The organism is Bacteroides sp. 43_46, assembly GCF_001915455.1.
Lineage (GTDB): Bacteria > Bacteroidota > Bacteroidia > Bacteroidales > Bacteroidaceae > Bacteroides > Bacteroides caccae.
Genome location: NZ_MNQN01000103.1, coordinates 1 through 82,250, shown reverse-complemented (window position 1 = coordinate 82,250; position 82,250 = coordinate 1). Strand labels below are relative to the sequence as shown.

At 41.1% G+C, this 82,250-nt stretch carries 68 protein-coding genes, 4 tRNA genes and 2 pseudogenes; 46 read left to right on the top strand and 28 right to left on the bottom strand.

The genetic code is table 11. The features are described 5' to 3' along the window. Positions 1 to 41: 41 nt before the first annotated feature. The 7 genes from BHV72_RS09490 (at position 42) to BHV72_RS09460 (ending at position 5,174) form a co-directional block, all read left to right on the top strand. Positions 42 to 114 (top strand) — tRNA-Gly (locus tag BHV72_RS09490). 34 nt (positions 115 to 148) lie between these two features. Beyond that, positions 149 to 230 (top strand) — tRNA-Leu (locus BHV72_RS09485). Between the two features lie 24 nt (positions 231 to 254). Then, positions 255 to 338 (top strand) — tRNA-Leu (locus tag BHV72_RS09480). Positions 339 to 358: 20 nt separating this feature from the next. Further along, a tRNA-Gly gene (locus tag BHV72_RS09475) sits at positions 359 to 434 on the top strand. A 188-nt stretch (positions 435 to 622) separates the two neighbouring features. Further along, positions 623 to 1,789, top strand: a complete 1,167-nt coding sequence (gene nagA / locus BHV72_RS09470; protein ID WP_005676127.1) for an N-acetylglucosamine-6-phosphate deacetylase — start codon at positions 623 to 625, stop codon at positions 1,787 to 1,789. Positions 1,790 to 1,810: 21 nt separating this feature from the next. Beyond that, positions 1,811 to 2,983: an N-acetylglucosamine-6-phosphate deacetylase gene (gene nagA / locus BHV72_RS09465; protein ID WP_022041434.1), complete on the top strand. Its 1,173-nt coding sequence runs from the start codon at positions 1,811 to 1,813 to the stop codon at positions 2,981 to 2,983. A gap of 181 nt (positions 2,984 to 3,164) precedes the next feature. Beyond that, positions 3,165 to 5,174: a glycoside hydrolase family 97 protein gene (locus BHV72_RS09460; protein ID WP_005680909.1), complete on the top strand. Its 2,010-nt coding sequence runs from the start codon at positions 3,165 to 3,167 to the stop codon at positions 5,172 to 5,174. Between the two features lie 186 nt (positions 5,175 to 5,360). On the opposite strand, the gene BHV72_RS09455 is transcribed toward BHV72_RS09460, so the two are convergent. Together BHV72_RS09455 and BHV72_RS09450 are read right to left on the bottom strand one after the other, a co-directional pair. After that, positions 5,361 to 7,025, bottom strand: a complete 1,665-nt coding sequence (locus BHV72_RS09455; RefSeq protein ID WP_005676122.1) for a long-chain fatty acid--CoA ligase — start codon at positions 7,023 to 7,025, stop codon at positions 5,361 to 5,363. 123 nt (positions 7,026 to 7,148) lie between these two features. Further along, a complete protein-coding gene (locus tag BHV72_RS09450; protein ID WP_005676121.1) occupies positions 7,149 to 8,615 on the bottom strand; it encodes a potassium/proton antiporter in 1,467 nt (488 codons plus the stop codon). A 167-nt stretch (positions 8,616 to 8,782) separates the two neighbouring features. On the opposite strand from BHV72_RS09450, the gene BHV72_RS09445 reads away from it, so the two are divergent. Next, a complete protein-coding gene (locus BHV72_RS09445) occupies positions 8,783 to 9,967 on the top strand; it encodes a uracil-xanthine permease family protein (RefSeq protein WP_005676120.1) in 1,185 nt (394 codons plus the stop codon). Positions 9,968 to 10,065: 98 nt separating this feature from the next. Here BHV72_RS09445 and hcp read toward each other — a convergent pair whose 3' ends face one another. The 4 genes from hcp to BHV72_RS09425 form a co-directional block, all read right to left on the bottom strand. Then, on the bottom strand, positions 10,066 to 11,697 hold the full coding sequence (gene hcp / locus BHV72_RS09440) for a hydroxylamine reductase (RefSeq protein WP_022041436.1): 1,632 nt from the start codon (positions 11,695 to 11,697) through the stop codon (positions 10,066 to 10,068). Between the two features lie 119 nt (positions 11,698 to 11,816). Further along, positions 11,817 to 12,485 carry a Crp/Fnr family transcriptional regulator gene (locus tag BHV72_RS09435; RefSeq protein WP_286855627.1) on the bottom strand — a complete coding sequence of 223 codons (669 nt, stop codon included), beginning with the start codon at positions 12,483 to 12,485 and terminating at the stop codon, positions 11,817 to 11,819. Between the two features lie 11 nt (positions 12,486 to 12,496). Further along, positions 12,497 to 13,813, bottom strand: coding sequence for a sensor histidine kinase (locus BHV72_RS09430; protein WP_005680912.1), 1,317 nt, complete (start codon positions 13,811 to 13,813; stop codon positions 12,497 to 12,499). Next, positions 13,810 to 15,153 (bottom strand): sigma-54-dependent transcriptional regulator, encoded by a 1,344-nt coding sequence (locus BHV72_RS09425; RefSeq protein ID WP_022041438.1) that lies wholly within the window; start codon positions 15,151 to 15,153, stop codon positions 13,810 to 13,812. The genes BHV72_RS09430 and BHV72_RS09425 overlap by 4 nt, the downstream gene beginning before the upstream one ends. Here BHV72_RS09425 and BHV72_RS19650 point away from each other — a divergent pair. After that, a complete protein-coding gene (locus BHV72_RS19650) occupies positions 15,135 to 15,353 on the top strand; it encodes a flavodoxin (protein WP_122295261.1) in 219 nt (72 codons plus the stop codon). The two genes, BHV72_RS09425 and BHV72_RS19650, sit on opposite strands and share 19 nt — an antisense overlap. A 47-nt stretch (positions 15,354 to 15,400) precedes the next feature. On the opposite strand, the gene BHV72_RS09420 is transcribed toward BHV72_RS19650, so the two are convergent. From BHV72_RS09420 to BHV72_RS09410, 3 genes are all read right to left on the bottom strand, one after another. Further along, the gene (locus BHV72_RS09420) at positions 15,401 to 16,180 is read right to left on the bottom strand and encodes a Cof-type HAD-IIB family hydrolase (RefSeq protein ID WP_122295207.1); all 780 of its coding nucleotides are present in this window, start codon (positions 16,178 to 16,180) and stop codon (positions 15,401 to 15,403) included. Between the two features lie 151 nt (positions 16,181 to 16,331). Continuing rightward, positions 16,332 to 17,135, bottom strand: coding sequence for a hypothetical protein (locus tag BHV72_RS09415; RefSeq protein ID WP_032838089.1), 804 nt, complete (start codon positions 17,133 to 17,135; stop codon positions 16,332 to 16,334). Next, positions 17,116 to 17,919, bottom strand: coding sequence for a metallophosphoesterase family protein (locus BHV72_RS09410; RefSeq protein WP_122134550.1), 804 nt, complete (start codon positions 17,917 to 17,919; stop codon positions 17,116 to 17,118). Before BHV72_RS09410 ends, BHV72_RS09415 begins: the two co-directional genes overlap by 20 nt. A 297-nt stretch (positions 17,920 to 18,216) precedes the next feature. Here BHV72_RS09410 and BHV72_RS09405 point away from each other — a divergent pair, with 297 nt between their 5' ends. From BHV72_RS09405 to BHV72_RS09395, 3 genes are read left to right on the top strand one after another with little or no spacing between them, the layout of a single operon-like run. Beyond that, positions 18,217 to 20,499, top strand: a complete 2,283-nt coding sequence (locus BHV72_RS09405; RefSeq protein ID WP_005680916.1) for an ABC transporter permease — start codon at positions 18,217 to 18,219, stop codon at positions 20,497 to 20,499. A gap of 36 nt (positions 20,500 to 20,535) precedes the next feature. Further along, positions 20,536 to 21,210 (top strand): ABC transporter ATP-binding protein, encoded by a 675-nt coding sequence (locus BHV72_RS09400; RefSeq protein WP_005676109.1) that lies wholly within the window; start codon positions 20,536 to 20,538, stop codon positions 21,208 to 21,210. A 14-nt stretch (positions 21,211 to 21,224) separates the two neighbouring features. Next, positions 21,225 to 23,549: an ABC transporter permease gene (locus BHV72_RS09395; protein ID WP_149921967.1), complete on the top strand. Its 2,325-nt coding sequence runs from the start codon at positions 21,225 to 21,227 to the stop codon at positions 23,547 to 23,549. 31 nt (positions 23,550 to 23,580) lie between these two features. On the opposite strand, the gene BHV72_RS09390 is transcribed toward BHV72_RS09395, so the two are convergent. Beyond that, positions 23,581 to 24,939, bottom strand: coding sequence for an MATE family efflux transporter (locus BHV72_RS09390; RefSeq protein ID WP_022041443.1), 1,359 nt, complete (start codon positions 24,937 to 24,939; stop codon positions 23,581 to 23,583). A gap of 154 nt (positions 24,940 to 25,093) precedes the next feature. On the opposite strand from BHV72_RS09390, the gene BHV72_RS09385 reads away from it, so the two are divergent. From BHV72_RS09385 to BHV72_RS09375, 3 genes are all read left to right on the top strand, one after another. Next, positions 25,094 to 25,741, top strand: coding sequence for an HAD family hydrolase (locus BHV72_RS09385; protein ID WP_286855626.1), 648 nt, complete (start codon positions 25,094 to 25,096; stop codon positions 25,739 to 25,741). Positions 25,742 to 25,925: 184 nt separating this feature from the next. After that, positions 25,926 to 26,747 carry a 3-methyl-2-oxobutanoate hydroxymethyltransferase gene (panB, locus tag BHV72_RS09380; protein ID WP_005676105.1) on the top strand — a complete coding sequence of 274 codons (822 nt, stop codon included), beginning with the start codon at positions 25,926 to 25,928 and terminating at the stop codon, positions 26,745 to 26,747. A gap of 8 nt (positions 26,748 to 26,755) precedes the next feature. Continuing rightward, positions 26,756 to 27,913, top strand: coding sequence for an MFS transporter (locus BHV72_RS09375; RefSeq protein ID WP_022041446.1), 1,158 nt, complete (start codon positions 26,756 to 26,758; stop codon positions 27,911 to 27,913). Between the two features lie 96 nt (positions 27,914 to 28,009). On the opposite strand, the gene BHV72_RS09370 is transcribed toward BHV72_RS09375, so the two are convergent. Next, positions 28,010 to 30,226 (bottom strand): RelA/SpoT family protein, encoded by a 2,217-nt coding sequence (locus tag BHV72_RS09370; protein ID WP_005680920.1) that lies wholly within the window; start codon positions 30,224 to 30,226, stop codon positions 28,010 to 28,012. A 106-nt stretch (positions 30,227 to 30,332) separates the two neighbouring features. On the opposite strand from BHV72_RS09370, the gene BHV72_RS09365 reads away from it, so the two are divergent. From BHV72_RS09365 to BHV72_RS09300, 14 genes are all read left to right on the top strand, one after another. Then, on the top strand, positions 30,333 to 31,850 hold the full coding sequence (locus BHV72_RS09365) for a DUF4301 family protein (protein WP_122295201.1): 1,518 nt from the start codon (positions 30,333 to 30,335) through the stop codon (positions 31,848 to 31,850). Between the two features lie 123 nt (positions 31,851 to 31,973). Continuing rightward, positions 31,974 to 32,597: a chloramphenicol acetyltransferase gene (locus tag BHV72_RS09360; RefSeq protein ID WP_005676101.1), complete on the top strand. Its 624-nt coding sequence runs from the start codon at positions 31,974 to 31,976 to the stop codon at positions 32,595 to 32,597. A gap of 36 nt (positions 32,598 to 32,633) precedes the next feature. Further along, positions 32,634 to 33,947: an acyloxyacyl hydrolase gene (locus BHV72_RS09355; protein WP_122295199.1), complete on the top strand. Its 1,314-nt coding sequence runs from the start codon at positions 32,634 to 32,636 to the stop codon at positions 33,945 to 33,947. A gap of 61 nt (positions 33,948 to 34,008) precedes the next feature. Next, positions 34,009 to 35,175 (top strand): formate-dependent phosphoribosylglycinamide formyltransferase, encoded by a 1,167-nt coding sequence (gene purT, locus BHV72_RS09350; protein ID WP_055256526.1) that lies wholly within the window; start codon positions 34,009 to 34,011, stop codon positions 35,173 to 35,175. A gap of 546 nt (positions 35,176 to 35,721) precedes the next feature. Beyond that, positions 35,722 to 37,239 carry a F0F1 ATP synthase subunit beta gene (gene atpD, locus BHV72_RS09345; protein ID WP_286855625.1) on the top strand — a complete coding sequence of 506 codons (1,518 nt, stop codon included), beginning with the start codon at positions 35,722 to 35,724 and terminating at the stop codon, positions 37,237 to 37,239. 11 nt (positions 37,240 to 37,250) lie between these two features. Beyond that, on the top strand, positions 37,251 to 37,496 hold the full coding sequence (atpC, locus tag BHV72_RS09340) for an ATP synthase F1 subunit epsilon (RefSeq protein ID WP_005676097.1): 246 nt from the start codon (positions 37,251 to 37,253) through the stop codon (positions 37,494 to 37,496). Positions 37,497 to 37,567: 71 nt separating this feature from the next. After that, positions 37,568 to 38,002 carry a hypothetical protein gene (locus BHV72_RS09335; RefSeq protein ID WP_005676095.1) on the top strand — a complete coding sequence of 145 codons (435 nt, stop codon included), beginning with the start codon at positions 37,568 to 37,570 and terminating at the stop codon, positions 38,000 to 38,002. Beyond that, positions 37,986 to 39,119: a F0F1 ATP synthase subunit A gene (gene atpB, locus BHV72_RS09330; protein ID WP_286855624.1), complete on the top strand. Its 1,134-nt coding sequence runs from the start codon at positions 37,986 to 37,988 to the stop codon at positions 39,117 to 39,119. Before BHV72_RS09335 ends, atpB begins: the two co-directional genes overlap by 17 nt. Positions 39,120 to 39,162: 43 nt before the next feature. Beyond that, the gene (atpE, locus tag BHV72_RS09325; protein WP_004295758.1) at positions 39,163 to 39,420 is read left to right on the top strand and encodes an ATP synthase F0 subunit C; all 258 of its coding nucleotides are present in this window, start codon (positions 39,163 to 39,165) and stop codon (positions 39,418 to 39,420) included. 56 nt (positions 39,421 to 39,476) lie between these two features. After that, positions 39,477 to 39,980, top strand: a complete 504-nt coding sequence (gene atpF / locus BHV72_RS09320; protein WP_005676090.1) for a F0F1 ATP synthase subunit B — start codon at positions 39,477 to 39,479, stop codon at positions 39,978 to 39,980. 5 nt (positions 39,981 to 39,985) lie between these two features. Continuing rightward, on the top strand, positions 39,986 to 40,546 hold the full coding sequence (locus tag BHV72_RS09315) for a F0F1 ATP synthase subunit delta (protein WP_005676089.1): 561 nt from the start codon (positions 39,986 to 39,988) through the stop codon (positions 40,544 to 40,546). Further along, a complete protein-coding gene (gene atpA, locus BHV72_RS09310; RefSeq protein ID WP_005680925.1) occupies positions 40,546 to 42,129 on the top strand; it encodes a F0F1 ATP synthase subunit alpha in 1,584 nt (527 codons plus the stop codon). The genes BHV72_RS09315 and atpA overlap by 1 nt, the downstream gene beginning before the upstream one ends. 12 nt (positions 42,130 to 42,141) lie before the next feature. Next, positions 42,142 to 43,038 (top strand): F0F1 ATP synthase subunit gamma, encoded by an 897-nt coding sequence (locus BHV72_RS09305; protein WP_005676086.1) that lies wholly within the window; start codon positions 42,142 to 42,144, stop codon positions 43,036 to 43,038. 331 nt (positions 43,039 to 43,369) lie between these two features. After that, a complete protein-coding gene (locus BHV72_RS09300; protein WP_258908604.1) occupies positions 43,370 to 45,898 on the top strand; it encodes a helix-turn-helix domain-containing protein in 2,529 nt (842 codons plus the stop codon). Between the two features lie 5 nt (positions 45,899 to 45,903). Here BHV72_RS09300 and BHV72_RS09295 read toward each other — a convergent pair whose 3' ends face one another. From BHV72_RS09295 to BHV72_RS09270, 6 genes are all read right to left on the bottom strand, one after another. Further along, a complete protein-coding gene (locus tag BHV72_RS09295; protein WP_005676084.1) occupies positions 45,904 to 46,524 on the bottom strand; it encodes a LysO family transporter in 621 nt (206 codons plus the stop codon). Then, the gene (locus BHV72_RS09290; RefSeq protein ID WP_005680927.1) at positions 46,521 to 46,799 is read right to left on the bottom strand and encodes a LysO family transporter; all 279 of its coding nucleotides are present in this window, start codon (positions 46,797 to 46,799) and stop codon (positions 46,521 to 46,523) included. The genes BHV72_RS09295 and BHV72_RS09290 overlap by 4 nt, the downstream gene beginning before the upstream one ends. Positions 46,800 to 47,129: 330 nt before the next feature. Further along, positions 47,130 to 48,047: an SDR family oxidoreductase gene (locus tag BHV72_RS09285; RefSeq protein ID WP_122264757.1), complete on the bottom strand. Its 918-nt coding sequence runs from the start codon at positions 48,045 to 48,047 to the stop codon at positions 47,130 to 47,132. Positions 48,048 to 48,119: 72 nt separating this feature from the next. After that, positions 48,120 to 49,379: a clostripain-related cysteine peptidase gene (locus tag BHV72_RS09280; protein WP_055170985.1), complete on the bottom strand. Its 1,260-nt coding sequence runs from the start codon at positions 49,377 to 49,379 to the stop codon at positions 48,120 to 48,122. A gap of 293 nt (positions 49,380 to 49,672) precedes the next feature. Beyond that, complete coding sequence (locus BHV72_RS09275; RefSeq protein ID WP_022042009.1) at positions 49,673 to 50,572, bottom strand: helix-turn-helix domain-containing protein; 900 nt, start codon at positions 50,570 to 50,572, stop codon at positions 49,673 to 49,675. A gap of 29 nt (positions 50,573 to 50,601) precedes the next feature. Then, on the bottom strand, positions 50,602 to 51,504 hold the full coding sequence (locus BHV72_RS09270; RefSeq protein ID WP_122264758.1) for a helix-turn-helix domain-containing protein: 903 nt from the start codon (positions 51,502 to 51,504) through the stop codon (positions 50,602 to 50,604). Positions 51,505 to 51,686: 182 nt separating this feature from the next. On the opposite strand from BHV72_RS09270, the pseudogene BHV72_RS19645 reads away from it, so the two are divergent. Both BHV72_RS19645 and BHV72_RS19640 read left to right on the top strand, forming a co-directional pair. Next, a pseudogene (locus tag BHV72_RS19645) lies at positions 51,687 to 52,058 on the top strand (NAD-dependent epimerase/dehydratase family protein); the annotation flags it as partial. A 105-nt stretch (positions 52,059 to 52,163) separates the two neighbouring features. After that, a pseudogene (locus tag BHV72_RS19640) lies at positions 52,164 to 52,673 on the top strand (NAD-dependent dehydratase); the annotation flags it as partial. Between the two features lie 21 nt (positions 52,674 to 52,694). Here BHV72_RS19640 and BHV72_RS09260 read toward each other — a convergent pair. From BHV72_RS09260 to aspT, 3 genes are all read right to left on the bottom strand, one after another. Further along, positions 52,695 to 53,234 (bottom strand): hypothetical protein, encoded by a 540-nt coding sequence (locus BHV72_RS09260; RefSeq protein ID WP_005680932.1) that lies wholly within the window; start codon positions 53,232 to 53,234, stop codon positions 52,695 to 52,697. 233 nt (positions 53,235 to 53,467) lie between these two features. Next, entirely contained in the window at positions 53,468 to 55,111 is a 1,644-nt protein-coding gene (gene aspD, locus BHV72_RS09255; protein WP_005680933.1) for an aspartate 4-decarboxylase, read from the bottom strand. A gap of 58 nt (positions 55,112 to 55,169) precedes the next feature. Continuing rightward, positions 55,170 to 56,864, bottom strand: coding sequence for an aspartate-alanine antiporter (aspT, locus tag BHV72_RS09250; protein ID WP_005676074.1), 1,695 nt, complete (start codon positions 56,862 to 56,864; stop codon positions 55,170 to 55,172). A gap of 117 nt (positions 56,865 to 56,981) precedes the next feature. On the opposite strand from aspT, the gene BHV72_RS09245 reads away from it, so the two are divergent. Next, positions 56,982 to 58,649: a formate--tetrahydrofolate ligase gene (locus tag BHV72_RS09245; RefSeq protein WP_005676073.1), complete on the top strand. Its 1,668-nt coding sequence runs from the start codon at positions 56,982 to 56,984 to the stop codon at positions 58,647 to 58,649. Positions 58,650 to 58,977: 328 nt separating this feature from the next. Here BHV72_RS09245 and glyA read toward each other — a convergent pair whose 3' ends face one another. The 8 genes from glyA to BHV72_RS09205 form a co-directional block, all read right to left on the bottom strand. Continuing rightward, positions 58,978 to 60,258, bottom strand: coding sequence for a serine hydroxymethyltransferase (gene glyA / locus BHV72_RS09240; protein ID WP_005676072.1), 1,281 nt, complete (start codon positions 60,256 to 60,258; stop codon positions 58,978 to 58,980). Positions 60,259 to 60,389: 131 nt separating this feature from the next. Next, positions 60,390 to 61,130, bottom strand: a complete 741-nt coding sequence (locus BHV72_RS09235; RefSeq protein ID WP_005676071.1) for a porin family protein — start codon at positions 61,128 to 61,130, stop codon at positions 60,390 to 60,392. Positions 61,131 to 61,150: 20 nt separating this feature from the next. Then, a complete protein-coding gene (locus BHV72_RS09230) occupies positions 61,151 to 61,720 on the bottom strand; it encodes a flavin reductase family protein (protein WP_005680940.1) in 570 nt (189 codons plus the stop codon). Positions 61,721 to 61,742: 22 nt separating this feature from the next. Then, positions 61,743 to 62,204, bottom strand: coding sequence for an aspartate carbamoyltransferase regulatory subunit (gene pyrI / locus BHV72_RS09225; RefSeq protein WP_005676068.1), 462 nt, complete (start codon positions 62,202 to 62,204; stop codon positions 61,743 to 61,745). Continuing rightward, positions 62,201 to 63,142, bottom strand: coding sequence for an aspartate carbamoyltransferase (gene pyrB, locus BHV72_RS09220; RefSeq protein WP_005676067.1), 942 nt, complete (start codon positions 63,140 to 63,142; stop codon positions 62,201 to 62,203). The genes pyrI and pyrB overlap by 4 nt, the downstream gene beginning before the upstream one ends. Positions 63,143 to 63,247: 105 nt before the next feature. After that, on the bottom strand, positions 63,248 to 64,027 hold the full coding sequence (locus BHV72_RS09215; RefSeq protein ID WP_258974035.1) for a DUF4373 domain-containing protein: 780 nt from the start codon (positions 64,025 to 64,027) through the stop codon (positions 63,248 to 63,250). Between the two features lie 23 nt (positions 64,028 to 64,050). Then, positions 64,051 to 64,395, bottom strand: coding sequence for an SH3 beta-barrel fold-containing protein (locus BHV72_RS09210; RefSeq protein WP_022042017.1), 345 nt, complete (start codon positions 64,393 to 64,395; stop codon positions 64,051 to 64,053). Positions 64,396 to 64,619: 224 nt separating this feature from the next. After that, positions 64,620 to 65,021, bottom strand: coding sequence for a DUF4119 family protein (locus BHV72_RS09205; protein WP_122295185.1), 402 nt, complete (start codon positions 65,019 to 65,021; stop codon positions 64,620 to 64,622). 140 nt (positions 65,022 to 65,161) lie between these two features. On the opposite strand from BHV72_RS09205, the gene BHV72_RS09200 reads away from it, so the two are divergent. The 14 genes from BHV72_RS09200 (at position 65,162) to BHV72_RS09135 (ending at position 81,929) form a co-directional block, all read left to right on the top strand. Continuing rightward, a complete protein-coding gene (locus tag BHV72_RS09200) occupies positions 65,162 to 66,106 on the top strand; it encodes a tyrosine-type DNA invertase cluster 3b (protein WP_270553937.1) in 945 nt (314 codons plus the stop codon). Positions 66,107 to 66,458: 352 nt separating this feature from the next. Next, a complete protein-coding gene (locus BHV72_RS09195) occupies positions 66,459 to 67,031 on the top strand; it encodes a UpxY family transcription antiterminator (protein ID WP_005680959.1) in 573 nt (190 codons plus the stop codon). A gap of 47 nt (positions 67,032 to 67,078) precedes the next feature. Beyond that, positions 67,079 to 69,004 (top strand): polysaccharide biosynthesis protein, encoded by a 1,926-nt coding sequence (locus tag BHV72_RS09190; RefSeq protein ID WP_215714700.1) that lies wholly within the window; start codon positions 67,079 to 67,081, stop codon positions 69,002 to 69,004. Between the two features lie 16 nt (positions 69,005 to 69,020). Continuing rightward, entirely contained in the window at positions 69,021 to 69,851 is an 831-nt protein-coding gene (locus BHV72_RS09185) for a polysaccharide biosynthesis/export family protein (protein WP_240049999.1), read from the top strand. 9 nt (positions 69,852 to 69,860) lie between these two features. Continuing rightward, on the top strand, positions 69,861 to 72,281 hold the full coding sequence (locus BHV72_RS09180; RefSeq protein ID WP_149921787.1) for a GumC family protein: 2,421 nt from the start codon (positions 69,861 to 69,863) through the stop codon (positions 72,279 to 72,281). Between the two features lie 167 nt (positions 72,282 to 72,448). Continuing rightward, the gene (locus tag BHV72_RS09175) at positions 72,449 to 72,643 is read left to right on the top strand and encodes a transposase domain-containing protein (RefSeq protein ID WP_149921786.1); all 195 of its coding nucleotides are present in this window, start codon (positions 72,449 to 72,451) and stop codon (positions 72,641 to 72,643) included. 171 nt (positions 72,644 to 72,814) lie between these two features. Beyond that, positions 72,815 to 73,729: a glycosyltransferase gene (locus BHV72_RS09170; protein ID WP_005680965.1), complete on the top strand. Its 915-nt coding sequence runs from the start codon at positions 72,815 to 72,817 to the stop codon at positions 73,727 to 73,729. Between the two features lie 8 nt (positions 73,730 to 73,737). After that, the gene (locus BHV72_RS09165; protein ID WP_149921785.1) at positions 73,738 to 74,811 is read left to right on the top strand and encodes an acyltransferase family protein; all 1,074 of its coding nucleotides are present in this window, start codon (positions 73,738 to 73,740) and stop codon (positions 74,809 to 74,811) included. A gap of 2 nt (positions 74,812 to 74,813) precedes the next feature. Then, positions 74,814 to 76,076, top strand: coding sequence for an oligosaccharide flippase family protein (locus BHV72_RS09160; protein ID WP_149921784.1), 1,263 nt, complete (start codon positions 74,814 to 74,816; stop codon positions 76,074 to 76,076). Positions 76,077 to 76,082: 6 nt separating this feature from the next. Further along, complete coding sequence (locus BHV72_RS09155; RefSeq protein ID WP_149921783.1) at positions 76,083 to 77,168, top strand: glycosyltransferase; 1,086 nt, start codon at positions 76,083 to 76,085, stop codon at positions 77,166 to 77,168. A 6-nt stretch (positions 77,169 to 77,174) separates the two neighbouring features. Next, complete coding sequence (locus BHV72_RS09150) at positions 77,175 to 78,500, top strand: O-antigen polymerase (RefSeq protein ID WP_149921782.1); 1,326 nt, start codon at positions 77,175 to 77,177, stop codon at positions 78,498 to 78,500. Then, positions 78,500 to 79,495, top strand: coding sequence for an acyltransferase family protein (locus BHV72_RS09145; protein ID WP_055256834.1), 996 nt, complete (start codon positions 78,500 to 78,502; stop codon positions 79,493 to 79,495). Before BHV72_RS09150 ends, BHV72_RS09145 begins: the two co-directional genes overlap by 1 nt. A 608-nt stretch (positions 79,496 to 80,103) precedes the next feature. Next, the gene (locus BHV72_RS09140; protein ID WP_149921781.1) at positions 80,104 to 81,036 is read left to right on the top strand and encodes an endonuclease/exonuclease/phosphatase family protein; all 933 of its coding nucleotides are present in this window, start codon (positions 80,104 to 80,106) and stop codon (positions 81,034 to 81,036) included. After that, the gene (locus BHV72_RS09135) at positions 81,033 to 81,929 is read left to right on the top strand and encodes an alpha-1,2-fucosyltransferase (protein ID WP_149921780.1); all 897 of its coding nucleotides are present in this window, start codon (positions 81,033 to 81,035) and stop codon (positions 81,927 to 81,929) included. The genes BHV72_RS09140 and BHV72_RS09135 overlap by 4 nt, the downstream gene beginning before the upstream one ends. Positions 81,930 to 82,250: the final 321 nt, after the last annotated feature.

Here is an 82,250-nt window from a genome sequence, read left to right as displayed (position 1 = left end):
TTACGGAAAATCCCTACCTTTGCAACCGCAAACGAAAAAATGCGGAAATAGCTCAGTTGGTAGAGCATAACCTTGCCAAGGTTAGGGTCGCGAGTTCGAGTCTCGTTTTCCGCTCATGTTTCTTTGAAATGTTGGAACAATAATCTTTGCCCAGGTGGCGGAATTGGTAGACGCGCACGTTTCAGGTGCGTGTGTCGAGAGGCATGCAGGTTCGAGTCCTGTTCTGGGCACAGAGATTATACTTTTAGAATTCTGGAGAGGTGGCGGAATTGGTAGACGCGCTACTTTGAGGGGGTAGTGACAGTTATGTCGTGGGAGTTCGAGTCTCCTTCTCTTCACAGTTCATGAAAGGTTATTTGCGGAAATAGCTCAGTTGGTAGAGCATAACCTTGCCAAGGTTAGGGTCGCGAGTTCGAGTCTCGTTTTCCGCTCCAAATAGAACAAGGTTGTCAGTCGATAAGATTGACAACCTTTTTTTGTATTATATTGGAAGTTTACCGGACTATTTTATCGATAGATTGAATAGAAAAGCGTAATTTTGCAATTGAAAAAATCAGTGTACTTCCCCCAAAAAGAGTGTCATTGATTCACACAGGCCTATAATTAATTTAATAATAGCGATATGTTAACACAAATCATTAATGCACGCATCCTGACGCCTCAAGGTTGGCTGAAAGATGGATCAGTGCTTATTCGCGACAACAAAATTCTGGAAGTAACCAATTGTGACCTTGCAATTATTGGAGCTAAACTTATCGACGCCAAAGGAATGTATATCGTTCCCGGAGGAGTGGAAATCCACGTTCATGGCGGCGGTGGAAGAGACTTCATGGAAGGCACGGAAGAAGCTTTCCGGGTAGCTGTCAAAGCTCATATGCAGCATGGTACGACCAGTATTTTCCCCACTCTTTCTTCTTCTACCATTCCTATGATTCGTGCAGCCGCAGAGACTACCGAGAAGATGATGGCGGAACCGGACAGCCCTGTATTAGGACTTCATCTGGAAGGACATTATTTCAATATGGCTATGGCAGGCGGACAGATTCCCGAAAATATCAAAAACCCCGATCCGGAAGAATATATCCCGTTACTGGAGGAAACTCGTTGTATCAAGCGTTGGGATGCTGCGCCGGAGCTTCCGGGAGCCATGCAATTCGGTAAATACATCACGGCGAAAGGAGTGTTGGCTTCCGTAGGACATACGCAGGCGGAGTTTGAGGACATACAGACTGCCTATGAAGCCGGATATACCCATGCTACTCATTTCTATAATGCAATGCCGGGATTCCATAAACGGAAAGAATATAAATACGAAGGTACGGTAGAAAGTATTTACCTGATTGACGACATGACGGTCGAAGTGGTGGCTGACGGTATTCATGTACCACCTACTATTCTGCGTCTTGTTTATAAGATAAAAGGAGTGGAGCGTACCTGCCTGATAACGGATGCACTGGCTTGTGCGGCCAGTGACAGCCAGACTGCTTTTGACCCGCGCGTGATTATTGAAGACGGAGTATGCAAGCTGGCCGACCGTTCTGCTTTGGCAGGAAGTGTGGCTACTATGGACCGCTTGATTCGTACCATGGTGCAGAAAGCGGAAATACCTTTGGCGGATGTGATACGCATGGTATCCGAAACGCCTGCCCGCATAATGGGAGTACTTGACCGCAAAGGAACGCTTGAACGTGGTAAGGATGCCGATATTATTGCCCTCGACAGAGACTTGAATGTGAGAGCCGTATGGGCAATGGGGCAATTAGTGGAAGGTACCAATAAACTGTTTTAAATCTAATAAATAAAGAAGACTATGTTAACTCAGATAATTAATGGTAGAATACTTACCCCGCAAGGCTGGCTGAAAGACGGTTCGGTATTGATTTGTGACGGAAAAATATTAGAGGTGACCAACAGTGACCTGGCAGTTATCGGTGCAACGGTTATTGACGCCCGGGGAATGACAATCGTACCGGGATTTGTCAGTATGCACGCGCACGGAGGCGGCGGACATGATTTTACCGAAGCTACGGAAGAAGCATTCCGCATGGCAACTACCGCGCATTTGAAGCATGGCGCCACCAGTATGTTTCCTACTTTGTCATCCACATCGTTTGAAAAACTTTATCAGGCTGTCGATGTGTGTGAGGGATTGATGCAGGAACCGGATTCTCCAATTCTCGGTCTGCATATTGAGGGACCTTATTTGAATCCGAAAATGGCAGGAAGCCAGTATGAAGGTTTTCTGAAAACTCCTGATGAGAATGAATATATTCCGTTATTGGAGCATACTACTTGTATCAAGCGTTGGGATATCAGCCCGGAATTACGTGGAGCGCATGATTTCGCCAAATATACCCGTTCAAAGGGAATAATGACGGCAGTTACACATACAGAAGCCGAATATGATGAGATTAAAGCGGCGTATGCGGTGGGATTCTCACATGCTGCTCATTTTTACAATGCAATGCCGGGTTTCCACAAACGCCGTGAATATAAATATGAAGGGACGGTGGAGAGTGTATATCTGACAGACGGAATGACGGTGGAAGTTATTGCGGACGGCATTCATTTGCCTGCCACTATTCTGAAACTGGTTTATAAACTGAAAGGAGTGGAGAATACGTGTCTGGTGACTGATGCGCTGGCTTACGCTGCTTACGAAGGACATGAACCGATTGACCCGCGTTATATTATTGAAGATGGAGTGTGTAAAATGGCAGACCATTCCGCGCTGGCCGGTAGTTTGGCTACAATGGATGTGTTGGTGCGTACAATGGTAAAGAAAGCAAATATTCCTTTGGAGGATGCAGTGCGCATGGCTTCCGAGACTCCCGCCCGTTTGATTGGAGTCAGTGACCGGAAAGGTGCATTGGCTAAAGGGTTGGATGCAGATATTGTGATTCTCGATAAGGAGTTGAATGTACGTTGTGTGTGGTCAATGGGAAAGATTGTTCCGGGTACTGATGTTCTTCTGCATAAATAATAATTGCCGGATGAGCGATGTTTGATAAATAACATCCGGTGTTTTAATGAAAATAAAAGTCCGAATCTGAGGTTTGCCTGCAAAGCAAATCAGATTCGGACTTTCTTTATAAAGAAAAGTCGCATACAATTAAGTGTTTCTTCTTTATGGATTGTATTATATATAAACAGATAATTGTACTATGAAAGTAAAGCATTTAGTTGTAGCTTTTCTGTGTATGCTGGGATGTTGTGCGTGTAGCAGTCCGAAAACAGAAGTAAAATCACCGGACGGTCACATCAAGATGACGTTGACGGTAGATGAGAATGGTACTCCGTTTTATAATGTGTCGGTAAATGATTCATTGCTGATAGAAAATTCAAAAATGGGCTTTGTGGAGGGAAACGGTGTTATTCTGGGAGGAGGCTTCCGGATAGAGAAAACCACATTCGACAGCAAAGATGAAACATGGACGCAGCCGTGGGGAGAAAATAAAACCAACCGGAACCATTATAATGAAATGGCTGTCAATCTGATTAATGAGGATCAGGTGCAGTTGACCCTTCGTTTCCGGGTTTTCAATGACGGAGTAGGGTTCCGTTATGAATATAATGTTCCCAATGTGGATTCTCTGATGATAACTGATGAACTGACTACTTTCCACTTCCGTCAGGACGGTACCTCATGGTCGATTCCTGCGAGTGCCGAGACTTATGAATTGCTTTATAAGCAGCAGCCTATTTCCGAAGTGGAGACAGCCAATACTCCTTTTACCTTTAAGACGGCGGATGGTGTTTACGGAAGTATCCATGAAGCGGCATTGTATGATTTCTCCGAAATGACGCTGAAACAAATCGGAGATTACACTTTGAAGGCGGAACTTACTCCTTGGCCGGACGGTATCAAGGTACGCAAAAGCAACCATTTTACAACTTCCTGGCGTACTATCCAGATTGCTCCGGAAGCTGTCGGATTAATCAATTCTTCCCTGATCCTGAACCTGAATGACCCTTGTGTGTTAGAAACTACTGATTGGATTCGTCCTTTGAAATATATCGGTGTATGGTGGGGGATGCATCTGGGGGTAGAGACTTGGAAAATGGATGAACGCCACGGTGCTACCACTGTCAATGCCAAAAAATATATCGACTTCGCTGCTGCCAATAATATAGAAGCGGTATTGTTTGAAGGCTGGAATGAAGGTTGGGAAAGTTGGGGCGGTATGCAGAATTTTGATTTTACGAAACCTTACGCTGACTTTGACATAGATGAAATAGTACGTTATGCCAAGGAAAAAGGAATCGAAATCATTGGACACCATGAAACAGGAGGAAATATCCCGAACTATGAACGGCAAATGGATCATGCAATGCAATGGTATACCGACCACAGCATCCACATCCTGAAAACAGGTTATGCAGGAGCTTTCCCGAACGGGCTTTCACATCATGGACAATATGGAGTCAACCATTATCAGAAGGTAGTGGAAACAGCTGCGGAGCATAGAATGACATTGGATGCACACGAACCGATTAAGGATACCGGTATCCGCCGTACATGGCCCAACATGATGACGCGCGAAGGAGCCAGAGGTATGGAATGGAATGCATGGAGTGAAGGAAATCCGCCGTCTCATCATGTAATGTTGCCGTTTACCCGCTTGCTGTCCGGTCCAATGGACTACACTCCAGGAACTTTTGATATTTTGTTCCAGCAAACCAAAGACTCTCCCCGTCGTCGGAAATGGAATGACCAGGATAAGGGGAACAGCCGTGTCAACACAACATTGGCGAAGCAGATTGCCAATTGGGTGATTCTATATTCTCCCTTGCAAATGGCTTCTGATATGATTGAGCATTATGAAGGACATCCTGCTTTCCGGTTCTTCCGCGATTTCGACCCGGATTGTGACGAATCCAAGGCATTGGCAGGAGAACCGGGAGAGTTTGTAGCTGTTGTACGTAAAGCGAAAAACAATTATTTCTTCGGAGCAGCTACCAATGAGGCTCCCCGTACACTGGAAATAAAACTGGACTTCCTGAAACCGGGGAAACAATATAAAGCTGTTATCTATGCCGACGGTGAGAAGGCGGACTGGAAAACGAATCCGGCAGATTATCAGATTACGGAACAAACTGTCACAGCTGAAAATACGCTGACTGTACGTATGGCTGCCGGAGGAGGACAGGCTATTTCGTTCATACAACTTTAAGAAAAAATAGGTTAAGATTTAATAGAGGTTTATTGTGTTAGGGATAGGTTTGGTTTTAAGGTAAAAGATTGTTGAATGATGATAGATTAAGGAAATAAAGTTGGTTAGGTTAGAAAAAACGGTGAACAAGTACAGGGGTTTGTTCACCGTTTTTATTTATCTTGTCTTTTGTATACGAAAAAGATCTTATCCTTTTGCTTCCTGATACATGAAACGTTTGATTGATTTCTTCGCTGTCTTTTCAAATTCCTCGAAATGAATTTTAATCTTGCTGATCTGGCAGTAGTTAGGCAATTGTTGATTCAGTTCGACACGATTGACTTCCATAGCTTTCTGGATATCGTTTTGCTGCAATCCGTGAGCAAATGCATCGTCAAAATCCGGATAGATAAGCGCCACCAGTTTGTCGTGTTGCAATACGATTAATGATTCCGCCACATACGGCATATTATTCAGTTTGCTTTCTATCTCTTCCGGATAGATATTCTGTCCGCTGGAAGTGAGAAGCATATTCTTGCTACGTCCGCGAACAGTTACATAACCTTCTTCATCCATAACACCCAGATCTCCTGTATGCAACCACCCGTTTACATCAATGATTTGTGCGGTAGCTTCCGGATTCTTATAATATCCGAGCATCATATTCGCTCCCCTGCAAACAATCTCTCCGGCATGAGTTTTAGGATCCGGGGAATCAATGCGGACTTCCATTCGCGTAGTGGCCTTTCCGCAGGAAGCAAGTTTCAATGTATCCCAACGGCTGGAGCAGATAATCGGACCACATTCTGTCATGCCGTAAGCAATGGTGTAGGGGAAACCTATCTTTTTGAGAAAAGCTTCTACTTCGGCATTGAAAGGAGCGCCGCCGATAATGATTTCGTCGAAATTACCTCCAAAGATTTCCATAGCTGCCTGGCGGGCCAACGATTTGATTTTGTCATTGACGATAGGTACTTTGAGCAATAACTTTCCGATTTTGCTATCCACTTTAGGGAGGATATCTTTCTTGATAATCTTTTCTACAATCAAAGGTACGCAAGAGATAACTCTGGGCTTAATCTCCGAGAAAGATTGTGAGATGATTTTCGGAGACGGCATACGTGTCAGGAAATAGATATGCGCACCTGCGGAGAAGCCATATAAGAAATCGTATACCATACCGAAAACGTGTCCCATAGGAAGCATGGAAACGATATGGTCGCCCGGTTTGACGGGAAGCATTTCAAAACAATAGGCCACATTCGACCAGATACTGCGATAGGGGAGCATGACACCTTTTGAATAGCCTGTGGTTCCTGAAGTATAGTTGATAATAGCCAGTTCCTCGGGCCTGTCTTTCCGGTAACAGATATGCTCCGGACGGAAATTCTTCGGGTAACGTTGACCGTATATCGCATTCCGGTGTTCGAAAGCATACGTCAGTTTTTCATTGCGTGATACCAATGATGAGAAATCGGTGAGTGACGCGATTCCTTCCAACAGGGGCATGGCGTCTTCATTCAGGTTTTCCCATGCCTGGTCGCCGACAAAAAGCAGTTTGGCTTCGGAGTGGTTGACAATATTATGGATATTATCCGCTTTAAATTCATGGAGAATAGGAACAATTACGGCTCCGTAAGTGATAGTAGCCAGAAAAGTGACAGCCCAATGGGCACTGTTACGTCCGCAGACTGCTATCTTGTCTCCCGGCTGAATACCGGCACTTTCTAAAACAATGTGGAATTTAGCTATTTTACGAGCCACATCTTTATATTGGAGGGTAATTCCTTTGTAGTCAGTCAAAGAGTCTTTATCCCAGTTCTTGATAATGCTTTGTTCAATATAGTCGATGAACTGATGTTCTTGTTCCATTCGTTTTTGCACATTTAGTTTAAAACTGCGCAAAATTAATACTTCATTAATGTAAACCGAATTTTACAATTAAGTTTTACGGTTAATTAACGGGGGATGTTTGAACATATTTCGTCCCCCGCCTTATTCGGATTCGTTTACTTCCTCTTTTGATTTTTCGGAGATAAGGAGCAACTTGTCTCCTACATGAAGTTTCAGTGTTCCGTTAGGAATTAAAAACTCATCTCCGCGTTTCACTATCATAACCAATGTTCCTTTGGGAAGATTCATATCCTTCAAGGTATCTGCTTCTTCCAGCATTTCCGTGGTAATGGTCATGTCGCTAAGGTCGGAGTCTATTTCTTCCGGCAGCTCCACTCCAAAGTCATTCCCTGTTTTCTCCAGTGGTTTGGAGAGGTTCAGCATGCGGGCAACGAAAGAAATCGTTGTTCCCTGCACAACCAACGAGACAATGGTAATGAAGAATACGATATTAAAGATGATATTCGAACCTTCCACGCCTGCAACTACCGGATAGGTGGCAAAGATGATAGGTACGGCACCGCGTAGTCCTACCCATGATACGAACAACCGTGATTTCATGGTAATCTTCCGGAAAGGGAGCAGGCAGAGGAACACGCTTAACGGACGCCCGATGAGAATCATAAAGACACCGATCAACAAGGCTACTACTGCTACTTCCAGCATTTCATGCGGATTGACGAGAAGTCCGAGGCAAAGGAACATGATGATTTGGAACAGCCAGGTCAATCCGTCCATAAATGTGTAGATGTCCTTGCGGTGCATGATTTTATTGTTTCCTACCATGATACCTGCGATGTATACGGCAAGGTAACCGTTACCTTTCAGCAAGTCGGTGATAGAAAAGGTGAAGAATACAAAAGCCAGCAATAATATCGGATACAATGCCTGGTTGTCAATATTGAGTTTGTTCAGCATACGGATAGCCAGCTTTCCGAGTACATATCCGGCACCTGCACCTACCATAAACTGAATGACAAATGAACCGACAATAGCACCGACTCCCATACCTGCCGATTGGATAAACTGTATCAGCACAATGGTCAGCATATACGCCATAGGGTCATTACTACCACTTTCCAATTCCAACATGGGACGGAGGTTATGTTTCAGATTCATTTTCTGCGAACGCAGGATAGCGAATACGGAGGCCGAGTCGGTAGACGACATAGTAGCTGCCAATAACAATGAAGTCGTGATAGGCAGATAAATATTTGTCCAACTCATGCCGGATAGCCACCAGATAAACAATCCGGTGAAAAGGGCAGTGAGTAAAACTCCGACGGTAGAAAGCACGATACCTGGTCCTAAAATGGGTTTGATTTCTTTGAACTTCGTATCCATACCTCCCGAAAACAAGATGATGCTTAATGCAACCATACCAATGAATTGTGCATCTTTGGCGTCATGGAACTGGAGTCCGAGTCCGTCACTTCCGAATAGCATTCCTACTACAAGGAATAGTAATAAAGTGGGCACTCCGAAGCGGTATCCGGTTTTTCCAACAACAATGCTGACGAAAAGTAAGATAGAACCAATAAGTAAGGTGTTTTCTGCTGTAAATATCATAGGCAATATATTATTAAGTTATAAAATTGTCGTATTCGTTCTCACCGTGCGAAGTTACACATTATTAACAACAAATTAAAGGGCTTTTTGGATGTATTTTTGTGAAAAAAGGTAGTTAAATTGTCTAAAAAGATTAATTTTGCACTCAATTAATCTACATCATACTTATGGATTCAAATAATCTTACTCCTTTAAGGAAAGGGATAGTGGGAGTACAATTCCTGTTTGTAGCCTTTGGAGCTACGGTTCTTGTACCGTTATTGGTCGGGCTCGACCCTTCCACTGCTTTATTTACCGCCGGGATCGGTACTCTTATCTTTCACGCTGTCACTCGTGGGAAGGTTCCTATTTTCTTGGGAAGTAGTTTTGCTTTTATTGCTCCTATCATAAAAGCGACGGAACTTTACGGATTACCCGGCACTTTATCGGGCATGGTAGGGGTTGCGCTTGTTTATTTTGTAATGAGTGCGCTTGTCAAGTGGCAGGGGATAAGGGTAATTGAGAAATTGTTTCCTCCGGTTGTCATAGGTCCGGTCATTATTCTGATTGGACTGTCTCTGGCGGGAACCGGTGTGAATATGGCAAAAGAAAACTGGGTGCTGGCCTTGTTGTCGTTGGTTACTGCGGTTATTGTTTCAATGAAAGCGAAAGGACTTTTAAAACTGATACCTATCTTTTGTGGGATTATAGTAGGTTATCTGGCCGCATGGCTTTTCTATGATTTAGATTTATCCGGTGTCAGAGATGCGGCATGGATTGGTTTGCCTCAATTTGTTTTCCCTAAGTTTTCGTGGGAACCGGTGCTGTTTATGATTCCGGTAGCGATTGCTCCGGTGATAGAGCATATTGGTGATGTATATGTGGTCAACACTGTTGCCGGAAAAGATTTTGTGAAAGACCCCGGTCTGCATCGTACTTTATTGGGAGACGGTCTGGCTTGTTTTTTTGCCGGACTGGTAGGTGGCCCTCCTGTAACTACTTATTCCGAAGTAACGGGTGCCATGTCTCTGACGAAGATCACTAATCCGCAGGTAATCCGGATTGCCGCGTTTTCTGCTATCTTATTTTCTGTTATAGGTAAGATCAGTGCATTGTTGAAATCAATTCCGAGTGCAGTGTTGGGTGGAATTATGCTTTTACTCTTCGGTACAATAGCCTGTGCGGGTATAGCCAATCTGGTAAATAATTGTATTGACTTGAGTCGTACAAGGAATATTATCATCGTATCTTTAACATTGACTGTCGGTATCGGCGGAGCTGTTTTTACCTGGGGGGAATTTTCTTTATCCGGTATCGGACTGGCAGCTTTGGTAGGCGTACTCCTTAATTTGATTTTGCCGAGAAATGACTGACCGGAAAGAATAAGTTGATTCTACTATAAATTTCAGGCGCGGACGATACAAAAACATTGCATTGTCCGCGCCTTTATGTAAGATTCAGGTTCTATTAGTTATGACAGAAATTTCATAATATCTTCATCTACCGAACTGATACCACCGATTCCGAATTGGTCTATCAACACATTTTTTACGTTCGGAGAAAGGAAAGCGGGGAGGGTAGGACCCAGATGAATGTTTTTCACTCCCAAAGCTAATAAGGCCAGCAATACGATAACGGCTTTCTGTTCATACCAAGCAATGTTATATACAATAGGCAACTTGTTTACATCATCCAAACCGAAGATTTCTTTCAGTTTCAGGGCAATGACGGCTAGTGAATAACTGTCGTTACACTGTCCTGCATCCAGTACACGGGGAATACCGTTGATATCACCTAAAGACAACTTGTTGTATCTGTATTTTGCACATCCGGCTGTCAGGATAACCGTATCGTTCGGAAGTTTCCGGGCAAACTCTGTGTAATATTCACGACTCTTCATACGTCCGTCGCATCCTGCCATGACAAAGAACTTACGAATCGCACCGCTCTTTACAGCTTCTACTACTTTGTCTGCCAAAGCCGTCACTTGCGCATGGGCAAACCCGCCGATAAGAGTACCGTTTTCTATTGCTACCGGTGGCTGGCATTGCTTGGCGTGGGCAATCAGTGCAGAGAAATCTTTTGGTTTTCCGTCCTTACGTTCCGGGATATAATGTGCTCCTTCCAGTCCGCAAGCGCCGGTGACATAGATACGATCCTTGTAGCTGGCGTTGGAACGTGGAGGAACAATGCAGTTGCTTGTAAACAGAATCGGCCCGTTGAAACTTTCAAACTCCTCCTTTTGTTTCCACCAAGCATTCCCGTAGTTTCCTGCCAGATGTTTGTATTTCTTTAGTTGGGGATAGTAATGGGCCGGAAGCATTTCGCTGTGAGTATAGATGTCTATTCCCGTACCTTCCGTTTGTTCCAGCAGTTCTTCGAGGTCTTTCAGGTCATGCCCGCTGATAAGGATACCCGGATTGTTGCGTACACCGATATTGACTTCGGTAATTTCGGGATTGCCGTAACTGCTTGTATTGGCAGTATCCAGTTGTGCCATGGCAGACACCCCATGTTGACCTGTCTCCAGTGTAAGTTGAACCAGTTCTTCCATAGTTATATCATTGCGGGTCAGTTCAGCTAATGCATGTTGCATGAAGGCGAAGATTTCCGGTGACTGGTAACCCAGGTTATGTGCGTGCTCTACATAGGCTGCCATTCCTTTCAGTCCGTAGTGCACCAGTTCTTTTAACGAACGGATGTCTTCGTCTGGTGTGCGAAGCACCCCCACTGTTTTAGCCTTTTCTTCAAATTCATCTTCATTGCCGTTCCAAAGACATTCGTCGGGAGCGTTTTTGATAGAAACCTTACCGCCCAGTTCTTTTTTCAAGCGTAGTCCTTCCTTTATTTTCCCAATAATGGCTGCTTTGTCAAAGTTGGCATTGGTAATAGTGATAAAGAGAGAATCATAGATAAATTTGTCCGCTTCTTCGGAGGAATGTCCTTCTTTACGCAGGTGTTCGTTGTACACGGCAATTCCACGTATTACAAAGAGCAACAGGTCTTGCAGGTTAGCCACTTCGGATGTTTTACCGCATACTCCTTTTAAGGTACAACCTGTACCCATTGCGGTTTCTTGACATTGATAACAGAACATACTCATAACATTTACGTTTTAATTAGTCTTCTTGATTAATGAACGCAAATGTAGCGCAAAGGTTGCGGGCAGTTCTGTAACTAATGTTACAACAATGAATATTTTTTTGTGGATACCGGCAAACTCTATTGGATAAGCCGGACAAGCTCTTCTTTTTGAAGGATAGTGATCTGTTTCCGGTCGGCAGTGAGTAATCCGTCTTCCTGCATGTGTGCCAATTCGCGTGCCAACGAAGGACGGGATACTCCGAAATAATCACTTAATTCCTGTTGCGATCGGTCGAGGGTGATATGTAACTGTTGTTGCTGCTTATATAGGCGAAGTAAATAAGAAGCAATCTTCTGCCTGATAGTCTTGAAAGACATGAAAAAGAGCTTGTCGGATAAAGTCCGTGCGTAGTTGGCAGAAAGGTTCATATAATTTTCGAAAAACTGCTCGTTCTTGCGGAACAATTCCAGAACACTTGTTTTAGGAATTTCTATAACCTCTGTCGGCTCGTTGGCTGTCACCTCCACCGGATAACGATTTTCTTCGCCAAACAGAAAAAGCGGGGCAATCGCTCTGGGGGCGGCAATATCTTCTACCTTTATTAATCTTCCGGAATAGTCTATCATTTCTCCGCGAACACTGCCTTTGGTCAGAATGACGAGGCGGTTGCATACATCCCCCTGCCGTGCCAGAATTTCCCCTTTCTTATAAGAACGGGTGTGGAAACTTATTTCTTCCAGATTAGCGGATAGTTTTTCCGGAGTTATCTCCTGGAATAACGGATTATTGATAAGTACGGGTATCATAGGCTACTCTGTTATTTGAATTTTAATATGAACTTAGTCTCTTTATCATCCGGAATCAATGTTAGGCTACCACCCGAAAGCCTCATAATCTGGCGGGAGATGCTTAGTCCGATTCCGCTTCCTCTTTCTTTGGTCGTAAAGAAAGGGATGAATATATGTTCCGCAATTTCAGGAGGGATAGCAGGGCCATTGTTTTTTATCTCAATCAGTACTTCTTCCGCGTCGTTGCAGTGAGCCTGTATCGCAATGCGTCCGCCGGGCTGATTGCCGATTGCCTGCACTGCGTTTTTCAGAAGATTGATAACGACTTGTGAAATGAGATTCTCGTCTGCATGGAGGATCAGGTCGGCGGGAATAACCTCTGTATGGAAAGTAATATGATTACACGGATTCTGGTGCCGGGTCAGTTCGACCATTCGTTCGATGAATGCTTTCAAATAAAACAAAGAAGGCTCCGGAGTCGGGATACGTGTGAATTTTCGGTAAGATTCGACAAAAGAAAGCAAGCCTTTGCCGGTGGTACTGATAGTCTGCAAGCCATGGCTGATTTCTTCGTCTTTATCTTTCACCATGGACAAAAGTGTATCACTTAACGAGGTGATAGGAGTGACGGAGTTCATAATTTCATGGGTGAGTACACGAGTTAACCGAATCCATGAATCGATCTCTTTTTCATCCAGTTCGATGTTGATATCATTCAGAGCCAGGATACGCAAATGCTCTTTATGAACATTAATTTCCGAAACACGTATGGATAGATTGACTGTTCCCCGTTCGTTATGAAACATGACTTGTAGTTTATCCCCCGGGCGGCAGTTTTCCATTTTTTCCATGAGTGTAGCGTCTACTTTACTTAACTGGCGGATATGTGTGAATATGTTGAGTCCCAGAAGCCGGAGTGCTTCTTTATTCTTCTGATATACAGCTCCATTGTCATTGAGCACTAATAATCCCGTACTCACGAAGTCGAGTATCAATTCGTAATACTTCTCTTGTTGAGCTGTTTCTGCTTTTACATTGTATAAAATGTGTCCCACCCGGTTGAGTGCCTGATTGATCTGCCTGCTTTCCGGAGTACCGTATTCTTCAGGGAAGTGAAAGGAATTATCATTATTTTCCAATGCATCAATCATAAAAAGTACCTGTTTGACGTGGGTACGGTAAAGTCGGATTTGCCATAATATGCATAGGATTAAAAGGCAAATACAGACTCCAAACCATGTATAAGATTGAAGGATACCGAAACGGACGGTGACTGTACAAACGAGTACTGTCAATACGACTCTGAACCAGTACTGCCGTGTTATATATTGAAGATACCGGTTCATAATCCGAATTTTTTCATCTTGTTATAAAGTGTCTGCCGAGTAATTCCTAACTGGGTGGCTACTGCCGACAAATTTCCGGCACAAGCCTCCAATGCTTTCCGTATCATTTGTTTCTCCATATCTTCTAAAGTGGAGATGTTTCTTTCCGGAGATTCTATTTTCCGGGAAGATAATTGAAGGATCTCAGCAGGAATCAGCGGCTCATCGTTAATGATGACAACTTTCTCAATAACGTGCTCCAGCTCACGGATATTTCCGTACCAAGGATGTATTGACAGTTTTTCTTTTGCCGCAGAACTGAATTTCATCGGCTCTTTGTCGTATTGCTTGCAGAAGCGGATCATGAACCTTTCGGCAAGAGGAATAATATCTTCTTTCCGTTCCCGGAGCGAAGGTATCTCTATATGGATTGTATTGATACGATAGAGTAAATCTTCCCGGAATTCTCCGTTATCTACCATTTCTTGCAAATTACGGTTGGTGGCACAAATCAGGCGGATGTCGATCGGCATCGGGCTATTGCTTCCCACTCGCACGATGCTTCTTCGTTGAATGGCAGTCAGCAGTTTGGCTTGCAGATGATAGGGCAAGTTTCCTATCTCGTCAAGGAATAACGTACTTTTATCTGCGGCTTCGAACTTACCTGTCCGGTCGGTATGCGCATCTGTGAAAGAACCTTTCACATGGCCGAAAAGTTCACTTTCGAATAGTGACTCAGTGATAGCTCCCATATCTACGGCAATCATTTCCTTTTGTCGTCGATTGGAAAGCGCATGGATTTCTCGTGCCAGAATTTCTTTCCCTGTTCCGTTTTCACCTGTAATCAGGATGTTGGCATCTGTAACGGCAACCTTTTCAATCAACATTCGGAGTTGTTGCATGGCTTTACTTTCTCCCCAATATATCGGCTGGACACCGGCGGATTCCTTTCTTGCTCCTCCTTTTTTCCCGTTTCTCACAGACTGTGCGGCGGTTTGTAAAGTCTCTACCAGTTTTTGGTTGTTCCAGGGTTTCACGATGAAATCCGTCGCTCCTTCCTTGATTCCCCGGATAGCGAGTTCAATGTCGGCGTATGCAGTAAAGAGTACGATGGGAAGTTCCGGACGTACTTTCTTTATCTCGTGCAACCAGAACAAACCTTCATTACCGGTATTGATTCCCGAAGTGAAGTTCATATCCAACAATATCACTTCCGGCATTTCTTCCTGCATCACAGTGATGAGGGTGACAGGTGAAGAAAGTGTGACGACCTTTGAAAAATAACTTTTCAGCAAGATCTCTACGGCAGTCAGTACTCCTTTGTTGTCGTCTACAATGATGATTGTTCCCGATTTGCTCATATTCGATTAAGTTTATCAGGTACAAACTTACGGAAAAATCTCTGGAAAAGCCGAATGAGAAGGGACAAATAGTAATTCCTTTTTATACCCATGAAGGAAGTGGCCTGTCCGACACAGAAAATCATCTGAAAGAAGCATGTAGCGGAGCTACTATATTGAAAGGATTGGCAATACGGGGAACAATAGCACAAAAATCATAGGAACAGGCCAGAAAAACTGTGTTGTCATGGTTAAATAAATATTTGACCTAAATTATCCCAAAATGAGCTAGGGCATTATAAATGCCGTCCTCGTCCACATCGTCTGTAACATAGTCGGCATAGTTCTTGATCAAATCCGATGCGCCGCCCATCGCAATACCGGTTCCTGCCGCACGGAGCATGGGTATATCGTTGCCACCGTCTCCGAATGCCATGCTTTCATCCAAAGAAAAACCTAAATAATCTGCCATATCAGCCATTCCTGAAGCCTTGTTCGTATCGGCAACATTCACATCTGCGAAATACGGATTCCAACGCGAAACAGTCAAGTTGGGAAGTTGCGTCATAATTTCCTTCTCTACATCTTCACCACAATAAATGCAAAGTTGGCGACACTTACACTCATTAAATTCCTTGTCTATGTCCACAACCAGAGGAATCGGATGATTGGTAAGTTCGGAAAGTGCTATAACGGTATCATTTACATAATTGACAAATATTCCTTTATCTACTTCCAATGCCAAAGGGAAACCATATTTTTCTGCAAGATTACGGACTTTTCTGAAATCTTCATGACTGATTTGGCGGGAAGTGATTTCAGTGCCGTCACGGAGCAGGCAATGGGAACCGTTCAGTGAGACGACCGCATCATACGGGATGGCGTCCAGTTCGCCAAGGTCTGTCGCCACTCTGCCTGTTGCTATAATAATCTTAATGCCATTGTTATGTACCTGATTTAGGGCATCAATCGTTGTTTGTGGTATTTTATGTGTTTTGAAACTGATTAGAGTTCCGTCCACATCAAGAAAAATCGCTTTAGTCTTCATTTTACGTCCTTTCTTTTTTTTATTGTGATACTACAGATTTGGCAGTCAAGAATCAAAATGGTTTGACTGCGTTACCTCGATTTTAGCCTTTCTTTCAAACCTCCTTTGTTTTAGGAGGTTTGAAAAATTTTCCAAATTTACGAAAAATATTTTATAGCCATTGGAACTTTAATCCGAAAGATAAGCTCAAATAATCACGGGGGCGGAGATAACTGTTTTGTACGGCACTAACCAGATAAAGGTCACAAGTACTTATTTCATAGAAAAAAGTAACCGACTTAGCTAAAAATCTGCGTTGCGGGTCAATGTCATAAGTCAGTCGTTGTCCCATATAAATATGAATACGTACTTTGCTCGAAAATCCATAATACCCTTTAGGATAACGGTCCGGTTCGTTTACCCAGAACTGATCTCCGAAGACAGTGTTCAGGTAGAGTCCGCAGGCAAGAGGTTCCGTCGAGAATCCTTTTCCTATATTAATACTCCAGGGCATATAGTTCTGTTTCAGTGTCATTGTCACTTTTGTCTTTTTCGACGAATATTTCGGGATGAATCCGAGCAATATATCTGTTTCCCATTGATTCCGTTTTCCGTAATCCCACCCTGTACCGAAGGAGAGCAATCCCATGTTTCCGGCATATTGGATTTTAGCATGAGTCGGGATAATCCGTTCCCAGTTTTTGCGGAAGCGATGTACCCGATTGTCATAACCGGTTCTCTTTACAGCTTTGGGTATAACGGGTAGCACAGTGTCTGCCTTGATGATAGTAAACAAAGAGTCTCCTGTATGAAAGGCGATAATTGAGTCAGCTTTTACTGCAAAATATAATGAATCGCGCTTGTATGTATTGATAACTGTATCTGTTTTACAAGTAGCTGAACTTGGACAGGTAAAGAATAACAGGATAATTATCAGTCCTGCCCGTCCGATGTATTTAATATTTAACCAGTTCATATTCATATTTCTCCGGGGTTATGGTAAATACCAGGTAAGTACGCTTGTCCATGCTGTCACTGGTAACATAGTGTATGCCGTCATCAAAAATCACATCATCCCGATAGTGATGAGTATGGGCGGCAGTGCAAAACTGAATTCCGGGATATTGTTTGACATAATGCTGGAACATTTTTACTACATTGTCATTGAATACGTCTGTATACGGTCGTGCATGCATACTTATGACTGTTTTGTTAAATTCATCTGTCCTGTTTGTCAGTTCATTTTCCATAAAGGTGAAATCCGGTACAGGTTCTGAGTAATCATATTCCAATGCATTCGTATTGAGACAAACGAATTTCACATCACCGGCAATAAAGGAGAAGTTGGTAGGACCGAATATCGCTTTGTACGTTTCTGCCCCCGTACCCAGACAATCATGGTTTCCTATGAGGGTTACATAGGGAACACTCAATCCGTTCATAATATCCCGTTGCCAAAGAAATTCTTTAGTAACTCCGAAGTCACTCATATCTCCGCCATGAATAACGAAGTCGATATCATTTCTCTTATTGATTGCTTTTACGAAATCCTCCGTTTCATCGTACCACCGTTGTGAGTCGCCCATAGTGACAAAGCGGATTGTCTTTTTACCTTTACAGTCAGTTTCTATTTGTTCAATGTTATGAGCGTTTACATCTGTCTCTCCACTGATACGCACATCATAGGGATGATAGTCGATCATACCACACCCGGTCAGAAGCAGACAGGACAGAAGAGTGAATAAATTCTTGTTTAACATAAATAAAATATTTAGTTATTGAAAACTTGATGCGAAGATAGAGTTTTCAAATGAGATAACGATGATTACTTATGATAAATAGGAAAAAAAGAACAATAAAGAGGCGGAAATATCTACTTTCGATTCTTTATGAGAAAGAACTGAACTATTGATCTTTGTCTAATAATTAGACATCACTGTCTAATTATTAGACAAAAACTATCTGATGTTGAATAGTATAACTGGTTGATAATGAGTGAAAAGATGACTTTGGCATACTTTCTGTTTTTCAAATTGAAGATATAACAAAATAAATTAATGATGAGACACTTTTATTATACGATTCAAACGTTGCTCCATGAACGAGGTGTGAATATTATCAAGATTATCTCAATGACATTGGGGATATTTGTTGGTATCTTATTGTTTTCCTGTGTTGCTTTCCAGTTGAGTTACTATAATTTTTGTCCTCAGTCGGAGCAGTTATATGTCACATATATGGATGGACCTTTTACTTATGGTCCTTTTTCAGCGGCTATGCGTGAGAACTTCCCGAAAGAAGTGGAGGATGCCACCATATTGAGGGACATGGGAACAAATGTTTTTTATAATGGAAATGTTCGCCTAACGGAGTCTACGATATATGCTGACGAACATTTGTTTTCCACATTGGGTTTAAAACTGTTAATCGGTAAGGCAGAAGAACTAACCCGTCCTGATGTTTTATTCATATCCCGTTCGTTGGCGGAAAAAATAAGAGAAGGGAACAGTTTGGAAAGTGTTATAGGCAAGACTTTATCCGTTGACCGCAAAGAGCCGATGAGCATACGTGGTGTCTTTGAAGATATGGGTGAAAACGCAGATATACATTTTGATGTAGTGGTACCGATGAGCAAGTTGTGGAATCTGGCTCGTGGGGGCTGGGGATATGATATCAGTTATATGTCGATTATTCGCTTTCGCGATCCTGCTAAAGATATAAAGGCGGTAGAAGCACGAATACCTGATATGCTTAAGAAATACATGGCTGACTCCTCGAATAAAAAGAAATCTCATCGTTTTTCTTTCCGTCCTTTATTAGAATATCATACGGCAGATCCGACAGTACGGCTTATGATATTAATGATGTCCGTGCTAGGGATTGCAATCTTGTTGATTGCAGCTTTTGATTATGTGCTCATTGCCGTTTCATCTTTAGCCAGGAGGGCAAAGTCTATCGGAGTACACAAATGTTGTGGTGCAACAGATAACAGTATTTTTAGAATGTTTCTGACAGAGACAGCTCTTGTTCTTTTCATTTCAGTATTGCTGACGATGTTGCTCATTTTTCAGTTTCGGGAGTTTGTGGAAGAAATTGCCGGTATACGTTTAAGTTCACTTTTTACGTGGCAGACACTTTGGGTACCGTTGACCGTACTTTTGGTTGTTTTTATCTTGGCGGGCGCCATACCGGCAAGCATATTCGCATCAATTCCTGTAACGCAAGTTTTTCGACGTTATGCAGAACGTAAGACATCTTGGAAACGTCCGTTGTTGTTTATCCAATTTGCCGGTATGACTTTTATTTTAGGTTTTCTTATGGTTGTATTCTGCCAATATCACATGGCGATGAACAAAGATTTGGGATATAATCCCGAACGCGTGGTAATGGGTTGGAAGAAGCTGGGCAGTAACCGGCAAAATGCCAAGAGTTTTTTTATGAATTTGCCTATGGTTGAGGAACATGGGGTAGGTCAGCAGGCCATCTGGAGAAGTTGGTCGGGAGAGGTGTTCAATGTGGGGGAAGGACGGACTATCAAAGGCCGGTTTGAGTGGATCGGAGATGATTTTGTGCCTATGATGAAAATACAGATATTACATGGCAAAAATGTAACATCTCCAAAAGAGGCCTTAGTGAATGAAGAGTTTGTACGTCGGGCCGGATGGACGGATGAGCCGATAGGGAAACAGTTGTCTATATGGGGAAAGGAAGTTACAATCGTTGGCGTAATGAAGAATTTCTCTGTTCAAAGTGTATATCATCCTCAGTATCCGGTATTACTGTTGGGAAGCGGTAGTGATTCTAACCCGGGGCTTCATTACGTACGATTGAAAGAGCCTTTTGATGAGAACCTGAAGAAACTGAATGCATTAATGGCGGAAACTTTTCCAACAGAAGACATTATCTTTTATTCGCTGACTCAAAAGCTGGATGAGCAATATACGGATATTACACGTTTTCGGAATGCAGTACTTTTGGCGTCAATCTCTATTTTCTTTATAGCTTTAATGGGATTGTTGGGATATGTCGGTGACGAGATTCGTTTTTGCAGGAAAGAGATTGCTATCCGAAAAGTGAATGGTGCGGATACTTGTGGCATATTGAAATTGTTTTCCGCAAACGTATTGTGGACAGCCCTTCCGGCGGTGCTTATCGGTGCAGGACTGGCCTATTGGATAGGTATGAAATGGTTGGAACAATTTAGTGAATCCGTCAATCTGAGTATTTGGTTATTTGCCGGAGTCATAGCGTTTGTATTAGTTGTGATACTAGTTTGTGTAATACTTAAAGCATGGGAAGTTGCTAATGAGAATCCGGTGAACAGCATAGCGAATGAATAATTGAAATATAATGAATTTAAAATATAATTGAGAAAAATGATACAAATCGAAAACATCAGTAAAGTATTCCGTACTTCCGAAGTGGAGACGGTTGCATTGAATCATGTAAATCTAGAAGTAAAAGAAGGAGAGTTCGTAGCTATTATGGGACCCTCGGGCTGTGGTAAATCCACTTTGTTGAATATCCTCGGACTTTTGGATAATCCTACCGAAGGCTCCTATCAGTTAATGGGGCAGGAAGTTGCCGGGCTGAAAGAGAAAGAACGTACTCATATGCGTAAGGGTAAGTTAGGTTTTGTATTTCAGAGTTTCAATCTGATAGACGAATTGAATGTTTATGAAAACGTGGAACTTCCGCTTACTTATCTGGGACTAAAATCTTCCGAACGTCGCCGAATGGTAGAAGATATTCTGAAACGGATGAACATCAGCCACCGTGCCAAACACTTCCCGCAACAACTCTCCGGCGGGCAGCAACAACGTGTGGCAATCGCCCGTGCGGTTGTCACCAATCCTAAACTAATTCTTGCCGATGAGCCTACGGGTAACCTTGATTCAAAGAATGGTGCCGAAGTAATGAACCTGCTGACAGAACTGAATAAGGAAGGAACTACAATTATTATGGTGACTCACTCACAGCATGATGCGAGTTTTGCTCATCGCACTGTACATTTGTTCGATGGAAGTATTGTAGCGAGTGTAACAGCCTAAATGAGAAATCGACAATGAGACAAATCTACTATACTTTATGCACATTGTTACGCGAATGCGGGTCGAATATCATAAGAGTAATATCCCTCTCTTTAGGTCTTACCATTGGTGTGCTGCTTTTCTCACAAATAGCCTTTGAACTGAGCTATGAACAATGCTATCCGGAAGCGGAACGTCTGGCTCTTGTGCGGTGTCAGATGACAAATGCCAGTACAGGAGAGACAAGAGGGGATGATGGAGAAAATAGCTATGATTATACCGTCTTTGATGTGGTGGCAGCTACTTTGGCGCAAGATATGCCCGATGAAATAGAAACAGCCAGTTGTGTACTTCCTCAAACAGGTTTTAGTATTTATTATGAAGATAAACTGCTATCTGATATAAATTACATTTACGGAGACACTTGTTTCTTTCAGACCTTCGGCATACCGGTACTGAAAGGAACCCCCAAAGATATGATTATGCCCGGAAGCGTTTTTGTATCTCAAAGCTTTGCCCGTAGAATATTTGGGGATGAAAATCCTATAGGAAAGGTGCTTTCGGCAGATAAACGACATGACTTTACCATTCGTGGCATATATAAGGACGTACCGGAAAATACGATGCTCGTTCACGACTTTGTTGTGTCTGTTCATCGGAACGGTGGTTATCAGGGAGGAGCAGGTTGGAGAGGAAATGATGTCTTTTATGCTTTTCTCCGTTTACGCGATGCTTCGGATATTGATAAGGTGAACAGTAATATTCAGCGAGTGATTAAAAAATATACGTCTTTGGATCTGGACGGCTGGAAAGTTGAATTTAGTGCTATCCCACTGGTGAAGCGTCATTTGTCCTCTCCTGAAGTACAGAAACGGCTGGCTATTTACGGATTCCTCGGCTTTGCTGTTTTCTTTGTAGCAATCATGAATTATATGTTGATATCCATTGCCACTTTGAGCCGCCGTGCGAAAGGAGTAGGTGTACATAAATGTAATGGAGCTAGTTCGACCAATATCTTCAATATGTTTCTGGTAGAGACAGGAGTCCTTGTCATTATCTCCGTATTACTTAGCTTCTTACTGATTTTCAATACACGTGGCTTGATTGAAGATTTACTTTCTGTCCGGCTTTCTTCGCTTTTTACATGGGAAACATTATGGGTGCCGTTACTCACTATCCTTGTACTTTTCATCGTGGCGGGCGGCATGCCGGGACGACTATTTTCACGTATTCCCGTCACGCAAGTGTTCCGTCGGTATACCGACGGAAAGAAAGGTTGGAAACGCTCTCTGCTATTTGTGCAATTTACAGGAGTATCTTTCGTTTTGGGGTTACTATTGGTCACTTTATTACAATACAGTCATCTTATGAACCGAGATATGGGGATCGTTGTGCCTGGTTTGACTCAAGCCGAAAGTTGGCTTCCCGGAAAGACGGTAGCGCATATAAAGGATGAATTGCGCCGCCAACCCATGGTAGAGGGAGTAACGGTTGCAGCGAATAGTGTGCTTGGCGAGTATTGGACACGAGGGCTGATGAATAACGAGGGTAAACGGATTACTACACTCAATTTCAACTATTGCCATTATAATTATCCTGAAGTAATGGGTATCAAAATAATAGAAGGAACTGATTTGAAAAAGCAGGACGATCTGCTGGTAAATGAAGAAGTGGTGCGCCTGATGAAGTGGACCGACGGTGCAGTGGGGAAGCGGTTGAATGACGTTCCGGGAACGATTGTAGGTGTTTTCCGGGATATCCGCAACACTAGCTTTTATTCACCCCAGTCTCCCATTGCGCTGATCGGAGATGAGAAGTATCATGCGAATCATGCATTCAATGTTCGCCTGAAAGAACCTTATAGTGAAAATCTGAAACGTCTGAATAAGTTTATGGAAAATACATTCCCGAATGTCGCTTTACGCTTTGTCTTGGTTGATGATATAATAAAAGGTGTATATAAAGATGTGTATCGTTTCCGCAATTCCGTCTGGATTACTTCTGCTTTCATTCTGCTGATTGTCATCATGGGACTGATTGGCTATGTAAACGATGAAACTCAACGCCGGAGCAAAGAGATAGCTATCCGGAAGGTGAACGGAGCAGAAGCCTCACACATCTTGAGGTTACTGACACGCGATATTCTTTGCGTTTCCGTCATTTCTATCCTGATAGGTACGGCTGTGTCTTATTTTGCAGGACGGGCATGGCTCGACCAGTTTGCAGAACAGATTGATTTGAATCCGTTACTTTTTATAGGTACAGCCTTATTTGTTCAATTGCTGATTATACTTTGTGTGGTACTCAAAGCATGGTATATTGCCAATGAAAATCCGGTAAAGAGTATCAAAACCGAATAGAAATAACAGGCAGAATAGGGTAGATACTACCTTATTCTGCTATCGGATGTTGTTTGGAAACCTTCTTGATATAGATTATTAAACTGACTACCGCCGTGATAAATGCCAACGCATCCGACACCGGCATACTAATCCAGATCCCCTTCAATCCCCACCAATTAGGGAAAAGTAACAAACAAGGCAACAAATAAAGCAACTGCCGTGTCAACGACAGGAAAATACTTATTTTAGCCTTGCCGATGCTTTGGAAGAAGTTACCGATAACAATTTGTGCTCCTACGAATGGGAACATAATCACCGTGATGCGAAGCCCGTCGACGGCAAGATCGATCAAATGATCGCTGTCTGTGAAAATGGCCGATACTGCATGGGGAAAAAGTTCACAGATAAAGAATCCGCTACTGGTGATAACCACCCCCGAAACAATTCCCAGTTTCAACGTCTGTTTCACCCGGTCTATCTTCTGTGCTCCGAAGTTGTAGCCTACAATAGGCTGCATTCCCATAGTTAATCCGAGCACAATCATTACATAAAGCGTTAGTAACCGGTTGATAATACCATATGCCCCGATAGCCATATCGCCTCCATGATTTTGTAGACTGTTATTGATAATGATTACTATGACACAAGCACATACATTCATCAGGAACGGCGACATGCCGATAGCGAAGATATTGCCGACGATTCTACGCTTCATCTTCCATACCTTCCCTTCAAAATGTACCGTACTGTCCTGCTTGAAGAAATGGCTCACTACCCACACCATACCGATCAACTGTGAAATGACTGTTGCCGTGGCAGCTCCCCGCATTCCCCATTCAAAGTGAAAGATAAAGATAGGAGCGAGGATGATGTTGGAGAGCACCGTTGCCATGGAAGTAATCATAGCCTTCTTCGGATATCCGGTGGCACGCATCACGTTATTCAGCCCGATCATCGTATACGTGATCGGTGTTCCTAATAAAATAACCTGCATAAAGCTGCGGGCATAAGGCAGCGTATCTGCGCTGGCACCGAAAAAGACCAGTATATCATCGAGGAAGATAAAAGACAATATTCCGAAAAAGAAAGAATTGGTGATACAAAGCATTAACGTGTGCGACAGGATTTCCGTAGCCCCTTTCATATCTTTCTGCCCTAGCCGGATAGATGCGAGCGTGGAACCTCCGGCAGAAACAAGTGTACAGAAGGCAACCACCAGATTCATCAGAGGGAAACTCACCGCCAGTCCGGCGATAGCCATGGCGCCTACACCGTGCCCGATGAATATGCTGTCAATAATATTGTAGATAGAAGTAATTGTCATCCCGATAATGGCAGGGATAGAATACTGCAACAGCAGTTTGCCGATACTCTCTTTTCCTAATATATGCGGGTCGTTTTTACTCATGCGTCTGAATCTTTAATGTTGGATGAAAAACGAAAGTTACGTTTTTTTAAGTAGTGCAAAGGTACGAATAATTTGCCTGATTCGATGATTATTCGGAACTTTGCACAAGTCAATACACAAGGTTTAACGTTTAAGGTAAAAAGAAAGTTTAGCTATGGATACAACAAAAATAATTGCAGTATTATTCGATTTTGACGGTGTGATTATGGACACCGAAACCCAGTATACTGTCTTTTGGAACGAGCAAGGGCATAAGTACCTAGGGGAAGAAGACTTCGGCCGCTGTATTAAAGGGCAAACATTGACACAAATCTATGAGAAATATTTCTCGGACAAACCGGAAGCTCAGGAAGAAATAACCGCCCGCCTCAATCTCTTTGAGAAAGCGATGTCCTACGAATATATTCCCGGTGTAGAAGCTTTTATCGCTGACCTTCGCCGTCATGGTGCAAAGATAGCGGTGGTGACCAGTTCCAATGAAGATAAGATGCAGAATGTTTATAACGCTCACCCCGAATTTAAAGGAATGGTAGACCGAATCCTGACCGGCGAGATGTTCGCCCATTCCAAGCCTGCTCCCGATTGTTTCCTGTTGGGTATGGAAGTATTCAGTGCGACTCCCGAAAACACCTACGTATTTGAAGACTCTTTCCACGGGTTGCAAGCCGGAATGACATCCGGTGCTACCGTTATCGGTCTCGCCACTACTAACACACGAAAGGCCATTACCGGAAAAGCACACTATATAATAGATGACTTTGCGGAAATGACCTACGAAAAATTGCTTACGATGCAACGTTAACGCTATTTCCTACAATATTTCAGTTTATCCTTTTAATCGTTGCAAGGCAATTTTAGAGAACGATTGAAAGGATTTCTTGTTTTTCTTTCCCAGTTATGAATTAAATGTTATAACTTTGCCGCAATTTTTGATAGCGTCCGACGCTATTATGGTACTTTAGTTTTTAATTTAAAATTTAAAAGACATGGCTGGTTATATATCAGATGATACAAGAAAAGTGACTACTCATCGCCTGGTTGAAATGAAACAGAGAGGCGAAAAAATATCTATGCTTACTGCGTATGATTACACTATGGCACAAATTGTAGACGGTGCGGGAATGGATGTAATCCTTGTAGGCGACTCTGCTTCTAATGTAATGGCGGGTAATGTGACTACATTGCCTATCACTCTCGACCAGATGATTTATCATGCTAAATCCGTGGTTCGCGGAGTAAAACGTGCTATGGTGGTAGTCGATATGCCTTTCGGTTCCTATCAGGGAAATGAAATGGAAGGCCTTGCTTCTGCTATCCGTATTATGAAAGAAAGCCATGCAGACGCATTGAAACTGGAAGGTGGAGAAGAAATCATCGACACGGTGAAACGTATTATCAGTGCAGGCATTCCGGTCATGGGACACTTGGGACTAATGCCGCAGTCAATCAATAAATACGGAACCTATACTGTGCGTGCCAAGGACGATGCTGAAGCGGACAAACTGATTCGTGACGCTCATCTGCTTGAAGAAGCGGGTTGTTTCGCCATTGTTCTCGAAAAGATTCCCGCTACTCTTGCCGAACGTGTAGCTGCCGAACTGACAATCCCTATTATCGGTATTGGTGCCGGTGGTCATGTAGACGGTCAGGTATTGGTTATTCAGGATATGCTTGGGATGAACAACGGATTCCGTCCGCGTTTCCTTCGCCGTTATGCCGATTTATACACGGTAATGACCGACGCGATCAGCCGTTACGTATCCGACGTGAAGAATTGCTACTTCCCCAACGAGAAGGAACAATATTAAGATAATATATGGCAGTTAAATTGTGGACAGTACATTTTATGCGGATATGTGTAGCTAATTTGCTGTTGTTTATATCCTTGTACGTGTTGTTTCCGGTGCTTCCCATTGAAATGTCGGAACGTCTCGGATTGCCGGTGACGGAGACAGGGGTTATCTTTCTCTTTTTCACGCTGGGAATGTTCCTTATCGGTCCTTTCCATGCCTATCTGGTAGATGCATACAAACGTAAGAATGTATGCCTGTTTTCTTTTGCCCTTATGGTAGCGGCAACGGTAGGTTATGCTTTTGTGACAAACATTACGGAACTTATCCTGCTGAGCACCGTGCAGGGACTGGCATTCGGTATCGCTACTACCGCAGGAATTACGCTAGCCATTGACATTACGAACTCTACGCTTCGTAGTGCCGGAAACGTCAGTTTTTCATGGATAGCACGACTGGGAATGATTCTCGGAATTATCCTCGGCGTCTGGTTCGACCAACACTATGCATTTAAGACTTTGCTAACGGTATCCGTTACTACTGGTGCTTTGGGGATTCTGACAGTAGCCGGTGTTTATGTTCCCTTTCGTGCACCGTTTGTCACTAAGCTGTATTCATTCGACCGCTTTCTGCTGCTTCGCGGGTGGGTTCCTGCCATCAACCTGATCCTGATAACGTTTATACCGGGGTTACTGATTCCGCTTGTACATCCTTCCCTCAACGATATCGTACTGGGAGATACGGGTGTATCTATGCCCTTTTTCGCCGGAGTGGGAATGGGCTATCTGGCTTCCCTGGTTATCGCTCGCTTGTTTATCCTGAAAGAGAAAACGCTGAGGTTGGTGATTATGGGACTCGGATTGGAGATACTGGCAATCTGCCTGTTGAAAGCAGGTTATTCTAGCGGTATTTCTTCCGTTCTGCTGGGATTGGGATTAGGACTGATAATGCCGGAATTTCTGGTGATGTTCGTAAAACTGTCTCACCATTGTCAACGGGGTACGGCCAATACAACTCATCTGTTGGCTGGTGAAGCCGGCATTACACTTGGAATTGCTGTTGCGTGCTATATGGATACGGATACCGATCAAATGTTTTACATAGGACAAATCGTTGCTTCGGTCGCCTTACTGTTCTTTGTGCTGATAACGTATCCATATTATATCAAAAAGAAAGTGAGATAAGGCCTCATTATCCCTATGGCATTATGACGCTATGATATAAAAATAGTGACGCTATTACTTGTGGATAGCGTCACTATTTTTATATAGATTCGGTTCTTAATTCCGGCTTACTTGTTTTACTCCCTTTACCGTCCGTAGCTTCTTGATAAGAGCTTCCAGATGTCCGGTGTCACCTACCATGACAGTCAACGTTCCGGAGAACAACCCGTCGTTGGAATCAATCCCGATAGAACGCAGCGTGATACCATTCTCTTTGGAAATGATAGAAGTGATATTTGTTACGATACCGATATCATCATGCCCTACAACACGCAGCGTAATAGGATATTGCGTACCTACCGACTTACCCGCCCAACGTGCTTTCACAATCCGGTAGCCGAAACGCTCGCGCATTTGCGTAGCATTCGGACAGTCTGCCCGGTGAATCTTGATACCTCCGCTCACTGTCACGAATCCGAACACATCATCTCCGTAAATAGGATTACAACATTTTGCCAGTTTAAATTCCAGTCCTTTCAGGTTCTGGTCGATCACAAGCACGTCCTCTTTGGATGTTGATTCCTCCTGTGCAGCCTGCAAATTGTAACCCTCGGCGCTACGGTAAATAATTTCATCATGCGTGTCGTTGTCCCGTTTCTGCTGTTCGACATATTTATCCAGCGTCTCGTTGACATCCAGCGCTCCGTCCGCTATTTTCTGATAAAACTCCGTCACATTTTTGAATCCCAGACGCTTGATAAGGCGCATCATTGTCGCTTCATCATATTCCAGTTTGCGGTTTTTGAACTTTCGTTCCAGCGTCTCTTTAGCGAAAGCGTGCTGGCGTGCCACCATTTCTTTGAGTGCCTGCCGTATCTTGGTGCGTGCTTTAGAGGTCGTCACGATGTTCAGCCAGTCCTGTTTTGGTGTCTGGGTGTTCGATGTCATGATTTCCACCTGATCGCCGCTGTTAAGCTTCTGTTTCAACTGTACATTTTTGCCGTTCACTTTGGCGCCGATGCATTTGCATCCCAGCTTACTGTGAATATGAAATGCAAAATCGAGTACAGTAGCTCCTTTGGCAAGTTTGAATAAATCCCCTTTCGGGGTAAATACAAATACCTCGTCTTCGTAAAGGTCCATTTTAAACTGGTCCATCACCTTCATCGAATCGTTGTCGGCGTTTTCCAGTGCCTCCCTGACGGAAGTCAGCCATTCGTCCAGTCCCGTCTCGCCTTTGATACCTTTATATCTCCAGTGGGCGGCCAAACCCCGCTCTGCGATTTCGTCCATTCGGCGGGTACGGATCTGTACCTCCACCCATTTTCCTTCCGGCCCCATGACGGTGATGTGCAACGACTCATAACCATTACTTTTCGGAATCGAGAGCCAGTCGCGCAGACGCTTCGGGTTCGGTTGGTACATATCCGTCACAATAGAATACACCTGCCAGCACTCCTGCTTTTCCTTAGCGGGTTCCGGATCGGAATCCAGGATAATACGAATAGCGAACAAGTCATAAATCCCTTCAAACGGAGTCTTCTGCTTCTGAATCTTGTTCCATATAGAATGTATTGACTTGGTGCGTCCCTTAATGTCGAACGTCAGTCCGGCTTCCGCGACCTTCTTTTTTATCGGTTCGATGAAGGCGGCAATATATTTGTCGCGGGAAGCTTTCGTCTCGTTCAGCTTCTCCTTTATATAATAATACGTTTCCCGTTGGGTGTACTTCAATGATAAGTCTTCCAGCTCCGACTTTAGCTTGTAAAGCCCCAGCTTGTGTGCCAGTGGAGCATATAAGTAAGCTGCCTCATTCGCAACCTTGACGCGGTCTTCCTCGTTTCCGGTATCCTTAATCTGGCGCATTACGTTCACACGGTCGGCAATCATAATCAGGATCACACGCATATCTTCGGCAAATGACAGGAGAAGGTTGCGGAAATTCTCCGATTCGATAGCCGGACTCTTGGAGTACAGTTCATTCGTTTTCACCAGTCCTTTGATGATACTGCCTACATCTTCCCCGTATTCGATGTTCACGTCCTCAATGCTCAGGATATGTGCTTTCACAATTTCATGCAGCATGATTCCGATAAGGCACGAACCTTTCATTCCGATTTCCTCGGCTACGATAACAGCCGTTTGTAAATCTCTGATGACGGGATTCATCCCGAAGTTATTGCGTTGCAACCCGTTACATTGGGCGGCTTTGATTAGATGTTTCTTTAACTTTTGGCAATCCCTCCAGGAAATACTGTCTCCGGCGGATTGCATTAAATGCCGGTAGAGTGAAAAAAGCTCCTTTTTTTCCTCTGATGTAAAAAAGTCGTCCATATTCAATCTTGTTAATTCGACGTAAAATTACTTTTTTTCTTGGTTATTCGGTAAGAAGTAAATAACATTTTGTATTTTTGGGCATCAATTAATTAAAATAGATAGTATGATAACGACACAGGACAAAGAGTTGCTTGCCAAAAAAGGCATCACGGAAGCGCAAATAGCAGAGCAACTAGCATGCTTCCAGACGGGTTTCCCTTTTTTGAAACTGGATGCGGCTGCTTCCATAGAGAAAGGTATCTTAGCTCCCGATGCAGAAGAACAAAAAGCTTATTTAGCTGCTTGGGACGCATATAAGAACACAGATAAGACTATTGTGAAATTCGTTCCTGCCTCGGGTGCTGCGAGTCGTATGTTCAAGAACTTGTTCGAGTTTCTGTCTGCCGAATATGACAAGCCCACTACAAAGTTCGAACAGGCATTTTTTGACGGTATCAGGAATTTTGCTTTCTATGACGATTTGAATGTAGCCTGCCAGCGTACTGCCGGAAAAGACATACCGGGACTACTGGAAGAAGGCAATTATAAAGCTGTGGTAGCCGCATTGCTCGAAACGGCCGGATTGAATTACGGTGCACTTCCGAAAGGGCTGCTCAAATTCCACAAATATCCCGAAGGCCCGCGTACCCCGCTCGAAGAACATCTTGCTGAAGGTGCTATGTATGCTGCCGGAAAAAGTGGCAAGGTCAATGTACATTTCACTGTATCTACGGAACATCGCGAACTATTCAAGAAACTAGTGGAAGAAAAGACCGGAGAATTTGCGAAACGCTACGGAGTGGATTACTACATCACCTTCTCCGAGCAGAAACCGAGCACGGACACTATTGCAGCCGATATGGACAACCAACCGTTCCGCGATAACGGTAAACTGTTGTTCCGCCCGGGAGGACACGGTGCACTGATCGAGAACCTCAATGACCTTGACGCCGATATTATCTTTATCAAGAATATCGACAATGTAGTGCCCGATAAACTGAAAGCTGACACAGTGACTTATAAGAAACTGATTGCCGGTGTACTGGTAACTTTGCAGAAAAAAGCTTTCGAGTATCTTGAGTTGCTTGATAGCGGAAAATATACGCATGAGCAAGTTATGGAAATTCTTCAGTTCCTGCAAAAACAACTTTTCTGCAAGAATCCCGAAGTGAAAAATCTCGAAGACGCCGAGTTGGTGATCTATCTGAAACAGAAGTTGAACCGTCCGATGCGTGTCTGCGGTATGGTGAAGAACGTAGGCGAACCGGGTGGTGGTCCGTTCCTGGCATACAATAGCGACGGAACAATCTCCCTGCAAATCCTCGAAAGTTCTCAGATTGACATGAATGACCCTGCAAAAAAGGAAATGTTTGAGAAGGGAACTCACTTCAATCCGGTAGACTTGGTTTGTGCTGTTCGTGATTACAAAGGACATAAGTTTGACTTAGTGAGATTTGTAGATAAAGCAACCGGTTTCATTTCATATAAATCGAAGAATGGTAAAGACTTGAAGGCTCTTGAGCTTCCCGGCTTATGGAATGGTGCCATGAGTGACTGGAATACGGTATTCGTAGAAGTACCGCTTACTACCTTTAATCCGGTAAAGACTGTAAATGACTTGTTGCATGAGCAACACCAGTAATCAGATGTTGAAAAAACAAGATGATAATTACAGCCAATTATAGATATTAGAGAAAGCGACCGCTTGATAATTTAGGATTGAGCGGTCGTTTATATGCCACAGACCTATAAAAAGAGTGTTTAGATGAATCAGATTGAGAAGATTATTGATATTGCTACTTGGAACAGAAAAGAACATTTTGAACATTTTAGTGCCTTTGACGATCCTTTTTTCGGTGTAACGGTCAATGTAGACTGTACCCGTGCTTACCGGGAAGCCAAAAATAAAGGCGTTTCCTTTTCCCTTTTGCTCCTGCATCGTATCATCACGGCTGCCGCCAAAGTAGAAGAGTTCCGTTATCGTATCGAAGGAGAAAAAGTTGTATGTTATGACAGTCTCCTGCCCGAAGCTACCGTAGGTCGTGCCGACCATACATTCTCATTCGCTTCCTTTGAATACGATCCCGATGAACTGACCTTTATCCTCAAAGCGAAAGCTGAAATGGAACGACTGCAAACTACTACCGGATTGAATAAGGAAGGAACTTTTCATCCCAATGCCATTCATTATTCGGCAGTGCCGTGGCTCACCTTTACAGACATGAAGCACCCCACGAACATGCGTTCGGGTGACAGCGTACCGAAAATATCCACAGGAAAATACTTTCGGGAAGGGGAGAAGTTGATGTTACCTATTTCCGTCACTTGTCACCATGGGTTAATGGACGGTTATCATGTGGCAAAATTCATCGAATCTCTTGATTTGTAGGTTCGCACCAATTTATAAAGACTAAACAAACCATATATGAGACCAAAGGTATTAAAGTGGGAGGTCATCATTCTTTGCGTAGTACTATTTTTTCCGGGGATTTCCTTGAATGCACAGGAGGTTCGGCAGGATGATATTTATGAAATCCGGCAAAGCAGTTTCTCGAGGTATGGATTTGATACGCTCTCTGTGCATACTCCTCATCGCTTTATTCATCGTCTGGGGGTGGAAGTCCGTCCGCAATATGTGTTTCCTACCAATCCCTTCTTGCAGGGAGAAAACGAACGCTGGCAACCCATTCAGACCTCTTTTGCCGCTCATTTGAAATATTCATTCCAATTCCGTCCCAACACCTGTGCCGACCGTATTTATGGTGGTGCTTATCAGGGATTCGGCTTGTCCGCCACTACCTTCGGAGATAAAAAACAACTTGGAGATCCTATCTCATTTTATGTGTTTCAGGGGGCGCGGATTGCCCGGTTTAATCCCTGTCTTTCGCTCAACTACGAATGGAACTTCGGTCTGTCCGCCGGTTGGAAACCGTATGATAATGATTATAATTCCTATAATGGTGCAGTCGGTTCGCGAATGAATGCCTATATTAATGCAGGTATCTATCTGAACTGGGCATTTTCCCGTTATTTCGACTTAATCATTGGCGGTGATTTCACTCATTTCTCTAATGGCAATACCAAATTCCCGAATGCAGGGGTAAATACCACCGGAGCCAAAATCGGATTGGTGTATAACTTTAACCGTACAGAAGAAGAACTTACAAAGTCTCTGCTTCGGCCGGCTATTCCCCGCTTTCCGCGTCACATAAGTTATGATCTGGTATTATTCGGCTCATGGCGGCGAAAGGGGGTATATATAGGAGACGGGAGACAGATTGCCTCGCCCGGTAGTTATCCGGTGGCAGGATTCAACTTCGCGCCGATGTACAACCTCGGTTATAAATTTCGTGTTGGTGCCTCGCTCGACGGAGTTTACGACGGTAGTGCCAATGTATATACCTATATGGAAGATTATATTGTCGATTCGAATGGAAACGGCACGCCTCCTCCACGTCAATTTCTGAAACCGGGCATCCAGCATCAACTATCACTCGGCGTGTCGGGACGTGCAGAGTATGTGATGCCATATTTTACAATCGGCGTAGGCATCGGAGCCAATGTGCTCGGTCGTGGTGACTTGCGGGGGCTTTATCAGATATTAGCCCTGAAAATAGGAATTACCCGCAGTACTTTCCTCCACATCGGTTATAATCTTCAGAACTTCCAGACCCCTAATTATCTGATGCTCGGCTTAGGTTTCCGTTTTCACAATAAATATCCAAAAGTACGTCACTAAAAAAGCCATATTTCATCGAAATGTACTAATTTTGCATCATTAACATAAAACACTCAAAATAATGAAGAAAATATTGTTGCTCGGTTCCGGGGAATTAGGAAAAGAGTTTGTAATTTCTGCCCAGCGTAAAGGTCAGCACATTATTGCTTGTGACTCGTATGCCGGAGCGCCTGCTATGCAAGTAGCCGACGAATGTGAAGTATTCGATATGCTGAACGGCGAAGAACTGGAGCGTGTCGTTAAGAAACATCAGCCGGACATTATCGTTCCGGAGATTGAAGCAATCCGTACGGAACGTCTGTATGATTTTGAAAAGGAAGGTATCCAGGTGGTTCCCAGTGCCCGTGCCGTTAACTTCACGATGAATCGTAAAGCCATTCGTGATCTTGCTGCTAAAGAACTCGGACTGAAAACTGCCAGATATTTTTACGCTAAGACATTAGACGAACTGAAAGCTGCCGCTGCTAAAATAGGTTTCCCTTGTGTGGTGAAACCGTTGATGTCTTCTTCCGGTAAGGGACAGTCACTTGTGAAAAGTGCCGACGAACTTGAACACGCTTGGGAGTATGGATGCAGTGGTAGCCGTGGTGATATCCGCGAGCTCATTATTGAGGAATTTATTAAGTTCGACAGTGAAATAACACTATTGACGGTTACTCAAAAGAACGGTCCCACGTTGTTCTGTCCGCCTATCGGCCACGTGCAGAAAGGAGGCGATTACCGTGAAAGTTTCCAGCCTGCGCACATTGACCCTGCTCACCTGAAAGAAGCGGAGGAAATGGCAGAGAAAGTGACCCGCGCTTTGACGGGAGCCGGACTTTGGGGAGTTGAATTCTTCTTGAGCCACGAGAATGGCGTTTACTTCTCCGAACTTTCCCCCCGTCCGCATGACACCGGTATGGTGACATTGGCAGGAACGCAGAATTTGAATGAGTTCGAACTTCATTTGCGTGCTGTGCTTGGACTTCCTATTCCGGGCATTAAGCAAGAGAGGATAGGAGCGAGTGCCGTTATCCTTTCTCCGATAGCCAGCCAAGAACGTCCTCAATACCGCGGAATGGAGGAAGTCACTAAAGAGGAAGATACTTACCTGCGTATATTCGGTAAGCCGTTTACCCGCGTCAACCGTCGTATGGGAGTGGTACTGTGTTATGCTCCGCTCGACTCCGATCTGGACGCTTTGCGCGATAAGGCAAAGAGAATAGCTGAAAAGGTGGAAGTATATTAAATATCCGATCGATATTTAATATAAAAGCTCCAACTCACCGGATTTATAAATTCCGGCGAGTTGGAGTTTTTATTTTTAAATCGGTAGGTATCTTCGGATGTGTCCGAACACAAAACTAGTTGCCGGTGCTACTATTTTGTTTTTTTGCTAATGTTCTGATTATAAACAATTAGTCTGAAAACTTATTAGAATCAAACATATACAGTTGTTATTTTATAAGTAACAGAAACTTTTTGCTGACTATTTGTAATATTATAAACTCTATTTTGGTCTATTTGTAGTCTTTATTGGCCTAACAAGTGTTATCGAACGACAAATTTTAAAAAAGAAAGAACAATCTCACGGATTTGTTTCTACATTTGCGCAGTTGTTTATATAACTATTTCTTTAGGTGATAGTTTATCAGAAATAAAATATAGATGAACAAAAGTGGAACTTAGCTGTTATTATAATAGTAAAAACAGATAAAGCGCGAAGCATTCGTTCCTTGTCATACTATTTAAGATTCAATAGGAAAGAAAAAGAATAATATAAAAAAGATTGCTTATGTCACAGATTATCGGACATATATCCCAGGTGATCGGCCCTGTGGTCGATGTGTACTTTGAAGGTACAGATGCAGAAGTGATGTTACCAAGTATACATGATGCACTGGAGATAAAAAGGCCAAACGGCAAAATACTGATTGTAGAAGTACAGCAACACATTGGTGAAAATACGGTTCGCACCGTGGCTATGGATAGTACCGACGGACTTCAGAGAGGCATGAAAGTGCGCCCTACCGGAGGTCCGATAACAATGCCGATTGGTGAACAAATTAAAGGGCGACTGATGAATGTGGTCGGTGATTCTATTGACGGTATGAAGGAACTCGACCGGAAAGGTGCATATTCCATTCACCGCGATCCTCCCAAATTCGAAGATTTGACTACCGTGCAGGAGGTACTCTTTACGGGTATCAAGGTGATCGACTTGCTCGAACCGTATGCCAAAGGTGGTAAGATCGGTCTGTTCGGTGGTGCGGGAGTCGGAAAAACCGTATTGATTCAGGAACTTATCAATAACATTGCCAAGAAACATAATGGATTCTCTGTATTTGCCGGAGTAGGTGAGCGTACGCGTGAAGGTAACGACTTGCTTCGTGAAATGATTGAGTCGGGTGTTATTCGCTATGGCGAAGCATTCAAAGAAAGTATGGAGAAAGGGGATTGGGACCTTTCCAAAGTTGATTATAACGAATTGGAAAAGTCGCAGGTATCTCTGATATTCGGCCAGATGAACGAGCCTCCGGGTGCACGTGCTTCTGTGGCATTGTCCGGACTGACGGTTGCGGAATCTTTCCGTGATGCCGGAAGTGAAGGTGAAAAACGCGATATTTTGTTCTTTATTGACAATATCTTCCGTTTCACGCAAGCGGGTTCGGAAGTCTCGGCATTGCTGGGGCGTATGCCTTCCGCCGTGGGTTATCAACCTACTCTTGCTACGGAAATGGGTGCGATGCAAGAACGTATCACTTCCACTCGGAAAGGATCTATCACTTCCGTACAGGCGGTGTATGTGCCTGCCGACGACTTGACTGACCCGGCTCCTGCAACTACTTTCAGCCACTTGGATGCGACTACTGTACTTGACCGTAAGATTACGGAGTTGGGAATCTATCCGGCTGTGGACCCGTTGGCGTCTACTTCTCGTATTCTTGATCCACACATCGTTGGGCAGGAACACTATGATACGGCGCAGCGTGTGAAACAGATTCTACAACGTAACAAGGAATTACAAGATATCATTTCTATTCTTGGTATGGAGGAGCTTTCGGAGGAGGATAAGACGGTGGTGAACCGTGCCCGCCGTGTGCAGCGTTTCCTTTCGCAGCCGTTTGCCGTTGCCGAACAGTTCACGGGTGTTCCGGGAGCAATGGTTTCCATTGAGGATACAATCAAGGGATTTAGAATGATTCTGGATGGTGAGGTGGATAATCTTCCCGAACAGGCGTTCTTGAATGTAGGTACGATTGAGGAAGCTATGGAGAAAGGTAAGAAATTGTTGGAACAAGCGAAGAAATAAAAAACGTTGCGATGAAAGAACTGCATTTGAGTATAGTGTCGCCTGAAAAGAGCGTATTCGACGGAGATGTGAAGATAGTCACATTGCCGGGTACGATCGGGTCGTTTTCCATTCTGCCGGGACATGCGCCTATCGTCTCGTCATTGAAAGCGGGAACATTAAGTTATACCACGCTGGACGGGGAGGAGCATACACTTGATATTCAGGGTGGTTTTGTGGAATTGAGTGACGGGACGGTTTCTGCCTGCGTTTCGTAGGCGGACCTCCTGAAATATAGTTGAATTGGAAAAAACGAGATTTAGAAAATACAGTAGAAAAACACAGTGACATGATGAACATTAGTAAAACTAAACGGAATTTTATCGGCTTGAACACTTTATTTGCAATTCTAAGTGCAGGAGTCGGTGCAGTGATTTTACACGTTGCCCTACCGGGACATTATTTCGGAGGATATCCGTTTATTCCGACATATTTCTATCTGTTTGGTTTGTTCAGTATCTATATGTTCGATGCGTGTCGGCAGCATGCTCCGCAAAAGATGTTACTGCTGTATTTGGCAATAAAAATGGTAAAGATGATTCTTTCGATAATTCTAGTCTTGATTTATTGCCTTGCCGTGCGTGAAGAAGCTAAAGCTTTCTTGCTGACGTTTATCTCGTTCTATTTGCTGTATCTGATATACGAAACATGGTTCTTCTTCTCGTTTGAAGTGAACCTGAAACGGAAAAAGAAAAATAAGAATAAAAATGAAACAGTTGCGTAACATATTAACCCCGTTGGTGCTGCTCTGTCTGTTGGCAGCCGGCTTCCCTGTTTTTGCACAGGAACAGGAAGAAGCGGCTCCGAAGATGCAGGATGAGATGACTTCTAAAGGAGAAAAAGAGAATACGGTTGATGTGAAAGAGATCGTGTTCGGGCATATCGGCGACTCATACGAATGGCATATTACGACGTGGGGTAAAACACACATTACTATACCATTACCTATTATTGTTTATAGTAGTACTACAGGTTGGCATACTTTTCTATCTTCGCGTCTTGAAGAGAACGGGGGTAGTTATGAAGGGCTTTCCATCGCTCCCGAAGGAAGTAAATACGAAGGTAAACTGGTAGAGTATAATGCAGCCGGAGAGCAAGTGCGTCCGTGGGACATTTCTATCACAAAGGTGACATTTGCTTTGCTGTTCAACAGTGTGCTGTTGCTGGTGATTGTATTGAGTGTAGCCCACTGGTATCGAAAACGTCCTCGCGGAGCGTTGGCACCGGGAGGGTTCATCGGATTCATGGAGATGTTTATTATGATGGTGAACGATGATATCATCAAGAGTTGTGTCGGTCCCAATTATCGGAAATTCGCTCCATATCTGCTGACAGCGTTTTTTTTCATCTTTGTCAACAATATAATGGGATTGATCCCATTCTTTCCCGGTGGGGCGAATGTGACGGGAAATATTGCGATCACAATGGTACTGGCTATCTGTACGTTCCTTGCGGTTAATATTTTCGGAACCAAACATTATTGGAAAGATATTTTCTGGCCGGATGTACCCTGGTGGTTGAAAGTTCCTGTGCCGATGATGCCTTTCATCGAGTTTTTCGGGATCTTCACGAAACCGTTTGCATTGATGATTCGTCTTTTCGCCAATATGTTGGCAGGACACATGGCAATGCTGGTGCTTACTTGCCTGATTTTCATCTCTGCAAGTATGGGGCCCGCACTGAACGGCACACTGACCGTGGCTTCCGTACTGTTCAACATCTTTATGAATGCGCTTGAACTGTTGGTAGCTTTCATCCAGGCATACGTGTTTACAATGCTTTCGGCAGTGTTTATCGGACTGGCACAAGAAGGCGCGAAGGTGAAGGCGGAAGAAAAATAAAAGAGAATTAGATAAGAGAGCAAATAAAAAATATAAACCAATTATGTTACTATCAGTATTGTTACAAGCCACTGCAGCAGCAGTAGGAGTAAGTAAATTAGGTGCAGCTATCGGTGCAGGTCTTGCAGTAATCGGAGCAGGTTTGGGTATTGGTAAGATTGGTGGTTCGGCTATGGAAGCTATTGCGCGGCAGCCGGAAGCATCAGGTGACATTCGTATGAATATGATTATCGCGGCAGCCTTGATTGAAGGTGTAGCTTTGTTGGCGGTAGTAGTATGTCTGTTGGTGTTCTTCCTCTAAGCAGGTGGAATACCGACAAACTGTAAATCAATATTCATCATTCTAAATTACAAGAAATGTCATTACTATTACCTGATAGTGGCCTGTTGTTCTGGATGTTTGTCGCATTCGGGATTGTGTTTGTGATATTGGCAAAATACGGTTTCCCTATCATCATTAGGATGGTGGAAGACCGTAAAGTCTATATCGACCAGTCTTTGGAGGTGGCAAGAGAAGCCAACGCACAGCTCTCCAAACTAAAGCAGGAGGGCGATGCGCTTGTGGCTGCCGCCAACAAGGAACAAGGACGCATCTTGAAGGAAGCAATGGAAGAACGTGACAAGATTGTTCACGAGGCCCGTAAGCAAGCCGAGATAGCCGCACAGAAGGAACTGGATGCGGTGAGACAACAAATCCAGGTGGAGAAAGACGAAGCTATCCGCGACATCCGTCGTCAGGTGGCTGTGCTTTCTGTCGATATTGCCGAAAAAGTGCTCCGTAAGAGTCTTCAGGACAAAGAAGCTCAAATGGGCATGATTGACCGTATGCTGGATGAAGTATTAACCCCTAATAAGAACTAAGGAAAATGGAAGTCGGAATACTCTCAATGCGATATGCCAAAGCGATGATTGAATACGCACAGGAGAAAGGAGTGGAGGACAAGCTCTACCAAGAGTTCCTCACACTGTCTTATTGCTTTTGCGCCCAACCGGGTTTGCGCGAAGCACTGGATAACCCTGTTATCTCAACCAAAGAGAAATTGGCGCTGGTATGTACGGCTGCCGATGGCAACGGTAAATCCACCAGAGAGTTTGTCCATTTTATTACTTTGGTACTGCGAAACAGGCGTGAGGGATATTTACAGTTTATCAGCCTGATGTATCTGGATCTTTACCGGAAACTAAAGCATATCGGGGTAGGCAAACTGATTACGGCTGTTCCTGTGGACAAGGAGACGGAAGACCGTATCCGCTCCGCAGCAGCGCATATCCTGCATGCGCAAATGGAACTGGAGACTGTGGTAGATCCGTCTATCGAGGGCGGATTCATCTTCGATATTAATGATTATCGACTGGATGCAAGCATTGCTACGCAGTTGAAGCGAGTAAAACAACAGTTTATTGATAAGAATAGGAGAATTGTATAATGTCTGAAAATATTAAAGTAAGCGAGGTTTCCGATATATTGCGTAAACAGCTCGAAGGTATTAATACCCATGTGCAGCTTGACGAAATCGGTACGGTGCTTCAGGTGAGCGATGGTGTGGTGCGTATCTATGGACTGCGGAATGCCGAGGCTAACGAGTTACTGGAGTTTGACAACGGCATTAAGGCTATCGTGATGAACCTTGAAGAGGACAACGTGGGTGCTGTGTTGTTGGGACCGACTGACAGAATCAAGGAAGGCTTTATTGTGAAGCGTACCAAGCATATTGCTTCTATCCGCGTAGGAGAAGGTATGTTGGGGCGTGTCATTGACCCGCTGGGTGAACCGCTCGACGGTAAAGGCTTAATTGGTGGTGATTTGTATGAAATGCCGTTGGAACGCAAAGCGCCGGGAGTAATCTTCCGTCAGCCTGTCAACCAGCCGTTGCAGACAGGACTGAAAGCTGTGGATGCCATGATTCCTATTGGGCGTGGACAACGTGAGCTGATTATCGGTGACCGTCAGACAGGAAAGACGGCCATTGCGATTGATACGATTATCAACCAACGTACCAACTTCCTGGCAGGGGATCCTGTATATTGTATTTATGTGGCTATCGGTCAAAAAGGTTCTACCGTGGCTTCTATTGTAAATACGCTCCGTGAGTATGGTGCTATGGATTATACCGTTGTGGTAGCTGCCACGGCTGGCGATCCGGCTGCATTACAGTATTACGCGCCGTTTGCAGGGGCTGCTATCGGCGAATATTTCCGTGATACCGGCCGTCACGCGCTGGTGGTTTATGATGACCTTTCCAAGCAGGCGGTTGCCTATCGTGAGGTCTCATTGATCCTTCGCCGTCCGTCCGGACGTGAGGCTTATCCGGGTGATATCTTCTACCTGCATTCCCGCTTGTTGGAACGTGCGGCTAAGATTATCAACCAGGAGGAAGTGGCGCGCGAGATGAATGACCTTCCCGAAAGCCTGAAAGGTATTGTGAAAGGGGGTGGTTCACTGACTGCCTTGCCTATCATTGAGACGCAGGCAGGAGACGTTTCGGCCTATATTCCAACGAACGTGATTTCTATCACTGACGGACAGATATTCCTCGAAACGGACTTGTTCAATCAGGGTGTCCGCCCGGCTATCAATGTCGGTATCTCTGTATCCCGTGTAGGTGGTAATGCTCAGATTAAGGCGATGAAAAAAGTGGCAGGAACATTGAAGATAGACCAGGCACAGTATCGTGAATTGGAAGCATTCTCCAAGTTCAGCAGTGATATGGACCCGATTACGGCATTGACAATTGACAAAGGGCGTAAGAATGCGCAGTTGCTGATTCAGCCGCAATACAGTCCGATGCCTGTGGAACAACAGATTGCTATCCTCTATTGTGGTACACATGGTTTGCTCCGTGATGTGCCATTGAACAACGTGCAGGATTTTGAACGCAGTTTCATCGAGTCTCTGCAATTGAATCATCAGGAGGATGTGTTGGATGTATTGAGAACGGGTGTTATTGATGATAATGTGACTAAGGCTATTGAAGAAACTGCCGCTATGGTCGCTAAACAATATTTGTAATTCAAGAAAACTATGGCTTCACTGAAAGAAGTAAAAACCAGAATAAATTCGGTTAAAAGTACCCGAAAAATCACTTCAGCAATGAAGATGGTGGCTTCTGCCAAACTACATAAGGCACAAGGAGCCATTGAGAATATGTTGCCCTATCAGAAGAAGTTGAACAAGATTCTGACTAACTTTTTGAGCGCTGATCTTCCGATAGAGTCTCCTTACATACGAGCACGGGAAGTGAAGCGTGTGGCGATTATTGCTTTTTCTTCGAATACATCACTTTGTGGCGCTTTTAATGCAAATGTCATAAAGATGTTATTGCAAACTGTCAGCGAATACCGTACGCTGGGACAGGATAATATTTTGATCTTTCCCATAGGAAAGAAGGTGGAGGAAGCTGTGAAGAGAATGGGATTCCAGCCGGGGGAAATACCTCCGACACTTTCCGATAAACCAACTTATCAAGAAGCTTCCGACCTGGCGGATCTTCTAATGAAAATGTATGTGGCGGGAGAAATTGACCGTGTGGAATTGATTTATCATCATTTTAAATCAATGGGTGTGCAGATTCTACTTCGCGAGACTTATCTGCCTATTGACCTTACACGTGCAGTAGAAGAAGGTAAAGAACTGGAAAAACAGAAAGAAGAAGAACGTGAAGTTGTGAATGACTATATAGTAGAACCTTCTGCTGAGCAATTGATTGCCGACTTGATACCTACTGTATTGAGCCAGAAGCTCTTTACTGCTGCTGTGGATTCTAATGCTTCCGAGCACGCAGCACGTACATTAGCAATGCAAGTAGCTACGGACAATGCCAACGAATTGATTCAAGACCTTACCAAGCAATATAACAAGAGTCGCCAACAGGCGATTACGAACGAATTGCTGGATATTGTGGGTGGTTCGATGCAGTAATTACGACAATTAATAACATTATTTTTTGATTCAATATCCCGTTTTTAAGGTGAAACTTAAAAACGGGAATTTATATATATATTTGCGTTGGAAATAGTCTTGAATTTTTATTTATATTCAAGCAAAACAAATATACGAAGTAGTTTTCGGACATAATAGCACATCACTTAGTGTTCTAATTTGATCCGTCGTCCCGGTTGCTTTCTAGCGGGAAAAACAGCCGGGACTTTTTGTCTGATTCTCATTTGACTATTTTATGCGGAAAAGTTTAGTACTTTTATTTCAATCTCTATACAGTTTTCCGTACCTTTGCACAAAATAATATACTTTCATGGAAAATAATCCTGAACTACAACTTGCTTGGCAGTTCATTGAAAATACAGGCACACACCTGTTTCTTACCGGAAAAGCCGGAACCGGAAAAACTACATTTCTAAAACGATTGAGAGAGCATACCCCCAAACGCATGGTCGTATTGGCTCCGACGGGTATTGCAGCAATTAACGCCGGAGGGGTGACGATTCATTCTTTTTTCCAGATATCTTTTGCTCCATTTGTGCCGGAAACGACTTTTAACTCTGCGCAAATACAATACCGATACAGTCAAGAGAAACGTAACATTATCCGAAGCATGGATTTATTAGTGATTGATGAAATCAGTATGGTACGTGCGGATTTGCTAGACGCAGTAGATGCGACTTTACGTCGTTATCGCAATCGCGAAAAGCCTTTTGGAGGGGTACAACTGTTGATGATTGGAGATTTGCAGCAGTTAGCTCCTGTTGTGAGGGACAGCGAATGGAGTTTGTTGAGGAATTATTACGAAACGCCTTATTTTTTTGCCAGCCGTGCATTGAGAGAAACGACCTATATGACAATTGAACTGGAAAAGGTATACCGTCAGAACGATACTTTTTTTCTTTCTCTGTTGAATAAAATACGTGAGAACAAAGCAGATGATGAAGTGTTGAATGAGTTGAATCGGCGATATCAGCAAGGCTTCCAACCGCCTAAAGAAGAAGGATATATCCGTTTGACAACACATAACAATCAAGCACAGCAAGTAAATGATCGTGAATTGGCTTCTCTACCGGGAAAGCCTTATCATTTTCGAGCTGAAGTGACGGGGACTTTTCCTGAATATACATATCCCGCAGATGAAATTCTCACTATTAAAGAGGGTGCCCAGATCATGTTTCTCAAAAATGATGTTTCTTTGGAAAAACGGTATTATAATGGTATGATCGGAGAGGTGGTAGCCGTTAATGATTCTGAGATATATGTGAAAGAAAAAGGGAGTGAGGAGGATTTTCTGTTGTTGCCGGAGGAATGGGGAAACTATAAGTATGTGTTAAATGAGGAAACGAAGGAAATCACTGAGGTGATAGAAGGAACATTCCGTCAATATCCTATTCGATTGGCATGGGCTATCACGATACATAAGAGTCAGGGATTGACATTTGAACGTGCAATTATTGATGCACGCAATTCCTTTGCGCATGGACAGACATATGTAGCTTTGAGTCGTTGTAAGACTTTGGAGGGCTTGGTATTGGAGTCTCCATTGCGTAAGGAGGCTATTATTAGTGACAGTGTGGTTGATAACTTCACAAAAGAGGTGGAACGGAATAAACCGGGAAACAAGCAGCTAAGTGATATGCAGAAGGCTTATTTCTTCGATTTGTTGAGTGATTTGTTTAACTTCTATTCCCTCGAGCAGGCTTATAAACGGTTGCTTCGTATGCTGGATGAAGATTTGTATAAACTTTACCCTAAATTACTTACCGAATATAAGCTATTGGAGCCTCATATTAAGGAAAAGATAGTGGAAGTTGCCCACCGTTTCCGCAATCAGTATACACGTTTGATTAATGAGAGTGAAGATTATGCTTCGGACCAGGAGTTGCAAGAACGGATTCGTTCCGGTGCGGTGTATTTTCATAAAGAGCTGGAACCTATTCGTGTTTTGTTTGCAAAGACTAATATACCTCTTGATAATAGGGAGTTGAGGAAACAACTGAATGAACGTTTGCAAGCGTTGGATGATGCATTGTGGATTAAAGAGTCCTTATTGAAAGCTATGTGTGTGCAACCTTTTATTGTTGCTGAATATTTGAAATTGAAAGCTAAGGTGATGTTAAGTCTTGAGGACAACTCTTCTTCTCCTTCTCTTACCGCTAAAACATTGAGAGAGAGAAAAGAACGGGTAGAACGTACACGTAGTAGTTTTACAAAAGTAAAAGTAGAAGTTCCTACGGATATTCTGCATCCGGAGCTTTATCGCACTTTATCGGAATGGAGAACGGAAAAGACGCGTGAAACCAATATGCCTGCTTATGTCATTATGCAACAGAAAGCATTAATGGGCATTGTAAATCTTTTGCCGGATACTCCGCAAGCTTTGGAAGCTGTACCTTATTTTGGAGCGAAAGGAGTGGAGAAATATGGACTTGAAATTTTGGGGATTGTCCGTAAGTATATGAGGGAGAATCAAGTGAAACGACCGGAAATCAAAGAGATATTTCTTCCGGAAAAAAGTAAGAGGGGAGAAAAAAAGGAACCGAAGAAAGATACGAAACAGATGAGCTATGAGATGTTTTGTAAGGGAATGAGTATGGAGGAGATAGCTAAATCACGTGATTTGGTGACGGGAACAATTGCTACGCACTTAGAACATTATGTTCGTATGGGAAAGATTAAATTGGAGCAAGTAGTAGCTGTAGAAAAGATAGAGAAGATTCGTCGGTATCAGCAAAAGAACGAGAATTCCGGAGTGGCAGGAATAAAAGCGGCGTTAGGAGACGAGGTCTCCTATGCCGATATCAGATTTGTATTCGCAGCCGATGATGCTAGGCGTTGAAGCTCTTAGAATTTGCAGAAGAAAGAAACGAATACCGGAACACTCATATCAATGAGAATGCCGTGTAGGATAGCAATCGGAATCATTTCTTTTCCCGAATATCTGCTGATAGAAGGCAATAATACATCCATGGAATTGACTCCTGCCGCAGAGATAGGAGCCAATTTCCCGAAATACTTTTTGATAAGCGGAGTGCCGAGAAGTGCCATCATTTCACGGAAGATATTAGTCAGTAGGGCGATTGTGCCTAGTTCTGTGGCAAGTTGCAGTCCGATAGACGGTTCTTTGAACTGGGTGATAAGAATGGAAGAGAGTGAATAGTAGGCAAATCCGCTTCCTACTGCCATACAGTCGAACACGCTCCATTGACTTACCAGTATGCTTGCCAGAGCAGAGAATAATAATGTTCCGATGATAGTTCCCAACGGAATTAGTAACATCTTGGGATGCAGGTGTGAAATGATTGTTTTCAGATTTTTGTTGGAACCGATGCTAACTCCTACTTGAAGCATTAGCGCATATAGTATGTACATAGAAATAGTATGCGTGTCAAATTGAAACTTATTGAGAGCTCCCATGATACAGCCTACACAAAAGAATAATATTACAATCAGACTTCCTTTCATTGTTCGCCTCCTTTCTTGAAGAATAGTTGTAAAACCAGCCGGGCAGCAATCAAGCTTCCCAATACACCCGATATGGCAAGAATGATTGCTTGTTTACCGAACTTACCAAGATTGTTTACTATCAGACTATTAGAGCCGATAGATACGCCAAGTATAAAGAGTAAGAGGAATATTGTAAGAGAAATCGTCTTTTCTGTCTTTTGTAAAATAGTCCAGTTACGCAATACATAGCCGATTCCGATTCCTAGAAACATGGTAGATATAATAGAAAACATATTGTATATATTTAGGTCAGGTTATACATTTGAATAAGCCACACGAATAATTCTCCAAAAAGATAATTTATCTTATTGAAAGTCAGGATAAATGCTACTTGTGAGCAACAGAGTGAATCAGCAGGTAGCTCCTATAATCAAAGAAAGGGGAATTTAGATGAATCCACTGAACCAATGTACATGCACGCAACATGACTTACAGAAATTGGGGATTTCCGCAAGAAAGTAAGCAGTGTTATGTAGTTGTAATCTCTGATTCATCATTGGTCTTCTTAATTTTGGTGCAAAGATATGAACTTTTTGTATATTTTCAAAATAAATATGCAATAATTATATGCTGTTCCAATCCAGAAGGACTTCCTTTAGTTTTCGCGGATTGTATCCGAGTATTGTTCGTGCTTTCTCGATACTCATTCCGCTAAAACGCGGGCGGGGAGTGGATTCTTGCATTTCTTCTGTCGTAACAGGATGAATGAGCGTGCGGTTTAATTTCATGTAGTCTGCTACCTGATAAGCTATTTCTGCAATAGTCAAACATTCGTCACCACAGATATGAAAGATTCCGTTGGTCGTATTTTCTATCAGGCGTCGTATCCCGTCTGATAGATCTCCTACAAAAGTTGGCGTGCGCCATTGGTCGGATACAACACGAATCTCTTGTCCGGCTTTCAAACGGTTCATTACTAATTGAACGATATTTCCATGCTGTCCGGGCAGTGCTTTTCCATACACAATCTCTACACGTGCAATGGCATAATTACTACAAATATCGGCAACTTTTTCTTCTCCTTTCCATTTGGTGAATCCGTAATAGTTGACAGGAGCGGGGAGTATTTCTTCTGTATATAGCTGTCCGGTTCTCTCATTTATCTTTCCGTCAAATACGAAATCAGTGGATAAATGGATGAAACGGCTTTGGTATTCTTTGCAAAGGTGTGCCAGTTGTTCTACCGCGGTAACGTTTATGAGGTAAGCCTCTTCATGGTGTGTTTCACAATAATCGGGAACAGATAAAGCGGAACAGTTGATAACTACATCCGGACAAATTGCTTTGAACAACTCTTTTACGGACGCTTCATTCCGTATATCAACTTCAATGAAACGATACTTCTTTGTATTCTCTAAAGCTGGAAAGATATCCGAGTGCAGGGAACAGCCGGTCACATTATATTGTTTATGGGCAGATAAATCCTTCAGTAATTGGCGTCCGGTGAATCCGTTAGCACCGATGATTAATATATTTCTCATGATTTTTTATAAGATGTATAGAGCTGTTGTTCTTGAATATCTACAAATTAGAAAATATCTCTTTTAATAGATTTAATGAGTAGCTGCATACCATGCTGTTTTTTCTTTTGCGGAAGCGAGGTCATTAGTACTGGGATCGGAAATGGTGATACCGGAGAAAGTTTCTATTTTTACCTTTCCTCTACTCATAGAATAGAAATAATCTGTATTTCTTTTGAATGGAACAGTACGGTTAAGTTGTTCGTTGAATTGAGCCAGTAATTCCTGGTTGGAACATAACTTTGATACATAATCTCCGCAATCAAAGAATATAACAGGAGAATAGCCGTCTAATCTTTGCAGTGACCCGGTTAATGTCGTATCAAATGTATATTGGCTATTTATGTCCTTCATTATAGCTGCCAAATGATCCAATTCTGCGCAATCCGTGACAGCGATAGTGCCGCATGGCATCTCATAATTTGAATAAAAGTCATCGAATCCATTACAGATCTTTTCATAATTAATTTCTCCTATCAAATACTGTCCGATCTTTGCGTATGGCATACCGTACGCCATTATTTCACAGGTAGACGCTATCAGATGATTAGTCACATTTTTAAGATCATAAGCAACTTCTACTGTCGACATGTAACAATCATCAAAAAGTATATATTCCATTTTCAATCCGGCATTGGAGATACCTTGAGCAAGTGTGGTTATGTCGGTTTGATATTGGGGATATAATCCTCCGAAATAACGTGTCATAGGTACATTCTCATACTCCCAGTGCATTTTGTTGACACGAAGGTTACTGCGTGATTGGGCATTTGATACAGGTATCCATCCCATACCATGACAACCGATAATCATAGAGTAACGTTGGGCTGGTGTACATTCCCGAACATCATTAAGGATAGATGTAATTCCTTCGGCTGTTGTATATACGGGATCAGTATACTGCTTATAGGTCTTGCGCACGCTTTTACCGTTTTCATAAACGAGTTCAAAAAGAGTAGCTTCTGTAGCTTCGGTACACATAAATACTATGACACGTTCATTTTTTAGTATATTCTTTTCGATTACACTCTCCAGGTCACTGATATTCTGATAGAAGTTAGAAGTCAGATTGTTCGACCAAGGGAGATACATAAATATCGTTTGCTCATTATTTGCCCGTACAATAGGAGGAACAATTTCATTGGGATCAGTATCCGTAGGATTTTCTGTATCTTCTATATCCGGCGATTCAGGAATAATATCTTCTTTTTCACACGAAGCCATGCTAAAAGATAGAAATAGCACAAAGATGATTGGTTTTATAAGATGATAATATTTTTGCTTTGTCTTCATTTTGTTTCTTGAATTAAATTATCAGAGTTTCTGCAAAACTACTGAAAAAATAGTGATTTCTACAACTGATTGTAGGATTTCCGTGAGGTATAGACATAAAAAAAGGAGCAACGCCTTGCTCCAACCTTTGTTAACCTTAAATCTAATACTATGAAAAACACATTGCAAAGGTACGCACTTTTGTGAAATCTGCAAATAATCCAAGAAAAAAAGTATGTTTTATAACATTGATTAAGAGTTTTATTTCCCGATTCTATTTTTATTAAGGTTTTCTGCTGTTAACTAAATATTTTTTAGTTGGGCATTCTGAATTCATTTGGCGAACATCCTGTGATTTTCTTGAATAAGCGGCTGAAATACTGTGAATTAGAGAACCCTAGTTCTTGTGCAATCTGGCCGAGCGTTTTATCCGTATTTACCAACCATCCTTTGGCTATCTCGAAACGTTTGAACTGGATATACTCTTTGAACTCTTTTCCTATTTCATATTTCAGTAAATCATTAAAATATGCAGGCGATAAATGCAGGAGATTAGCACAATATTCATCGGATAACACATCAGTTGATAGGCTTACTTTCACATTGAAATGATTATCAAGCAGATGATTGAATTCTCTGAACACCTTTTTATTGACTTCGCTACGTGTGATAAACTGGCGTTCGTAGAAGCGAGTACAATAATCCAGCAAAAGTTCAATGTATTTTGAAATGATTTTTTTGCTGTGTCGGTCAATGCAGCGCTCAAGCTCTTGCCGAATCCTCTCCAGGAACTCCAGAATAATCTGTTTTTCGCGTAGAGAGAGATGCAGTGCTTCCTCCGGACAATAAGAGAAGAAAGTATAATTGTGTATATTGAGTCCGAGCGGAGTCCCGCAAATCAAGTCGGGGTGAAAGGCCAATATCCATCCCTTGGAAGGAAATTCCTTGTTGTTCTCCTTCATACTGATTGACTCTCCGGGAGTCAGGCAAACGAGAGTTCCGTCCGAGAAATCACAACATTGGTGCCCGTATGCATAGGCCTCACACTTACATTCACTCAACAGAATCGTATAGAATCCGAATTTAATGTCCGTATGAGGAGATAAGTCAGCCTTCGAAAGGTCGATGACACTGACTAGCGGATGCAGTGTCTTACTTCCCAAGCAACAATTACATTGATGCACGGTTCCTATTTTGAGTACTTTATCTCCCATGACGTTAACGATCTCTCCGGTGTATGTTCTTAGTTCTGCTGTTTATATTCATTCGGTGTATATCCGACATGTTTTTTAAATAGCCGGCTGAAGTGTTGAGGATACTGGAATCCCAGCTCATAAGCTATTTGGCTGACCGTTTGCGAACCCTCCAATATTCGTTCTTTGGCAAGTTCAATGATACGGCACTGAATATATTCCTGCGCAGTTTTACCAGTTTCTTTTTTTATCAGGTCGCCGAAGTAATTAGGAGAAAGGCATACCTTGTCTGCAAAATATTTCACGGCAGGCAACCCTTCGGTCAGTGCTACCTGCCCTTGGAAATATTCATCCAATAGATGTTCGAACCGCACGATAATGTCTTTGTTTACCTGATTGCGTGTGATAAACTGCCGTTCATAGAAACGCATACAATAATCGAGTAATAGTTCGATATTGCGGACAATAAGTTGTTTGCTATGCTTGTCGATAGCATGTTCCAATTCGATTTGTATTTTATGTATACAGTCCGTTACAATTTCTTTTTCCTGTTCGGATAGATGCAAGGCTTCATTAACTTCATAAGAAAAGAAGGAATAATTCTTGATATTCTGTCCCAGAGAAGTTCCCCGGATCAGGTCGGGATGAAACAAGACTCCGATCGATTTTGTACGTTGAGGAGTTTTCTTCCGGTTATCTATACCAATCACTTGACCTGGGGCCATACAGACGACCGTTCCTTCCTGATAGTCATAATAGTTACGCCCATATTTAAGGTCTCCGCAATTAATGTCTTTCAAAAACAGAGAGTAGAATCCGATATTCATATGATAGTATTCTACTGTTTTTGTCGCTTTTGAAAAGTCGATCACATTCACTAAAGGGTGCAAAGTTTCCAGTCCGAATAATTGGTCGTACTGATCAATAGTTTCAATTTTGGTAATTTCATCCATACGGCTTACAGTTTTATCATAGGCAAAGATAAAACTTTTAAGAATATCTTATCTATATTATCTTATCTATATCATATTTGCAAAACAGTAATATAGGTACAAGAATCAGTAATTTGTATACAACGTTGGTAGTCAAAGGCAGAATTAATATCTTTGTTCCAAAAATTTTAATACCTACTTTTATGAAAGCATTATTTATTGGCGGAACAGGTACGATCAGTACCGATGTCGTAGCATTGGCACAACAGAGAGGGTGGGAGATTACGCTGCTCAATAGAGGTTCGAAAAAACTGCCGGAAGGTATGCGTAGCATCGTGGCGGACATCCATGACGAACAGGCGGTGGCGAAAGCTATAGCACACGAAAGCTATGATGTCGTTGCCCAATTTATAGGTTATACGGCGAAAGATGTAGAACGAGATATCCGTCTGTTTCAGCATAAGACAAAACAATATATTTTCATCAGTAGTGCTTCTGCCTATCAAAAACCGCAGACAGATTACCGCATTACGGAAAGTACTCCATTAGTAAATCCTTTTTGGGAGCACTCGCGTATATCTTATCTATATCATATTTGCAAAACAGTAATATAGGTACAAGAATCAGTAATTTGTATACAACGTTGGTAGTCAAAGGCAGAATTAATATCTTTGTGGTAGATCTTAAAGCGTATCCTTGACGGAAAGCCTGTGATTATTCCCGGTGACGGAAGTTCGTTATGGACACTGACACATTCTAAGGACTTTGCCAAAGGATATGTCGGTTTAATGGCAAACCCTCATGCTATCGGGAATGCTTTCCATATCACAACCGACGAAAGTATGACTTGGAATCAGATTTATGAAACCATTGCCGATGCATTAGGAAAACCGCTGAATGCGTTACACGTAGCTTCGGATTTTCTTGCCGGACATGGAGAAACTTATGATTTCAGAGGGGAACTATTAGGTGACAAGGCTGCCACAGTCGTTTTTGATAATTCGAAGATCAAGAGACTTGTCCCGGATTTTATCTGTACTGTATCAATGGTGGACGGTCTGAGACAATCCGTGCATTATATGCTTACACATCCTGAGAGTCAAACGCCTGATCTGGAGTTTGATAAGTGGTGTGATAGGATAGCGGATGCAATGTACGCTGCGGATAAGGCTTTTAAATCAGGCAAATAGTAAACCTAGCCTTCATATATATTAGTAAGGACCGTTTCGCCCTTGCTGTACTTCAATCCGTATACCGAAATTACCGTTTGCGGATTTTAGTTCGAATGCTCCCCGGAAATTATTCTTTTCCCAAGGCATGGCACTTCGGTTGGGCACTCTCCAACCGTCTTTGTCATAATCTCCGTACGTATTAATCCTCATACCGTTTTTCAGCTTAAAAGATCCCATTTGCATGAACTGTGGAGAAGACGACAGCCCCCAGCCATACCCGTATCCGAAACCGGAAAAGGCAGAAGGAGAAAAAGCATCAGAGAATCCTTGTGAGTATGTGGCATCCGTATTCAGACGGAACAGTTGATTATAGTCTTTACTCATATTCGGCACATCCAGGCTGAATTTAGGAAGTTTGGGAGGAGCTACATTCATCAATCCCATATCCAATAAAAAGCCGCCAAACTCCTTAATATTAGCCGAGGGGGCACGACGAATACTATCGGAAGGGATTTCTGACTGTGCGGATGCAAAACCGACCGATAATATCAGCGAAAGAAATAAAATCAGTTTTTTCATCTTCGTAAAGGTTGATTTATGACAAAGATAGAAATTTTCATCCTGACTATTCGTTTCTGTTATATTTTCTTAGAGAAAAACTCTTTAAAAATGGGATGACAACATTTGTACATACGTTTAAGTAGCAATTAACGTGGATACTTCCCGTTTCAAGTAACAAAAGACATGACATTGAGCAAAGTTCGTATCTTTCCTCCCTCATTCATAAAAAGGAACGAGGGAGGAAATACCTTTTAGCGTATGGAAGCCTTCCATACATTAGCATACTCTTCCAGTACACGCTTGATACTCTGCCCGATTTTTACATAATCAGCTTCGTTCAAGTTGGCAAGTGATACACGGACACTCCATTTCGGTCCGGCAAAGCCACCGCCGTTCAGCAATACGAGCGAAGTCTCATTTGCCAGGCGAAAGACCACATCCAACGGATTATATGTCTTTTGCAGATAAGCAACAAAATCATCCCCATAGAATTTTTTCGCCCATACCAGCATATCAATTTCCGAGTAATATCCGGCACGTAGAGGGTCTTCTACCAGTGTGAAACCCGTATTGTCCCATAATGCATGAAGGCGGCGGTGAATGATTTCCTGCATTCTGGTTTTGTAACGATTTTCCTTATCCAGAATAGCAAAAAGCGAGAACAGGCTCATCTGCATCTGCTGTGGCAGCGAAAGACCTGCGGTATGATTCAATGCGATCTGGCGGCTGTCTGCCACCATGCGGTCAATAAACTTCAGCTTTTCCGGATGCAAATCGATACTGGAGTAACGTTTGTTCAAGATTGCTTTTTGCTCCTCCGACAGGCGGGCAATCATTTTGTCGTAGATGTTGTCTTCGTGTAGCGCGATTACGGCATTTCTCCAGCCTGTTGCACCGAAATATTTGGAGAAAGAATAAACGCAAAGAGTATTGTGAGGCAATTCCGCCATTAATGACCGGAAATGAGGTATAAATGTTCCATACACATCGTCCGTAATAATCATCAGGTTCGGATTATCATTTTTCACGATATTGACAATCCGTGCGGCAGTCTCCGGGCTAAGCGCATAACTGGGCGGATTGCTCGGATTCGTAATGAAGAGCGCTTTAATCTGCGGATTTTTCAGTTTGTCAATGTCTTCATCCTTATATTGCCATGTATGTAATCCGTCGGCTGTCATCTGATCGGCGGATATTTCAGTCACGTCAAATTGATAACGTCGTAGCTGCGGGATCTCTATATAAGGAGTGAAAACCGGAATCATCAGTGCAATAGAATCTCCCTGGTTCAACAGGAAATTCTCTTCCAGCGAATCGAACAGATAACACATGGCGGCTGTGCCTCCTTCGGTGGCGAACAAGTCGAATGTCCCTTTCGGCGGACGTCGGTCACACATCTCCTGTGCCAGATAATCCTGTACGATCTGTTCCGTAAAATACAGAATACGGTCGGGCACAGGATACTGGTCACCGATGACGGATTCCGCCCATTCATGTACCAGTGTGTCCGGGTCGGCAGCATGCTCCATTAGCATATAGTTGTAACCCTCTTTCAGCAGATTGGCACCGGGAGCCTTCTCATTATCTTTCAGGAACGCCTCAAAACGGGCAGCGATCCCTGCCTTTTGAGGGATACCGGCGATTCCTTCTTCCAGTGAAAACGCCCGGCGACATTCACAAAGTCCGAATTGTCCCAGCAGGAAAAAAGCTTCACGTGGTTCGGTAGCAATCCAGTTCGGATTACCCCGTCCTGCATTCAGCATGGTATGTGCTATCTTCTTGACACTCTCATCCGCCATGTCAATAAGCTTGTTTTTCAGTTCGAACGGACTGATCGTTTCCATTTTCCTGGCATAACTTTTGGTAATAGCCGGGCTATTGTCTTTTTTTTCCATAATGAAATCTATATTAGTTAGAATAGTAAATAAGTTGTCAAAAGTATTGGTTTCACGTTTACATCAGCAATACGATAAATACTCCCCAGATAATCAGCAGTGTGTTGCCGACAGCATACGTTACGGTATATCCTAAAGCCGGGGTCTCACTCTCCACCGCATCCTGAACAGCTCCCAATGCAGCAGTGGTAGTACGTGCTCCCGCCGTACATCCTAATGTCAGTGCAGGGTGGAATTTGAACAGATATTTGCCCATTAGTAACCCGCTGAGAAGAGGAATGGCCGTAGCCAATGCCCCGATAATGAACAAGCTGAAACCGACCTCCTTAAATCCGGCTACAAAACTGGGACCTGCGGCAATGCCGACTACTGCAATAAACATGTTCAATCCCACATTATTCAATACCCAGAGTGAAGGTTCGGGAATACCTCCGAAAGTAGGATGTTTACTGCGCAGCCAACCGAATATCAGTCCTGCAATCAATGCACCTCCACTGGTGGAAAGACTGATAGGGACACCTCCCAGATGCATAGTCAACGCACCGACAAGGCCACCGACCAGAATACCGAGTCCGACAAAAATCATATCTGTCTGATTCGTCGGCCGATCAACATATCCCATTTGTTTAGCGGCAGTTTCCACCTCATGTTTCATTCCGGTAAGTTCCAGAATATCACCGGCGTCCACCACTGTCCGGGCAAGTACCGGGACATTGATACCCGCACGTTTGATACTACGGATACTAACCCCGTGCATAAATTTCTGTGCCCGGATTGTCGATACCTTTTCGCCGGCGAAAGTCCGGTGTGTCACCATAACCGGCAGAGTTTCCGCCGGAAAGTCCAGTAGTTGCGCATCTATCACTTCCGGGCCGATCCAGTCTTCTTCGCCAATCACAAATTCGCGTCGTCCGCTTAGTACGATTTCATCCTCCGGCTGAAGAAGCATATCCGGTTTGACCTCTTTTACAACTCCCCGTTGCCGGACTCGTTCTACAAATAACAGCTTCTCCTGTTCGGATAGATACTTTTCCAGTTCACTCACCTTTTTTCCTTTGCCAAACCATTTATTTGTGATCTTATACGCACGGAACACTACCGGACGAAGGGCAGGGGAGAATCCGGGTTCATCCATTTCTGAAGTCCCCATTTTAGATTCCAGTTCTTTACAATCAGCTTTTACTTTATCCAATCCGCCGAGAAGCTTCGGACCGAGAGAAGCCAGAATCCAGGCAGAACCAGCCGTACCGAAAATATAAGTGACGGCATAAGACACAGGAATAGCATTAATATATGTTGCCTTCTGTGCTTCGCTGATGCCCAACTGGTTGATCGTATCGCTTGCCACACCGATAACGGCAGATATCGTTTGTGAGCCTGCCAGCAATCCGACAGCCTCTCCGATATGATATCCCATAATCTTGGCAAGTATCCATGGTGCTACCAGACTGACGATACACATCAATACGGCGAATCCCACCTGTGGCAGTCCGTCTTTTTTCAGTCCTCGAAAGAATTGCGGACCTACCTTGTAGCCAACGGCAAACAAAAAGAGTAGAAAAAATACGGCTTTTAACGGACCGTCTACTGTAATGTTCAATTGTCCTACCAATACTCCTACCAGAAGGACGCTGGTCACTGTACCTAAAGAGAATTTCCCTATTTTCAGTCTTCCCAGCCAGAATCCCGCGAAAAGTGTGAGGAAGATAGCAAGTTCAGGGTGTACCCTTAGTTGATTGATAATCCATTCCATAATTAAGTTGTTGTTTTAGGTTATGCCAATAACAACAGTTATTGTACGCAAAGAGTTTGTTGCTTCACGTAGATTTGTTACTTTTGCACTTTCAAAATAAAACTAATCATATCCTGTATGAAATCAGACATAGAAATTGCTCGCAGCATTGAATTGAAGAAGATAAAGCAAGTTGCCGAAAGTATCGGAATCCCTCGTGAAGAAGTAGAAAATTATGGTCGCTACATCGCAAAGATTCCCGAACAACTGATTGATGAAGAGAAGGTGAAGAAAAGTAACCTCATCCTGGTAACTGCCATTACAGCAACAAAAGCGGGTATCGGCAAAACCACTGTATCTATCGGTCTCGCTTTGGGACTCAATAAAATTGGAAAGAAAGCTATCGTTGCTTTACGTGAACCCTCTCTCGGACCCTGTTTCGGTATGAAAGGCGGTGCGGCCGGAGGAGGATATGCCCAAGTGCTCCCCATGGAAAAGATTAATCTTCATTTCACCGGAGACTTTCATGCTATCACTTCTGCGCATAACATGATTTCCGCTTTGCTTGATAATTATCTTTATCAGAATCAGGCGAAAGGTTTCGGACTGAAGGAAATCCTATGGCGCCGGGTGCTTGATGTGAACGACCGTTCTTTGCGTAGTATTGTCGTAGGTCTGGGGCCAAAATCAAACGGTATCACTCAAGAATCCGGTTTTGATATTACTCCGGCGTCGGAGATTATGGCTATCCTTTGTCTTTCTAAAGATGTGGATGACTTGCGCCGCCGTATCGAAAATATCCTGTTAGGCTTTACATACGATGATAAACCTTTTACAGTCAAAGATTTGGGAGTGGCGGGAGCTATCACCGTACTGTTGAAAGACGCCATTCATCCCAACTTAGTGCAGACGACCGAAGGAACCGCTGCTTTCGTACATGGCGGTCCGTTCGCTAATATAGCTCACGGATGTAACTCTATTCTGGCAACCAAGCTGGCTATGTCATTCGGCGATTATGTGATTACGGAAGCCGGATTCGGTGCCGACCTCGGTGCGGAGAAGTTCTACAATATCAAATGCCGTAAGAGCGGACTCCAACCACGTCTGACTGTAATCGTGGCTACGGCACAGGGACTGAAAATGCATGGTGGTGTCAGTCTCGACCGCATTAAAGAACCGAATATGGAAGGATTGAAAGAAGGATTGCGCAATCTGGACAAGCATGTCCGTAATCTTCGTTCTTTCGGTCAAACAGTGATTGTAGCTTTCAATAAGTTTGCTACAGATACAGATGAAGAAATGGAACTGTTGCGCGAGCATTGCGAGCAGTTAGGCGTAGGTTTCGCTATCAACAATGCATTCACTGAAGGAGGAGAGGGCGCAGTAGATATGGCTCGCCTGGTGGTAGATACTATCGAAAATAATCCGTCCGGTTCTCTGCGTTATACTTACAAAGAAGAAGACAGCATACAGCAGAAGATTGAAAAGGTAGCTACCAATATTTATGGAGCAAGCGTTATCACATACAGCAGCATTGCCCGTAACCGCATCAAACTGATTGAGAAAATGGGAATTACCCATTATCCGGTTTGTATTGCAAAAACACAATATTCTTTCTCTGCCGATCCTAAGATTTATGGTGCAGTGAATAATTTCGAGTTCCATATCAAAGATATAGTCATTAATAACGGAGCTGAAATGATTGTTGCGATAGCCGGAGAAATTCTCCGCATGCCGGGACTTCCTAAAGAACCGCAGGCGTTGCACATTGATATTGTGGATGGAGAAATAGAAGGTTTGAGCTAAAAAACAATCGGACCGCAGGAATCCCTGCTTCAATGAGTAAATCCCCGTCTTTCCTTATAAACCAATAGGGAAAGACGGGGATGCTTGTATATAGAGTCCGGTACACCTTTTTATATCTCTTCCGGCGTACCGTACGATTGAATTCGTTTTTGTTGAAGAGATATTCCATATCTTTTTTTTGTAATAAGAAAAACGAAATTCCTGACAAATAGTTCGGATAGCAAAGTTAATAAATACAAAAAGAGGTCTGTCCTTTTTGAAAAGAACAGACCTGATAAATTACAGTATCCGATAATCCGAATATCAGACCTAAAATAAAGTATGCCTCTTAATAAGCAAAAAGAGGATATTTCTTCATTGTCTCATTGACACGTGCACGAACTTGTGCGATAACCTCTTCATTGTCTACGTTGGATAACACAGTCTCAATCATTTCTGCGATTTCAAGCATCAGATCTTCCTTAGCACCACGAGTTGTAATAGCTGGAGTCCCCAGACGAATACCGGAAGTCTGGAAAGCCGAACGGCTGTCGAACGGAACCATATTCTTATTAACGGTAATATCAGCAGAAACCAATGCTTTCTCTGCCACTTTACCTGTCAAATCAGGGTATTTGCTACGCAAGTCAACCAGCATAGAGTGATTGTCAGTGCCACCGGAAACGATCGTAAAACCACGGTCAATCAATGCCTGTGCAAGTACGGCAGCATTCTTTTGTACTTGTTTTGCATATTCCTTGAATTCAGGTTGCAGGATTTCGCCGAAAGCCACAGCTTTGGCAGCAATCACGTGTTCCAGCGGTCCGCCTTGGATACCCGGGAAAACAGCTGAATCCAGCAGTTGAGACATCATTTTGATTTCACCCTTCGGAGTTTTCTTTCCCCAAGGATTAGGGAAATCTTTGCCCATCATGATGACACCACCACGAGGCCCGCGAAGTGTTTTATGTGTAGTAGAAGTGACGATATGTGCATATTTAACCGGGTTTTCCAGTACTCCGGCAGCAATCAGACCGGCAGGGTGAGCCATGTCGATCATCAGGATAGCACCTACTTTGTCTGCGATTTCACGCATACGCTTGTAGTCCCATTCACGAGAGTAAGCGGAACCGCCGCCAATGATCATTTTCGGTTTTTCGCGTAGAGCGACTTCTTCCATTTGGTCGTAGTCAACGCGTCCTGTTTCCTTATTCAGATTATATTCGCAGGGAGTATAGATAATACCGGAAGTATTTACTAATGAACCATGAGAAAGGTGCCCGCCATGTGCAAGATTCAATCCCATGAATTTGTCGCCCGGATTCAGGACAGCCAGAAAAACGGCTGCGTTAGCCTGTGCTCCGGAATGCGGCTGTACGTTTGCCCATTCGGCTCCGAAGATTTCTTTCAGGCGGTCGATAGCGATTTGTTCGCTCTGGTCTACAACTTCACAACCTCCGTAATAGCGTTTGCCCGGATAACCTTCTGCATACTTGTTAGTCAGGCAAGAACCCATTGCCTGCATTACCTGGTCACTCACAAAGTTTTCAGATGCAATCAGCTCGATACCTTTCAGCTGACGTTGGTGCTCTTTTTCGATGATGTCGAAAATTAAGTCGTCTCTTTTCATTCTTTTATAATAAGATTAAATTTCTAATTCGAGATACCTTATTTTAAGCGTACAAAGTTAATGAAAATAAATAAAAAAAGAAGGAAGTACAAGAAAAATGTTAGTCAAAAATGGAATTTAGTAGAAAATGGTCAGAAGATAAAACCGAGCGAAAAACTCAAGGCGCTGTCGCGGCGGTCGAATATAATCCGGCTGATTCCTGTGCTGCCGTCCGAGTTGATATTGTCATAGGTAATAGACTTGGAGATATTTCCAATTCCCTGCTCGTAGCGGAAATCAAAGAAAATACGGGAAATATTGACTCCCACGCCAATCACTGCACTTATATTAAACGGATAGAGTTTCTCATGGATACCTTTCTGGTCGAAATTGCTGAAAGTTATTTCGTTCTTCTTTCCCCATAAATAACGGAGCTTGGGACCGGCAAAGATAGACATTCCGTAAGGACCTTTCTTCACTACGTTATAGCCATACAGAACAGGAAAGTCAATACTGTGCAATACAGATTGAACCGAAGCATAATCCGGCTCGATAGCCGGATGTTGAGAACCCAGTTTATCGAATGTAATCTCGCATTTGGTTACATTGTATGACACTTCCGGTTGGATATAATGTTTCTTCATATTGATACGCATGAAGAGAGCACCGAAATAGCCGATTTTATAATTATTCTGCACCTCGTCGATAGTCACATCTTTGATTTTCAACTCGGAAACCATAAACATGGAGGAATTGAACCCTGCCCTGACACCGAAGTTTATTTTCTTCGTATTGGGACGGTCCACTTTGTCTGCGGTATTCCGATTCTGTCCGAAAACCGTACCGGCTACCGTCATCAAACCGAAAAATAGTATTTTACGCAGCATATTCATGGTTATACAATCCTTTGTCTTTATGATTTTTTCTTTTCAACACTCCAACCGAATTTTCCGATTTTTTCTCCCAGACCATAGTATCCTCCGTGAACATATACCAGAGGATTAGCTTCCGCCAGTTCGAGCTTCCCAGTCTCAGGATTCAGATTCCGGTCGTCGGCACGTACATTTACTACATCTGCTATAAACATATCATGCGAACCGAGAGATACGATCTCTTTTACGCGGCATTCGATGCAGAGGGGAGATTCCTCAATCAAAGGCGCACTGACTACGGTGCACTGCCCCGGGGTTAGCTTCATCTCGTCAAACTTATGATAATCGCGTCCTGAACGAACTCCGCACCAGTCGGTGGCGAAAGCCATGTCTTTTGTCGTCAGATTAATGACAAACTCCATATTCCGCTTGATAATCTCATAAGAATGTCGTTCCGGGCGTACGGATATATAGCACATGGGCGGGTTTGTGCAAATCGTACCCGTCCATGCTACAGTGATAATATTATATTCACTTTCTTCTTTTCCGCAACTGACCAGCACAGCCGGCAGCGGATAAATCATCGTTCCTGGTTTCCAGTCCTGTTTCACTTCTTTATTGGAAAAATGAAAATTAAAGAATGGTGATTTCCTCACGTTTCTGTTCCTTCTCGCAATAATGGCATTTTACGATGCAATTATCCTTGTCTGTCACATGGAATAACGTAGCCATTGGCTCATTGTTCGTGATACATTTCGGGTTCGCGCATTTCACGATTCCGCGAAGTTCATCCGGCATTCTTACTTCTTTCTTTTCCACTACCTCGTAGTCGCGGATAATGTTCAGTTTCACATTCGGAGCCACAACCGAAATACGGTTGATTTCTTCATCGCAGAAAAACTTGTCCGCGATCTTGATAATCCCCTTCTTTCCCAGCTTCTTGCTGTCGAGGTTGAAACCGATAGTGATATTGCTTGTCATTTGCTCCACGCCGAGCAGTTGCACTACGGTAAAGAGCTTTTCAGAAGGGATATGGTCAATCACTGTCCCGTTTTTCAGGGCGGCTACTTGCAATGCTTGTTTATTTTCGCTCATAATAAAATATCGTTTTTAACGTCCTCTAATGTGATACCTAATACGTCGCAAAGAATGGCTTCACGGGCATACAGACCATTTTGTGCCTGTTGGAAATAATATGCCTTCGGGTTATCGTCCACATCATATGCAATCTCGTTGACACGGGGTAGCGGATGCAGAATGCGCAGGTTCGGGCGGGTATTTTCCAACATCTTGTTGCGCAGGATATAAACGTTTTTCACCCGTTCATATTCCATTAGGTCGGTGAAGCGTTCACGTTGCACACGGGTCATATACAGGATATCTGCATCTGCAATGATTTCTTCGCTGAAATCCGTGTGTTCCACATATTTTATCTGGTGCGTTTTACAATAGAGTTTGTATTCTTCCGGCATTTTCAGTTCATCGGGAGCGATGAAGTGGAAAGTGGGGTTGAAGTGACGCATTGCCATTAACAGGGAGTGCACGGTACGCCCGTATTTCAAGTCACCTACCAGGAAAATATTCAGGTTTTCCAGCGTGCCTTGCGTTTTGTAGATAGAGTATAGATCGAGCATTGTCTGTGACGGATGTTGGTTCGCTCCGTCTCCGGCATTGACAATGGGCACAGGAGCGACTTCACTTGCATAGCGGGCAGCTCCTTCCAGATAGTGACGCATGACGATAATATCTGCATAATTGCTCACCATCATAATCGTGTCTTTTAGTGTTTCCCCCTTTGACGAGCTGGTAGCTTTGGGGTCGGAGAATCCGATCACACGTGCTCCTAGACGATTGGCGGCTGTTTCAAAACTCAGGCGGGTGCGGGTGGAAGGTTCGAAGAACAGGGTTGCTACTACCTTTCCTTGCAATAACCGGCGGTTGGGGTTCATTTCAAACTGCTTCGCCATTTCGAGCATGTAGAGGATTTTTTCTTTAGAATGTTCGGCAATGGTTACTAAACTTCTGTTTTCCATTTTGTTATATTTTATGTGGATAGAACTTGTTTTACCGGAGCGTAAAGGTACGAAGAATTTGTGAATAGCACAGATTTTTTCGTACCTTTTTTTATCATTCGGCGTTTATTTCTGCTTGTTGGTCAATGCGGCAATGATATACTTTCCCGGTGCCCCGATCTTGCCCCACGTCGTATTGCTGAACAGCCTCCATATCTGCGTGCCTTTTCTACCGTAATCCGACAACTTCATAATTGCCTGCTTTTCTTTCAGATCCGTCACTTTATGGCGTTCCAGGCTTTCCAGCAGTCCGGTTACGTTGTGTGTAGTCTGATTGTAAGCATACCCCGGAATTTCAAACGAAGCATTACTTGTTTCTTCCTCCTCAGAAGATAGTTTATTTTGGTTTGGTTTAGTTTGTCCGGAAATGTCCTCATTTTCCGGATTCACCTCCGCGTCAGTTTTAAAAATGTCTGCATCTTTTTTATTCGTGCCTCCTTTTTGTTTACCATTTCCTGGCCGGACTTCCAACAAATAAGGTAATTTAGAGAAATCAATCTTTCTTCGTACAGTAGCTTCCAGCCAGACTTTCTGAATCTGCTCTGAGGTCAGGACCCCATATTTCTCATAAATATCTTTATTGAAAAATTCCTTTTCCAGCAGTAACTCTATAATTTTCTCCATTACTTCCTCTTTAATACCTCCGCCTACTTTACGGACGAAGATAAGACTCTGTTCTTTTCCCCAAGAAATATAATACCCTTCTTTATAGATTTTGCAGAGTAGTCTCATGACAATATAAGAGGATAAGATTCCGAATTTAGCTTCTAACAGTTCCATTATTTCTTCGTCGAAAAAATTTGCAGGTGTGGGGAAATAGGGGATTCCTTTATTAATCATACTCATAGTTCAATATTTTTTATTAAATGTTATACAATCGCTTTCCATTCCAACAGGTTTCCGATCATAAACCGTCTCCACGCGTGTTGCTCCATACTCCAGTAGACCACAGACATCTGTCGGGAAGTGATCTTGAACTCCCGGTGAAAATCTTTTTCATATCCAACCAAGGTTCCTTGTTCCATACAGAATGTGCCGTCTTGCTTATGGAAAGCAATCATGGCATTTCCATATAACATTCGTTCAATAAGCTCTATACAGCTTTGCACAGTTTTTTCTGCGCATTTTTCCGAAATACCCTTTTCGGCGGCAATACGTTTTTTCCATACTAACTTGCAGGCTTCTAACTTACTTTTGTCTATTTTTCTTTTCATCTTTTTTCTTCTGTTTTTTTTAATATTTGTTTTTTTACGAATAAAATCTCCCCTTCAGGATAGTGACTGTATATGATTATTATAGGGTCGCTATCCTTTCATTATAGTGATACTGTTTAATTGTTATAGCGTCACTATTTTTGAAGATAGATATACGTTGTCTTTAGTCGGCTAGAAACGGCTGCGAAAGTATATCTTTTGTTTCTTCTGCACAATTATTTTTGTCAACGCTTATTCTCTACTCTCTTTTTTACTTGTTTTTCTTCCTCTTCTTTTCGTTCTCGTTCCTCTTGCCTGATGTTACATAACTTTGTTTCTATACTGCTAATTTCTAACAATTTAAACCCGCCATGTTTAGCTATATATAAGCTCTCCGTTTCGTAGATATATTCAGCTAAGTCTTTTAGTTTTTTAGAGCATCTGACGTGTACTTCCCCTCTTTCGAATTTGTGCAAATAAACAGTGAGAAGTTCCGTTTCATCTCCGGTTAATCCTGTCCTGTTTTCGAGTTCCTCCCAACTGATGATTTCCCCTTTCACATGTCTTCTAGTGTTCTTTTTCCGTTTTTGGACCTTCTTTTTTACTTGTACTTTTTTCTCTTGTTGATTTGTTTTTTTCTTTGCCATAGTTTGCTAATTTTTGCAATGGTTAAATAATTTAAATAATAAATTATACTTTGGCAAGCGTGCAACGAACCTGCAAAAAGATTTGTTTTTTTGCTGCATGCCAAATGGTATATATTATAAAATAACTAGTGATGCAAATGATGAGTAAAAATGGATTTAGCCGGTGTGGAGAGATCTACATCGGTCGTTTGCGAAAGGAAGGGCGTTATTCTACGGCGCATGTCTACAAAAATGCCCTCCTTTCTTTCAGCCTGTTCTGCGGCACGTTCAATGTGTCGTTCAGGCAAGTAACCCGGGAACGTTTACGACGTTACGGACAGTATCTTTATGAATGTGGGTTGAAGCCCAACACCGTTTCCACGTATATGCGTATGCTTCGCAGTATCTACAACCGGGGAGTGGAAGCGGGTAGTGCTCCTTACATCCCCCGCCTGTTTCACGATGTCTATACGGGTGTGGATGTTCGTCAGAAGAAGGCCCTTCCTGTTGCCGAGTTGCGGAAGCTGCTTTATGAAGATCCCCAATCGGAACGTTTACGCCATACACAGGCTATTGCCGCTCTGATGTTCCAGTTTTGCGGAATGTCGTTTGCCGACTTGGCACATCTGGAAAAGTCAGCTTTGGACCGGAACGTGTTGCGGTACAACCGTATCAAGACGAAAACCCCGATCAGTGTGGAAGTGCTGGATACCGCGAAGGAGATGATTCACCGGCTTCGCAACAGTCAGCCTTCCCGCCCTGATTGTCCGGACTATCTGTTTGATATCCTGTCCGGTGATAAGAAACGTAAGGATGAAGGAGCTTACCGTGAATACCAGAGTGCTCTTCGTCGATTTAATAATTGTTTGAAGGATCTGGCTCGGGCTCTCCGTTTGAATTCTCCTGTCACTTCCTACACGCTCCGTCATTCTTGGGCAACGACAGCCAAATATCGCGGAGTGCCGATTGAAATGATTAGTGAATCATTGGGACACAAATCTATAAAAACCACACAAATCTACCTGAAAGGCTTCGAGCTTAAAGAACGTACAGAGGTAAATAAAGGAAATTTATCTTACATAAAGAATTGTTATGTAGGTAAATAAAAAGATGTAATGAGTTAATAATCAGAATTAAAGTATATCTGTTACTTCTTAGGTAACAGAATTAAATTTGACGCAAAGATAGACATATTTTAAGATAGTAAACAAATATTTTCCCATTTTTTTTCGTTTTATCTGAAACATAGGGCAAAAAAGTATTTGAACATGAAATCTCTTTTTTCATGCTCAATGATTTTTTATTGCCCGAAATCAAGAAATCTTCTCGTTGAATATCAGGCCCCCTTCTTTTACACCCTGTATATCAGTGTAATTTCCCTTTTTCATTGTTGTGTGTGTCTTGTGTATATACTGCCTGTTACCTAAGAAGTAACAGATATACATGGGGTAAAAAAATATGATTTTAACGAAACAAAAATCAGCAAATGCTGGGCCTAGTAATGGGACAGGGGAAGGCGTAGCATACTCAAAACGTTGGTATGTCGCTTTGGTTCGCATGCATCACGAGAAGAAAGTAGCCGAGCGTTTAAATAAAATGGGGATTGAGAATTTCGTTCCGGTTCAGCAGGAACTTCATCAATGGAGTGACCGACGCAAGATGGTCGAGTCTGTATTGCTTCCAATGATGGTATTCGTACACGTTGATGCAAAAGAACGTAAAGAAGTTCTTTCCTTTTCTACAGTAAGTCGGTATATGGTAATGCGAGGTGAGAGCAGTCCGACTATCATTCCTGATGAGCAGATGGCTCGTTTCCGATTTATGCTTGATTATTCAAAAGATGTCATTTCCATGAACAGTGCTCCCTTGGCGCGTGGTGAAAAAGTTCGCGTCATTAAAGGTCCTTTAACCGGACTTGTGGGTGAACTTGTTACAGTAGACGGCAAAAGCAAGATAGCTGTTAGGCTTAATATGTTAGGATGTGCTTGTGCTGATATGCCGGTAGGGTATGTAGAACCGGTTAGATTTTGAATATGTACTTGTATTTCTGATACATTATTTTATTCATTTATACTACAATGGAAAAAACATTGAAGGGCATAGTACAATATGCTCGTAAAAACTATTTCAGCTATTGGGTTATTTTAGGTATTGATACGGCACTGTCTGTTTTATGTTCATTGGTCGCTTATGCCGTAATTCACTATATGGCACATGTTCCGATAAGTGACTGGATGCTTTGCAAATTTATTTGCGTCTCTTTAGTGTCAAGTGTTGCAGGGGCATTAATATTCCACACTTATCGTAATACAATTCGTTTTTCACAGGCACGCGAACTTTGGCGTGTCATGTGTGCCGTCCTATTCAAGGTAGCCTGTCTGGTGGCTATTTCTTATTGGGTTATTTATGAGACTGAATTGCCGGATAATTATAGGATATCTTATCTCTTGTTTGATGGTTTATTGACTTTGGCGACACTGACAGCCTTCCGTGTATCACTGATAATTGTCTATGACCTGTTGCTGGATTGGGTGAATAAGAAGAATACCCGCATTCTTATTTATGGTATTGACGAAAAGAGTGTGGCCTTAAAATTCCGTCTCCGCGACAGTGCACATTATAAAGTTGCAGGTTTCTACACTTACGGTAAAAACAACAGTAGACGTCGTCTGACAGACCTTCCTATCTATTATTTTGAAACAGAAGAAGACTTTAATCGTGTCATAAAAAAACATGGTATTCATGGTATTCTGTTTTCCTGTTATGAAGATACCCGTCTGGAGGAGAACCGCCTTTTAGAGTATTGTAAAAGTAATGCTGTCAAGACTTTTATTGCTCCTACTATCAGTGAAGCGGATTCTGACGGGAACTTTCATCAGTGGATACGTCCTATTAAAATTGAAGATTTATTGGGACGTGCTGAAATCAATATAAACCTTAGTCAGGTCGCAGAAGAATTCAGAGGAAAAGTTGTATTAGTGACCGGTGCTGCAGGTAGTATCGGTAGCGAGCTTTGCCGTCAATTGGTGCAAATGGGTATTCAAAAACTCATCATGTTTGACTCTGCAGAGACTCCTTTGCATAATGTCCGTTTGGAATTTGAGAAAAATTATCCTGCTATCGATTTTGTTCCGGTGATTGGTGATGTACGTGTGAAAGAACGTGTGCGTATGGTATTCGAACTTTATCATCCTCAAATTGTCTTCCACGCCGCTGCTTATAAACATGTTCCTTTAATGGAAGAAAATCCTTGCGAAGCTGTACTTGTCAATGTCACGGGTTCGCGTCAGGTCGCCGATATGGCAGTGGAGTATGGTGCAGAAAAAATGATAATGGTTTCTACCGACAAAGCTGTGAACCCGACTAATGTGATGGGATGTTCCAAACGTTTGGCGGAAATCTATGTACAGAGCTTGGGGTGTGCTATCCGTGAGGGAAAGATAAAAGGACATACTAAATTCATTACTACACGTTTTGGAAACGTATTAGGCAGTAACGGTTCTGTAATCCCGCGCTTCAAGGAACAGATTGAGAACGGTGGTCCTGTCACAGTGACTCACCCTGATATTATTCGTTTTTTTATGACGATTCCCGAAGCTTGTCGTTTGGTTATGGAGGCTGTTACAATGGGAGAGGGTAATGAAATCTTTGTCTTTGAAATGGGCAAGGCCGTTAAGATTGTCGACTTGGCTACCCGTATGATTGAATTGGCGGGTTATCGCCCGGATGAAGATATAAAGATTGAATTTACTGGCTTGCGACCGGGTGAGAAACTCTATGAAGAAGTGCTGAGTGATAAAGAAAATACGATTCCTACCGAGAATAAAAAAATTATGATAGCTAAAGTACGTCGGTATGAATATGCTGATATTCTTGATATATATGCGGAGTTTGAGAAGTTGTCCCGTGCTGTGCGGATTATGGACACGGTCAGATTGATGAAAAAAGTTGTTCCGGAGTTCAAATCGAAGAATTCGAAATTTGAGGTACTGGATAAAGAATAATAAACTTGAGAAATTTATGTATAATTTGTTTTGTATTTGTGCAAGTAGAGTAAGTAGAAAGGGGAGGGGGGGATTTCCCTGTTTAGTTGCGATATTGCTGTTCGCTTCCTGCCAGTCGTATAAGAAAGTTCCTTATTTACAAGATGCAAAAGTTGTAGAACAGACCACTCAACAGGAAAATCTATATGATGCAAAGATAATGCCTAAAGATCTGCTTACTATTGTAGTGTCATGTACCAGCCCGGAATTGGCTGTTCCGTTTAACCTCACGGTAGCTACTCAAAATAATGTAGCTATAACCAGTACAACCTCCCAACCGATATTGCAGCAATATCTCGTAGATAACGATGGAAAAATAAATTTTCCGGTACTAGGTGAGTTGAGGGTAGGTGGCTTGACCAAGAAAGAGGCGGAGCAACTGATTGTGGAGAAACTGAAACCTTATATCAAAGAAACGCCGATAGTCACTGTCCGTATGGTAAACTATAAAATCTCCGTATTGGGTGAGGTTGCCCGTCCGGGAACTTTTACTATCAGTAACGAGAAAGTGAATTTGTTGGAAGCGCTTGCTATGGCGGGTGACATGACGGTTTGGGGAGTTCGCGACAATGTAAAGCTGATTCGTGAAAGTGCTGATGGCAAACAGGAAATTATAACACTGGATTTGAACAGTGCGGAGACCATTCTTTCTCCCTATTATTGGTTGCAGCAGAACGATATCGTTTATGTGACTCCGAACAAGGCAAAAGCACGCAACTCGGATATTGGTAGCAGTACAAGCCTCTGGCTCTCCGCTACCTCTATTTTAGTGTCATTGGCAAGTTTATTAGTAACAATTTTCAGATAATAGCATTGTATGATTGATGAAAGAAAAGATAAATTAGGGGAACAGTCTGAAGAACAGGTTAATATTCAGGAACTTCTTTTCCGTTATCTGATTCATTGGCCTTGGTTTGTAGTATCGATAATTATTTGTATTGCTTGTGCATGGGGATACCTACGTCTGACAACACCTATATATAATATTACTGCCACTGTCCTTATTAAGGACGAAAAGAAAGGTGGTGGTGCAAATATGTCTTCCGAATTAGAAAAGATGGGATTGGATGGTTTCGTCTCTTCATCTAACAATGTAGATAATGAAATCGAAGTACTTCGTTCAAAGTCTTTGGCCAGAGAGGTGGTAAACAATCTGGGACTGTTCGTGACTTATATGGATGAAGACGAATTTCCAAGCAAAGAGCTTTATCATACATCTCCTGTTTTAGTGAGTCTGACTCATCAGGAAGCGGATAAACTTCCGGGTAGAATGGAAATAAATATGATTCTTCAACCAACGGGTGCGTTGGGGGTACAAATTACAGTAGGCGAAAAAGAGTACCGGAAACAGTTTGATAAATTGCCTGCTGTATTTCCGACAGATGAGGGTACGGTTGCTTTTTTCGCAAATAACGATACCTTGTCAGCAGTTCGTCCGGAAAATATAACCAAAGAACGTCATATCACAGCTTTCATTAACAGGCCTTTTTCTGTGTCGAAAGGATATGTTAACTCTTTGTCAATAGCCCCCACTTCAAAGACTACTTCTGTAGTTGTTATTTCATTGGAAAATACAAATACCCGGCGTGGTAGAGATTATATCAATAAACTGCTTGAAATGTATAATATCAATGCCAATAATGACAAGAATGAGGTGGCTCAGAAAACTGCTGAATTTATTGACGAACGTATTGGTATTATTTCTAAAGAATTAGGCAGTACAGAACAGGATTTGGAGAACTTCAAACGTAGTGCGGGGATTACTGATTTGAGCAGTGAAGCACAGATAGCCTTGACAGGCAATGCAGAATATGAAAAGAAACGCGTGGAAAATCAGACTCAGATAAATCTGGTGATGGACTTGCAACGCTATATGAAAGGTAATGAATATGAAGTATTACCGAGTAATATCGGCTTACAGGATGCAGCATCAGCCGGTGCGATAGACCGTTATAATCAAATGCTGGTTGAAAGGAAACGTCTGTTGCGTACTTCGACGGAGAATAATCCGACCATAATCAATCTGGATACCAGTATTCGTGCAATGAGAACCAATGTGCAAGCTACCTTAGATGCTACATTGAAAGGATTGCAGATTACCAAAGAAGATCTGGCTCGTGAAGCAAGCCGTTATTCCCGCCGTATCAATGATGCGCCCACTCAGGAACGCCAATTTGTGAGCATTGCCCGCCAGCAAGAGATTAAATCGGGGTTGTATCTGATGTTGCTTCAAAAACGTGAGGAGAATGCCATCACTTTGGCGGCTACTGCCAATAACGCGAAGATTATTGATGAAGCGTTAGCAGATGACAATCCGATTTCTCCCAAGAAGACGATAGTTTATTTGGTTGCTTTAGTCTTAGGTGTGGGACTTCCGGTAGGAGTTATTTATCTGATAGGTTTGACAAAATTCAAGATTGAAGGTCGTGCTGACGTTGAGAAATTGACTTCACTTCCTGTTGTTGGTGATATTCCGTTAGCAGATGAAAAGACTGGTTCTATAGCGGTATTTGAGAATCAGAATAATCTGATGAGTGAGACTTTCCGGAATGTCCGTACTAATCTCCAGTTTATGCTTGAGAATGGTAAGAATGTAATTCTGGTAACTTCTACTATCAGTGGTGAAGGTAAGTCTTTCATATCTGCTAATTTAGCAATTAGTCTTTCTTTATTAGGGAAGAAAGTGGTGATAGTAGGACTGGATATTCGTAAACCGGGGTTGAATAAAGTCTTCAATATACCTAAAAAGGAACATGGTATTACTCAATATCTGACAAACACAACTGCGAATTTAATGGATTTTGTGCAGCCTTCTGATATAAACAAGAATCTGTTTATTCTTCCCGGTGGTACAGTTCCACCTAATCCGACAGAATTATTGGCTCGTGGAGGGTTAGAGAAAGCTATTGAAACATTAAAGGCGAATTTTGATTATGTGATATTGGATACAGCGCCGGTGGGTATGGTAACCGATACTTTACTTATAGGACGTGTCGCAGATTTATCCGTATATGTATGTCGTGCTGATTATACCCATAAGGCAGAGTTTACTTTGATTAATGAATTGGCTGAAAATAACAAATTGCCTAATCTCTGTATTGCTGTCAATGGTTTGGATCTGAACAGTAGGAAGTATGGTTATTACTATGGCTATGGAAAATATGGCAAGTATTATGGTTATGGAAAACGTTACGGTTATGGTTACGGATATGGAGAGAAGCATGGAGGTAAAAAATAATTAAATCAAACAAAATATGCGTGATTTTAAAAACATTAAGGTCGCCGTAGCCGGTACGGGCTATGTGGGGCTGAGCATAGCGACACTGCTATGTAAGCACTCAATACCTTTTTAGTTTTCCTCATCTTGTCTCTTTACCTTTGTTCCACAATTTTAAAAAAAGGAATATGGCAAGTAGTATGGATTTTAAGGATCTCTTTGAACGGTATCAAAGAGTTGGAGCTAAGAATGGTATTTCAATCGTGAATTATTGTAAGATAAACGGGCTTCGTCGTGTTAAATATATTGCGGATGTTTTACGAAAATTAATATCCGGCGAAACCGATTACATAGCACTTCTGCCAATGAATATTATCAAATAACTTAATTATTAATCAAAAATATAACTCAATATGGGTTACAATACCGTCAAAGGTATTATAGCTATACAGTGAGTGCTTACGAGTTTTCTACTCTTTTCCACACATTCAAGAGTAATAAATCAATTAATTGCTCTTGGAGTAGAAACTCGTCCATTTTGAATAATAATCGAAATGAAAACAGTTACAGTACTTGTTTCAACCTATAATGGTCAGAAATATCTAAGTAAACAGTTAGATAGTCTGATATCACAGGTAGGTGTTGATATGAAAATTATAGTGAGAGATGATGGGTCAAGTGATGGTACGCGTCAAATCTTAAGAAATTATGCACAAACATATTCTAATATTCAATTGCTTTTTGAAGATAATTGTGGAGCAGAAGAAAGTTTTAACAAGTTGTGCCAATATTCATTACAACAGGATTTAACAGATTATTATGCATTTTGCGATCAGGATGATGTTTGGGATAACGATAAATTGTCTATTGCAATACAATCTTTAGAAAAGTTTGATCACTTAGTACCTAATTTGTATTTTTCAAATTTAAGAATGGTTGACGATACTCTAAGTTATATTAGAGATTTTTATAATGAGAAAGAAGTGGATATTGATAATAAACTATCACTAGTTCAAATATTCACTTATGGGTGTACATGTGTTTTTAATCAGAGTGCACTTTCAATTTATTGTAAGGTCAACAATAAAAGTTTTCATGATAATTGGATTTATATTATTTGTTCTTTTATGGGGAATGTTTTTTACGATAGTTCAGCTCATATACAATATCGTCAGCACAACTCAAATCTCAGTGGTCATAAAACTACAGGTTTAGGCTTATTGAGATCAAGATTATACCGACCTTTTAAGGGCAATTTAGGTCATGATTTTGAATTTTTAGCAATTCAACTTTTACAAGTATCTTTTGAAAATACTTTATCAGATAAATATAAAATTGCTAGAAATATCGCAAATTATAGAACGAATATTATTTCTCGTCTTTTCCTTTTCTTCTCTCCTTCATATTGTACAGGAAATTTTGTTAAAGATTTGTGTATTAGATACAGGATACTTTTTAATTGTTTGTAATTCTTGTAATGAAAGATAGTATATATTTATATAATGAAGAAGAGAATAAACTGTTGTCCAGAACAATATCTTTTATTCGCTTCCCACTATGTGTATTAGTTGTAATACTACATTCTGATTTATTAGCAAAACCAATTTATAGGTTAGGAATTTTAGATATCGAGCAAAATGCACCAATTTATACAAGTATATCCTGGTTTTTTTCTCGCTATTTAGCGTATTCGGCTGTTCCTATTTTTTTTATTATTAGTGGCTTTTTATTTTTCTACAATATTAAGGAATTTACATTGTCGGTATATAAGAATAAGCTTGTTACTAGAGTCAAATCGCTATTTATTCCTTATTTGTGTTGGTGTTTATTATACTTTCTTTTATATATATTAATAGGGCCTGACAATATTGTATTAAGAGACGAATCTAAACTCTTCGATAATGATTTTTCTTGGTTCTCATTTGTGTATGAAGTTTTTATTAAACCAATTGATGGCCCATTATGGTTTATTAGAAATTTAATAGTTATGGTTGTATCAACCCCATTATTTTATTATGGAATAAAGAGACTCAAAATTTTCTTGCCAGCTATTCTTTTCTGTCTAAATTATTACTTTCAAAGTCCTGTTATTGAGTCTTTATTTTGGTTTGATTTAGGTGTATATTTCGCTATAGAAAGAATTAATTTTATGCAAATATGTAAAAGGATTTTATTTCTTTCTTTGCTTGTATGTATTACATCTATTATTTGTGATCATTATTGTTTTCAATTGTTACATATTCATTTATATAAGTATTTATCTATATTTAAAATATCTTCGGTAATTGGTATTTCATATTATCTTGCTTCTAAATATAAAGGTAAATTAGTTCCTGATTTATTAAGCGATTCTAGTTTTATAATTTATGCATATCATGGTTTATTGACATTGCTTTTGCCTCAATTGTTTATCAATATATTCTCTTCTTTACTAGGTTGTGAGTTGCTTACTTATCTTTTGACAATTACAATTATAATTATAGGAGGAGTTTTTTTAAGCTATGTTATTCATAGGAATGAATTATTAAGAAGCATTTTTTCTGGAAGATAATCATGAGTAGGTTAAAAAATATAGTAAAAAGAAGTAAGTCTCACAAGGTATTAATAGAGAATTTTTCATATCTTGCATTTTTACAAGTATTTCTATTATTATATCCTTTAATTACATATCCTTATTTGGTAGATGTTCTAGGTAAGGAAATATATGGTATTGTATTAACTGCCCAGATGTTGGCTAGTTATGCTTCTCTCTTTATTGATTTTGGTTCAAATTTTGTTTGTGCAAAACACGTTTCTATTAATAGAGATAATAAAGCCAAGTTATCAGAGATTTTGAGTAATGTTTTGTTTGTAAGACTTGTCATTTTCATAATTTTCTTTTTTATATATTCCTTTGTTGCATATATTGTTCCATCATACAGAAGTAAATTTTTGATTTTTATATTGACATATGCCTTCTGTACGAACGATTTATTGTTTCCCCAGTTTTTTTTTCAGGGATTGGAGAGGATGAAAATTATCACTATTGTTAATGTAACTACAAAAGTTGTAATGGTAATGTTGATTTTTGTTGTTGTCAAGAAGCAAGAAGATGCTTTTTTAGTTCCCATAATCTATTCTTTTGGTTATTTCGTAGGCGGATTTATCTCACTTTATCTAATTGTCTTCAAAATGAAGATTAAATTAGTCTGTCCTAATCTTAAGTCTTCAATTTTGTATATTAAGGACTCATCCTCAATTTTTGCAACAGATATAATATGCGCAATAAAAGACAAATTAAGTTATTTACTAGTTGGTACTTTTGTTGGCATGTCAGATGTTGTTATTTATGATCTAGGTTTAAAACTTCATGGTATCGTGGCAAAACCATATATGCTCATATGTACAGTTATGTTCCCAAGACTTGCAAAAAATAGGAGTATAATACAATTTAAGAAAATTATTGTTTTTAGTTTTATACTTACAGGTGTAATTGTTATCATTATAAATATTTTCTTACATGAAATTATTCTTTTTTTCTTGCATGAAGAGTGTGATTTGTTGCCGATACGTCTGTTTCTAATTGGTCCTTTAATTTTATCAGTAAGTTATGTCATATCTAATAATCTTTTCGTGGCATTTGGCTATAATCGATATATGTTTTATAGTATTTTAGTTACGACATCAGTCTACGTTATATGTTTATTGCTTGCTTTTCTAACTGGCAATATGAATACAATTATGACTTTCATTACAATTTCATTAGTATCTTATTCTTCAGAACTAATTTACAGGGTTTGGAAGATGAGGTTTATTATTAACAAAGAAATCATTTAACAATATATGGTTACATTATTGATTGTTGCAAGTACTCTAGGTAGAGATGGTACAAGTCGTTTTATTACATATCTTGCAAACAACCTTACCAAATCTAATAAGGTAAGGGTTAAACTTCTGTTCTTTAGAAATATTTCCGAGGACTCTAAAAGCATGTTGGATGACGATGTTGAGGTTTCTTGCTTGGAAGTTCAAGGTAAGTTATGGTCATCGTTTTATAAAATTCTTAATAATGTATTAAATAGCAAAGCTGATTTTTGCCTTTTTGGTTTTCACCAATTATTATGGTTAAGTCTAATAAATTTTGTTTTTCATTTATTTGGAATAAAGATATTACTCAGAGATACAATAATCCCGTCATTATTTCATGCCAGTGAATCTAGATTAAGAACAATAATTAACCGTATTGCATATCGTAAGTATGATTATATCATAGCTCAATCAAAAGATATGTTTGACGACCTTTCTACAAATTGGAGATGTGACAAAGATAAGATGATGGTGATTAATAATCCAGTTGACATTAATTCAGTAAATAATAGTGTTGGAGATTGCCCTCAAGAATTATTAGACAAACATATTTATACTTTTATTGCTGCAGGAAGATTAGCTTATCAAAAGGGATATGATATAATCATAGAAAGAATGTCAGAGATGAAATCAAATCTAAATTTTAATCTATTGATTCTTGGTTCTGGTGAGCTAGAAAATGATTTGAAGCAATTGGTAATTAGCAAAGGATTATCTGATTATGTTAGGTTTATTGGATATCGAAAGAATGTTTCTTCTTACATTAGATATGCTGATGCTCTTCTATTGAGTTCAAGATATGAAGGTTTTCCAAATATTGTTTTAGAAGCAAACTCTTTAGGAAAGCCTGTTTTTTCTAATTCATGTAAGGGTGGAATAAATGAAATTATTATAAATGGTTCAAACGGGCTGGCATGTGATTTTACAAATAAAGAAGATTTCCAAAATGGTTTACATGAATTTCTCGGGACCAAATTTGACGAATCCAAAATTGTTGAACTTACATCTAGTCGTTATAGTATAGAAACCATTATTAAAAAGTATATTAATTTCTTTTCTTAGGAATATATGAGTTATTTCTGTATTTTCTTTTTTCTAATTATAGGATTATCGTTATATAGCAGGGACAAAACATTCTTTAGTCCTGCTGTATCTTTTACTTTTTTATTCGTTATAATTTTTATTTTTGCTACATCGGGTTGGTATGGTATGTACCAAGCTTCAACAGAAGCTTATTTGCTAATTTCTCTAGGAGTTTTATCATTTATTTTTGGTACAGTAGCTAATAAAAAGTACTCTACAAAATTTGCTTTTTATCGTACCGGTAAGCCTATTAATACTAGTGATCTATTAAAAACAAAGATATATTGGAGTATGCTCTTTATATGTCTTTCTGTACTTTCAGTAAGTATTATCAATATATTGATGTTTGTTTTGTCAGGGGGTACTATTGGTGATGTATATGTAGTTGCAGCAGCTGCAACTGATGGTGCAACAAATGAGTTAACTAAAAATAGTTCTCAATTATTGTTAGAAAGCTATATTGGATATCCGTTATTATATTTGTTAGTTCCAGTTTCTCTTGTTGAATTTTTTAGTACTTATAAAAATAAATATCTTATTGTTGCTATTTCTTTAGCTCTTTTGTGTGTTGCTCTTGATGCAAGACGTACATATTTAACTGTATTTGTACTAATGATTATTCTATGTGTCTATATGCATAGAAAGGATTTTAGGTATTTTTCATCTGATTTACTTATAAAATTCCATAAATCTAGAAAATATGCTTTACTTTTAGTACCATTGTTTATTTCCTTATTTATTTTTGTGTCAAGTCAGCGTAGTATTGCAGCTGATGGACAAGATAATTCAAGTTTCCTCCAAACTCTTACTCAATATTACGGAGCAAGTGTTCAGTTTTTTGGTAGTAGCATTCATAGGGCCGGAATAGATGATTACACTTTTGGTTTCAGTGCTTTAAGAGGTTTTTTCGCACCATTTTTTGGCATACTTAAATTTTTAGGTATGGATTCTCCTAGCGTGTTGAATGATGCTAATACCTACTTAGAGTTTTTACATTCACATCTTCTTCGTATATCTCCCGAAAAGAATTATAATTCATTTGCCACTTGTTTTTTCCAATTTTATTGTGATGGTGGTATTATTGGTATTGTTTTACTTTCTTTTTTATATGGTTATTATGCTCAACATATCTTTGAAAAAATGGTAATTTTGAAATCTAAAAGAGCAGAATCTACCTATGTGTTCTTTTTTGCCAATATTCTAATGTTGTCATTCGTTAATATGGAAACCGTACTCGCTTTGAACTTCTGGCCTTTGGTGTTAGTAAAATTCTTATATCCAAATTTTAATCGACTTAATACTTTAAAATAATGAACTCTCGAAAAGAATGGATAGACGGTCTTAGAGCTTTAGCTATGTTGATTGTAATGACTTGGCATATTAGCAATGGAATCAATTCACAATGGTTGTTCAGTTTAATTACAGCACCAATAATGATTCCTTTGTTTTTTTCGATAACAGGATATGTATTTAATGATTGTGAAGGGAATCAGAAATTATTCTATACTAAATTATTTAAATATCTTGTTTTTCCTTGGCTTTGTTTGGCCTTTTTAAAAGGATCTATTAATGCTTTAATCAATAGGTCGTTTGAATATTTTTTAGAATATTCATCAAATCTTTTTACAGGCTCAAATTTATGGTATTTCCCTTGTTGCATTATAGCCGAGATTTTATTTTTTTACAATCTGAAGTTATCAAAGAAAAGTTTAAAACTTATTTCTATATATTCTATTATTCTTTTAATGATAGGCTTTATTCTTAAGGACTACTCTTTTTTTGACAATCTTAATATAAGTACAGCATTTATATGCCAGTTATTCTTATTAATAGGGCTTTTAATTAAAAATGTTGATATTAAAAATGTTGATATTAAAAAAACCTCTTCAGTTTGTACTTTGTTCTATATTAGTATAATGTTAACGACAATATTAAATATTTTACCCCTCCCCATTTCTTGTTATGGGATAATTCCAATGGATGTTCATAAAAATTTCTTTTTTTCTATACCGATGTGTTTTTCATTAATAATAACTGGTAATCTTGCAATCTTTCACGTATTTAAACATATCATACATTTCCCTTCTATTATCAGTTTTATTGGACAGAATACAATTGTGTTTTATGTTTTTCACTATGATACACTCAGACCTTTCGATATTATATTATCTAAGTTGGGATTTATTACTCCAGAGACATGGATTTTAGTTATTATCAAGTTGATTTATAGTATTCTGGTTTGTTCTTGTATTGCATTAGTTTTTAATAAATTTCTACCGCAGTTAGTAGGTAAAAGAAATAAATAATATGTTAGACATTTCTGAAAAGCGTTTTTTGGCAATATTGCCTCAAATTAATTTTCTACTATCGTTACTGATAGTTTTTCATCATGGATTTATTAGTATAGTTCGTTATAATGGTAGCTTTTTCCCATTTTCTTACGGTTTAAGTATCTATCGAGCGATATCTTTATAGTATTAATATGCTTAACATCTTTAAATATTGTCAGTCAAAGAAGTTTTCTTTATTGAATGCCTTTATATTTATTAGGAGCTATGCTAAACAAAAACATGATAATATGTATTGCAAAAAGATTTAATCATTCATCATTCCAATTTCTTGCAATAATTTTTCTCTGCATTTGTTGTGTTGTCATTCGGTTTATCATTAAAAATAACATACCAGATATTAGATTCATGCATTATTCTTTTTTTGTATATTGTATGCATGCTCCAGTAATTACATTAACAGGAATGGTTTATGACCCTACTTTGTCTATGCTCTTTAATTACGAGATTGTTAAATATTTCACAGTGGTTATTTTAGCTTATATCGTTTGTGTTTTATCTGCCCAATTTATTGAACGATTTTCCCTAGATGCTGGAGTATTATGAATGGAAAACGTTAATTAGTAATGCAATATTTTATTCTTCTGAGTTTACCAGTATTGCTGTGCCTCTCAATAATAGTTATTGTAATATTGTGTTTTAAAAAGAAATGGAAAGTTGCGTCTGTATTAATGATAGTAGTTTTACTATTTAATTGGTATTTTAAAATTTATGCTATAAATTTTCATTCTCAAAGTGATTCTGGCAACAGATTCAGAATACTTAGTTACAATATTCACTCTCAGGGAGCTTATTTGGATACTAGCAGATATAATCCTCATATTTTATTTGAAGTGATAAAAAAGATAGACTCTGATGTTATTCTCTTCCAAGAATATGATACTAACAGATGTGCTATTTTAAGAGATAGTCTTTTATGTCTATATCCCCATTTCCATTACACTGTGGGAACTAGAAGTTATGGACAGAATGCTATTTTTAGTAAATATCCTATTAAGTCTGTGTCTAATATTAGCAAGAATGAACTTATAAATTTTTACTGTATTGATTATAATAGTTTACCAATCAGTATTGTTAATTGTCACTTAGAGTCAAATAATATTGGACAACTTCTACAAGCTTCTAAGACTAAATTAGTTTTTTTTATCAAGCCAAAAATATATTACTCAAAGTTACAACAAGCTAAAGTAATTAGATCAAACCAATCGTTATTAATATCCAAGGCAATAAATTCAGATGTTCCATTTATAGTAGGTGGAGACTTTAATGATGTATGCGGTAGCAATTGTTTGTCTACTTTAGAAAATAAAAATCTTCGTGACTCATGGTGGTTCGGAGGATTTGGTTTTGGAATTACATATAGTGATTTTAATTTACTTAAATTTCGCTTAGATCATATTTTATATTCAGATCATTTTAAATGTTTATATTCTGAAGTTCAAAAAGAAAATTTTTCTGATCATAGTTTGTTAATTTCTACATTTCGTATAAAAAAATGATTATAGTTAAGTTATGGGGTGGACTTTGTAACCAGATGTTTCAATATGCATTTGGTTATGCACTTTCTAAGGAAAAAGGTGATAAACTTTTTTTTGATGTTGATTTCTTTTTAAATCAACCTAAATATGTTACTAGAAGGCATATAATTGATGTAAGTGATTTTCCTAATATTAAATTGGAAATTATCAATAGGCCTATTTGGGTTAAACCATTTGAAAATAAATATATTAGTCATGTAATAAGATATAATACAGGAGTTAATCTTCCTTTGATAAATAAAAATTTTTTATTCATGGAAAAATTACATAGATATTACAGTATTATACCTTATTTTATAGACAGTACTAATTTCTATGATGGATATTGGCAGACTTCGAAATATTTTAAACCTTTTCGAGAAGAATTATTAGAAATATTTTCTCCGTCTGATATTATTTTAAAAAAAGTATTTGATTGGAGAAAGTCAATAGACTCTTCAAATACAGTCGCTGTTCATATTAGACGAGGTGATTATCTCAATAACATAAATCGAAATTCTCTTAAAGGAGGTAACGTAATTGGTGATGTTGATTATTATTTAAGTGCTATCAAAATCATTAAAGAAAAAGTAAAGAATCCTCTTTTTTGTTTCTTTTCTGACGATATTACTTGGTGTAAAGACACTTTTAGTAATAAATTAGACAATTCGTTGTTTGTCGAGAATACAGGTTCTGATGCTGCGTTAGTTGATTTGTTTTCTATTTCATTTTGTGAGCATGGCATTATGTCTCCAAGTACATTTAGTTGGTGGGGTAATTGGTTACGAAAAGACAAAAATGGAAGCATTGTTGTCGCTCCAAAAGGTGAATATTCAAACGAGTATTTCCTAGAAAAATCTTGGTTGATTATATAATAATCTCTAACTTGACTATAATTATGTTTTTAAGAATTCTAAATAAATTAAGGCGTGAATCCTACAAACTATTTCGCCCAATACTATGGGGGAGATCTTTACAAATTAATGGAATACCTACTATTGGTAATATTAAAAGGTTAGAATTAGGGTATGATGTGTCTCTTAATTCGGATTGCTATATTCAGTGTGTGGGGGGGGTAAAAATTGATAATTGTGTAACATTATTGGCACACCCTTTTTTCGGACACAACTTTTGTGATTAGGAAAAATAGTTGATTGATAACGAGTTAGTAAATGACACAAGTACGGATTTATCCG

What these genes read in the sequence shown, in the direction of transcription:
- BHV72_RS09460 (WP_005680909.1), top strand. Translation starts at nt 3,165, where the DNA reads ATGAAAGTAAAGCATTTAGTTGTAGCTTTTCTGTGTATGCTGGGATGT.
- atpE (WP_004295758.1), top strand. Translation starts at nt 39,163, where the DNA reads ATGTTACTATCAGTATTGTTACAAGCCACTGCAGCAGCAGTAGGAGTA.
- BHV72_RS09150 (WP_149921782.1), top strand. Translation starts at nt 77,175, where the DNA reads ATGAGTTATTTCTGTATTTTCTTTTTTCTAATTATAGGATTATCGTTA.
- BHV72_RS09305 (WP_005676086.1), top strand. Translation starts at nt 42,142, where the DNA reads ATGGCTTCACTGAAAGAAGTAAAAACCAGAATAAATTCGGTTAAAAGT.
- purT (WP_055256526.1), top strand. Translation starts at nt 34,009, where the DNA reads ATGAAGAAAATATTGTTGCTCGGTTCCGGGGAATTAGGAAAAGAGTTT.
- aspT (WP_005676074.1), bottom strand. Translation starts at nt 56,864, where the DNA reads ATGGAATGGATTATCAATCAACTAAGGGTACACCCTGAACTTGCTATC.
- BHV72_RS09290 (WP_005680927.1), bottom strand. Translation starts at nt 46,799, where the DNA reads ATGTTTTCTATTATATCTACCATGTTTCTAGGAATCGGAATCGGCTAT.
- hcp (WP_022041436.1), bottom strand. Translation starts at nt 11,697, where the DNA reads ATGAGTATGTTCTGTTATCAATGTCAAGAAACCGCAATGGGTACAGGT.
- BHV72_RS09160 (WP_149921784.1), top strand. Translation starts at nt 74,814, where the DNA reads ATGAGTAGGTTAAAAAATATAGTAAAAAGAAGTAAGTCTCACAAGGTA.
- aspD (WP_005680933.1), bottom strand. Translation starts at nt 55,111, where the DNA reads ATGGAAAAAAAAGACAATAGCCCGGCTATTACCAAAAGTTATGCCAGG.
- BHV72_RS09410 (WP_122134550.1), bottom strand. Translation starts at nt 17,919, where the DNA reads ATGTTAAACAAGAATTTATTCACTCTTCTGTCCTGTCTGCTTCTGACC.
- BHV72_RS09300 (WP_258908604.1), top strand. Translation starts at nt 43,370, where the DNA reads ATGGAAAATAATCCTGAACTACAACTTGCTTGGCAGTTCATTGAAAAT.
- atpB (WP_286855624.1), top strand. Translation starts at nt 37,986, where the DNA reads ATGAAACAGTTGCGTAACATATTAACCCCGTTGGTGCTGCTCTGTCTG.
- BHV72_RS09215 (WP_258974035.1), bottom strand. Translation starts at nt 64,027, where the DNA reads ATGAGTATGATTAATAAAGGAATCCCCTATTTCCCCACACCTGCAAAT.
- BHV72_RS09145 (WP_055256834.1), top strand. Translation starts at nt 78,500, where the DNA reads ATGAACTCTCGAAAAGAATGGATAGACGGTCTTAGAGCTTTAGCTATG.
- BHV72_RS09395 (WP_149921967.1), top strand. Translation starts at nt 21,225, where the DNA reads ATGAGACAAATCTACTATACTTTATGCACATTGTTACGCGAATGCGGG.
- BHV72_RS09270 (WP_122264758.1), bottom strand. Translation starts at nt 51,504, where the DNA reads ATGGATGAAATTACCAAAATTGAAACTATTGATCAGTACGACCAATTA.
- BHV72_RS09375 (WP_022041446.1), top strand. Translation starts at nt 26,756, where the DNA reads ATGGCAGTTAAATTGTGGACAGTACATTTTATGCGGATATGTGTAGCT.
- BHV72_RS09260 (WP_005680932.1), bottom strand. Translation starts at nt 53,234, where the DNA reads ATGAAAAAACTGATTTTATTTCTTTCGCTGATATTATCGGTCGGTTTT.
- BHV72_RS09285 (WP_122264757.1), bottom strand. Translation starts at nt 48,047, where the DNA reads ATGAGAAATATATTAATCATCGGTGCTAACGGATTCACCGGACGCCAA.
- BHV72_RS09315 (WP_005676089.1), top strand. Translation starts at nt 39,986, where the DNA reads ATGGAAGTCGGAATACTCTCAATGCGATATGCCAAAGCGATGATTGAA.
- BHV72_RS09390 (WP_022041443.1), bottom strand. Translation starts at nt 24,939, where the DNA reads ATGAGTAAAAACGACCCGCATATATTAGGAAAAGAGAGTATCGGCAAA.
- BHV72_RS09405 (WP_005680916.1), top strand. Translation starts at nt 18,217, where the DNA reads ATGATGAGACACTTTTATTATACGATTCAAACGTTGCTCCATGAACGA.
- BHV72_RS09370 (WP_005680920.1), bottom strand. Translation starts at nt 30,226, where the DNA reads ATGGACGACTTTTTTACATCAGAGGAAAAAAAGGAGCTTTTTTCACTC.
- BHV72_RS09445 (WP_005676120.1), top strand. Translation starts at nt 8,783, where the DNA reads ATGGATTCAAATAATCTTACTCCTTTAAGGAAAGGGATAGTGGGAGTA.
- atpC (WP_005676097.1), top strand. Translation starts at nt 37,251, where the DNA reads ATGAAAGAACTGCATTTGAGTATAGTGTCGCCTGAAAAGAGCGTATTC.
- BHV72_RS09140 (WP_149921781.1), top strand. Translation starts at nt 80,104, where the DNA reads ATGCAATATTTTATTCTTCTGAGTTTACCAGTATTGCTGTGCCTCTCA.
- BHV72_RS09415 (WP_032838089.1), bottom strand. Translation starts at nt 17,135, where the DNA reads ATGAACTGGTTAAATATTAAATACATCGGACGGGCAGGACTGATAATT.
- BHV72_RS09435 (WP_286855627.1), bottom strand. Translation starts at nt 12,485, where the DNA reads ATGATACCCGTACTTATCAATAATCCGTTATTCCAGGAGATAACTCCG.
- BHV72_RS09385 (WP_286855626.1), top strand. Translation starts at nt 25,094, where the DNA reads ATGGATACAACAAAAATAATTGCAGTATTATTCGATTTTGACGGTGTG.
- BHV72_RS09170 (WP_005680965.1), top strand. Translation starts at nt 72,815, where the DNA reads ATGAAAACAGTTACAGTACTTGTTTCAACCTATAATGGTCAGAAATAT.
- BHV72_RS09355 (WP_122295199.1), top strand. Translation starts at nt 32,634, where the DNA reads ATGAGACCAAAGGTATTAAAGTGGGAGGTCATCATTCTTTGCGTAGTA.
- BHV72_RS09420 (WP_122295207.1), bottom strand. Translation starts at nt 16,180, where the DNA reads ATGAAGACTAAAGCGATTTTTCTTGATGTGGACGGAACTCTAATCAGT.
- BHV72_RS09155 (WP_149921783.1), top strand. Translation starts at nt 76,083, where the DNA reads ATGGTTACATTATTGATTGTTGCAAGTACTCTAGGTAGAGATGGTACA.
- BHV72_RS09180 (WP_149921787.1), top strand. Translation starts at nt 69,861, where the DNA reads ATGATTGATGAAAGAAAAGATAAATTAGGGGAACAGTCTGAAGAACAG.
- BHV72_RS09450 (WP_005676121.1), bottom strand. Translation starts at nt 8,615, where the DNA reads ATGATATTTACAGCAGAAAACACCTTACTTATTGGTTCTATCTTACTT.
- BHV72_RS09205 (WP_122295185.1), bottom strand. Translation starts at nt 65,021, where the DNA reads ATGGCAAAGAAAAAAACAAATCAACAAGAGAAAAAAGTACAAGTAAAA.
- BHV72_RS09360 (WP_005676101.1), top strand. Translation starts at nt 31,974, where the DNA reads ATGAATCAGATTGAGAAGATTATTGATATTGCTACTTGGAACAGAAAA.
- BHV72_RS09430 (WP_005680912.1), bottom strand. Translation starts at nt 13,813, where the DNA reads ATGAACCGGTATCTTCAATATATAACACGGCAGTACTGGTTCAGAGTC.
- atpD (WP_286855625.1), top strand. Translation starts at nt 35,722, where the DNA reads ATGTCACAGATTATCGGACATATATCCCAGGTGATCGGCCCTGTGGTC.
- BHV72_RS09210 (WP_022042017.1), bottom strand. Translation starts at nt 64,395, where the DNA reads ATGAAAAGAAAAATAGACAAAAGTAAGTTAGAAGCCTGCAAGTTAGTA.
- BHV72_RS09280 (WP_055170985.1), bottom strand. Translation starts at nt 49,379, where the DNA reads ATGAAGACAAAGCAAAAATATTATCATCTTATAAAACCAATCATCTTT.
- nagA (WP_022041434.1), top strand. Translation starts at nt 1,811, where the DNA reads ATGTTAACTCAGATAATTAATGGTAGAATACTTACCCCGCAAGGCTGG.
- BHV72_RS09455 (WP_005676122.1), bottom strand. Translation starts at nt 7,025, where the DNA reads ATGGAACAAGAACATCAGTTCATCGACTATATTGAACAAAGCATTATC.
- glyA (WP_005676072.1), bottom strand. Translation starts at nt 60,258, where the DNA reads ATGAAAAGAGACGACTTAATTTTCGACATCATCGAAAAAGAGCACCAA.
- BHV72_RS09185 (WP_240049999.1), top strand. Translation starts at nt 69,021, where the DNA reads ATGTATAATTTGTTTTGTATTTGTGCAAGTAGAGTAAGTAGAAAGGGG.
- BHV72_RS09175 (WP_149921786.1), top strand. Translation starts at nt 72,449, where the DNA reads ATGGCAAGTAGTATGGATTTTAAGGATCTCTTTGAACGGTATCAAAGA.
- BHV72_RS09365 (WP_122295201.1), top strand. Translation starts at nt 30,333, where the DNA reads ATGATAACGACACAGGACAAAGAGTTGCTTGCCAAAAAAGGCATCACG.
- BHV72_RS09195 (WP_005680959.1), top strand. Translation starts at nt 66,459, where the DNA reads ATGATTTTAACGAAACAAAAATCAGCAAATGCTGGGCCTAGTAATGGG.
- BHV72_RS09190 (WP_215714700.1), top strand. Translation starts at nt 67,079, where the DNA reads ATGGAAAAAACATTGAAGGGCATAGTACAATATGCTCGTAAAAACTAT.
- BHV72_RS09335 (WP_005676095.1), top strand. Translation starts at nt 37,568, where the DNA reads ATGATGAACATTAGTAAAACTAAACGGAATTTTATCGGCTTGAACACT.
- BHV72_RS09275 (WP_022042009.1), bottom strand. Translation starts at nt 50,572, where the DNA reads ATGGGAGATAAAGTACTCAAAATAGGAACCGTGCATCAATGTAATTGT.
- BHV72_RS09400 (WP_005676109.1), top strand. Translation starts at nt 20,536, where the DNA reads ATGATACAAATCGAAAACATCAGTAAAGTATTCCGTACTTCCGAAGTG.
- BHV72_RS09245 (WP_005676073.1), top strand. Translation starts at nt 56,982, where the DNA reads ATGAAATCAGACATAGAAATTGCTCGCAGCATTGAATTGAAGAAGATA.
- atpF (WP_005676090.1), top strand. Translation starts at nt 39,477, where the DNA reads ATGTCATTACTATTACCTGATAGTGGCCTGTTGTTCTGGATGTTTGTC.
- BHV72_RS09295 (WP_005676084.1), bottom strand. Translation starts at nt 46,524, where the DNA reads ATGAAAGGAAGTCTGATTGTAATATTATTCTTTTGTGTAGGCTGTATC.
- atpA (WP_005680925.1), top strand. Translation starts at nt 40,546, where the DNA reads ATGTCTGAAAATATTAAAGTAAGCGAGGTTTCCGATATATTGCGTAAA.
- BHV72_RS09165 (WP_149921785.1), top strand. Translation starts at nt 73,738, where the DNA reads ATGAAAGATAGTATATATTTATATAATGAAGAAGAGAATAAACTGTTG.
- nagA (WP_005676127.1), top strand. Translation starts at nt 623, where the DNA reads ATGTTAACACAAATCATTAATGCACGCATCCTGACGCCTCAAGGTTGG.
- BHV72_RS09135 (WP_149921780.1), top strand. Translation starts at nt 81,033, where the DNA reads ATGATTATAGTTAAGTTATGGGGTGGACTTTGTAACCAGATGTTTCAA.
- pyrI (WP_005676068.1), bottom strand. Translation starts at nt 62,204, where the DNA reads ATGAGCGAAAATAAACAAGCATTGCAAGTAGCCGCCCTGAAAAACGGG.
- BHV72_RS09235 (WP_005676071.1), bottom strand. Translation starts at nt 61,130, where the DNA reads ATGAATATGCTGCGTAAAATACTATTTTTCGGTTTGATGACGGTAGCC.
- BHV72_RS09425 (WP_022041438.1), bottom strand. Translation starts at nt 15,153, where the DNA reads ATGAGCAAATCGGGAACAATCATCATTGTAGACGACAACAAAGGAGTA.
- panB (WP_005676105.1), top strand. Translation starts at nt 25,926, where the DNA reads ATGGCTGGTTATATATCAGATGATACAAGAAAAGTGACTACTCATCGC.
- pyrB (WP_005676067.1), bottom strand. Translation starts at nt 63,142, where the DNA reads ATGGAAAACAGAAGTTTAGTAACCATTGCCGAACATTCTAAAGAAAAA.
- BHV72_RS09200 (WP_270553937.1), top strand. Translation starts at nt 65,162, where the DNA reads ATGAGTAAAAATGGATTTAGCCGGTGTGGAGAGATCTACATCGGTCGT.